Genomic DNA, 115,343 nt, shown 5'->3' on the forward strand with positions numbered 1-115,343 from the left:
GTATTACCACATTCCCACCGCACGGCGACGGCTACGTGTTTAGAATGACATTTCTAAAGAGCAGTCTTCCCTGACATTTCTAACGGGACGGAACACGCTTTGTGCCGAACGTGGCTGTGGACGATCAGAATGATTCCGGAGTGATAGTCACTGGAGCCAGCAGCCACACACCGCCCGAACGACCTTGTTCCTCAAGCCTGTTTTTCTTCAGGAAAGAGCGCCACAGGCTCAGCAGGTTTTTCCCAAACCGTGAAGTCGATCATGACCTGTTCGTGGCCGTCAGGATGCTGTTCCCGCCAAAGCTGCAGCAAGAGGGGCGGCATCTCTGAGAGCACGCACTTGGTGCGCCCAACCTTCGCATGGCAACGCAGGCACAGCGAGATCATCAGGTGGAGCAGCGACTTACCCGGTACACGATGATGAACGACAATCGACCGCTTGCGGCGTCCCGAGGCTCCGCATACGCGGCAACAATAGCCATCACGCTCTAAAACCGCTTCGCGCAGTCCGCCGAAGTATTCCTCATCCTGTCGCTTAAGCGTGTAGCAGGTCCCACAGAGGCCCAGGGCGAGGATCTTCTCATTCCCGCACCGACAATAGAGTGCCCTCTGTACGCCCGGCTTCACTGCTCCTCCAGTCCATGCACTCCGAGGTTGATGTCTGTTTCGATCCGGCCTTCTTTCCAAGGGGCCGTTCTCTCTTGAGCGAAGGGGATGCCGTTCACCCGTGCATCGCCGCCGGCGTCGAAGAGCAGACCCCACGTATCGGAGTAGCCGTCTTCCCTGCCCTCTGCGATGGCCTGGTTGTGACGGGCCAGCTCCAACATTTCTGTATCGGCATCTTCCCAACCAACGCGCCAGCAGAGATGTGCCCCTTCAAAGTCGGGGATGGCAGTAAGGCGCGCCCGATACCCTGCGGCATACTCTTCTTTGTCCCAATGGCCCTTCAGCGCTTCCAGTCCGGGGTGGATCATTCGTTTTCTCCTTGAGCGTTGCAGCTAAGTACGAGGTGTTTGGATAGGCTCTTTAACTCCCGGCATAGGTGTAAGGATATTTTCAAAAATACTCTAAAACCGCGCAAATTTCAGGGGACTATACAGTGGAAATATACCCCAGAGCGACGTGTTACGTTGAGCAAGGTAGGATCGGAACTATGGGTGAGAGGTCTATCTTTTCCGGCGTTGCTCGAAGCGAAAACTCCGATACTGAGCTGCTTGTAATCTTCTGCACTATTCGTACACATTCCAAACGCCGATGATGTGGTGCACACTGCTTGTGAGCGGCTCGAATCCATTCTGGAGAGTATGCCTGCCTCCGTCTCTTGAAGTTCAGGACATACGGTGAACGATCTTTCTAAGGTGTGTAAAGTAGCTGAATGGGAGAGCACAAAAAACATTCGTGTCCGTGCGGAAGCGGAAAGCACAAGATGGCGTGCTGCCAAGGAATGCCTCACAGTACACAAGAACCATACAGGCTGGTTATCAATGCAACTCCGGAAGAGGAAGAGCTGCATGCGACAGCTCGGGGTCTGGCCCAAGCCGGAAAGCATGCCGAAGCCTGTGACCTCTTCGAAGAGCTCGTGGCTCTAAATCCAGACAACCCGATGAGCTGGAACTCTCTTGGCAACGAGTACGAGGCCACTGGTCACACTGATAAGGCGTGGCTCGCTTTAAAGAGAGGTCACGAGGTTGATCCGGCGTTCCCCTCGATACTCTACAATCTGGGAAACCTGGCATTAGACCGCTGTGTGAAGCTCCATAACACCGGCCTCTCCAGCAAGGCCGATATACAAAAAATGGCCGTGGAAGCGATTGGCTACTTCAATGATTGTTTGAACCGACATCCCGACTACGCGGAGTGCCACTACAACATTGCTTCTGCTCACCGCATGAACCAAGACGCACATAGGGCCAGCGCTCACATGACGAAAGCGCTCAAACTAAATCCGGCATTCGAGTTGCCTCCAGGCTGGCGTACTGAGAAGGCGAGGACATAACGTCACTATGGCCGATCAGCGATTCGTTCCTGTCAACAGCGAATTTTTTCTGGATCTACATTACACGGAGCGAGCAGAGGCTAAGCGAATTGCTAGGCGTCGAATCAGCGAATGCTTCAAGTACGGCATAAAACGGCTAAAGATTGTGTATGGCAGCCCGGACAACTTCGCCGGCAGCATCGCCGAGTCCATTTTCGAACTCGTCTGGGAAAGCGATCTGCTAGCTCTGGAGATGTTGCCAGCTTACGTGTTCATGCGTGATCCCGATCCCAAAGAGATCTCGACTTACGTAACGCTGTTTATACGTGAGAACCCGACACCTGCCCTCGTTGACGTGGATACATCGTTCGAACCTTTTGTTGCCAAGTTCGAGAAGGATATCCCGAAGCGACTGCGGTGCGACAACCCATACCATCCACTCCGAACACAACATACCCTTGAATGGACGGCACGCGCGATCGGTCATGGTTGCACACCAGCTATTCTTCAGTCCCTTTACAGTCAACAGTCCGTGAGCTTATCGGGTCCAGGGACTCTAGTGTCATGGCCGATGATGTGTGAAATGGCGATGAAGTATCGCAAGGAAGCCAAAGCTGGAGGGTCTTCAATTCGTCAATCCGCCGATATGCCGGTGCAGGAATCGGAGAAGGCAGTTCCAGTCAGCCACTTCCCTCCTCCAGGCTCAACTCCTTCGGCACAGGCGATCATTGCATCTGCGGTTTATTTGGAAGAGCAGAGCCGTTATGCCGAGGTCGAGCAACTCCTGAATGACCTGCTCACAGGAACGGGAGATCTACTTGGTTCGGAGACCGAGGAAGCAATGCTTATACTCGGTCGCGTGATGATGGCAACAAACAACGCTGAAGCGGAGACAATGCTTCTTCGCGCCTATGAGCAGAGGGAGAAGAGGGTTCCGGGTACGGCAAGCATGTTGCCCATGATCAAGGCCCTGATCGAGTATTACCACCGGTCCGGGGAGTTCGATCGGGCAAAGATAATGCTGTCGGCAGCAAGCGACATTGCTCGCGACTCTTTCACCAGCGTCTCCGTATCTTCGATGATCGCTGGCGCTCTTCAGGCTGCGCAGTTCGAACATTTCGCTGGTAGGCACAAGCAATCGTTGGAGACCCTGAAAGATCTCTCGTCTTTGTTGGACAAGCGCAAGCTGAAGCCTGCTGACAATGTCCTGCGCTTCGATCTCTTGGGGCTCAACTATCTTGTACTAGGTCGGTTCCTTGAATCTGAAATTGCTTTCAAGGCTGCGCTACGCATAGCAAACAAGAGCCGGGTAGGAATCAACGCGAGAGCCCACGTGCTCATGCACATGGGGCGCCTTTTGCGGAAAACCGGACGACTGATTGAGGCAGTTGCCACCTATGAAGACGGACTCTCCTTATTGCGTGGCGACGAGATGGGTACACATGATTTCTTGCGTGCCAACCTTCAATCCAGCCGTGGAGTGACATTGAAAACCATGGGAGAATACGCTCGAGCCGAAGAGGACTACGACACAGCTTTGGAACTCTTTGAAAGGTGCGGATCTCAGGAACATCCTGAGTACGCAGGAACCTTGTTGAGCCGAGCGATGCTTCATTTTCACCTAAACCAATTGGAGTTGGCTGACAAACGTGCGAGGGCAGCCCTGGCGATCATCGAGATGAAGGTAGTAGCTGACAAGTATTTCCTTCAAACCTGTTACGGAAGCCTTTTCCAGATCGCCAAAGGTAGGGGCCGCTTGGCTGAAGCTCAGGATTTCTATGACAGAGGTCTAGCGGTCGATCGCTAGAGGACGCGATCAAGTCGTCACAGCCGAAAGATCGCTCGCAGGTCGGCATGCGAAGATGCGTTCCTCGAACGCATACAAAGAACAAGCTGTCGCCAAGGTACGCATGACTACCTGTTGCCCGAGTAGAATCGTGGCTCAGATAGTATTGCCGAAGCCTGCGGAATGTCTACATATCGTGCCTTGATGAAGTCCTTCTGATGATTGGCAGAAAGACATTCCCAGAATTTGACTTTGATTGAAGGGGTTGCGGCGGTAGGCAGTTGTTCGGCTTGGGATGGGATAATCGCCTCCAGGAGAGTCTTTACGGTGTGGACGGGCGAAGAGCCTTGGAATTCCACAAAGTAATTGTCGAACGCAGAGACAGATCCCCCTTCGCGTGTAATCATTTCGGCAAGCGCCGCGTTCGCCTTGAGCCCGCCGAACGTCCACCATTTGGTTTGACCTGTTCCCGGTTCCGAGCTGACCACGGTAGCCTGTGCCCTTGCAACTATGATTTCGCTCCGGGCAGTCGTGATTTCGGAGACAGCCCTTCTAGACCACATCGGATCAATCTCTTCTCCTGTAAGAATGTCACGAACAGCACGGCATACACGGTAGCTAAGGGGTACACTCTCCCCCAACCACCGCGATTTTCCCAGCGCATCAATCGGAACAACGTGGGCAATAGATCGTTTTCGGTCCAGGTGGGTCACTTCCCAGGCCCTTCCTCCGAGGGAGATTATGATTGGTTGTTGTCCGAATTTTGCGAAGGACAAGGGATGAACAGAACCGAGATTGTCGGCGCCGCAGATGACCTGACAGAGCAAAGGGGTATCGAATACCGACGCCAACGCCATGAAATGCTTGGCACCATACAACCGCTCGGCCGCTGGCCCTAGGCCCAAGATTCCAGAGTCCTCGAAAAGAAGATCCGATTCAAGCATGTGAGTGATTAGTTGGCGTGTGATTTCCGTTGGCTCGCCGGTGGCCCGCAAGACAGTTGAGTCGTCGAAGTTTCGCGAGGCTCCTCCGTCTTGACGAATGATAGCCATGATCTGCTGAGCAATCACTGTGTATGGAGCCGGTGGGGGCAAAAGTTCCTCGACGAAGCCTTCTTTCCATAGCCGGAGTAGGGCGGCAGCTCGGATTAGAGATTCGCTGTGCGTAGCGAGAAAGAGACAGTTGCGATGCGAATTCGCTCGCCGACCCGTTCGTCCGAGACGTTGGAGGAACGATGCAACAGTTGCAGGTGCGTCAATTTGCAGTACGCGGTCCAGATCTCCAACATCAATCCCCAGTTCTAGTGTGCTGGTCGCTACGATTACACAATCTTTTGATTCTCGAAAAGCTCGCTCCGTTTGGCGCCGTTCGTCAACACTCAACGAACTGTGATTGACAAAGGTGACAGTGCCAGTTGCACGCAGCAAAGAGGCCACTTTTTCAGCTTGGGCGCGACTGTCACAGAACACCAACCGCTTTTCACCCCGGTTCAGTCTTGAGATAACAAGCGCCGCATTTTCAACGCTGCCAACATAATCCAGTTGGACTTCCGTCGTCTTGGTTGGGCCGTCGGCGTGCGGAGAAATTACGCAGTCGTGGGAACGATTGCGAGTCATCCAGGCCAAGATATCCTTGGGATTCCCAATTGTTGCCGACAAACCAATCCTCTGCGGTTGACAACCAGCGAGGTCGGAAATTCGCTCCAACAGCGTGAGAAGATGCCAACCTCGATCATCGCCGGCGAAGGAGTGAACCTCGTCGATGATCACACTCCGCAATGATCCGAAGAAGAACCGTCGGTCGGTACGATGTGAGATGAGCATAGCCTCCAGGCTCTCCGGGGTAGTAAGGAGAATGTCAGGAGGATTGCGGAGGATTGCGGAGCGTGATGCTTGTCCTACGTCGCCATGCCAAAGACCACAGGTCCGCCCAACAAGGGTGCAATAGAAAGATAAACGAGCTTCCAGATTATTCAGCAATGCCCGCAGTGGACAAACATAAAGAACACTGAGTCCATCCCACCCTTCGTCTAGCATTCGCGATAGAACGGGAAGAACGGCCGCTTCAGTCTTTCCACCGGCCGTCGGCGCAATCAGAAGGCAATTCACACCATCTAGAATCGGATCGACAGCATCTACCTGGAGTGGACGCAACTGTCGCCAGCCCAGACTATTGACAATATGATGTTGAATGCTCGGATGTAGGCGGTCGAATCCCATCACAACTCCAGATGGATCTCGTCAACGGAGGCGGCGGACCTTTCTTCAAAGCTGAGCTCTGCGCCAGCTACCGTAAGCTCAAAGTGCTTTTGAGGATCGAAATCGGGAAACTGCTCGATACGATCTAAGATGTCCCCAACGAGCCTCTTGAGGTAGAGTCGCGGCGCGATGCCAACTTTCCCCCCTAGCTTTCCGACCATTGCGACAGCCAATTTCTTAAGAAAGGCATCATCGGCTAACGTACGAATGCGGTCCTCCGCATGTGATCCCTCAGCGACCAGGTCGCGCACTTTTCTGCCAACTTCCGTCAATCCGTCGATATTTAAATTGCGCAAGCGAATCTGGACTGCTCGCGGATTATCGAAACGATCTTCTGGGCCAAATTCTACGTGGAGTCGTTGTGCAAGCGGGGGAAGTCGTTGAATGCCTTGAGGGCCGTCAAAGAAAGCCGGAGTTCCAGTTACAAGCAAATACAGCCCCGGAAAGCGTCCTCCGTACACCTCGTCTATAAGCTGCCGAAGCGCATTCAAACCTTTTTCCCGAACGTCGCCCCGCACTCGCTGAAGTGTTTCAACCTCATCCAGTACTACAATCAGACCGGCATACCCAGCGTCACGAAGCAGAACGAGTAAGCCCTGTAGAAAGCTAAGGGCTCCAAAATGGTCGACATTCCCCTTGATGCCGGCTCTGCGTTTGGCTGTTGCTGAGACGTTAGGTTGACCTGCGAGCCATGACAGAAGCGCTTCCGCTTCCTCAATTTGTCCTTCAGCCAGCGCCGAACGGTACGCGCGGAGAGTGGCGGCAAAGGCGGGCGCCATCTTTGTGATGGAAGCGAGGCGCTTTTCCATCAGTTCATTAGTCCGATCCAACAGGTCAGTTTCATTCAGTTGCTGACCGCCGTTTGCCTGTAAGAGGTCTTCTTCTAAAGAAAAGAACCACGCATCGACAATAGAGCGGAACGCCCCTTGTTCTTGATCTGCGGTGGAAAGTCTCTCCATCAGACGGCGATAAACGGTTTCGAGGCGATGAAGGGGCGTCTCAGTCTCGCTTATCTGGACCTCGGCGACCGCGAATCCGTTGCGTTTCGCACGTTCTTGAAGCCAGCGTCCAAAAAAGGTCTTGCCGCTACCATATTCGCCACGGATCGCCTTCAGAACGCCGGAACCCGCGCGTACCGATTCGAGTTCGCCGTCGACGGCTAATGTAAAACGGTCCATGCCGACTGCGAGCAAATCCAGTCCGCGTCTGGGGACTGTACCCGCGCGAAGCGCGTCGATCGTTTCTCGTCTTCGCTGGCGGCTAACGGCCATATTCGTCCCCAAGCTCGAATTGTTCCTTTAGAAGTTGCAGGTTTAGGCGAATGGTTTGCGACGAATCTACCGACAAGACCGGATAGCCTTCAACATTTAGGATGCGCTGAAGAGAGGCGATCATGCCGTCTACGCGTAGAGAAGATATTTCGAGCTTTTGAGCGAACGCACTCTTCAAGAGCACCAGGTTTCGTTCTGCCAACACTCGGAGATACTCTTCCACCTGTTCCTTTTTCATACGGCCGGCGAATGTCTCCATCTGTTCAATGAATACATTTGAAGCCAGTAACGCATCGACCCAGTCCCTAGCAGCACCTGAACGTTCGAACAGCGGCATTGTTGGCTTGAGCGCAGTGCCATTCTTGGCAATGCTCCTTGGCTGCATTCGCTCGCTGACAAGGTCACTCTCTTCGTCCTGCCACCAGTCTGGCCCAATCGAGTTGTCTCGACCCCATCCTTCAATTTCCATCACCCGTGGCGCTAACACAGCGACTGGCACGATGCACTCCTGAGCAGTCAATCCGCCGTGATAACCATGCCGGCGGTTCGCCGTGTACCGCGTCCTCTCGGAAGTCGGCGCGGTTATCTGGCCGCCTTCTGCGAGAACCCGCTGCCCATTCACCTCGAGCTCGTCTCCAGAAATGTCTGCGATGCCGCTCGAAGGCCGCCAGCGATCTGCTGCATCAGCTTTTCGTGTTAGTTTGGAGCCGTAATCCAGAACATGCCCATGGTCGCTGGCGAGAATCACTACGCGGCCAGCGCTCTTGGCTTCGTTTAGCAAGGTCTGTAGAACTGCAATGCTTCGCAAATTCCATCGAATCGACAACTGCTCTGGCCCGCTGAGTGAGTCGTCAATTACGTTCAACACGACACCCACAATCTTCGAGTCGTTCTTACTCACTGCCAACCGCAAAGATTCGCTCAGATCGGCTCCGCTCGAACCAACTTCATCTTTGTGGAACAGCACGGGCTTGCCATACCGAAAATCTGCGAACTCCTGAAACCCTCGTTTCTCAATATTTTGTGCGCCGCAAATGAGCTCTCCGCAAAGCAGGCTTGAGCGTGAGAAGCTGGTGGCAGAAGGAAGGACTGCAAGAGCGCTCTGCCAAGATGAGCCGTTGACCCGTGTCCATTCCATCCAGCCATGTTCTCTCAAATCAGATGACAATTCTCGCCACACTGGAAAGCTCATACCGTCCATCACAATGAACAACACCCCGCCAAGAGATCGGTTTGCCAATGGCGCCACTATTGTTCTGAGGACATCCTCAACAACAAGAATCTCGGATAGGGGTGCATCTCGCGCAGTCGCTGACACAAGGAGCTCTCCGAATCGGCGGTTCTCTTTCTCACGTCTGGCCGTGACTTTATCGAACAGCGCGCGATAGGACCTGGCCACACCTTCGGGCTCGCCTGCGGCTACCAATTGGTACCGAGCATAATCCACCCAAGAGCCGACGCACTCATAGCTAGATACGGACTCCTTCAAGCTTGAGGGCAAATCGCTCAGTTGACTCTGCCAGCGAATAAGGCGAATCGCCATTCTTGAGCGTTCACGTCGATCTTTCAATTCCTCCAAGTATTGAGAACCAACATGAGAGGCGACAAAACTGTAAGCGTGCTGGCATTTCTTCAAATCACCACCGGCAAGTTGTTTGGCGAATTCGTCCAATCGTTGCTGAAATCCGATAGGCGACCAGCGGCTGTTGACAGCTGCTGCAGTCGCTCCCAAACCATCTAACACTTGGTCAGCTCGCGTCAGTTCGCGTCGAACACAGTCCGTACGTTCCCGCACTGCCCAGTTCTCCGCGGCTTCATTCCATCGCCGCGCTTGGGAATCACTTAAAGGTTGGTTTCCGGTATAGCGTTCCAATCTGCCCAGCGCCCTTGAATCTGTGCCAGCATTCGACAATGCACCCAATGCCAGGCCTATAGCAATGACATCCGGACCATAACCGTCTATCAGAGACCGGATCAAAATCGGCGTGAGATCGCCAACGCTGCGCACCAGCCATTGCTCAAGTGCCGATTGCAGCTCCACTCCCAAGGAAATCCATCTGACGGCTGAACCCTCGGAAGCAATCCAAGGAAGGAAGTCCAAGAGGTCGGGCCTCGCTTGGTCTATTCCGAGTCGGTTCTGGAGAATGACTTTCCAAACTGCCTCCGCTGTAAGAATGCCACTTGTAGCGACGGGAGCCTCGTTGCTGCCTAGGGCGTCTATCGCCGCGTCCGCAATGACAGTAGACTGTCGAAGAGCAGGGTCCACCTGCTTGGCCTTGAATCGTTCCGCAAGGGAGTTCCAAGGATCAACGGGCATCAGCTGTTGTTTGAAGAGTCGCGCTCGAACATCATCTCCAATGGCGGCCGTTGGCAACGCCGTGATTAAGAGAAGAGGCGTAAGAGAGTTTTCGATCAAGCGTTGTCTCATTTCGAGGACGGAGTCGCACTGAAATACGCTCCACTTCTCTTGACCTGCCAGAACTTGGTCTTTTCCTTGCCAACGGCTTTTACTATGCACACCGATAGCCTGTCCAGGCTCACGCTTAAGCCGGATCGACTCGATGTGCGATAGTAGGAGGGCCTCCTTCATATGCTTATTCTGGCTGCCTCTTCATAATCTGCCAATTCATTTCCAATTCAGCATCTTCTGTTAGCTCCCGCTCGATCTCATCTTTCAAAGCCCGCCATCCCGCTAGCCCCGTAGTTTTTCTTTGGCCAGTAATAATCATCCTTTCAGGCGATCCCGGAATTAGGGGCACTAAAGGACTCAGACCGGTCGGCTGCGAGATCGGCGGCAAAGGCGGCGGAACTGGCTCGCGAGGGGCGTCAAGCAACAACTTCATCGAGTCATTGAGCCACCTGCCGACTACGCTTTCAAGGGCCGTCACATGCTCATCAACTGTTAGTGCATCTTGAATGTTCTGCCGAAGCATTCCGGCAACACCGGCCCTCGGTTCATCCGTAATTTGTCCGAGTTTCTCGAATACGTCCAACCGGATCTGATCGATTGCGCGGTGAACTTTAGCCGACTGCTTGAAGACTTCGCCCATAGCCGAAGGCGATGTAATCTCAGCAACTCGAATAGCCTCGAACACTTCCAAGGGCTTCTTGGCACGCTGGATTGATTGACACATCGCACTCATGGCAACCGCGGACTTGTATCGAGGGAGATCGGAATAGGCTCCGACTACCGCAGGCAATAGTTTCTGCAATTTCCCGTGGTAGTTCGTTACATCCGGACCAAACTTCATACTCAGGTCGGAAACTTGATCATTCAGCTTTTGCAAATTCGCCAAACTCGGCAATACCGGAATCGTCACACCAAAGATATGGCTTGCCCGTTCACAGACTTGCTCCCATACCGCTTGGTCTGGCAGCTTTTGCCGCTCTAACAAAATGTCATCCCGCAGCGCAGTCAGAGACCCAGGAACTGGAATCCCCTGAAGTGTTAACAGCCGGTTCGCTTGGCATGCATAGGTGAGAATCACTAGGTTCTCAAGTAAGTCCGGGAGTCCCATCCGGTTTGGCTCATTCATCCATTTCCGCAATTCACCCACGGTTGCGGATCGACGCGGAAGTTGCGCCTCTCGGGGATCAAAACGGTCAAACCATGAGGTCTTAACTGCTAGGAACTGCTCGCCGACTTGTGCGAGATCCAAAGGTTCGAGCAGAGGCCGAAGCTTCTTCCGCAGATCGCGATCAATCGCGACCCTGCCATCCGGGCCTTCAAGCGCCTCGCGAATGCTCTCGTACGCTTGCTGAACCAATCCGGCGGTCAGTCGGAGTTCATCTTTATTGAACTTTGGATGAGCCGGAAACTGGCCGTCCAGACCCTGTTCGATCAAGCTGTCCAGCGCCAACCGTAAGTCCGCCGCAGCTGGTGGAAGAATCGGAATCGTTGCGTCCAATGACTGGAATTGTTGGCCCTTCTCCAAACGGAGGGACTCATCTAGCATTCCGGGCTCTGCGTTCATTACACCGTACGCCATGCGCAGTGAACGACGCAGCCGCTCGCGAAGCTGATCTCGTTGGTTGGTTAAGACGGTCTTTGCTTCAGATCTCTCAGCAAGAGATAAGTGTGAGCTGTACTGGCGCAATCGATCATCGTTCGACAATAGGAATTCGAGCACCACAAAACGGCCGAGCTCAGTCTGGAGGCCCGCGGAGAAGAACGACGGCAGCCAGACAATCGTCTTTGAGCGTGAGTTCGATGCGCGAAACCTGTCTAATCGATCCAGGTCGGCAAATGGTGTGTTCTGCTCCCGATCAAATGGAAAATCGATGACCACCCGCCAAGTATCGTCTGAGCGCAACGTGGAGTCGTCTGCTTCCCAAACGTTGGCAAAGCGGAGCTCGGCCTCACGCTGGGTCGCTCGCCATGTGATTTTGTGCCCAATCTCAAACGTGTTTTCATAAGCAATTCCGAGTTCCTCGAAGAGAAGCTGGCGAATCTTCTGTAGTCGATTTCCTGTGTTGTCCTCATGTTGAGCGTTGGCCAGAATATCTCTGGTATCTACGCCTGAAAGTTGAAGGCTGACCACCGGGTCCGGGCCGGAGCCGGTGATCTTTACTTCGCCGACTTCTGCCGCCCATTGCCGGCACCGCTGCTCAACCAACTGTGATTCACCACCAGGAATCGGAACCTTGATGGTTCCGTAATTCAATGAAGCCAGGCGACGAGCAGTAAGCGCCCGCAAGGTCTCCGCTTCCGGGGCCAACGCGGCGAGGACGAGCGTACCAATGATTCGTTCATCGGTTCTGAAGCGCCGGACCAGCGGATTGTCAGCCGGCATGGTCCGCAACTGGTCTTCATTCAGCCCAGCCGAACGCAACAATGCTGGGCGAAGCTTCTGTTCCCACAGTTTGCGAGCTTTGTCGAACTGATGGCGCAATTCGGCACTAAATGCATCGTGGCCGTCGAGCATAGCACCGAACAACGAACCAACCGGCACGAGTTCGCCCAGCTCCATCGTGTCCTGGTTGTCGACCAGAAGCTGCATCATGATCTTCAACGCCGTGCGCTCGCGTTGGAGAGCGGAAGAGACCACAACCAGCGATTTCACCAGGGCCGGGCTGAAGGGATAGAGCTGCTCAAATTCTTCAATTGTGCTCTCGCTCGTTAGCAGAACATCGCGAACCGACTCAGGCTCGCGCTTCACTTTCTCGAATGCCTGTTTGATCTGCAAGCGCGCTGTTTCGTTTTTGGGGCGGAGGATTCGATGCCGAGCAATCGCTGCTAGGTTTCGGTCTTCCAAGGTGATCCGGCTAAAGCGAGCCTCGAAGTAAGCCAGCGCGTCCTCGAAATTCCGCACTTCAACGCCCAACGCATGTTCCCCCATCAGGGTACGCAAATCGCGCTGACGTGCGATGAAGCTGACAATCGGAATCGGTCGCGAACCTGCGCCGGCTTCGACCAGCTTTACAAGCTTGGGTGCTTCGCGATTCACGAACGCGGTGTCGCCGGAACGAGACGCGAGCCAAAGGATTAGTTCATCCAGAAACAAGATGACGCCGTCATACCCAAGCGACTGCGCATGGCGGCTCATCACTGCCAGCCCTTCATCGAGACTTACGAAACCGGCCGTCTGGCGAGCGGCAGGAAAGAGGCTTCGCACCAGCGCATCAACCAAGCGGCCACGGTCGGCGGATGCGCTCCCGGAATGGATTGCAGTGTCGAAACTGGCGGCATTCCAATCCCCCTCTAGCGCTCCCCAGTCCCCGCTGGCTTCGCCATTCAGGGCTTCGAAAAATCCGTTGTCGCCCATTTGGCTCCGCAGTTTGAGCGCGTTTTCAACGAGGGCATCAGACGGGAAGAGGCCGGCAGGAGGGTGATCCGGGTGGAGCTTGCTTACCAGGTCGTAGTAGCCGCCCAGTATCCGCTGCTCAACCGACTCTGCTCCGATCATGTGGTAGGGGACCAGAAGGAACTGTTTCCCCTGCGTCCAATCGTTGTGCTTGGTGACGACTGAAGTAAGCTTCCCGATGGACCGCGCCGCCGTGTTGCCTTGCAGCAAGAGGTACAGCACCGCCATGAAATGGCTCTTGCCGGCGCCGAAGCTGCCATGAAGATACGTAGCCTTGCTTTCACGCGAGGTGATCGCAGATTTGACCAGACTTAGGGCCTCGTCGAAGCACTTGGCGAGTTGGTCAGTGACTACATAATCCTTCAGCGCCGCATCGGGATTATCGACAACGTCGGAGAGCTTCAGGACGAAGTCGCCGGGGTTGACGCGCTCAGGAAGGTCGAAAATGTCGCGCAGTTTAGTCATTGTGCCATGCTCTTCTTGCGTCCTGTCGTAGTACCGGCCGATTGCCAGGCAAGAACTTCCCGAACAGAGAAGCCAAGTTCCTGACACTGTGCTTCCGCAAATTCCGAGAAATAGGTGCCTAGCTTCAAACCTGTCTCGGGGTCAAGATCGTCATGCCACTGTTTCAGCCATTCTCGCAAATCCAGAAGTCCGGCCAGGATAGGTTTCAACCTCTCCATTTCCCAACCCTCTTCCATGTGCATCCTCTGATAGTAAGCGGCTAAGGCCCGTGCCTGCTCCAAGTGGGACCAGCCGGCCCAACCTAGCACGGGGGTGCGGTCGGAATCGCGCTCGAAACCCGGATAGAGTATGAAACGCTCCTTTGGAACATCCAGGCCACCACGCAATCGCCAGATGTCTCCACCCTTAAAATCTTTTGCGACATACTTCGGTGGTGCTGGAATTTCAAGATTTGTGACCCCAGCGTCTTCTTCGCGTTGCAGTCTCCAGACCTCTTCCCATTCTGTCCTCTTCCGTAGGCCAGATTCTGTGTGTCTGAGTGTAGGCAGGAAAGGGACAGACTCAGGTAATGCCAGACTGATGACAAAGCCGTCAAGGTCTTCAACAGGAGTGCCGTTGTAAATATCAGCGACCGAAATCCATTCGCGGTCCAGCGATAGTGCGTCACGAAGCTGCGAACACGAGACGAGCTTGTGTTCTCTCCAAATGACCTGAATCTCCATCCGATCGAGGAGCCAGCCCTTCAGGGCGGCGGACTCCATGTCTCGCCAGGATGGCAGATTCCAGCGGCGTTTGTACTCGGGGCGTTCAACTAGGGCGATATCGCGATTTGTTTCGATGACGGCTATTCGCCGCTCAACCAGGTCGCGATACGCTTCTGGCCAATGGGATGGGATCGCTGTCATTGGAGTTGAGCAGTTTCGTTCAAACCAAAGCGGTTCTTCGTTCGATCGGGCCAGCACGATCTCGAAGGCGCGCTCTCCGAGGTTCAAAAGCGGAATCTGATCCGCAGCGATTGTTAGATCATCCTCCAGGAATCCGTAAAGTCGATAACATTGCCAATCCAACTCTTCTTGGAGAGAAATCATGCGGCAGAGGTGCTGCCAGGCTTGATCGCGCGCGGAGTCTAACTGTTCCCGTAGGGGAACAGTCTCAGCGCAGAGTTTTTCCGGTAACAGCGAAGATCGGGCATCCACCTCCGTCTGAATCAACTTCGTAATGGCGGTCGGTTTTTCTTCTGGGATCGGAAACTGTTTTAGCTTGGTGCTATCAAACTCGTAATATACGTCCCACATCAGTTTTCTGACACGGGCACCTTCCGTACCAACATGATCGCCTCCTTTGGGATAATTGACCTGCTTCAGCCAAAAACATCCAGCAGACGAATTTAATAATCCCAACAACTCTAAACCCGTTTCATCCGAGCTTTGCGCCATAATCCTGATTACCGGAGCATGACGATTAAATGCAATGCGCCTATTCTCCAATACAAAATGGTTCTGAGTCGCAACGCAACCAAATGCAATCAATGGTGGCGAAAGTCGGCTAGTAACCACCATCCCGTAGTCCCACCAACGCAGCCCTCTCTCCAATTGAGACTCCCCGAACGACATTCGATTCGATAGCGTAGTACGGAAGCTCCATAGTTGCGCAGGAGGCTTGTCGCCAGGGACGAACAGCTCACTCTGGGAGGAGATTGACCAATCGCGTGTATCCTCTCCGGTCACATATATTCTGGCTTCTGTCAGTCCGATCCTGCCGAGATTACCTACCGGCCTGACCATTACATCATCCGCGAGCGTAAGAACTTGCACACCGGGATCACCCAGCATTCCAAGTCTTATTTCACTAATTTCGTCCATGGCCTCCTTGAGCTCTGCCGCGCCGCCACCGCCAATGGCCCAAGGGTGAGCGTCGAAGGACAGCCTCGTAGGGTCTGCAATACTGACTCGACTTCCCTCAAATCCAGATTCATCCACATGGTCAGCAATCTCACGCCAGACCGGAGCGTTTGCCGGATCATCTGGTACACCTGTCTCTCCCCGAATTCCTCGAACTGCCCGAATTGTGCTTGAAACGGGTGGCTGATGGCGCGCGAGCAGAATAGTTGTTGGCGTTCCATGTCCAGGCAAATAGACACCACTTGTATCGATGACGTGAGTCAAATCGAGGCGCCGGAGGAAGTTCTCAATGAGTTTTTTCCCAAAGGCACGCTTCATGAATGCATTCGAAACGATCATGCCCATCCAACCTGCTGGGCCATCGTCTCGTGAATCACTTCGCACCGTTAGATCGAAAAAACGCTCTGTGAATGGCACGCCTAATTGATACTTTCCGTGGCACGTTGTGAATCGATTGCGGTAAGCATCGCGCAAGACCGAGTCTCTTACGTTGATGTAGGGCGGGTTGCCAACAACAACATGGTACGGCTGGCTGAGAATGCGTTTGAGTTCCTCCGCATCCTCAGTGTCATAAAAATGTTCCATGCGGTCTTCAAGTAAACCACGCTGAACGCCGCCACCGGATATGCGTGAACCGTGTAGCAGAGAGTCTCCGGCGGCAAGATTGAACTTGAAATTTGGAGCGTCCTTCAATCGCCCAATGTCACTGGATTCAAGAGCAGAGATCAGCAGACGAAATCGGGTGATCTCAATTGCGAACGGATTTAGGTCAACCCCGTACACTGCATCGAGCGCACGCTGCACCAGTGCAGGCATATTAGTACCGGGTTCCTTGTTCTCCCAGGCGCGGATCAGTCTAGCGAAGGCCTCCAATAAGAAGTGACCGCTTCCGCACGACGGGTCGATCACGCGGAGGATTTCAAGACCAAATGCGTCCAAGGCGGGAGTAAGAGTGCGATCGAGAATAAAGTCGATGACAAAGCCGGGTGTCTGGCAGAGCGCGTAACGCTTGCGCGCAGATTCGGACAGATTCTGATACAAGTCGCCAAGGAATCGAGTACCGTGGGCCGCGTCACTGAAGTCGTAAATCAGTTCGTTAGTATCCGGATCGACCTTCTGGAAGAACTCGACAATTCGGGCTGCGCCCTGAGCGGTCGGTTGTAGGGAGTAAAGCGGATTGTGCTTCAGATCGAAGAGTCCCGCAACGCCAGGCAGCTTTGACACCTCCGCAAAGACATGCAAGAGGTAGTCGCGATCCGTAAGGCCAGGGTCCGGACGCAGGAACAGCGTTCGGCGATCCTTGGCGATTGCGAGACGCTCAGCCGGTCCCGATATCCAAGCGACTTTGGAGTTCCGCTCGTCCAGCCAACCATTGTCTTCGAGAAATCGCACAAATACGCATCCAAGCAGCCAATGAACGGCAGCTTGGGTTATCGCATCGTCGGCAAAAGCAGTGTAACCTCTGGCGGAGCCTTCGGTTCGAGCGGCCTGGACGGCAGCAGCGTGACGCTCGCGCAGCTTCGCTTCCAGCGCGGGCTCATCGGACAACCGCTCCCGAATTGCAGTCCCGGTGCCTTCAAGAAGCTTCTGGAGGCCCTGGCGGAGTTTCTGTTCATCAATCAATGTGCCGTTCCGCCTTTGAACTTGCGAAATTCGTTGTCAAGCCACTTCAAGGGAATCCAAGCCCACTGCGTCGGCCGTGCGGGAATAGCCTCGCCATCGATCATTGGAGAGGCAGCCTGGTGCTCACTCCCGGCAAGCAGCCAAAGGCTATGGTCGCCAAGCGAGTCTGCGAGATCATCCAAGATGGAGAGCTGTCCGTAGCGGGCCAGTAAACCCGGATAAGTCAAAAGCATGGACTTCGACCGCGACTGAATCGTTCCAGCTACTCGGACCGCAGCGTTCGCTGCCAGCGTCCGGAGCTTATCCCAATCGCGACTAGTGGTGCCGTCGCCCTCCGGTTTGGAGGCGTCGGCTCGAAGCACTACATCCCATCGAATGCCTTTAGACTCGGCTTCTCGTTTGAGCGCGGCGAGGAACTCCTGTTCGCAATTCAAAACCGTCATCGGAAAGTGTCTTTCGATGTTCTGCTTTGCCAGTTCTAAGTATTTCAACTTTGGACCCGTGGCAAGGACCAGGTAGCTTGGAGATGCGTAGGCCGCGCGCAGGCGCCGCTCAAACTCAACTGCGTCTTCCATGTCCCTTGGCAATTCCACGGGGGCAACATAAGAAGTGAGTCTCGGCGTTATGACGGTTTCGAACCGGTGGAGACTTGCAGAAGAAGCCACAACTGGCGCTTGCGGAGCAAAGTACTCAGACTTTGAATTGTCCCAAGTCAACTCAAGACCCGCTTCGCTCAGCAGACGGTCAAGACTGGGGCGTTCGGGAAGGGGCTGAGCTTCAGGGTATCTGTCGCGCACAAGCCTACGTAGTTCATCCGGCGTGATACTCCGGATGACGCCGGCAATCGCTGATTGCGCCAATTTGAGAGCGCGGAGCGCATCGAGATTCTTGGGATAGATCTCAAGCCGCGGAGATACTGCAACATGAGCAGCTGCGGCTGCAAGGCGAACGAGGCGATCCTCGCGTAAGGCAGGCGTTGTGCTAGGAACAGCGCGCAAAGCATCCAAAACGCGGCTCGGCGAGGGGAGAGGGTCGCTTTCGGCAAGAGTGCCCGCGACCTTTCCCAGAGCTTCAGCGTAGTCAAGAGCTGACTCCCCAAAGGGAGTTTCGGAACGCGCAACCAAGAAGACGTTTCCGTGGCGACGTTCTTCGAATCGGCAACTCTCAGATAGCTTCTCAGCTTCGATCGAAGCGCGGACGACAGCCGCTGCTCGATACCTTGCAAGAGGTTCCGTTACGTCTGAACCGCGACTTGTTAGGAGGTACTGAGCCAACTCTCCTATTTGAGCGACTCCGCCTTCGGCTTCGAGGAACTCCGCCAATTCGGTACGAACGGGTGTGAGAGCTGGGATGCTACGCCGCCAACGATCACGACCCTTAGTGATGATCTGGCCTACGTAAGCACGTGATTTCCCTAGCTTCTCGGCAATTTGAGACTGCGTTGGATATTGCGGGACTCCAGTCGCAGAATCTTCAAGTTCGAGGAAAGCCGCGAGAATTTTATGACTCACCTTCCCGGACTGACTCGACTCAACTGGGATGAGCAATGAGGTGAGCGCATCAACACTCATTGGCCCGGACGCTTCGTCTCGGCTTGTCTCCGGAGTAGAAGGCGGAGCAGCTGATCTTCCTGGGATTGCTGGCTGGGGCAGCTTCGTACGGAGCTTGCCGGTCAGGTCCATAATTTCCCGACGAGTCTTGTTGCCTACACCGCGAAGATTCGAGAATTTCCCCGGGGCTTCAGCGGCAAGTTCTTCAGCTCTGAGTATGCCGAGGCGGTCAAGTGTATTCAGAGCTCGGGTGCTGAGACCGAGTTGCGATATCAGAGTATCCGGCCGAAGGTTCTGAAGCGCCCTCTCTTGCGCTCCGGGGTCCGACAGTCGACTATCAACCGCGGATGCGCTGTGAAAGACTCCTTGCCACGCGATTAGCATGTCGGTGGCGTTATCAAAGCGGTTACCTGGATTGCGTTGGAATGAGCGACGGAAGAAGTCATTCAGCCCTTGGCGAACGGGCGCTTCGAGAAGATCAGAGTCTATGGTGGCCTCTGCTTCAATCAGATGCGGAGCGCTCTGTCCATCCCCCCAGCGCGGAGTGATGCCAGTAGCCATCTCATAAAGGATCACTGCCGCCGAGTACCGCTCTGCGGCAGTATCCCAGCGATTTCTGAGCTGCAAGAAAGGTTCGAGATAGGGTGGCGTTCCAACGCGAACATTGTCGAGCGGGGCATTGGAAAGCGAGAAGTCGAAGACTTTCAAATGCAGTTTCTTGCCATATTCTTTAATTCCGATATTGTCCGGCTTGAGGTCGCGATGGGCGATGCCCTTTCTTTCTAGGTATTGAACAACTTGGAGCAGATCTTCACCAAAGCGGGAAAGAAATTCTAGTGATAGGCGTCCTACTGCCTTCAGTTCGCGGGCAAGCGTATCGCGGCGTGGCTCGTCGCCTTTAGTAGGCTCCTTCTTGCGATCCCATTCGCCGGCGTACTCCATGAGGAAACCAGAGTTGCCATCGGGGAAGGATAGGATCTCCTTGGCGTCGACAATTAGTTGGTATCGGAGTTCCGCAAGGGTACGGAACTCCTCTTCAATGCGGTGGCTGTCTTTAGCTTTGCGCGCATATTTTAGGACAAGGATTTCGTCGCCACGTTGGACCAGCAGGGCAACGGCATTCGTGCCTCCGCCGAGACGCTTAAGCACTCTCAAGCTGTGCAGCAGCATATCCCCGGGTTTGGCTTCGAGGGGATCCGCAGGGGCCTCTTGAGGCGGGCGCGTCAACTCCTCTTCGAACTCATCAAGCCCGGCCAAGAGGTCGGCCGCAGATTCAGTGCGAAGCAACAGGTCTGGGGCGGTCGCCTCACGGATTAGCTCTTGGAGACGCGGTGTAACTCCGTCGAGGGCAGCGCCAAGCGGGAGTCCTTTGTGTTCGGACAAAGTCTGGTTTAATTCTGTGGCGCTTGCGGCCGGAGGGCGCCCACTAAAAACATGGAAAGCTATGGCCCCGAGCGAGAATACATCGGCCATCGGATCACGGCCCCTCGGATCAAGAACCGACTCTGGAGCGAGATAAACGAGGGTCGATTCCTCGGAATATTGGCTGGGGTGGAGCGTACTCGTCCGAGACGAGGGCGAACCAGAATTGGAGCTGGTGGCCAGTACACGACCAGCCTGCCAATTAAACAGTCGAACCTCTGGACGATCTGAATCCGGATGGACCACAAGAATGCTCTTTGGGCTCAGGGTTCGATGAACGACGCGGTGTGTATGGGCGTAACGAACTGCATCGGTAATTTGGCGGACGAGGCTCAACCGAATGTCCAGTGTAAGTGTGGTTCCACGCTGGCGCAGGTAATGATCCAGCCGAAGCTCGTCGGGCTCACGACGAAAGAGAATAGCGGGACCGAGTTCATGCTCATTGAAATCGAGTGCGCGAAGGATTCCGGGATGATCTAGCGATTCAAGGATCTGGAATTCCTGGAGGGCTGCCCGGCGAACCGATTCGCGTGTTGCTTTGTCTTTGCCCGCGACCGTGTAGAGACGGACACGCCGGGTGGTTTTGGTAGTCGGATGCTCTGCTTTGAAATCCTGATAGGCGAAGAGTGGATTCTCTTCGATCAATTCTTGGAGGACGTAATCGCCCACACGCCGCTGTCGTTGTGAAGGCCGGATGCCTGCTTCATCGAGCGCCTTGGCTACGCGCCTGGCCGCGCTCAAGTCAATTTGTGGACGGCGTGCCGATTCATTTCCGTAATAGTCGCGTTGAAGCAGAGCTGGAAGGATGCCAGCCCGTTTGTCCCGCGGCTCGCGTTCACAGACCCGCATGCGCTCGGATTCGGGGAGACGTACGCTGATACCAGGCGCTGAAAGGAAGACGAGGGCTTCGATCCAGGGCGCACGATCCCCTCGGAAGACGCGTTGCTTGTCAAGGAGGCTGGCTAGCTTTCGGGCCTTGGAATTCGCCAGAACTAGAGGGCTATCCACCGTAATGGTGCGCCCGTCCTTCTCCCAATCCCACAGGTGCCGGTTGCCTGTAACAATGCCGCCGCGGCTCTTCAATTCCACAAGGAAGACGCCGGCTTGCGTTACGACCAAGGTGTCTATCTCGTTTACCGAGCCGTCATCAGCTATGAACTCAAAGTTCGAGTAGAGAAAGATGGGGTCCCGATCCGGCAAGATGTCTCGCAGAAACTCCAGCGCTTCGCGTTCATGCGCGAATTGCGATTCAGCGAATTGGTTCCAACGGCGAGCGGATAGAGGCATTGGCAAATCAACAGCCACAGATTCATGGTAAAGAGCTTCAGTTTCGTCTGATCTCCAGTACCGACTATCTTAAGCGACCTGCCTAGAGGATCGCACGGCGAGGCATTAAGGGGGGTGTCAACGATTCCGGAGAAAGTGGGCCATTTGGAGAGTTGGTCAGCCATCCTCTTCCAAATGCATGTAGTTTCAATAACTTATGATTTATGCGTTGTCGTCGAGGCTTTCTATTTGTGACGGCTTTTACGAGAGAATTGAGTCTGAATCCTGGTTGGTCCGCTGAATCGTCAGCGACGATCCGAATCTGTTGCGTCTCCGTTGCGGTCCGAAGCAATCTAAAGACCCTGAGTCGGAAAGCTTTCAAGCTTACCTGGCGGTTGAGCGCCTCCAAACCATTCGCCTTGTAGAGTTTTCTTTTCATCGATGAGAGGTAGCGTTCCCCCTATGGCCACCGCCAGCTGTCCGTACTCGGCCAAGAACGCATCGTCGAAGTCCGCAATGATGTCTGGGATTAGCTTCGTTGGTGGCCGAAAGCGAAAGGCGGTATCACCTATCTTCCATGTCTTCTTCGCAAGGTCGGCCACGAATGGTAGCTTCGCTCCCCCTCCAGTAAATAGTATGAGTGCGTCCTGTGTTGCGGCACCGAGAGAGGGGTGCACCGCTGACAGGAATGAGGCGAGCCTGTCCTCCAGTGTCTTGCCAAAAGCTTTCACTTCCTTTGAGTCCAGAAATTCTTCACGATCCACAATGACTCTTTCATCTGTCACGAGGTCAATTTCTATAATCCCCTCATTGAAAAGACGCCGCTTGTAGGTACGCAGATTGCGTAAGCGAAGCTGTGCCGCTACTCTCGCCTGGGTTTCCGTATCCGTATGACCATCCATTTTGGAGAGGATGAATTGCACAAGTATGTCATCGACTCTGTCGCCAGCAGATCTCACCGCTTCGCTCATTCGAAGCGGAAACGCCTTACCACCACCTGGCCCCTGCGGAACCAAGAACAGTGCGAAATCAGTCGTTCCGGCCCCAACGTCCACAACCAGAACCATGTTGCGCATATTCCGATCTGTCGAGAGTCTTGCGGAACCCGCTGCGATTGGCTCGGAGATTCCAAGTGGGGAATCTTTGATTTGACCATCAAGGAGATGGTCTAGTTGATTTTCTAGCTTCTTCGCTTCGAGGTTCGCGTTCCTCACTTCCGCAACTGGAATTCCTTCACTCCAACGGTCGTGAAAAGTGTCTGCAAGAATCTGGGCCCTCTTAAGGAATTTTCGAAGAGTGGACGTCGCCCACTCTCTTTGCTCATCAGACCAGGCAGGGACTGTAAAACGTCTCGGTGTGTAACGGGACAGCTTATGTCGAACTTCAAGGTCGGAGCCTATGAGATCGGTCAGATAGGCTAAAAAGAAACAAATTGCGTCTTCAAAGGTGAGAGCTTCTGAAGTCGGGTTAAATGCAGCCGACAAGGGCTCAAGAAGTTGGTGTTCATGAGAAGCGTGGCTCAACTGCTGCTTAACTGAATCCAGCCTTTTCCGCGGCTTCCCATCCAGGCCATAATCGCTACTTAGCTTTATCGCATACGAACCCGCAAACATTCTGCCTTCGTCGCTCACCCAGACGCTAGACGCAACAGTGTATGGAGAGTTGTCCATATCACCATCGAGCCGCCCTAAGCCCATCTCAAGCAGATCCTCTGGACCTAAGCCGCCGCCATTGATCCGTCGAGCGAAAGCCTTCGACTTGGCGGTGCCAAAATCGATACAGACTATGTGCGAGTTGGGTTTGTTTTCACTAAGAGCACGAAGATTGATGGAGTAGGGAACTTCGGTCGGCTTCGCCGTCGTCTCAATGTCGACTCCCTGAACAGAAGTCTCATCGAATGAAGTCTGCGCTTGCGCGACCGTAGGCTTAGTCTCTCTTGCGGCGGACGCTGGGTGTTCCTCTGCTGTCGGTTTGCCGGAGAGGTATTGGAGTAAAAAGTCCAATGCTTGACGTTCGGTACCCGCAACTACGGCACCGTATTGGGGTTTTTCCGCATCAGCGTCCGCCCTCAGCCGTTCAAGCAGGCCTTTCAGTAGGATTTGGGCTGTTTCAAGATTCACGCGCGATCCTCGCTTTCTGAGCGATGTTCTTTCACTAAGGCCCGTTTGACGACGATCCGCTGCCCGTTCGAAGCGATAGATAGAATACCGCTCCGAAGTAGTTTGACCGTTGGACTACCTAATTCTCGTTCGTCTTCGAACTGATGTTCTAGTGACGAGTACCGAACTATTTCGCCTGGCCGCCCGAAAGATGATAGGTTTCTCTCAAACGCCAAGTCCGCAACGTGTGATTGGACACTTTTTATTGTTTTCAACTGCTGGTTGAGCGGTTCCTTTGGGATCGAAGCGAACAGATCGAGAGCGGGCAATAGTTCAGTCTCAATATCCTCTGCCTGCGCAGAAAGCAGCGAAGTTTCAAGCATCAAAGATGCAACCGAGTTCTCCATTCGGCCTATCTGGCTTTCTGTTGAAAGGGAGGTCTTTATTGAGACGCGTTTCCCACGAAGCCAAGCAGTTAGTTCTTCCGACAGCCCTAGGTTTCGCTCAATGATCTCTTCGCGCTTCTCACGAAAGTGCTCCTCATCCCCGACACTCAGAGACAAAGCTTCGAGCAGTTCACGGTTTTCTCTCCCGGTTCTGACCGATATCTCCAAAGCATCTGCAATGTCGTTGCTTAGTACCTTCATCGCGTGCTGCTCTGCGAAGCGGGTCCAGTCGCTGGATTCGAACCAATCTCTCAAACTGAAAAGAACGGAATACGTCTCACCCTCGAAGGCGACGGACAGACGCATTCTGACTGCCGTGGTAAGCAGAGTTATGACTTCTAATGCAGCTTCTTCCCGCGCCTTATTCATCTTGGGGCGCCCCGTTTGCGAAAAGGCTTGCCTAACGACCTCTCGAAGGGCATCGCCAAATCTGGGTCCCATATCGCGGATGATGGTCTCGCCCATCGAATGTCTGACGGCAGCAAGACATCGCCGCAGGCGTCGCGCAATGCTGCTCCCGGCATCCTCGGCTTCGAACCTAATGGAATGTAACGACTCGTTTAGGAGGCGAAGCGTCTGATCATAATGACCAGTAACGGTTACTAAACCTTCGACGAGTTCCTTACGAACCAACTCCGCGGTTTCTTCGGCAGCGGCATTATCCGAGAGGAACGTCACTAGGCTCTGATCTGGAGCGAATCGCCAAAATGTCGCCGCGTAGAAGCGGTCGTCTACCTCCGAAAGCGACTGCAGAGAAGCTGGGAGCGAAGGGAGCGCCATCGCAATTGTCTTTGACAACGTTGGCCGCAGGAACCGTACCAATCCCGCCAATTTGCATATCAGGGAGAACGCGAGAAGTTGATTCTTATCTTCACGATCAAGACTGATCTTCTCAATCCCTTCCAAGGACTTTAAGAACTCAGGACTGCGAGCGGCTTCATGCAAAGCCTTTATCTTGATGAGATCTGTTACGGCTGCCACCGATTCGTCGAGCGACTTCGCCGAAATAAACTTTTCTGTGAGGGTCACGTAAGCATTATCGCTCCTCGCACTCGGAAGATGATTCGAAGGCCCCCGAAGGTATGTCCAGGGGAGAATGCCGGAAGGGGCGGCGTAGGAGGAAATGCACTGGTTTTCAGCTTTCAAGCCCCCTCCTCCCTAATATTGTGTACGCCGATGGAAACGATTACTTCGCTATACACGCTGTGCATGGGGGGTATAGCAACGATTTGGTACAAAATGGGCCATTAGATGTTAACCCCTTACGGTAGTATGTCTTAGGGGTAAACAGTAGCAGAGCGGGGCAAAGGAAAGCCGGCCGTACAGGACGGTTCAATGCGACCAATAATTCCTTCCTACAAGTGGTAGCGCGATACGGTACCAAGTAGTACTAAATAAATATGAGTACTAATTGATACTTTATGGTACTGTTGTTTTGGAGGTACCAAATGGTTGCCCTAGAAACTCTCTTAGTCCAAGGAAAGTCAATCCCTTATCGTCGCGGGTCCGTGCCCGTAAGCGATTGTCTACTCGACCCGCAGAATCCACGCATTCAGTTTCTTGTAGGGCAGAAGGCTGGTAACGCGACGCAAACCGAGTTGGATGGTCTGATTTGGGAGAAGGACACCGTTAAGGCCTTAGCTCAATCCATTCAACAGAATGGCGGCGTTTACGAAGCGATCATCGTTCAGCGGACAGGGGAGCAGTACCTGGTTCGTGAGGGAAACTGCCGCACCGTCTCGGCACGTCACCTGCTTGATCAATATCCAAACGATTCGAGATTCATGACGATTCCCGCCATGATCTTCGACTCAGATCTCACTGAAGAAGACTTGGCGGTCCTTCTCGCTGACATGCACGTGAGCGGAAAAATCCGCTGGGACGCCTATGAACAAGCCAAGCATATCGCTGATCTCTATCACGTCTATGGGAAGACATACGACTGGCTGGGGAACCATCTCAGGTTGAGCAAGTCGAAGATCAACGAAATGCTTCTGGCTCACGCAGCTACCAAGGAATTTCTTCAACATCATCCCGAGCCCGTAAATGTCCGGAAGTTCTCTTTCTTTCATGAATTGATGAAGAAGCGTGATCTCCGTGAGCAGTTCAAGGAAGATCCCGAGTTCAAACAAAAATTTCACAAGTGGTTGGCGGAGGGAAAGCTGACGGACGCTAAGCAAGTACGTAATTTACCCGCGATTCTGGAAAGTGCCGACGCTGCCGCTGCGCTCGATAAAACGGGCATCGACGATGCAAGTAGGGTTCTTATCAAGAACGATCCATCTCTCGAGAGCGATCTTTTTCAAGCCGTCAAGAGGGCATCCGAGCAGCTTCGCAAAGCACCTGCTAGTGAGATCCAAGATCTCAAGGGCGGTAACCCTCAGAAAATCATCATGATTCGCGACCTTAGCCGAGCGATCGAAGACCTCTACACGCTTGCTGGGATGCAGAAATGAGCAAACTCCCGTGGCTGCCACGCACACCGCGCCTGCGAAATTTACCGTCACAGGCGCGGCACACATTACCCAGAGTGCATACTATGCGGCCTTCGATCCCCGCTGATACGAGGATCTTCGTGTGGAATCGCGATGGTGGCAAATGCGTTGCATGTTCTTCTAAATGCGATCTGCAGTATGACCATGTGATCCCGTTTTCGATGGGGGGAGCGACTACTGCAGAAAATCTTGAACTGCTCTGCGCCACTTGTAATCAGAAGAAAAAGGCTCGCCTGTGGGTGCCAAACGGTTAATGTGGTCACCTTCCTGCACCGCAGCCCTTTCCATGAGTTCCATCGTCATCCCGCACCTCAGCTCAGATATAGCCTCTGAGTAACAGCAAACGCGAGAGCGGATAGACCGAGTAGAGGGAGGATGTTTCCTCCCTGACTGCTGCCGGCGAAACACCTGCCGTCATCCGTCACCCACCTCTGCGGGCCTGTTCCTGCCCGCAACGCCAACCCTAAAAAGCAACAGCCAAATCCCCTAAGGGGAGTGAGTGTACCGGGACATGCGTTACGTTGTGGACCTGAGACATCCGTTACAAGCCCCTTGCGGTGGCGATGATTCGAGTTGGGGGGTACAACAAGACAAAAATCTCGTCGTCGAGGCCGTGGGAATGTGGGAATCCCGAAGGGATTTCCAAAGAGTGTGGGAAGGGTGGGAAGCCGGCTTCATGGCTTTCCATGCTTTCCATACTCTGTCATTTCCATGGCCTGCTTTTCGCGCCAAATGTTGGATAAACCGATATGCCGCCACCCAGTGCAATGTGCCGCACTCGCCACGAGATGCTGATCGGTCTCATCACTTCTCATTGAGAGCATTGGCGATTTCACGAAAATCGAGGAACCCCTAGCCGATATCACAGGTTCCTGGGGCGTTTTCGAGGACTGAATCCGCGAAGAAATGGCCGACGTGAACTCGAGGATAGGCACTTAAGGTAGCGTGTCTCCACTAATGTCAGCACTTTCGCCTGGTCGGGCGTAGCCGATTAGGGGCCATGATCTAATCCATTGATAGGGAGTGCCTATCATATGGAATTAAGACATCTTCGCTATTTCAAAGCGGTTGTCCAGTGGAAGGGGTATCGGGAGGCTTCGCGGCACCTGTATATTACCCAGCCTTCCATCAGTGAGGCCGTATCCGATCTTGAAAGCGAGCTTGGTATCAAACTTTTTTCGCGGGACGGCCGCGTGGCTCGGCTTACTCCTGAGGGGCAGGTCTTCTATGAAGAAGCAATTAAGACGCTCGCGCAGGCGGAGCGGTCCATTGCAACTGCCCAGCGCGCTGCCAAGGGAGAAATAGGCCGGCTTGGAATCGGCTTCATAGGATTTGTCAGCTACCCATTTCTCTCCGACTTGCTGCGCAAATACAAGGCGCGTCATCCGGGGGTCGCGCTACGTCTTGAAGAGAATGTGCCTAGCGGGCAGGACCTTGCATTCGATCGCGGAGAGATCGACATTGGCTTCACGCGTCCACCTTCCGCCGATCGCAGTTCGTCCTATGAGTCGCGCCTGCTCTTCCGCGAACCGCTAGTCGTAGCGCTTCCCAAGACCCGCAAGGTCAAAGCAAAGCGCATTCGCATTGCGGATCTCGCAGGGGAGCGGATCGTCACCTTTCAACGTGCAAGCTCCCCGGAGGTCTACGACACGATTATCCGCGCCTGTAATGACAACGGCTTCTCGCCCCGCATGCACAATGAACTGAACAATATGCACTCGGTGCTTTCCACTGTCGAAGCCGAGGAAGGGGTAGCCATTGTCTCCGCATCGGCCCGCAACCTGCGCGCGGACAACGTCTCCTTCTACCGCCTGCAGCCCGACAATGTCCGCATTGACTTTGTCGCCATATGGCGCATGAAGGAACCTTCGATCGCCCTCAAATCGTTCCTCGAACTGCTCGACGAAGAAATGTCCGCGATCCGGCAGAAGACGCGTTTCCCGTAATCCAAGCGACCGATAGGTGATACCTATCGACTGATTGGAATATACGACGCATCTCTATCACCCATCGTGAATCTCTTATGGTGTAGTCATAGCCGATAGGAGGCTGATATGGGAAGCAAGCAGAAGACAGTCATTGTGACAGGAGCATCGCAAGGCATTGGGGCCGGTGTAGTGCAGGCGTTCCTCGATCGTGGCTACAACATCGTAGCCAACTCACGTAATATCACGAAGTCCGGTGCATTTACCGCGTCCGGCCAGCTCGTTCTGGTAGACGGCAATATCGGTGAAAGCGCCGTAGCCGCCAGGGTGGTAGAAACAGCGGTCAGCAAGTTTGGGTCGATTGACGCGCTGGTGAATAACGCTGGCATCTTCTTCGCCAAAGCCTTCACCGACTACACGGCTGAGGACTTCAAGGCACTTTCAACTACAAACCTCGAAGGTTTCCTCTACGTGACGCAGGCGGCTGTGAAGCAGATACTTGCGCAAAAATCGGGTGGCAGTGTGGTCGGCATCACCAGCTCGCTGGTTGTGAACCCAATCGCTGGCGTCTCCGTTTCCGTTCCGATGATCACTAAGGGCGGTCTTGAAGCGGTTACTCGGAGCCTGGCGACCGAGTATGCGAAGGAGCACATTCGTTTCAACACCGTGGCTCCTGGTGTCGTGGATACTCCCCTTCACAAGAACAATCCCAAAGATTTTCTGAAGACGCTCTCACCGATGGGTACGATCTCAGATGTGAAGGATATTGTGGACGCAGTTGTCTATCTCACAGAGGCCCGTCATGTGACGGGGGAGGTGCTGCACGTGGACGGTGGTGCGCACTCAGGCAAATGGTGACCCCGAAGAGCACGAAGCCAGCGAGTGCGGAGCGCCGGCTTGCGGAGCTCGGTATTGAGCTGACGCCCGCGCCCATTCCGTTCGGCGCTTATGTTGAAAGTGTCCAGACGGGAAACCTGCTTTATCTCAGCGGCGTCCTCCCGGCGATCGGGCATGAACCGAAGTTCGTAGGCCGACTGGGCAGAGAGTACAACGTCGAACAGGGACGCGAAGCCGCACGCATCGCGGCTCTGAACGTACTCTCCGCCGCGAGGAACCACCTGGGCTCGCTCGATAAGGTGACCAAGGTTGTCAGGCTGGTGGCGTACATCGCAACCGAAGGGGACTTCGTCGCACAGCCGAAGGTGGCTGACGCTGCCTCGGAGTTATTGCGCGACGTCTTCGGGGAAGACAAGTTGCCGGTCCGGATGGTTCTCGGCGTTGCGAGCCTTCCACTCGGGGTGCCGGTCGTGTTGGAGGTCCTCTTCGAAGTTGAAGCTTGAGGGGGTGGGAGCGCTAGCTCCCTCCCTTTTGTGCGAGGTGGCATGATGGCGAAGGCATGGAATCAAACCCGCGTTTCAGAACTTCTGGGGATCGAATATCCGATCATCCAGGGACCGCTCGGCGGTCTTTCATCGCAGAGACTTACTTCCGCTGTATCGAACTTCGGAGGACTCGGATCGTTCGGCGCGCACGGTCTTGAACCAAACGCGATTGAAGATGTAATCGCCGAGATTCGTTCGCTGACGGCGAAGCCATTTGCGATGAACCTGTGGGTCTCGATGGAAGATGCGGAAGCCCACACGTCGGACGCTGTAACATTCCGCAAGGCTCTGTCGCACCTCTCGCCACACATCGAAGCGCTCGGCGGCACGCAACCTGAATTTGCACCGTACAAGCCGATCCGGTTCGAGGATCAGGCGCGCGTGTTGCTCGATGCTAACGTTCCAGCCTTCTCGTTTATCTACGGTATTCCACCAAAAGAGATATTAGATGAGGCGAGGAAGAGAGGGATCGTCACGCTCGGAACGGCAACGACGCCGGACGAAGCCATCGCTCTCGAGCAGGCTGGAGTCGAAGTGGTGGTTGCATCTGGCTTTGAAGCAGGCGGCCATCGGGGGTCCTTCTTAAGACCGGCCCAAGACTCACTGACAGGAACCTTCTCCCTTGTGCCGCAGGCGGTCGACGCGGTAAAAGTTCCAGTCGTGGCCGCTGGCGGAATCGCCGACGCTCGCGGCATCGCCGCAGCCTTCGCGCTTGGAGCGGAAGGCGTACAGATGGGCACGGTCTTTCTCGCCTGCGAGGAGTCCGGCGCACACCCCCTGCATCGCCAGGCTATTCTCAGCGGCCGTGCCGGACGGACCGCACTGACTCAAGGCTTTACCGGCAGACTCGCACGAGGCATAGACAACGAACTACTTCAAATGCTGAATAAACCCGGCACCGGGATACTGCCATATCCAGTGCAGAGAGGCCTTATGCGTAGCCTGGCACTCCCCGCGCAAAAGGCTGGCAGATCTGACCTGCTCGCACTCTGGGCCGGACAGAGTGCCAACCTGGCGCGTTGCCCGGGAATCCAGCAACTTTTGCAGTCTCTGGTGGAAGGCACAGCGGAACGGCTGAATCATGGAGCAAAAGAATGAGAGTTGAACTCGTTACACCCGACCCTGACACAGAGCCGCGTCATTGGGTGCGGCACGATCAGGCTTTCGCAATGATGTTGGGACCCGGCTCAATTGAGTGGGGCTCAAAGCGTTCGGCGTTGGAAAAGTTCGGCTACGCGGCGGGCGACTTGGCACTGTGCCATCGTCACGAGGGAGAGTGGGTTGGACTCATGAACGTGCGGCATCTGCAGCTCGGTATTTCCGATGCGGCCCTGATGGCCAGCTCTGACGGAGCTTACGGCGAGGTAGAACTGCACCCTTCACGTAAGTTTACGGACCCACGTCTGAGTGCGCTGGTTGCGGCTGCTCGTGCGGAGATGGTTGCTGGCTTTCCTAGCGGGCGGCTGTTTATGGATTCAGTCGAACAGGCGATGGCCGTAACCCTGGTCGAGGGTCATGCAGTGAGGCACCGTCCTGTGCAAATATACCGAGGCGGACTAGGCTCAGCGCGCTTGCGAAGGATTAAAGAGTTGGTCCATGCGAAGATGGGAGACGACTTGAGTCTCGACGAGATGGCGCAATCGATAGGATTGAGCACGGCCCATTTCGCGCGGATGTTTCGCAAGTCAACTGGCGAGACCCCACACCAATTTGTTCTGCGCCAAAGGGTCGAGCGCGCTAAAGCGATGTTGCGTGTTCCCGATGCGCGGGTATTGGACGTGGCAGTGGCCTGTGGCTTCACAACTCAGCAGCACTTTGCGCAAGTCTTTCGTGATGTCTGTGGAGTTAGTCCAACTCAGTATCGCCAGGATTTTCTGGACTCCGAAGTGATTTGCGCTTCGGAAACCCATCCCGAAGATATGCTGCGCCTGTGATTTGTGGTTCGCAGCCACAACGTCACCCTCACGTGTTGCCTTTCACTTCGTTGTTAACGTCGCAGCTCTGTCCGGAATTTATAATTCATCGCTCCTTGCATCCGCCTCGCACTGTGTCCTCCGTCAACAATTCTGACTGGGCGCCCCGCCGCTCGTTCGAAGTCTCGTCGTCGTTCACTCAAGACAGCCTCCAATCCTAGTTGTAAGTCGTTGGAGTTCTGTCTCTGGAAGCATGAATTTAGCAGGATTCCGACCATCCGAGCAGAAACCCGCCCAACTTCGTATGCGATGTGCAGTTTACTCACAGTTGTGAGCAGAGGTCGGCTCCAATCGGTCGAGAATAACTCAACACAGGAGGGTAACTCAATGGAAGCAATCGGATTGTTAGTCACGCTCGAAGCGCGCTCAGGCAAGGAGGCTGATGCCGAGGCATTTCTAAAGTCAGCTCAGCCACTCGCGCTCTATGAAAAAGCCACCTTGAAATGGTATGCGATCAAGATCGGGCCGGGAAAGTTCGGCATCTTCGACACCTTTGCAAATGAAGCGGGCCGCAATGCCCACCTGACTGGTGAGATCGCGAAGGCGTTGGGGGCGCGCGCCAACGAATTGTTCGCGAGTCCCCCGCAGGTCGAAAAAGTGGAAATCCTTACAAGCACACCTTTGAAGAACTAGGTGGGAGCAATTTGAAGCGCAAGTCCGTTTGATTACGGTATTCGTGCCTGCCACGTAAAAGACCTGGACGAATCGTTCTTGGCCTCTGCGTGATTTCACTGAAAACCCCACGAATTCGAGGGGCGAACGCTGCGAGACTCAACAACGTCAAACCACCGGCCAGGATCAACTGATGCATCATTGCCGGCACAACAAGGAGATATGAAATGTCATGCATCACGGTTGGCAATGAAAAGCTGGGCAGCGTCACGCTCCCCTCCGACGCACACGGACACTCTGGGTCAATGAGTGTCAAAACCATGAATCAACATCCGCTACGCTATCTCGTCTATGCCACTTTACTGGCCGCGGTGGCAACGCCAAACACAGTCCGGGCCCAGGCGGCAGCCGCCGCTCCGATCTCGGGTGTGATCGGAAAACTCCAGTCATTTACGGGCAATTCGCTCGATGTGATGACGAGTTCAGGCGCTGTCCACCTCGGTGTCAAGCAGCCGCTCACAACCTACAAACAGATACCGTCCGATTTGAGTCATGTCACGGCGGCGTCTTATATCGGCGTTGCATCGGTCGACCAACCAAACGGAACGAAACTGGCGAAGCAGATATTCATATTCCCCGCGGAGTTGAGCGGCGCTGCGGAAGGTAGCGTTCTCACAGACCCTCCAGGTGCAACCACTCACAGCAGGATGACCAACGGCTCAGTCTCCAGCCCTTCCGAATCGCACTCCCGTATGACGAACGGAACGGTCCAGAAAGGCAGCGGCACCACGCTTGTGGTTCGCTATCAGGAGGGCTCCCAAACGATCTCCGTACCGCCTGGTGTCACAGTCACAGAAGTCGCGCCTCAAAAGGTCACATTGGGTGCAGGGGATACCGTCTACGCGGCGACCCAGAAGCTCCCGGACGGAAAACTTGTGACGGACAAGATCTTTGTCTTCGTTCCAGCGGCGTCCCACTAGACCATGCAGTTGGGGTGTCAGCCCATGAGTCCATCAATACCTCCTCATCTTGAACCAAACTCGACGAACACGTTACTGGTCCAGCCAGGCGTGCTCGTGGTTAAACGACACCATATCCTAGTCCGCTGCAGTCACTGGTTGAACGTGCTGCTCCTTCTTGGTCTTATTCTGAGCGGCATCTCAATTTACTGGGCTTCGCCGATTTATCAACACAAGCCCGAACCGGTTACGGGAAACTTTGATGTCGCCGCCGATATTGGAATCTGGATGTGCCGTCATGTGCCCGGTTTGCACCATTACGCCAGTCCGCCCGACTGGATTTACAACCACGTGAGTCTAGGGCCGGGCATGTTAGCGCCGGCACTGCGGCTGCATTGGTTGTGCGCGTACTTATTCATGTTGAACGGCATGGTGTATGTTGCGGGGCTGGTCATGGGTGGAGGCTGGCGCTCATTGGTGCCTCGTCGGACGGATCTGGTTGACGCGCTCAGGATGCTTCGGTATTACCTCGGCGTTCCCTTCGCTAAACTAACCCGCCGCCAATGGCCACATCCAGAGTTCAGCACAAAGTACAACCCACTCCAACGCGCAGCATATTTCTCTGTCCCAGTTGCCGGATTTCTTTCGGTCGCCACAGGATGGGCGATTCATAAACCGATGCAGCTCCATTGGCTGGCTGCGCTCTTTGGAGGCTTCGACGCGGCGCGTGTATGGCATTTCTGGCTCATGTGGCTCTTCATTTTCTTTGTTGTGCCGCATGTGATTCTGGTCTTCGCCGACAGGTGGGATACGCTGCGCAGCATGATCGTAGGTTGGTCAACACGAGTAGACCGGTCGGGGACCATCAAAATGAACAATGAAGAAAAAGGCAATTCAGCAGAACCGAAGGATCTTCCTTCGACGGGTAAGGGATCGGAGCAAGACGTAGCAGAGTTGCCAGCGGCGGACCCTGAAGATACGAATCCTTCCGTTCCAACGGCCATTGAGACTCAAACGACCGTTAAGGCGACTAGTCCACAGGTGGATACGGATGAAACACCGTCATTATCAGCGAACCAGGTGCCGCAAACTGACCCAGTGGCTGTACCTGCCGCGGCGGAACCTGTTGACGTTAAGGAGCACCAAAGCCTCTTTGGAGAGCGACCTCTCCCTATAGTTGAGATGGCTCCCCGCATTCTGCGCTATCGAACCCGGCGCGACGTTTTGCTGTTTGGAGCGGGCGCTATGGCAGCAGCTGCAAGTGCCAGATTCTTTCTGCCGCCAGCTACGCTCAGCCACCCGGGCGTGCGCGGAGATATGAGTATTGCTGGGAAGGAGTGGTTGCTGAACAAAGCGATTCGTGTCGACGATGACGTGGCAGAAACGCTCTACTCGGCGAACCGTATGGTGCCCATCTACACTAAATCTCAGATTACCCCGATCAAGAACAACTACAACGGCGCGACGCCAGATCCGGCGTATATTCCGGGGTGGCGTCTAACTCTCGATGGGCTGTCCTCCGGCCTGATCGTTTCTCTCGACATCCGCGCTCTTCTCGTACACCACCAGATCCATGACCAGATTACTCGCCTCGTGTGTGTGGAGGGTTGGAGCGCAATCGCATGGTGGTCCGGGTTGAGATTCGATGATCTCTTGCATGCTTATCCGCCGGTATCCCAGGCAAAATGGGCCCACATCGAATCGTCCGTCAATCTCGACACAAACGGGAATCCGGATCCATATTTCGTTTCGATTGACCTGCTGACAGCGCAGCATCCGCAGACTCTACTGGCGACTCACCTGAACGGAAAGCCTCTCACGGTGGAGCACGGGACTCCGCTGCGACTGCTTGCACCTGTGAAACTAGGCCTGAAGAACATCAAGGCGATTACACGAATTACCTATACCAAAGACGAACCACCAGACTATTGGGCAAAGCGCGGATATTCACGCTATGACGGAATTTGAATCTGCTGCCCCGAGAGTGCCAGATTCTGAGGGAATGAATGGAGGGTTGAAAGGCAACTCTTGCCGACAACCGCTCGGAAAGGTGGCGTGCTGTTGCACGTGAACTACATTGGGCGCTATCCACAGGTGGCTTGAATGTAGCAAGATTCCGACCATCCAAGCAAAAATCTGCACAACTCCTTATGCGATATGCAATTTACTCAGAGTTGCGCGTATGAAACTTTCATTCACTACACCTTGCCGGTTTTGACCGGCGCCACGGAGAAAACAAGGATGACCACTGATCAAACAACCAGCGCAGTAGCTGTTTCAACCCAGGAAGCCATGAAGGTGCAATACACCGCCAAGACCCATACTTCGGGCGGGCGGCGCGGCGGCGTCTCCCGCAGTGACGATGGCCGCTTAGATGTTAAGTTCTCGGCTCCCATAGTCCCGGGAACTGGTACGAATCCGGAGCAGTTATTTGCCGCTGGTTGGTCAGCCTGTTTCATTAGTGCGATGGGGGTTGTGGCCAGCAAGATGAAGGTCAAACTCCCGGCTGAAGTAGCCGTCGATGCCGAAATAGACCTGTGCAATTCTGGCGACGTTTACTTCCTCCGAGCACGGCTTAACGTCAGCCTGCCGGGCTTGGAGCGTGAAGTCGCTCAAGCCATTGTGGACGCCACGCACGGCGAGACATGTGCATATTCCAACGCTACACGGGGCAACATCGACGTCACCCTCAACGTGGTGTAGCCCGACCTGGAGCAGACCGTTTTACAAGAACTGCGACGAACTACGACTTCAATCTTGATACAAACCTGGAGTACACAGATGAGCGAGCACGCCCACGTAGATGGGGTTTATCCCTTCCCGGCTGTGATGCAGACGCGGACGATCGAAACCAATGGAACATCCATCCATGTGCGGGTCGGCGGTCATGGTCCGGCAGTGGTCATGCTGCACGGCTTCGGCACAACGGGCGACATGTGGGGTCATCTGGCGAGCGCACTTATCGAAGACCACATGGTTGTCGCGCCCGACCTGCGTGGGTTGGGCCTCTCGTCGAAGCCTGATGGCGGCTACGACAAGAAGAATCAGGCGGCGGACGTGGTGGGCGTCCTGGACGCCCTGGGTGTGCGTACGGCCGAATTGGTGACGCACGACATTGGCATCATGGTCGGCTTCGCAGTTGCCGCCACCCACCCCGAGCGCGTGAGCCGATGGGTGGCGATCGATGCGCCGCTGCCTGGCGTCGGACCCTGGGATCAGATCACACAGGATCCGGCCATGTGGCACTTTGGCTTCGGCGGTCCGGACATGGAGCGTTTGGTCGCAGGCCGCGAGCGTATCTATCTCGACCGCTTCTGGAACGAACTTTCCCTGGACCAGAAGCGGTTTGATGAAGCGAAGCGCCAGCACTATGCGGCGCTCTATGCGCAACCCGGCGCAATGCGAGCGGGCTTTGCCCAGTTCCTGGCGTTCAGACAGGATGCCGCCGACAACAGGACGATCCTTGCGCAGGGCAAGCTTCAGATGCCGGTCTTAGCCTTCGGTGGCGAAGCTACATTCGGCCCTATGATCGGCGCGATGATGCGGTGTGTCGCCGATAACGTCGAAGATGTGATCATCCCGGATTGCGGGCACTGGATCACGGAAGAGCAGCCGCAGGCGACGACAGATCTGGTCGTCGACTTCCTCCATCGCCGTTCGTGAGTTAGCTAGCTTTACGTAGTGCGGCACCTCGCGCGGGCGGTGATTGCGGCAAGAGCGTGACAAACGATGACTTCAATCTTGATGCAACGAAGGAGAAAAACATGACATTCTCGCAAACATACCGAACTGCTTTGATTGCCATTGCGGGATCCCTACTGACAGCGGTGTTTCACACGGAAGCGGTCGCTCAGACGAACTCCGCTCGAGGGGTTAGAAACATTATTATTGTTCACGGTGCATGGGCCGATGGATCAAGCTGGTCCAAAGTGATTCCACTGCTTCAAGCCAAAGGCTTGCATGTGGTCGCCGTGCAGAACCCATTGACCTCGCTGGCTGATGACGTTGCCGCCACTAAGCGCGCCATCGCGTTGCAGGATGGCCCTGTACTTCTCGTGGGCCATTCCTATGGGGGAGTGGTTATCACGGAGGCAGGAAACGATCCAAAGGTAGTCGGTTTGGTTTATGTGGCAGCGCTCGCGCCGTCGGATGGTGAGTCCGTTGCTTCGGTCACCAAACCGTTTCCGCCGGCTCCGTTGGGCGGCGAAGTCCGGGCGGATGCTGAAGGTTTTCTGACGGTGACCCCAAAGGGAATCGCTGAAGACTTCGCCCAGGATCTGCCAGACAAGGAGAAGCAGTTGTTGACGGCGACACAGGGCCCAACAGCAGCAGCAGTTTTTGGGGCTACGATCACGACCGCCGCGTGGAGGACCAAGCCATCCTGGTGCGTGATAGCAAGTAACGATCGCGCTGTTTCTCCGGAGCTAGAGAAGGCCGAAGCGGCGGCAATGAAGGCTACATCGATCACTGTTCCCTCCAGTCACGTGCCAATGCTCTCTCAACCGAAAGCAGTCGCAGACGTAATCGAGCAAGCTGCAGCGAAAGCCGGGAGCCTATGATCCCCGGTTCATGAAGACGCAGAAATGAGTACTACCACTCGCGGAGCACTGGCGGTTCGAGGTCGTCAAGGAGACAAGATCATATGAGTAAAAGACTCGCACTACTGGCAATTCGACTGTTGGTGTCGGTGAACCTTCTGTATGCCGCCATCTTTGCCAAGTTTGCAGGGGTGCCACAGTCGGTGGCCCTGTTCACGCAGATGTCGCAAGCGGTCCACGGGTTGATATCTCAGCCGATATTTCGGCTGGGATCTGGGGTGTTCGAAACCTTGGTGGCGGTTCTATTCCTGATTCCGAAGACAGCCAGAATGGGGGCGAGATTGGTCATTTTGTGGATGACCGCCATTATTCTCAGTCACATTTTCGTGTTGGGATATGGTTGGTTCTTTGCCGATGCTCTCGTGTTGACGCTGCTGGCTGTCAGCTATCTCTTGCTGACACGCAAGCACTCCCAATGGGGCGAACCCGAAAGTGAAGAGACGACGGCCGCATTACAAACGAGCAAAAAATAGACTTCGAATTAGGGAAATCTGGTTTTGATTACGGAAGTAGATTCACAAAGAACACAGGATGAGCTCCCGGAGAATGTGACATTCGGTGCTCCTGCTTCAACTGATGAAGTCCTAGTTGCGGCGGCAAAGTTAGGGGATCACCAAGCGTTTTTGGAACTATGGGCCCGGCACACGAGTAGAGTCTTCAAGACGACCTATCGGATTACTGGAAACCGAGAAGATGCAGAAGACGCGATTCAGGATGCGTGGATGAAAGCCTATCAGCATTTGAACACCTTCGATGGCAGGGCACAATTCACGACTTGGCTCACGCGCATTGCGATCAATTCGTCGCTAATGATTCTTCGGAGGAAACGTGCCCGGCCTGAGACTTCTATGGATATCGGCGACGGTGATACCTCGCAATGGGAGATTGCAGATCAAACGAAGAGTGTGGAAGAGCTTTATACAGGGCAAGAAAGAGTTGAGCGGCTAAAGAGAACAATTTGCCGTCTACAGCCGACTCTGCGAGATGTCGTTGAGATTCATCAATCTGAGGATTGTTCGATAAAGGAAGTCGCCGAACTGACAGGCATTTCTGTTGCCGCAACTAAGTCTCGTTTGTTACGCGCCAGAACGATTTTGCGCAGATTGCTTGTCTAAACGCAGTTGGAACACATGTATGGACATACTTATCGTGGACGCCCCACTCCAGTATCCAGTGATCCGTGCCCGTTCGGGATGTCAGCTGTTGCCGTCAGGCAATGCAGTCATCGGCAAACTCAGACCACCCGCCGCGCACCTCTAAAACGAAGCTCTTCCACATTGAGTTCTCCGATCTCCATATCTCGAAAGAGGACTCTATAAGACCCTGGTGTGATCAACTCAAACGCCAACTCTTCGAAGCGGAATACCTCGCTGATGAAGATTCTGTGTTTGTGCCAGCTGATGTCGCCGCTATTGTTCACCCGTCGCAGAAGGAGACCCTTCGGGTAGGTGAACTCCGGCAACTTGCGTGGCAGTCGAACTGAGCTGGGGTGGTAGAGACTCGCTGGGACCTGGTTGTTCAGGCCCTCATGCGGGCGCTCGTTGTTGAACACATATCGAAAACTATCGAAGCGGCTCTGCTGTGCGCGAAGGGATGCCGCAGGTGGTTTCGTAGTGTCCTCCTTCAGCGTGCGATGCATCCGCTCATGGCGACCGTTTTGTTGCGGTCGGCCTGCCTGAATGCGCTCATGCACGATCCCGAGCTTCATCCAGCCGAGCGAGAGCTTAGACAGCCCTAATAGCCCTGTGCCCGCAAACGGTGCGCCGTTGTCTGTCCTGATCCGTGCTGGCACTCCGTACTCCCGCATGGCCGCTTCGCAGATTGCTCGGAATTGGCTGAGGTCCATACGCGAGACGATCTGGCAACGAATCAAATAACGGCTATGCGCGTCGGTGATCGTGAACGGATCGCAGCGCTTGCCGTCACCGGTGACGAAGTAGCCCTTAAAATCCATGCACCACAGCTGATTCGGACCCGTGACCATAGAGAACGGCTCTGAGCATGGCGTAGTGCGTTTTCTCTTCCTCTGCGGACTAGTTAAGCCCGCACGGCTCAGGATGTTGCCAAAAGTACTAGCTGCAGGCCACACCATGTCTGGCTGTAGCATCTCCAGCCTTGCTTTGAGCTTCCGCGCGCCCCAGGACGGATGCTTGGCCCGAAGCGCAAAGATCGCGTTTTCGACCGGCTCTAGCGTCGCGTGGGAACAACCATGCGGGCGGCGGCTGCGATCTACGAGTCCTTCCGGCCCCGTCTCGTTGTAGCGGTTGATCCAACGGTAGCCCGTTGGGCGGGAGATCCCGTACTCACGGCACAGGTCCGCTACTGACATCTCCTCTTTCTGATAACTCGATAAAAACTGAAGACGTTGATCCATGATCCGACTCTCTTTCCAGGGCATACAACATCGTCGTGCGTAGCCCAAAGCTGAGGAATTGTCGCCGTCGCGCTCCGCTGTAAACCATGTCTCCGGTCTGTTTTGTAACGGAAGTGCTAAGTACGCTCAGGAGCTTCGCTCCCCGCGCGTGCAAGGGGTTTCCCGCAGTCTTCCGCGCTGCGCTTGTGCAGACCTTCGCTGCGCTTGCCCTTGCGTCTCCGCCTTCAGCTCCGCCGACAAGGATGGGTGATTCCCCTCCCCTTGCGCTTGCTACCCACACCCGGATGGCCGGGGCCAAGGCGTGTCTGTGAGAACAGCCACAGCCAAACCATTCAAAAGCCAAGGAGCAACGAACATGAGCAACGACAAAGCACAGGAACTCACCGCAAGGATCAACGAATCCATCACCGCACTATGCGCCGAGACCGACGCCGCGAAGCAGTCAGAAACTTATCTCGCATGGCTTTCCACCGTGAGCCGCTTTTATAAATATTCGTTTGGCAATTGCCTTCTCATCTGGACGCAAGCGCCAGAGGCAACCCGAGTTGCCGGGTTCAACACTTGGAAATCATTGGGCCGATTTGTGAAGAAGGGCGAGACCGGCATCCGCATCCTTGCTCCCATCGTTCGTAAGGTGGACGAGGAGAAAGACGGCACCACGGAGAAGGTGGCCCGGCCCTTTGGTTTCCGTTCTGTGTCGGTCTTCGCTCAGGAACAGACGGACGGCCAACCGCTCCCCGAGCTGAACACCAACGCCACAGAAGGAGGCGAAACCCTTCTCCCGCTGTTGGAGAAGGCAGCGACCCAGCTCAACATCACGCTCGTTTACAAGGCTATCGCCGGTAACGCAGAAGGCTATAGCAAAGGCGGTCTGATCGAGATCGAGGAGACGTTAGACACCCCCGCACGTTGCGGAGTAATCGCCCATGAAATCGGCCACGAATTGATGCACCGAACCAACCGAGAAGGAACCACACGCCAGCAGAGAGAGCTTGAGGCCGAGTCCGTATCCTATGCCGTCCTCGCTCACTTCGGTATCCACTCCGAAAGCCGCTTCTATCTTGCAACTTATGACGTAACCGCCGAGATGCTGACCGCTTCTCTTCAGACAATCGGCAATGCCGCGAAGAAGATTATCAGCCTGATTGAGAACTCAGGCGAACACATCGAGGATGGCGAGGGCGAACAGTCCCCTGCCCGCTTGCCATCCCCGCCTAGACGCGCTCCCTGCCCGCGAGCAAACGCGGCGACCCTTCCCACTAGTGGAAAGGGTCGCCCAAATCTCTTTTTCCGGGGCCGTTCCCTCCCCGGCACCCCTCCCGAAGTGAAATACATTTGAAGGGTGACGTTGATGGACAAGACCGAATCCACAGTTCGCAACATCCTCACAGCAGTAGAAGCGCCGCTCTACGATATCGGCGTCCTGAGCGATCGGGGAATGCTTCCCGGTCTCGACAGCATCCCCGCCGCGGCGGTGCTCGACCGGCTTTCGCTACTCAAGTATCGCAACGTTCGCGGCTCCCATATCTATATCCGTCCTTCAGGTGAGCATCGTTTCACCGTACTTGACGACCTCAACGAGGCCACGCTCGCGCGGCTCGCGGCGGATGGCTTCAATCCTTGCGCCGTCGTTGAGACAAGCGCCGGCAACTTCCAAGCCTGGCTGAAGCACCCCGCTGCGTTTCCAAAGCTCATCGGAACTTTCGCCGCACAGACGCTTGCCGGTCGCTACGATGCCGATCCGAGCGCGGCGGACTGGAGGCGGTTCGGGCGACTCCCAGGCTTCACAAATTGCAAACCCAAATACCGCAAGCGCGATGGTCTTTTCCCTTTCGTTCGGCTCAATAGTAATAGCGGCGAACAGTATCCGATGGCAGAGGTCTTTGTGCAGGAAATCACGAAGCTCTATGAAGAGCGAGAACAGGAGCGAGAGGAACGACTCATAAAAGCGTCTCTGTCTCCCCACCGGGGACCGAGGTTATCGAATCTGTCTCTCGAACGCTTCCGTACCTCCGCCAAGTACCAGGACCGGCCCGCCGCCGCAGACATAGCCTTCTGTGTCGCCGCTTATGCCAATGGCATGACCGAAGACCGTATCGAACGCGCCCTTGAAGACGACTATCTATCGCGCGATCCCCGCACTTCAAAGCGAGCTGCCTACATCCGGAGAACTATGGAGAAGGCGAGGAGATGGGCCGAGCGATAGCATCCTTGCTTCAAGTCCCGTTGTCGTTCTTCCCTGTTGTATTGTGATTGACTCTTCGAGTTTCTGAGCTGGCTTTTGCAACTAACGTCATGAGGGAAGGCCGTTGAATAAGGTGGCTCCCTTCCGGTTTGCCTTTCTATCTGCGTTCAGCGTGCCGCGCTCAAAGCACCCCCGCCCTTCGGACGCACGCTCTCCTTCCCAAAATCCGCTACGCGCCTCTGCAAGGTGCGGACTCCTTACCCCAGGCAAGCTGTGGTCCCCTTCCGCAGATTCCGTCCAGTCGCCGAGGGAGTGGGTCGCGACGGCACACCCGTTGGGCAAGCATGTACCGCAGACAGCGGACAACCCAAAAGAAACGGAGCCAAACACCCATGTTCAACAAAGTCATTCTCATCGGCCGCCTCGGACAGAACGCAGAAGCCAAAACCGCTCAGAACAACAAAGAGTACGTCATCCTCAACATCGCAACCCAGGAGAGCTGGAAGAACGACAAAGGCGACTACGAAACCCGCACCGAATGGCACCGCGTCTATGCCTGGAGGAATCTCTCGAAGTTCGCCAAGACTCTCCAGAAGGGGCAGCTCATCACTCTTGAAGGCACCTTGCGGTATCGCGAGATCGAGGATGAGATTGAGGGCACCACGTTCAAGCACCGGATCGCGGAGATCCACGCCATCAGCATGAAGCGACTCTCGAAGATCGAGACCGCTGATGATCCAGCAGACGGAGCCGGCGACGAGTAATCGCCGGCTTTCAGGTGGATGAGACAGAAAAAGTCTTATCCACCATTTGTTGTCAACATAGAGGCTGTCAGTGAGATCGAGTAGACTCAGATCGTCTCAGTGTCAGCGTTGCTGGTTTTGCACCATTACATCAACCGAGAATCATTCCTGGCGGCATCGGCGTTTGCCGTTACTGAGATTCTTCTACCTCTCAGTTTGATTATGTTCTCCTGAACAAGTACAGACCTCCAAACTCAGATTCAGTCATTTCTTCGTTGCGGCAACTCCTTTACAGTAGGTCTATCGCATTCTGAGGAACGTCAATGGATCGAATCGAGACACAATCCACTTCGAGAAAGACCGCAACTACTTCAGATATCGTCCTTCGGGAAGGACCGCAAGCGAGACTCCTCTTTCGCCCTGAGATCGTAGACAACACTGGCAAACCGGAAGCAGCTGTACGAGGCCGGTTCCTTTACCAGAAGAAAAAGCGTAGTGATCAATGGATCGAGTTCGAACGATTGCCCCTCACCTCAGTCAAGGTCGATGAAGGTTATCAGCTCGAAATCAATTCGAGCGAACTGTACACACTGCTGATCAATCTACGTAAGCTATATCAACTCGCGAACGCTTATGGTGTCCCTCAGGGCAAGAAGAGTTTTCTTGAGGTAAGCGGAGCACTGGCCGACCTCTTGGCGCTTGCTGGTCCAGAGCTTCAGGAGTTTTTTACCTCGAATAGTGAAGATGCGATTAGACTCTTCAGACTGCTGTTGAACTGGATCTATAAGCGGCCAAGCATCGAGGTATTCGAAGGAGTGTCGGAGCTGCTGGAATTGAACACGGTTGTGGGTTTGGCAAACCTGAAGGCCTTCCTCAAGGAATGGAAGGCAAATAGTGACGTGAGCAAGGAAGAGTTCTGGCAAGCTCTTTTCGCAAAGAATACGTTTGTGCTCTCGCAGCTTTTTGCCTACCCGGTGATCCTCATCAAGGACAAAGCCTACCTTGGAGGAAAGGACCTGACGAATACAGGCGGTCAGATTGTTGATTTTTTGTGCAAACTAGAATCCACCGGCGCTGCCGCTCTGGTCGAAATAAAAACACCTATGACCCCGCTCCTCGGCTCGGCGTATCGAGGCGTCTACCCCATCTCCAATGACTTAGCAGGGGCCATCTCACAAGCCCTTAAATATCGGAGTTCCCTGATGGAGAACATCCAGAATCTTCAGCGAGGAGAGCCCACCGTTATAGCTTCCGAGCCGTATTGCGTAGTCGTTGCGGGCGACTGCGCCGAACTCAATTCGTCAGAAAAGAAGGCCTCTTTTGAGAGGTTTCGCGAACGATTAAATGGTGTTCGGATATTGACTTTTGATGAGGTCTATAAGCGTATAGAGGGATTGCTCGCGATCTTTACAGACTCCTCCGGGATCAGTCCTCAGAAGTCGACTTTGTGTATGGAATCCGACGACTTGGGTTAGGGCATTGGCCGCTGTCGCAATCGGCGTATATAAGGACTACTCAGTTTGGCGTAGGTCTACTTCGATAGCAGTGGCGCACGTCAGCTAAACTGACACAGGTAGAGTTGAGGTTATATGAGTTCAGAAGCAACCGCGAAAGCGATCCAGACAGAGCTGATCCGGATCGAAGCTTTCCGAGGCCTCCTTTTCGCGCGTCACCGTGAGGTGCTTTCCTCTTCGCCCCCCGGCGAGAAACTTCTCCTTTTGCTAGCTACGTCGCTCAAGCTGCGAAAGCAGGCTCGCGCTTGCCTCCTGCTAGCGCAAGAGTTCATGGTTGAAGAAATTCTGGTGACAACGCGGACGATGGCTGAGGTGATCGTAAATGCTGCGTATCTGCAGTTTGCAGATGGTGCGGAGCTGACGCGGTTTCATCAATTCGATGCTCAAAGCCTCTACAAGCATTCTGAAAAGCTCAGACCGATCACATCGCGTGAGCTGACTGCCGAACAAGAAGCAGAGTTGCAGCGTTTTGTAGCTGAGGCCGAGAGCCTGACACAACTGACCGACAAGTCGCGGTCTTGGAGTCGCGCACACCCAGCCCTGATCTCCAGAGCCGAGTGCGTCGAAGAGAAAATGGCAGATAGTTTCATGCCCGCTCTAGTATTGACGGCATATAACTGGGCGCATCGCGCAGTGCACGGAACGGGCGACGCCGTAAGGCCATTTTACGGAGCTTTGGGGAGCGGAGACGTTCCTTTGTCAGCCGAACGTCTGGAAGAAATTCGCATGACACTGTCCTTTGTTACATTCTGTCTTGAGACCTATTCGTTTTTCTTTGATCGCTTCCTGCATCAAGGTCAACAAGCAGAAATCGTCGCGATCAGCAGGCAAACCGCACCTTAAGGTCGGGCGCTCCCGAGGTGCAGATCAGTACCGCATAGTCTTAGTGCAAGTCGGCATTGCATCAGGAATCCGCAACGCGGCGGCAAAACTGATGACAGGATGCTGGCGCGTTTCACGGGACTAATGTTGAGTTCGGTGAACATTGGTCGCTGAGCGCAATGGCCTGAAGTCACCAGTCCAGAACAAACCGGCTGAGTAAGCGGCCACCTGCCGTCATCCGGCCTTATTTCCGAACGCAGTGGTATGGGCTTTACCCTGACCGATGGACCTGATAGGTGTCACCTGCAGTTGTGGTGCGCAAGAGGTAGATTAGCAACCGCCCTAGCTCTCTAGATACCTGCTGAGAGCCGTCAACTTGGAGCCTCCCAACATACAACTCTTCCGCAGGAAAGTGAGATCTTCTGGTTGAAAAACGCCTGAGGTCGCAAGTGGGGACGCGTTGATGAACCACGTCACTAGTCGGAATGGTATTGCCACGAGCGCGTGCTCAGGGTCAGCTAAGTAAATTCCGCTTATATCGTTTTCGTAAGCGCTGAGAAGCCGTCCGACCTTCTCCAAATCAAATTGCTTCAAAATGTCCGGGAATTCTGGGTCCGAAAAGCGTGGCGCACGATACTGCCAGGCTTCACGTTGTTCCATAAGCCACTCGATGGGGTCGCTGCCGTCGACTTCAAGGCTTGCCATAAACGCTGGATAGTGACGGCGAAAACGTGCCGAAACCAACTTGTGGGTGCTTGGGATTTTTGATATAGACGCTATCTCCCCTGCAGCGATTCTCAACTCGAACTGCGTATGACCATTGCCCGCTTCTTTGGGAACGTGGAAAATGACTCGTGGCTCCGCACATAATGCCGCGCGAGCAATGTAAAACGCTGAGTAATACATCTCAGTGATTGCCCAGCCTGCCTGTCGCTTGTCGAGCGCAGCTAAGCCCGCCAGAAACGAAACCAGGCCATTGTAGGCGTATTTAAAGCTGTCTTCACGCGCAGCCAAGTGTAGGACGGCTTGATCCGCTGATGTGATTGTATAGGTCTCGAAGAAGAGCTTCCCCTGTGTTCCCAGCGGAACAAGTCCTAATAGGTAGTTCCCGCTCCTGCTCACGACGGAACCGCTCATACTTTGATCTTGCGTCCCTTCTGGTCATTTGGATCAAACATGTCGTCGAGAGCATTAGCTACGAAGCTGAACGCGCGGCGCCCCTGCAATCCCTCAATAGATTCGCGCCGGATAAGGCTTCCAGGCGACATCTTCACAACAGCGGCAATTGCCGCCGCGGTGAAGTCTCCGGTGAGATTGCAATGAACTACGAGCTTGTTCTTTACAAACTCGAGAGCGCCAACGAATCCGGCCGCCATTCGAAATACATTCGACGAGGACTCCCACTCCGCTCCATAAGCGTCTCTTAATACTGAGAAGAAGTTGACTAGAAATTGGGACTGCATACTCAACTCGGTTAGTCCAACCTGCTCGAAGACACCTTTCTCTTCCACGAGCGGTTTCAAGGCTGAAACAATCGTAGAAAGCGCGAGGCCCTTTTTGCCTTTTGGCGCCCCAGGAAAGTTGACATATGCAAGAAATGGAGAGTCTTGACGTTCGTTGAGTTCAGAAGCAAGATCCCCCGCGCGTAGCGCGGCGGGATCAACGATGTAGTCGCTCGCTACTTTGTAAAGATCGAATACCAAGCTCCGGTGGACAGGTTTTTGCTCAGTGTTGATTGACAGGAAGATGTCTGCGCATTCTTTGGTGCTCAAGCCCGAAAACAGGGTGACAGGAATCTCCAAATTCGCAAGTGATTTTTTCTTCTCGATCGCCGCTGCGAGACCGAGAACGCGATGTTGACCATCGATAATTTGAGCGGCTCGGGGACTCCGTTGTAAGACTAGCTTTCCGCCGCGGACGCGAGGGGCAGTGCCCGGGTCGAACCAGTTGAGAACGAGGGACACAGGAAAACTTCCGCCCGATAAAAGAAAGTCTCGAATCCCATTGATTCTCGAAGGGTTAAGAAGTCTCTGTACCGCTCCCTTCTCTTCGTCTTGACCCCGCCTCGCCACATAAGAAACTCTTACGATATCCGAGGCGGCCAAAGACGTAACGAAGAAGGATGTTGAATGCTGCTTAGCCGTCGTAAACGGCACCACTATTTCAGACGACACTTTCTGCACCTCGCATTCGCACTGCCTGCATAGCAAGAAGTTTAGCTTATGGGAGGTTCGTGCCGATGACGACCGCGTCCTCCTCTGCTGATCCCAACGCGGGCCTTTCTTAAGGCAGTAGATGGTTAGCCCCTCGATATCTTCCTTGACGTTAAATCGCCAACCGGCTCCCCGACACCGGATTAGTACCGATATAGTCGGCTTGTGGTGAGTAACTGTCGCTCATCGATCGCGAGTTTTGCGCAAGGCGTGAGGACATCCCGCTTCATCCGCGGCTCTACACCAGTCCGACCTTCTCGGAACCTGCACCTGGTCATCGACACACTGGAGAAATTCTTGAGAGTATCCGGCATCAAACTCCACAGAGAGAGGAAGTAGCTCCCTGCAAAAGTGGTCGAAAGGTAGCCGAATTCAAATGAGAATGGACGAGACTCCAGTAAGGTCTCGTCCTCTTGATTTTGAGGCATGTTGGTCACAGCGCCACTCTCGATCAACCTGTTACAAAAGCGTGGCCTCTTGGATCACCATACTTCCAAAGAACACTCTTGTAGACGCCGAGAGATACTGTGCATATACTTCAACTTCATTATTGAAGTGAGTTTTGAGGTGCCGTCTTGATCAAGACATCGTCAGTCGGAACTGCGGCACTCTTCCTCCTGCTCGTGTCACATGTCACCGTGGCTCAGGCTCCCAAACCGGCCGACTCTTCGGCATGGGGAATGCTGCAGTCCTCTCTCGTTGATTACTTGTCGCAGCAAAACGCGGCTTTCGCGACGCGCTACCTCGTTCAAATACCAGAAGTAGCCATATCAGCCAACTGGGATAAGCCAAGCGACAAAGCCGCTTCACTTTCATACGTCGCAGATATGGTGCCAGATTGGGATATCACGTGGAGACCCTCTAACAGACGGTTTTCAGAGGAGTATGGGCGCTTTGTAACCTCACTCGACGTGTCGACGACTGACACGGACCCTCGCACTGTTCAAGCCATTCAGAAGTACATGGATTCTTCCTCCGCGAGAGCGGGAAGTGCCGAGGCAAGTCGCCCATCTTACCCCTTCTACGCATCCCTATCTACATTAAAGCGTGTGCGAGACTCCGGAGAAGCGCAGATAGCATCCGGTAAATTGGCATTCTCGTGGGATTTTAAGAGTCCTTCGATAAGTGATACTAGGTCCTCAGATGTTCGAAAGAAGAGAAGGTCTTTTCTGAGCTTCCGGCTCTCATCTACAAGCACAACCGACATCTCGGATCTTGCCTTCAGAGAGTTTTCGTTCTCATTTGCCGCTTACCAACTCAACGTTATTCCTGTGACGCCGGGAGACTGGTATTCGGGATACCTTATCTCTCGTTATAAAGCTGGGCCATTCAAGAAAGGTAGCCAGGTTACCGCCGACACCCTATGGGGCCCGCAGGGGAAACTAGGGCTATTGGTGAGTGGCCTAGTCGTAGCGTACAAGCCGCAGATCACAGTCCGTCTTTCTCAGTCGGACTATCAGCGGCTTCGTCGCCAATTCAGGGCAGGCGCTCAGATCTTGATCGGCCCTTTCGCGGTGGGTAGTGAGGCCCAGCAGTCTTCAGAGGAGGTTACCTGGAACGATGAATCAAGCTCTTTTACGATTCGTGAGAGCTCACCTCAGCCCCAAATCATCGCAGTACTCTCATCCGCGCTAAACTCTTCGATCAGCCCTCAGGTTCCGCGGTGACATGGAATTCACTTATTCAGGCAACTCTGACCAGGATATATGTCAATTTCTACTCTGCGATTCAGAGTTTCCCGCAGTAACAAACGCGATTCGCCTGATACATCTATGAAGCCCCTGGCGTTCTTCATTTCTGCCGGCGACCCCCATACGTTCGGGCGATCTGTAAAGCCATCCTTAAACGCAACCAGCGCTACTGCATCGACTCTCTTCCTGACCAACTCAAAGTTGTTGTCATCGTCATTCTCTTTGAACTTCGCCGAGCTTGCGTATCCGCGAAACGCGATTCGTGCATCCGGACAGGAGCGGAGAGCCTTAAATAGGGTGTGTAAAGATTGTTGCTGCCCCAACTCGATCTTGTGCGAACGGTGACTGAATAGGACAATGTGCTCGTATGGTGCTCGTCGGTTGTCGTTTTCATCAGGCAGTACCGGAAAGCTAGAGACCGTGGCGCCTACCGGATGCTCGCTCGCCGGAATCACTATCAATCCCAAAAGACCCCATCCGAACACAGAGAGCACAATAGCCGCGTACACTGCAGACATTGGAATCCACCGGGTCTTCCCGCGACTTGCAAAGGCAATCAGTAGACTTGATACGCCAGTGAGAATCAACGCTGTGACAAGTCCAGTCGTTTGTAAAGAAACGAACTTCCACGCTCTGGTGATGGGTTCCTGAAACAAGAGATAAGCACGAAGCAACGCTACAGCGGTTAGCAAACCTAAAGAAAGAACCACGAGGCTTCCGCCCCTCCTGACTGAAGAGAACGTCGCCAACCTTCTCGCGGAAGATCCGAATCGCCGCCTGGCCTCTGAAAAGTTCATATTCTCTAGAATGCCTCGCTAATGACCGCAATCAACTGAAGATTGTCTGGTGTCGCCGGGATGATCTTCCAGCTTGACGTTTTAGGATCAGCCTTCATCCCGGTTGCATTCAGAGCCATCCTATTTCCCGCAATACTGATAAATATCTGCTTGCCTCCATCGACTAAGGCTTGAGTTTTTGCGAAGTCAGTTGCTGAGAGAGTGACTATGTATACAGGTTCCTTAACTACTACCAGCGCGACCGGAATCAATCTCAAGAGCCCATCTCTTCCATAGAATCGGGTGAGCTGATTGCTTAGTCCCAGATCATGACGATACGTCTCCAGCAATTCTTGGTGAAACCAGGGCTTGCGCGAGATGGCGAAAACTCCAAACTGTGCCGCATATAGATTTGTCTTCGCTACGACCGATACAACTGGCGTGTCCGACGGCACTCCGTTTGAAGAAACTGCGGCGGCTACATTTTCATCGCTGACTCGGATTTCGGCCGTGCCGCTAGCGATAAGCTCTATTGTTTTGGATTGCTTTTTGATCCAGCCTTCAAGATCTGGTGACAGGTTAAACGGCTTGATTGTTACCTGGTCGCCTTGGTATGAGACGGTCTCGTCGGAATCGATGAAATCGTAATAGGCCTGATCTACGGGGCCCAAACTTCTGGCAGTGGCGAGCTTCGATCGCAACGTCTTACGGGCTGAATCCAAGGCTAAGATGCTGTCTCGTGCCAACATCATGTTGTGCGCCCTTTGCTTTGGCGACGACTTCGATCTTAGGCGCCTCTCTCCTTCTAACGCTTTGTTGTACTTACTAAAGAAATCACTGACTAGGCGATCCGTCGCTGCGTCGAGCTTTTGCTTAGTCCGATTCTCCTCGTGTAGCGTCCCAAGAAAGTCGCCGTAATTGTCACTGACTCGTTCGTCCGGAAGGAACCACGAAGGAGTGAAATCGGGGCGAGTGTCACACACCTGGGCCAAGTTGTAAGTACGGTCTTCCTTCGTACTAAGGTCAATCGGCAGCCAATCTTCGACGAAGTGTAACCAAAGACGATTTTCTCCGTTGACATTGCCCAACGCCCCAAATGCCTGCATCGCCCGCTGCGCTAGCTGATCATCTATTGATGTGGCCTGGGTCGTCGCAGTTTTCTGCCTCAGGTAAGCGCTCAACGTCGACCACCGGGTGATCAATGGAGACGCGAGACGATAAGCAATGAATAGGCTAAGCCCTGCGACTATGAGAATAAAGATGAGTGCGACTCGCGCATGTCTCTGAGCGAGCTGGGTTAGGTGCGCCGCTCGGGCTTTTCTCTGTGCGAGCTGTGCATTCTTTTCTATCACTGAGGTGGATTTAGTTTTTCAAACAGAATCGCTACAACCTGTGGGTTGGGGTTGACGCTTTCCACCGAAAATCGACCTTCTTCCTTATTGCTGGTCTCCGTTTCGAAATGTCTATCGTGGCTACCGCCGAAGCTCCATGGTCCGATCGAAACGGACCCTCCCTCATGGTAGGTCTGTTCCACCAGACTGTAGTCTGCCCGACTCAGATATGCGCTAATCTGCGGCTTGTATGCGACCACGACTGCAGAAGCTCGTAGCCGCAACGTCCCATTCGGGCCCCAGAGAGTTTGTGCTGACACGGGGCTATTTGGCTTGAAGGGGCCGTCCTTGAACTTCTTGAGCAAAAGACCTGTATACCAATCACCTGGTGTTATTGGAATTATTCCGAGTTTATAAAACCCGTAACTGAGCGTGACGGATGTTCCATTCGTGTCTAGGGTGTGCCGATTTCCGCTTCCACCCAGCTGAACCAGCTTAATGAACCCACCATATGAACCGTTAGCTCCCCAGCTTTCCGTTTCATCGTGACGATACGATGTTGAACTGTTAAATTCCCATTTGGTGAGCTTCTTGGCCAGAAATTGTGCCTCCCCCGCAGCAGCCACGTCCTTCAATGCCTTATTTGAGGCATAGTAAGGATAGTGATTCTCGGTGGTACTACCATCGGGCACTGTGAACGGTATCTCGGTGAAATTGATATATTTAGCGATCTGTTTTCCTGACGTAGCCGCTTGAGGGTCAAGCAGGTTGAAGTAATTCGTAAATGCCGTGTTCTTGGCCTCAATGAGAGGTTTCGTGTGAGGGGCCGCGTTATCTCGCCACCAGTCTTGTTTCTTCTGCCCGGATTTGATTCCAGATTGCTTCCACTTACGTTCCCAGTTCAGATTCTCAGCATTCGCAGCATCCGCTGATGATTTCCAGGCATTCTCCGCTCGCTTAAGGTCGGCCGGTTTGACATCAGTCCTGGGAGTCAACAGGATGGATGTTACAAAATCGCCATACGCATCTGAGAATCGTGTACCGGTATTTCCAAGCCACACTGGACTCCAATCAGCCAAGCTGTCGGCTATCTCCAAAAGGCTCCAGGGTCCTGCTATTGGGTCGTCCCACGCTGCATCAAGGTCCGCAGAGGGTAACTGTATGAAGTACTTCTGGAGAATGTTCGGGTCTAGACCCTTAAGATGATCGACTAAAGCTGTATTCGCCATCTGCCACGCGCTGTTATTGTCGAGTTTCTGAGCTGGACAGGTGATTGCAATCCCGAGGGCTAAACTGATAGCCCAAGCTTTAGGCATGGTAGGAAGACGCATAGGGCTCCTAGGGGTATATAGGCTAGATTGTCCGGATGGATCTGGAGGCGTGAATTGTATAAGGACCGACGGCGCTCGTCAACACAAAACATTCCCATCAAGTTTTGGATATGTCTCTGACGTGCAACGGAATCCGACTCCAACTCCAAGAGAAACGTCTCCCAGAAGCTCTCGCAGAATAGATTCCTCGAGGTCGCGCTCCACTGAATGGCACCGCGTGTATGACTGGAGGAATCTCTCGAAGTTCCCCATCCTCGTTTGGAGAGATTAAAGGCGCTCCGGGATGCGGGCGTTACTGAACGTGATCGGGGAGTGATTCGCTCAGACTGCTTGCTCACCGTCACGGAGTGCATTCGCCAAGGACCATTTTGCAAGCTCCCCAACGTCTGCAAAGGTTCGTTGTTCGCCAGTCGGTTGCGTCAACTGAATGCCAGGAAGTTTCCGGCCATCGGCCGGGTTGGGCCGTGTAGCGAGTTGCACCGCCCAGATACAAAGACACCTGGCGTTGCAGAAATACATCTCGCCTGCCGTTTCCGTCAGCGTATACCCGTGTGGCCGCACCTCTACCATGTCATAGGAACAGATGCGGCGCTTGGAAGGAGGCTGGCACATGGCAAAGACTGTAGGTATGGGTATTTATTATCTGCGAAACCGCGATTCTTCGGTATAGCTGCTTCATAGTCCTAAATTATCGTTTACGGCAACAGCTAGGTCTTGCTCCGAACCAAGATATCGCTCCGTCGTTTGAATGGAGCTATGACCCAGCAGAAATTTGATCTGTTCCAGATCGCCGCCGTTCTTGCGACAGAGCTTTGCGCAGGTCCGGCGCAGGTCGTGTGCGCCGAAGTGTTCGATTCCAATCTGCTTCGCCGATTGCTCGACGATCGACCAGATAGCCCAGTCGCCCAACTCATTGCCGATCAACTTCCCGCTCTTGGAAAGCGGCCGCAGCAAACGGCCCTCCTCGATCTTGCCCGCGATCATCCAGGCGTCGATTCCGTGCTTGACCCAGAGTGGAATCGCAACGGTGCGGACTCGGCCGCCCTTCCCACAAAGATCGGGCAAGACCCATCGGCCCTCCCGCATCTCGATACCGTCAACGTCCAGATTGGCCAGCTCCTGTCGCCGCAGAGCGCAGCCCAGCAACAACGCCAAGATCGCGTAGTCCCGCTTCCCTTTGATCTTGGAGCGGTCAGGGACCGTGAGCAACTCCTTGGCCTGTTCGCGCGTGAGCCAATTCCCCACCCTGGTTCCCTTCTGGGAGAGGTTGGGAACGCCGGAGAGGTTGGCGGCCTCTTCAACGCCGATGATTCCATTGCGCTGCGCCTCGCCGATCAGCTTGCGAACGGCGGACAAACGAACGTTCACGGTCGACGCGCTCAGCTTCTTCTGTAGCATGGCGGCACGGTACTCCATCAAGAGGGCGCGCGATAACGGCTGCTGACGCGCCTCACACAAGGCGAAGACCTCATCCAGCGCCTTGGCATAGTTGCGCTTCGAGTGTTCAGACGCAACGGAGTTCAGCACCATCTCCCGCAACTCCTGGAATGCCGCGGCGCGGTCGAGCGGAGACGCATCCGCCGCGCGCATCAGGGCCAGCGAGGCGCTCATACCAGTCCCCTGGCGCGGGTGCGAAAGGTGTCATCAGGGCGATGAGTGTTCAAATCCCAATTTGGCAATGGCCCATTGCCAAATTGACCGGACCGGACGATCCCTCGCTCTCTATTGACACAGAAGGGTTTATCCCTCATCGCCCGGCTCCCTCCGCAACGTCTCAATCTCTGTGCGGAGCTTGTTGACGACCTCCTCGAGGTCCTCGACGGTGGGCAGCTCCTCCTGCATGGGCGCCGGAAGCTCGCGAGTCACGTGATACGTCGAGACGCCGATCGGCTGATTGATGGTCTCCAGAGCGAACTCCACGATGGGACCGCTCCGGCTCTCGCATAGGAGAACTCCGATGCTCGGGCCTTCGACCGGCGTTCGCATCGTGCGGTTCACCGCCACAAGGTAGAAGCCCAGCTTTCCGGCATGTTCGGGCTGGAAGGCTCCCACCTTTAACTCGAAGACAAAGTAGCGGTGGAGGCGGACGTGGTAGAAGAGCAGGTCGATGTAAAAGGTCTGCCCGTCCACCGTAAGAGGGACTTGGCTCCCCACGAAGGAGAAGCCGCGGCCCAGTTCCAGGAGAAGGTCGCGAAGATGGATCAAGAGTCCCCGCTCGATCTCACGCTCCTTCGCAGCCTCGGTCACAGTCAGAAAATCGAAGTTGTAGGGGTCTTTGAGGATCTGCTCCGCCATATCCGACTCTGGAGGGGGCAGCTCACGCTGGAAATTGGTCAGGGCCTTTCCTTCCCTCTCGTGCAGGCGGCTCTTGATCTGAAGGACCAGGACATCTTGACTCCAGCCGTATTCGAGCGCGGCCCGCAGGTACCACTCTCGGGTGGGACGATCCTTGATCCGGTCCAGGACCCTCAGATTGTGGCCCCAGGGCAATTTGGCAATGAGCGATTGCAAAATCTCCGGCTCCGGCCAAGCCTCGGCCAGAGCACGCATATAGCGGAAGTTCCGGGGGCTGAAGCCTTCGACACCGGGGAACTCAGCCTGCAGGTCACTTGCTAAGCGCTCATTGATCTTGCTTCCCCACCCCTCGGTCGCAAACCGCTGGCTGAGATCCCGGCCGATCGACCAATAGAGGAGCACCAGCTCCCGGCTGACAGCGAGGCCGGCGCGAACCTGGGCCGTACGGATACGTCCTTTGAGCTCCTGCAGGAGTTCGTGGTAGCCGGAGGGCAGCTGGAGGCTTTTTGGCACGAATTTAGCCTAGCACAAAAATTTACTAAGACAATTAACATTGTCGTGGTCTACATTCATTCATTACAAAGGGGTTATGAGAACCTATGCCTTGTAAGTGGCCGCGTATGCACTCTCTACGCTGTGCTAGGATCGCCGCAATAAAGGAATCTTCTACTAATTTACGACGCACATCAAGTATCTTGCATAACAGGGGCAAATCCTATCTAACGAGAAGCCACACTTTAGCTATTACATCTACACGATTGATTCAATGAATTATATCGGAATAAAGTAAACGACCGCCGGATCTTTCAATTGCCCAAAACTCGGCGCGTGAACCACGACGGGTTCGGCCTCAAGTCTGTCACTTTTATCTGGCTGTCTGCCGGGCCCCGCTCGCGGTGGTCCTTATTTCCCCGAGACAACGAACTCGGCAATTACTTCAAGTTATACTTGAAGTAATTGCCGAAGATTCATAAGTAGCCAGCTACATTGCCATAGGTATGCCCCAAGGATCGTTGGGATGCGCTGGCGCGTATTCTCCGGCAGCTCTATCACCACGTTGGCGAACTCCACCGCCACGTACACTTCTCCGACGCTCACAGCTTCGACTTCAACGGACACCAGTTTAGGCCTGGCAATCGCTCCCTAATCGATCACAAGTGACTGCTGGGCGAGACCAGGCTCCTCGTCCTGCAGAAGGACAGCTATTACCTGACGCATCATATGTTTGACTAGCTGCGTCTGTTCGATTCCCTTCTCCCTACAGGCCCTCTGGATCCGGCTCCTAAGTTTGGGGGACATCTTGACCTGGAAGGCCACCAGCACGGGCCTACGGGGGCGTGTTTTGGACTCTTGCTCCATCTTGATCGAGTCGAGAACGAGCTGGGTAAATTCCTGAGCGAGCTGCTTCGTGTTGTCGGCCATGGCGGGAATATACACCACCAACGTCAAAGTATTACTGCACGCACTCTTCAGAAGTACTCCCTGAGCCACTCCGCACTTATGCCAAGGACAAAAACCAGCTCTTGAAGTTGATCGTTGGGAGTACTCTCGGGGAGTACCGCTACGGAATACCTGAGCGCGGCGATGGGCGGTTACCATCTATTTACGGCGAACTGCGGCAAGTTTAACTATTTCAGATATCATATTGATAATAAGTAAGTTAGCCTGTCGGCGATTTGGGAGTGAGCGTGCATATTTATGCATCAAACGTATACGGTGGTCTAGTGGTATGGAAGTGGTCTTCGCCTGTGGAAACTGTGTGGACGCATTGTGAGTATCGCGGAAAACAAACCTCGGCCTCACCTGGCACCTTTCCCAAGGTGAGGTAGTCTCCATATCTCATTGATAGTAAGTAGCTTCTACGGGTGCAGTTCCTTGTACATCGGTGCAGTTCCCGGTACAGATCTGCACAACAAGGTGGACAAACGGATCCCCTCGGTGCAGTTCCCTGTACGCTCTAAGGTGCAGATCCTAGTACAGAAGGGTGCAGTTCCCTGTACACAGGGTGCAGTTCCTAGTAATTTGGGTGCAGTTCCTTGTACCCTATATAGGAAGCAAGATGCTTTATCAGGAAGCCCTTACAGGATCAAGCTTTATCCAGGTAGAACACTAGGAGTGCGCTTCGCGCCGGTCGACGACGATCACTCTGAATCGAGCGCGCCGAGCTCTTTCCTAAACCCGAGCTTCGGGTGGTCCTCAAAGAAGGTTGTGCCGACAGGTAGTGGGTAGATTGTCAGACCAGCGGAGCTAACATCGAACCGGATCTGGTTGATCGGATCCGGGAGCGCCTTGAGAATCAGCTTCGCTTTTTGGAAGTAGATCGGCCAGCGCCGCGGATTTGAGTCCGCACTGTCAAACTGCTCCTGGAGGTAACGCCAGGGGATGAAACTCTCTTTGTGGGCGGCGAAGGCTCTCCAGTAAAGAAAGATCATATAGTCCAGGATGCGGAACTGCTTCCCTGCCGCGTGAACCAGTGCGATCGGCACCGGCACCGGATTCTTCTGGAGCTCCGCGAAGAACCGGAGACCAACCGAGACGCTCTGCTGAGCTTCCAGCATCTTGCCGATCGACTGCGAGGGCTTCCAGTTCCCTTCCCCGTCGACGACCGCCGAGATTCGGGCGTGGTCGATCAGAGGACACTTCCAGTGTTCGACGGTTTTGTTGTTCACGTCGAGGTGCTCGACCATGATGTCCATGTAAGCGATCCGCGTGAACCGCTCCTGGGCCGCGCGATGGTTTTCCCCAGACTTCGTCACCATGCGGAAGAGGCGTAGATACTCATTCGCATCTTCCCAGTCGAGAATGGGCTGCTGCTGGAGGACTGCTTTGTTCGTGATGAAGTAGACCATTGTCCGGTCGCCACCGTACGGCAGCGGGACCTGTGGATGAGTGCGAATGAAGGTGACGCGAAGTGTGGTGCCGTCTGCGAGCCGAGCCTTCCGGACTATAGGCTCCTTGCCCTTATGTTCCGTAACCGGGAGGCCGCAGTAGATGAGCACCCTCGCCATGAAGAGCTTCTCGTTGGTCAAGCCACCCTGCCAGAGAGCCATGAGCTCCTTGTGCTGGCGTTGAAGCGCCTGCTCCTGCTCCTCGCGATACTCGCGATAGCCGGGTAACATCTCTTGAGTGTTCTTCGGTGGCTTCCTCATCGAGTCAGGGTCTAGGTTAGCACCGGAGTTCGAGCACATCCCCGGCGCAAAGTACCTAGCTTGGTTCCCTACTTAGCTCTTGTGCCTGGTCGAAAGGTGGAATGACGTCCAACGCCAGTGGTCTCCGAGCTTGATGTGCGAGGGAGGACGGTCTTCACAATGTGGGCACGGTCTTGAAGTCGTTCGGCTTCTGGTCCTCGGAAAATGATATCGCGCGGACTGTTTACTATAAATGCACCTCCATTACTGATCCCTTAACAAAGTAACTAGACTCGAGATATGGCACCACCTCGCACCTGGTTAGGTCGCGCAGAAGAGATCGTCGAGGTGCTTCGAAAGATGAAGTCCCCGCAGATCGACCGGCCCGCGATCGAAGAGCTCTTCCAATTGCAGCGGAGAGCGGCGATCACTCTCATGAAACAGGCAGGAGCTTTGGCCGGTCCAGGCGAGGAGTTCTTGGTTGGGCGTCGCGAGCTTGTCGTCTGGGTCGAGAAGACATTCAAGACCGAGGCTGCTGTTCTGGAAAGGAAGAAGTCGGCCGGCGAAGAACTCTCGCGCAGCGTCCAGGAGGTCCAGGCTGTTCGGGCCGCACTTCATGCGCAGGGTCGTCCGCCGGTAAGCTTCCCTCTGGTCGACGACGTACTTCGTGCAACCTTCACTTCCCTTCCCTCCTCGGTTTGCGTGGAGCCAGGTCGCATCACGATCGACTTCCCTGCGGGCCAGCCCGAGGCTGTACTTCCTCTTCTCTACGAATTGTCCATGGCTATTGCAAACGATTTCGGCGGCCTGCGTGAGATCTGTAACGTAGCTCTCTCCATAGATGAGCTGCTGTCTGACCTTCAACGCAGTAAGGAATTAGTCATAGAATCGTCCTGTTCAACTTTCTAGAAAACCTTCTAGATATCTAGATTATTTTCTAGAAAAACGGAGGAACCTCCTAAGTCACTTATGCGCGACTTTCGCATCGCCTAGTCTTAAGATCATGGCAACCGTTATATGCGTCGCAACACAGAAGGGTGGCACCGGTAAATCCTCGACCGCCATCAACGTAGCGTGCGCACTGGAAGTCGCCGGGTATCGCGTCATTGTTGTAGACACAGATCCTCAGGCAACATTCTCGCTGTGGCACAGGAAACGAAAAAAGCTAGGACTCAATGGTTTCAAAGTTCTTCAGATTCCGAAGGGTTTACTGGACGAAGAGATTCAGGCACTTAGGGAGGACGAGAAGCTCGACATCATCCTCGTTGACTGTCCGGGGAACATTGAAGACATCACTTCCACAGCCGTGAAGCTCTCCGACGCAGTTTTATCGCCCCTAAGACCATCTTCTATGGATATGACACACTCGGCGGATACTGCACGGTTCATCAAGGAGATGCGCAACTCGTACCCGGACATACGATTCATTCTGTTCCTCAACGCTGCAATGCCACGATGGAATATTTCGCGTGACATCGGTCCAGCAACCCGGGAGATGCTCAAAAATCTGCCAAAAACCACTGTTCTCGAGGCCAAGATCCCGCTCGCGGTGGCTATCGCGGAGTTCTTCGGCACAGGTCAATCGATCTTCGAATACGCCCCGAAATCAGCTGCAGCAACCGCCTACAAGAGGCTCACCAAGGAGGTGATTCAGTGTCTACAAAACTAGATATTCGAGCGCAGGGAAGGGAAGAGGCTGAAGACCTCGAGATCCCGGTGCGACCGCTCATCTCGCGAACAACCCCAATAGCCGCGCATGCCACGGCGGAACCGCCAACTGGTCCACAGGCGGTAAGCGACGTCGCAAGGTCACGGAGCACTACCAAGAAAATGGTCGACCCGCTGGCTTCCATGGGCTCAGCATTCGATGAATACGAACCACTCAATGTGCGAGTACCACGGTGGGTGGGCAGGGCGCTCAACGAACGCATTTTGGAGATGAAAAAGACCCGAAAGATCAAGAAGGAGGAGGTCGTGACGACCGCGATCATTCAATTTCTCAGCCTCGTCCCGCCTGAGTAGGGTGTGCGGTATGCGTGCGGTATCCCGCTCACTGGGAAAGCCTGGCTGAACAGCCTGAAGTTATTGAGCTACAAAGAGAACCGCCCTTATGAGAGGTGCCATAGGGGCGGCTTTCTACGAATGGCCGACGGTGGTTGATCCAACCCATTGAACCCCATTTTTGTAATCGGCAGCACAATCCAAAGCGTTGTTACTGAACCGTCTCCGGAATCCGGTTACCTTCGTCTAGCGTACAGTCAAACTGCTCCGTCTCGGGCTTCGGAGTCGGATCAATCTCCTCAACCTTTGCGAACAGTTCCAGGCAGCTTTCCTGGTGAGCTCAAAGTCGAGGACGGTGAAGGCAGGTGTGAGAATCGCGATCGCCTTGGTCAGCGGCACATCGCCCGCAGCTGTTCCTTGACGCTCTCATTGATCTCTCGTAGCTCGTCACGAAGACGTAGTCCGGGGCACTTGATTGGACAACACAGGGAAGCAGCCGATGACACAAACTTGTGTATGTTCGGCTAAGATAAGGCGATGCTGAGTTCCTCCCGGGCCAGGAAATTTACCACTGTTTTTGGAATAGCAATCGCACTTGTGGGGGGCGCTTACTTCTATGCAGTCACCCCGCACCACTCATCGGCTCCCCCAGACTCAGCAGACGGTTTGCTAGACAAGGCTGACACTCTTTCATGGGGAAATCGCTGGGCTGAAGCTCAGCCTATTTATGCAAAGGCTTCACAACTCTTTAGATTTCAAAACCGGCCTTCAAAAGCGCTATATGCCGTCGTGAGCGAGATTCCCGCTGATGAATCCGTGAGTGCTCCTGCGACGATCCTGAAGTTGACACAGGACCTCGCAAAGCCGGAGGCACAAGACCTCGAGACGAAACTTAGAATCCTCACAATTAGAGGAATGCTTCAGATCAATTACGATGCGGCTGAAGCGCGCGCAACCTGGCAAGAAGTCTTTTCACTCGCCATCAAGTTGCATCATTACGAACTGGCAACTCGCGCTGAAGGCGAGCAGGGAATTGCCGCATTTATCTTGGGGGATACCGATACCGCGAAGAAACAGGTTGTGCGGGCCTGGGGCCTCTCAAAGGTCGAGCGCGATCCAGCCGCCACGGTGCGCTATGCGAGTGTCTTTGGCGCAGGCTTGGTTCAACTTCATCGTTACAAGGAAGCTCTGACCCCACTTGATCAGGCGATCAAAATAGCTAGTTCGACCAACGGACTCGCATACCCAACAATCGCTGTTTACGCAAAGATCGAGGCACTTGCCGGACTGCATCAATACGAACCGGCGCTCGCGCTAGCAAATCGGTCGCTTGCCCGACTCCAGGGGACAACTTACGAAGCTCACAAGTCACAGGTCTACATCTCTCGGGGTTCGATCAGCCGTGAGAGTGGCAACTGGACCCCTGCGATCTCGGACTATGAGCAAGCAATCAACATTTCCAAGAAAATCGATAATTACCGCGGAGTAACGGACGCTGGCGGCCTTCTCGCACAAAGCTATGAACACGTGGGAAATTTGCCCGGCGCACTAAATGCGATCAACGACGCCATCGAAGCGAACACAAAGATTCCAGACGAGCTCTATTTGGTGCCCCGTAATCTAGCCATCAAGGCTGGAATTGTGGGGCAGCTGGGACACGTGGACGAGTCCGACGCACTCTACCGAAAGAGTATTGCCCTAGTAGACGTAATGATTGAACACGCCGCAACTATAAACATTCAGCGATATTTGCTCGCCGAGATGAGCGATGTTTACTCGGGATATTTCGCTTCTCTATGCAGACAGAAGCGATACGAAGAGGCGTTGGTGGCGCTCGAAAAGGTCCGAGGTCGCGTTGAATCTGAAGCTCTCCAACACCATACGAGCCAACCAATTCACTCTCCGACTCCCGAAGAAAGAGAGCTTACGCGCCTCAACATTGCGCTAGTCAACACGGATGACCCCGCTTCCAGAGCGTCAATTACAAGTGCGATCTATACATCTGAGCTGCAAATCAACCCAAGCGCGCTCACACAAGAGACTATTGCTCATCCGGTTCACTTAGAAGCCTTACAACGCAGCCTTTCGCCTAACACCTTATTGATCGAATACGTGCTGGCAGAACCGAACTCTCACGCGTTTGCGATCACACATGATTCCGTCACACCGTATCGCCTGCCTTCAAAGAGCGTGATCGAGGAAGATGCAAATCAATATAGGAAAGAGATTCGAGGGGAAAGGGAAGATAGAGCGTTAGCTCAACGTCTTTTCAGCGAGCTGCTGGAGCCAATAAAAGAGTACCCCCAGAAGACCGACCTCGTGATTGTTCCAGATGGTTCACTCCATCTCTTGCCCTTCTCAGCACTTTCAGACAAAACCGCCTACGTCTTGAAGACCCACACCGTTGACGTGGCGCCATCGGCCACAGTTTATGACCTCATTGCACAGAGAGTTAAGAGGAGGGAAGTGGCCTCCATGCCCTACATCGGTGTTGCTGCCTGGACCCAGCCGGCAGACACGCGGAATCCGATCGTTCGGGCCATCACCGGTCCTCAACGAAGCCAGCTTGTTCCACTTCCAGATAGCAAAGAGGAAGTGGAGACTATCGCCGAGGACTTGCCACATCCCAGCACGATTTTGCTTGGTGCGGACGCTACCGAGGCACGCTTCAAAAAGCTCTCATCGCAGAGCACCGACGTAGTTCACTTGGCGTTACACGGATACGCCGATCTCGACTACCCGGATCGCTCTGCCCTAGTCTTTGCGCCCGATCCAGCCAGTGGTGAAGACGGCTTGTTGCAGGTTCGAGAGATTCGCGGCCTCCATCTCAAAGCGAGGATGGTCACACTCTCTGCCTGCAATACGGGAGTCGGCCCGGTGGGACAGTCCGGAGTCGCTAACCTGGTCAATGCTTTCATTGAAGCAGGAGCTGATACGGTTGTTTCGACACTGTGGGAGTTGGAAGATCACACAACAGAACACCTGATGGCGCAGTTTTATTCCAAACTGGCCGTCCACAATCGCAAGGTTGAAGCTCTTCGCACTGCTCAATTGGAGCTTTTAGATAGAGGTTTACCACCTTACTATTGGGCAAGCTTTCAGGTTGTCGGCGATCCAAACGGCACGTTTTGAGTTGATTGCTAGTTGCAATGAAATGCTGCCACTGAATGCAACGAACCGGCACCGACAAGGCTTCTCTAGGAGCCGCCGTTCCTGAAGTGGATTGACTGACGTCGGTGATGCCGCCAATTGCAGCATAACGCTGCACTGGGTGGCAGAATTGATTGTATTCAGCATTGATCTTAACCCGCGATGTTGATCGCCTTCAGAAGCTGAGCATCCACTCCGCTTCTGCGTTGCTGCCAATCGAAATCAGCGATCACATCGGGTTCAATCGGACTACCCTCAAGCGCAGTACCATTCCAGGTGAAGTACGCGCCTGTTGGCAGCGCAAGACGAAAGCCATGCCCAACTTTCACGGAGGTCGCTGAGAGAAGCCGACCCGCCGTTTTCTCCCCAACAATCGTAGCGAGTTGGTTTTCTTTCGCGAAGATTGTGACCATTTCGGCGGCGCTCGCCGTGTGGCGATCTACTAAAAGCACAATCTTCCCGTCGTAGGGCTTAGATCCCAGACCTTCCGTTTCGAGCACAATCGGCGACTTGGTGATTAGCGCCGGGAGGAACTGAAGACCGAGTAACCATAGAGCGCCTTTGGAAGATGGAATTCTGCCAAGACGTGGAAACCGCGTTTTCTCCGCAGCCAGGTCACGTTTGGCCCATCGCTTACCGGGAGAGAACCCCACTGGCACCCGATTTGGAGTGATGAGACTCATTAAGCGCAGTGCACCAACACCCCCACCTGTATTCCCACGAAGATCGATGATGAGACGGCTAATATTGCCCAGCGCGGCGATCGCACTGCTCATCGAATTCGCGACCTCGACACCAATCATCCCCGGAAACATTGCGACCTTCAGGTAACCGATACCTTCGCTCAGCAACTTGGACTGCACGAGGGTAGGCTCTACGAACTGTAGCTTCTTGCCTTTGGGTTGAGCCACTTCGACGGAAACCGTTCGCTCCTGGCCATCGTTCGCAATGAGGTCGACCGTCGAGCTAGCACCCATCGGGAAGACCGGATGTTCTGGCGGTACGATCTCTTTACCATCCACGCGAAGGAGAATGTTTCCTGGCTGAAGGCCGGCGAGAGCTGCGGACCCACCGTCATGTACGTCTTGGAAAATCCAACGCGATCCGTTCGCAGTTTCATCCGCAAGATAGGTAGCGCTCAGAGCAGCGCGGCTTGACGCTCTCTTCGCGGTTCCGTGGAAGAACCCGAGATGCGAGGTTTTAAGAGTCTGTAGAAGACTGGTTACTGCGAGCTCGAAGGCGTCTTGTGTCGGAGCAGCTTCAATCCCTTTACGATGACTTTCAATGGCATCCCGCCACGTTGCATCGAGCAGTTCGGGTTTGTAAAACTTCCAAGTTAGAGCTTTGAGCACTCGCTCAAGAACTTCACGCTTAGCGCTATTTGTCAGGGTCATTTCCTGGCCGGGGGAAGTAGTCATGTCTAATCGTATGATGCTTTGACCTGCGACTCAGGACAGACCAGCCGTCCGCTGTTGAAGCGGAAAGAACTGCGAGAGCCATTTCTATTTAACTTGAAGAGGGTAGTAGTACGTACCGTTATCCGAGCCACGAACAGTCGCCAGAAAATACGACCCGGCCTTCGCGGCTCTAAGATCGAGCGTCACGTCCATGCCAACTTTTCCGTTAGTATCGGCAGCCGTACCAAAACCCTTGGCGACTAGCTGGCTCCCACCGCGGTCTTGCGAAACAACAACCTCGTACCGCCCGCTTTGACTGAAACGTGGAAGCGTTACTGATAGATGAACAACTGCCGCAGGTAAAGAGACCTCTTGCAGAGGAGCAGCATCGTCGTCTACACCTCGCAAGGTCGGTGCATTGAAGAGATCCACTTTGGCATCAACAGGTGCGCTAGATGCAATCTGCACCGGAGCCGTAGATGTTTGATGCTGATACCTGTACGCAATTGCTGCACCACAAATGACCAGTACAGACGCGGCAGCCACAAGGAACGATCCCCTAGAGCGAGCCGGCGGTCGCTTAGTACCAAGAGGAATGGCTGACGATTGAATATCGTTCGGCACCGAAACAGAAGTGGCGTTTGCAGATTCAGCTTCCTTGGCTCCCTTCCAGTCCAAGCGGTAATGTCGATATTCTGCGTAGCACTCTGAGCAGGAGCCAACATGGAGGCCAGCCGGATCATCGAGGGGCAAACGGTTCTCCGCGAGCGCCTTCAGGGTGCTTTCATCCGGACAGCCTTTCCGCTCCGGGTTCGGGAATGCCTCAAGTAAGAAGTCGTTCATCAATTCGGAATCCAAGTGCCGGCCTAACCCTTCGTCTCGCAGAATTGTGGTGAACCGTGGCCGAAATCGTTCCTACCGGAAACACCAACTAGTGATGCAGCAATACGTTCCTTGACCCGCTGAATAGCTTTAGCAGCGGCTGGATAGCTCAAGCCGAGGGCCGTCGCAATGACAGCTGGGCTCGTTTCATCTTGTAGGAGCAGAACGAGAATATAACGATCACGCTCGTTCAGTGATGTCTTTAATTGTTCAAAGAGCAACTTTCGATCAATTTCCCTGTGAAATGACCGATCCACACCCCCCAAGCGTTCTAAATCCTGACCGATCCCGGCTGATTCTTCTTTGGCCGGCTTTGTCCGCAGCCAGTCACGCACTTTGCCCTTCAACGCCGTGTAGGCGTAACGCTTGTGCGCGGCTATTTGATTTCCTTTCGATTCCATCGCACTGCCGACTTCTTCAGCCCACTCCGCAATCATCGCCGGATCAACGTGCGGAAAGTCGCGAAGCACCCACCTAAATACGACTTCGACGGCAGATGTCACGGTTGGAGAAACTGCACTTCCTTGTGCATCGACGAGATGTAATTGCGTTTGTTTCATTCGATGTTCTCGATCTGCTGGAGACACAGCACGGCTCTTTTCATCGACGACAGTTAATTGTGTTCGTAGCATCCGAAATTCTCTCTCTGCTGGAGAAATAACTCGGCCTTGTGCATGGACGAAATTCAATTGTGTCTGATTCATCCGTGATTCTCTCTGTGGAAAAGAAATTGTCAGCAGACTGTCAAAAAACATCTCCGTCAACGCGCTTAGCTAGTAGATGCCGAAATTTAGAGCAGTTGCACCCCAGCGATATCCGGGCCGGAGTTCTTTGCGAGCAGACAAAGTCATTTCCTGGACACTTTCGCATCCTTGGGTGGTGTCACTTTCTTTGACCTCTTTGAGTCAATGGCGGCTTTCGGATTTAGCTCGTCTCTATCAATTTCACCGATGCCGGCGATTAGCTCGCCGACCGGCACTTGAAATGTTTCAGCTAAACGAAGGAGCGTCGGCACAGAGAACGATTCTCCACGTTCAATTCGCGCGATCTGGGTCAGGTGGAATCCATGGTCGCTCACCATCACGCGGTGCGTCATACCGCGTTGTTTGCGAAGCTCTTTTATTCGCTTCCCCAGCGCCAATCGAAATTCGTCGTAGTCGTATCGGAGCATGCGGATTGTGTCGAACCTCTTCGTTGGAGATTTGTCAGAGCCCTAGCGTCCTGGTCGAGCACTCTCCACCGCAATTTTACCAATGGGTTAGCTCTAACCCATTTCATTACACACCGATTCGTGCATTCACAACGTCCAGAGGCACCTGAATGTGTATCAAGTACACAAAACACTGCCTTACATCATTGTGTTTACAAACACAAATTTATGCAGTATAAGAATGTGTATTACGATCACATATCGGTACTGCACGAATATGTGTACATTGCAAGAACTGATCTGGAAAGGGGGTGGTTCGCCGTAGCCGTGTAACGCGCTCAGCTTGAGCGCCTAGCTGCACTCCCCTGGGCCAGTACCGATGCTTGAAGCTGCATAGCCTGAGCCACAACCTCGAACCTTAACTCACGCAGAACATAGGAGCCAAACCTTGAGCCAGAAAATTACTTCCCGCCTCGCTACCATGGCCGCACGAACATTCACCAAACAACATATGAGGACCGCTGGCCGTACCCTGGTACCCCTATTCGTAGCCCTTGCCCTTTCTCCCGTCGCCGCGCACGCCCAAGGTTCCGTGGACTTGACCGGCGTAACAACCGCAATGAGTTCGGTCGAAACAGCGGCCAAGCTCGGCGGCGCGATTGCTGTTGTCATCGGCATTATTTTTGGCGTTTTCCAGTTCATGGGCCGCAACATCGCCGGAGGCTTTCTGGCCATCGGTGGAGGCCTGTTCGCTGGAATCGTCATCGGCTTTGCACCGCAGTGGGTGAGTTCGCTCACGGGACAGACCGTTTCCATGATCGTCACGCACGCCGTGAAGGTGATGGCCTAACCATGCACATAACCAAGCGAGGAGAGCCATTAGCGATCAATCAGGCGCTCAACAAGACCCGAGAAAAACTCGGTCTTAGTTTGCCGATCTGGATGGGAATCGTGATTGTGTCGATTTTGGTTCTCCTGCTTCGGTTCTTCCTTCTTTCCCTTGCGATCTTTCTCGTCATCACCGGCGCTTGCTGGTTGATCGTTCGTAAACACCCAAAGATGTTCCAACTGTGGGGCCTCAGCTTCACCCAAAAGAGCTACTATGACCCACGCAAACGCTAACAAGTGGTTTACCGAAGCCAAGGCTGCGAACAGTATCGTCCCAATCGCCCGCTTCGTCAGCCCAACCGTGTTCGCCATGAAAGCGGGCGGCTACGGATGCATGTTTTCGCTATCCGGCGTGGACGAAGAGGGACTAACCGACCAGGAGCTAGACGCGAAGGTAAGAGCAGTAGAAGGCGGCTTGCGCGGCCTCTCGGAAGGGGCCTGCCTGTATCAATATATGCGGGTCACTTCTGGATTTGATCTTCCCCGCCAGGCGACCTATGCCGATCCCATCACTCAAACCTTTGTAGACAACCGTCTATCGTTTCTCGCAGACACGGCCCACTTCCGGCGGATTGACTTGCATTGGTGCCTGACCTTCGAGCCGCAGCTAGTTAATCCACTCGCTGCGAAGCCTAAAGACCAGGCAAGCGAGAACTCAAGGCTTCTCGCGGGCCTGCAAAAGGCCGCTACGATACTCGAAACACATCTGCACCCCCACATCGGCCTTACGCTGCTCCCAAAAGAAAAGACGTTCCAATTCTTTGCCCAACTCTTCAACCTTGAAGACTGGGCCGGACGGACACATCTGGTATCGGATCTAGGGGTGGACCAGCAGATAGTCCATAGCCCGGTTTCGTGGGAAGCCGATCACCTGCGCGTTGGGAAACGACACGTCCAGATGTTCACGATGACGAATACACCGCTCAGTTCGCAACCGTGCCTTTTCAGCAATATTACAAATCTGTCCTGCGACTCGGTCCTATGCACAACATGGAGGCCAAAATCCACCGCTTCAGTGCGAAAGGAGATTGGAGCGCAAGAGAAGTGGCTCGACTTTTTCAAGGTCGGAATCTTCCAGCGCCTTATGGCAGGAAGAAATTTTGCCTCGCTCAACACAGGAGCGGGGGCACGAGCAGCCTCTGAGGGTGTCGATGACCTGGGCGCGGTCGTAACCGACCTCAATAAAAAAGCCCAGGGCGAATACACGGCGCGGCTGCTTCTCTCAGCTCGCAGCGCCGAGGCGCTACGAGACAGTACGCCGATGGTTCATCGAATTTTCGTTGACTCTCAGGCCGCCATCATCGAGGAGACCCTTGGCAATCTGTCCGCGTTCTACGCGATGTTTCCCGGAAACAATAAATTCAGCGTCTTCCCCCTATGGCTTGGGGAAGATCACCATGCTCGCCTCTCACCCGTATTCGCTCCCCACCTTGGACACCCTACCTCTGAGGATCTAGACGGCGAATATCTCAACATCCTCGAGACACGGCAAGGCACACCATTCTTTCAGGACGTGTATGTGGACGGGGTACGAGTCATGCTCATCATTGGGCCACCCGGCACCGGAAAATCCGTACATGCCAATCAAATGCTCGGCCTGGAGCGGAAGTACAACGGATTTACCTACATCTTCGATATCGGCAACAGCTACGAAAGCATGGTCGAACTCCACGGCGGAAAGGTCGATCGCATCGGTTTGAATGGCCCTCGCGTCAACCCGTTTGCTCTTGAGCCAACAGATAAGAATCTCAAATTTCTCTTCAACTTCATCAAGTTGCTTTTGACCAATGGAGGGGCAACGATCACGCCAGAGGACGAAGACGCGGTTTTCAAGGAGGTACAGGGCATGTATCTACTGGACCGCAAGAACAGACGCCTTTCCAATCTCCTGCTGCCAAAACACATCAATCGCTATCTGGCAAAGTGGGTTGGTGCTGGCGTTTACAACGCCATCTTTGACAACGTGGAAGACTCCCTCAGCCTCTCGCGTATCCAGTGCTGGGACTTCGCGGGAGTGGCTAAAGAGTATCCAGACCTTATCGAGCCTTTGATGGTTTGGTTGCTTCGCCGGATTGACGACGTTGTGTACGATCCAAAAAATCTAGGGGTTCCCAAGCATGTCGTCATCGAGGAGATCTTCTCGAACATGAAGAATAAGCAGCTCCTGGAAGGCGCTCTGGCCAGCATCAAGCAGGTCCGCAAGAACCTTGGCGGCGTCACGATGATTGGACAGTCGGCAAACGACCTTGGCGAGAATGCGGACAGCATCGTCAACTCGTGCACCACAATTCTGTTACTCCCGGACGCGACGTTCAACCGGGAGGTCTACGGGAAGCTTTTTAAAATGAATGAGCAACAGCTCAACCTCTTCGAGAGTTTAGGAAGACGTGAAGCACTTTGTATGAGGCGGGACGGGCTGACCAAGGTTGTCACTCTCAACCTCGATCCCCGCAGCTATGCAATCTTCTCCACCAAACCTAAAGACAGAGCCAGGCGCGGCAGGCTCATCGGGAAATGGGGCTTGCAGGAAGGCATTACAAAGTTCGTGTCCGGCGAAGACGCCTAAAACCACCCCTTGCGGCTCTGTGATTTGGAGCTGCCTAACATTCGTGTTTTTCAAACCCGCTCAATTCCAGATTTCTACATTTTTAGAGTTCTAGAAAGTCTCCAAAAACCGCACCGCACAGGAGAAACGTAGTGACCAAAACGCTGCCAATCCTTGTAGGCGCCCTGCTCGCAATCAACGCATACGCCTCTCCACCGGCCCCCACAAAGGCCCCTCGCACGGTCCAGATCAGCAACACCGCTGCCCCGCCAATCATTCGCGTGATGCTCAACGAATCAACTCTTTTGGAGTTACCACCCGAGGAGAAAGTAGCAACCGTCTTTGGTGGCAATACCCAGGACTGGATCTTCAGCGCGGGCCACGTAGCCAGCCGCTTTGTCAGCGTCAAGCCAAAAGCCGAGGCTGCGAAGACCAGTACAAACGTCCACATCATCTCAGATCACGGCAACGAATACACCCTTGAGCTGCAAGAGGTCTCCGGAGACCCAAACGCCAGCTTCGATATGACAGTGTTCCTGGTCCCGGCAGACAAAGACGCACAGAAGAAGATGGGCGACGATCCAGTGTTTGTGCCTGTAGCCGAGGTCAAGGAATTGGAAAGGGAAGTGACAGAGGTGAAGTCCAGGGCGGCAACCGAGCACAAAGAAGCTCAGGACGCCCAGGAGAAGTACGCCAGCACCTATCCGGGCAACCTGCATTTTGACTACAGATGGGACCACGGCAAAGCAAAAGCACTCGGCGTAAGGCAGATCTGGGATGACGGCAAATTTACCTATATCCAGGGCAAATTTGAAGAGCCGCCCGTTGTCTACGAGCTGAAGGACAAAAAAGGCTCCCTTATCAACTTCGACTTCGCAAACGGCCTCTACACAGTTCCAAAGCTTCTGCAGAACGGCTATGTTGCGATCGGCAAAGCGAAGGTCGAGTTTCACCGCGAGGTGGCCAACTAATGGAAACCGTACCCGAGCAGCTACAGTCGAAGACGCCAATCAAACGAACCATGCCTATCGTCCTTGCTCTTTTGGGCGTGGTGATCCTAATCGGAATCTCAACCGCCTACAACGCTCTGACCAGCGGCAGCCGCAAGAGAGAAGCTACAAAGAGCGCGCTGGCGACAAGGCCGGCGACAGCCGACCCACAGCAGGTAACAGGGTTTGAGAACCAACAAGCCCTACTTGCCAAGAATGACGCCGAGCAGAAGCAAATTCAAGCAGCCATCGCCGCTCTGAAGGCTCAGGATCAGGGTATCCCTGCCCCGGAGTCGGATTCCTCTATGCCTATGACTCCGGCACAGAGCGCCGCGATCTACGGCGCCAGCGCAAACGCACCCCGTCAGACCTCCGGTGTCTCGGAGGCCCAGGCCCAGGCGAAACAGAAGGCAGCGGAACGGGAAAAGAAAAGGTTGGACGCGCTCAATAGTGATGCTTTGGCAGTCGATTTTCAACCGCACGCAACCGAGCACCAGTCAGCCGAAACGCCCAGCAGCTCCGGGCCAAGCACTGTCGCCAATCAAACGATCAATGACATTGCGGACAACCACGAGGAAGCCGCCCCAAAAGCTGACTCCAAAGACAAAGAACACCCAATGGCCGCTTACGAGTTCGATCAATACGGAGGGAAGTTGTATCGCGTCTTTGAGGGAACGGTGCTTGAAGGGGTTGTCAGCAACCACGTAGACGGCGGCATGGCCGGGCCTGTCCTGATTATGTTGACCACCGACTACTACTCCCACGATCATCAGCAACTTTTGCTACCACAAGGTACGAGGCTGATTGGGTCCGTACAGGCCGTCAACAACTCACAGCAACACAAGATGGCAGTGATCTTCCACCGTGCCGTCTGCCCGGATGGATTCTCACTTGACCTCGACAAATACGCAGGTCTTGACCAAATCGGAACCACAGGACTTGCAACCAAGGTTGACCACGGCTATCTCATGGCATTCGCCGCCGCCGCCGCAGTCGGGGGCCTGGGAGGACTCGCGCAGATCGGCAACGACGGCAACGCCTTAACAACGAGTAGCCAACTCCGCAACGGTCTCTCCTCGCAAACCAGCCAGGAGGGCGTACAGGTACTTGATCGTTTTCTCAACCGGCTACCGATTATCACGCTCAAAGAGGGTTCCCGAGCGCGTGTTTATATCGGCAAAGACATACTCATCCCCTCCTACGCGAACCACAGCGTCAACCCAACACTGTAAGGAGATCTCTATATGAGAAAAGAAGCATACACCGCAAGATGGCTAGCGCTTGCCGGTGGGCTACTCGCCTTTGCAAGCGCCATGCCTGCAAACGCTCAATTCGGTGGTGTCGTCCTCGACCCCACACAGTCAGCCCACGCCGTTATTCAAATCTCGAATGAAGGCAAAGCACTTGTGAACCAAGCAACGAGCATAGCTCAGGGTTCGCAAGCCAACCTAACTCTTTCACAACAGCTCATCCAGGATATCCAGATGGCCGGGACTGCGCTGAAGATTTACAACCAGTCAATAACGACCTACAACACGATCTTTAACAACCTCAAGTATTTCAACTCCAAGCAAATTTGGAGAACAGCCGAGAACGCGCTTATGGCCTCCTCCGTACAGAATCAGTACGGTGAAACCAGCGGTCTTCAGGCGCAACTAAACGGGCAGGGCCAGAACGCAAGTACGGTCTGGAAACTCATGAATCTCGCGGTGTCTGGTACATCGTCGAGTTTCTGGGGCAATCAGATCGTCGGGGCCAGTGACCGACTATCTACCCTCGCCCACATCGAGGCAATGGATGCCGCCTCGACCCAATGCCTGGCCGCAGTCGGAGCCTATAACCAGAGCAGGACAACCAACCTCGCTCCAAATACCGCTCTCGACACTTCCATTTACGACACCACTACCGCAACAAACAGTGAGGTGGAACAACTCAACCTCCTCAATGTTGCAGGCTCACAGCGGATGCAAGAGCAAAAGGCCCAAGGCCAGTTGCAAGCATGCATCGCAGCACAGAACGCTGTCAGCAACATGGACAAGCGGAATGCAGCTTCGCTCACGATCAATGATGCCGCGTACAAGTTGACCCAGCAGTCGAGCAATCCGACGTATGCGGGCAACGAATCGACCACCTGGACGACGTACTTCTAGAGATTGTGCCCTTATGCCAAAAGTACACACCATTCTCGCGGCGCTGGTAGGCTTCAGCGCCGTACTTTTCAGAATCATTACCCAGCAAAGCGAGTGTGACCCATATGAATCCCGGATCGATCGACTGGCTAGCTCAATTCTCGCAAAGCATCACCAATCTGACGCTAAACAACGGTGGGGCTTTGTCCAACTTTGGCATGATCTTTCTCACCTTCATCGCTACGATGATGCTCTTCGGGATTGCGGTTCGCATGTCGCCCTGGTCCGCACACTTCGGTGGATACCGCTCCGTCAGCCTGGATGAGCTGAAAGTCTTCCTGTTCCGTTTCCTCTTCTGCCTGGTCATCGAACACTACTGGGTCAACAACCTTCCCGGCGCAAGCTTTGGATTCAATCGCATGTTTTCTTACATGGCGGCTGCCATCTCGCAGATTCTTGACCAAAACTCTCTCAACCAACTCACGACTCTTTTCAACACAGCCGGGCAAAACACCCCCATGCCGACCGTCTTTGCCCCTACTGAGGTCATCTGCTATTTCTTTGTGACGGGATTCCTCGGAATGGCGTCCGGTGTGCTCTTTCTGGTCAACTGCAGCTCGTTCATCTTCTATGCAATCGCGGCGCTCTTCGGGCCGCTCCTCATCCCGCTTTACCTCACGGAAACCTTTCGCGGCAAATTCATTCATTTCATCGAAACCCTCGCCAGTTTAGCGATGATTCGCGCCGTTGCCGCCGCGTTCATCTACGTCTGGACACAGTTCCTTGTAGGGTTCATCAACCAGACATTCCAGGGGCAGTACACCATCGCCAATTGGATTGCCAACCTCATCCCCTTCCTAACGATCTTTGTAGCCTTCATTGCAAACATGCTCCTTGTCCCTACGATCACCCAAATGATCTTCGGTGGCGGTGCGGGATCAGCAGGGAAGGTCGGAGAGATCGCTGAGCGTGCCGCTCTCATGGGAATGATGTAGCCGCCGACTGAACAGAAAGGCACCCCAAAATGTTAGCTCTGATGCTCATCTACCGACGTATACCGCGAGTCCTGCGAATGCTGGTGCCCATCATTCTTGCGCTCTACTTCTTCGCAACCATTATCCGCGTCTCCAAAGCAGTTCATTTAATAGAAATGAGGCGAACCCATGCCCACCCAACCAGCACACCCTACTAGCCCTCCCAGCGAACGGCTAATCACACGCGTAGCTATCCGAACGCTATCCGGTCTTGTCCTTCTGATAGCTGCCATTCTTCTCGGGCTTGTGTTCGTCACAGGCATTATCCATATCGGCGCAGCAGTTCATTCCAAAGAAACGAGGCATACACATGGCCACCCAAACAGCACACCTCGCTAGTGCTCTCACTCCACAGCAACACATACAAGCAGACGAGGTTGCAAACCAAGTCTACGCCGCACACTACAGTGAACGGCGAACAGCCCGAATAGCGATCGGCACACTCACCCTTCTTTCCCTTGTGCTCACCGGGGCCGTTGTCCTCATAGCGAACCGGCCCGCACTCACCCGCTATGTCCGGATAGACGATGCAGGACGCGCACAAGCCATTCAGTACAGCGATTTGAACTACAGCCCACGCGAGGGCGAGATACGCACCTACATCACAGACTGGCTCAACTACAGGCACACCATCAATCGGGAAACCATCGCAAAGAAGTACCCGATGAACTACTACTTCCTGTCGTCACAACTCGCTTCGCAACTTATCAACGACGACAACAATAACCACCTCAGCAGCCAGGTGTTGGCCGGACAGATGGAGCAAAGCGACGTTCAGGTCAACAACGTGACTATTACCTCGATGACACAGGAGCGCATCGCTAACGCAATCGTCTCTCGCGGCACAGCGTTGATTAATTTCGACAAGATCTATTCGTCCCGGAACTCTCAAAAGCCCCGCACTGAGCATTGGATCTCCTCGATCACCTACTACGTCAATCCCGCCCAGGTGAGCGATCACGCCAAGACCAACCCGCAATACGAAACCATCAATCCGCTAGGCGTCACCATCACAGAGTTTCACGAGAACCGCGTCTCCGTCGATCAGACACCGGAGGGTTCGACGTATCACTCAGAGGCCAAGCCATGAGCGTAGAGAGCGGATGGGAGAAGGTTCTACCGTTCTTCGAAGATGATTTGCAAGCACTCATCCTCGATCCGACCATTAGCGACCTTATGATTAACGGAACGACCGGGGTGTATGCCGACCGTGACGGTGTTGTTGTGAATATCCCGCTCACGAATAACTACAGCGTGGAGAGACTGGAAGCTGCAATTCAGCGTGTCGCCCGCGTGATGGGCCAAGACCTGACCTTGCAGAACCCAATCCTTAATACCCGGATGCCGGATGGTTCACGTGTAGCCGTTGTCGGCGCACCCTCCGCTATCGGTGGACCCACTCTCACCATTCGTAAGTTCAACCGCTGGTACTCCACTGACGAGCTAATTGACAGCGGCAGTATGCCAGCCACGGTACGCGATCATGTTGTGTCCTTCCTGATGAAGAAGAAGAACGGCATCATCGCCGGTGGAACCGGGTCGGGCAAAACAACGCTGATGAAAGCAATTCTCGACCACGTACCTATAACCGACCGTCTTATTGTGATTGAGCAGGTTGCCGAGCTGCGCATCCTACAGCCCAACGCCGTTCGTTGGGAGGCTGTCGATGCAATCCCCGGACAGGTTGCAATCACACCAAGCGCATTGCTTGCGGCGGCTCTCCGTCATCGTCCAGACCGGATTATCTTCGGAGAAATACGCGACGAGTGCGCGAACGATCTACTGCAAGCCATGAATACCGGACACGGTGGGACACTCACCACCTTGCACGCTAAATCGGCGTGGGATGCACTCAGCAGGCTTTCTAATCTCGCGTTGAGTGCCCGTCCCAATATCAACCACAGTTTTATTCGTTCTGAAACCGCAGAGGCAATTGATTTCGTTCTGTACTGCGAACGAGAGCAGAACGGACAGCGGCGCGTGCGTGAGTTGATTAAAGTGACCGGCTACGACTTCGCTACACAAGCGTTTCTCACGGAAGACCTTTACCGTGCCGAAAGCACTCCCACAACTATCCAGTGACGTTGATCCCCGCAGAGCGACGACGCCCACTTAACCAGCCACGACCCACAACCCGAAAGTACCCAGGAGGAACGAGAAGATGCCACTGCTAGAGATCAAAGCCACGAAGAAAGTCACCGCCATCTGCTCACTTGAAGAGTCAACCGCACTTCTCGTAGATCAGTACGCAGCCTTTGCCAAAGCCCCTGCCGATGAGGTGGTGAATAAGGCTATCGAGTACGTCTGTGGCAAGGATTCCGAGTTCCAGAAGTACCGCGTACAGAACCCCAAGCCAGTCTCATCCCTTCGCATCAAGAGGTCAGCGACGGTTGCCACTGGTGCTCGCCGTGGACCTAAGCCTGGCTCTGCTTCTTCGATAGCCGCAGACTAGCAGCTCGGCAGTTCTTTGTTCTTGTTTTACGCATTAGTTTTCCCGTTCTCTGACTGACAGAAAGAAGTTGGTTGGTTTTGAAATAGGTGGTTGTCCTGGTAGAGCAGAGGTTGTTTCGGGAAATGTGCTTCGCACATGGAGATTATTTACACTCCACCCCTTCTAGGGTGGTGTGTAAGCCGGAAAAGTTCACTGTAGTGAACTCGCTCCGTTACAGCCAGATACGCGCGAAGCGTTCACGCTGGTGAACGCAGGTTCACCAGCGTGAACGGCTTATTTCAAGGGTTGGAGAGGGGGCGACATGGCTGAAGAAATGGGCTTTGGGAGGCGGGCGATGAGGCGCAAGAGTGGTACTCACAGAGCCAAAACAATAGGTGCCCGGATTAGCGGAGATGAGGAACGTGAGCTGATCGAGGCAGCGGACCGGACTGGAAAAAGCGTGAGTGAATGGGCTCGCGAAGTGCTTTTGCGTGAAGCCCGAAAGACCGAACGCGACCCGGTTTTCACCGAGATTGTAGCGACACGCATGCTGCTCAATCTCGTTCTGAAACACATTGCGTGTGGCGAACATTTGACTGAAAAGATGTTCTCCGACGTACTCACAACAGTGCGGACAACGAAGCACAAACAAGCGCTCGACATGATGCAGCAGTACACATCGACGGATAAAAAGGAGAGCTAACGATGGCGCAACAATGGGGACGCAAAGAGACGGTGATCTGGCCGCCGCAAGTACCGATCTACACCTACGGAACGCTGATTCTCGCGTTGCCGATTGTGCTCACGCTGCTTGCCAGCATGTACATGATGAAGCCATTCCTGGCACGCAATTACACCGGTTCGTTCATCAAATCGACAGCCGGTTCCGCGTTCAAGATGCATAACTCCTACTGGCTGATTTATCTCGGGGGAGGGAAACGACTCCCTCGCGTGGCCGTGCCGGCCGATTTTGTTCCGGGTACGATGATGCTCCCGGACGGCAAGGAGATCGGAGTTGCCCTCTCACCCGCCGCCAAGGTGCAGGGTTACACGACTCTCTTCCGTGGAGCGGCGCGTAAGTTCGAAGATGCGACCTTCCACCTGTGGCTCCAATCCGCCATCTTCGGCGGCGACGATCTACTCGGCAGCTACGGACCGGCTCTCATCGAGGCAAGTTGTGTCCTGGTCTTTATGCTTTGCTTTGCCGTGCCTTGGGACTTCAAACGCGGCAAGCAGATGAAGTACGGAAGGCTTCTCCGGGGTCCGGTCATGCAAACCCCAAAGGAATTCAACAAGGAGTTGCGAGGGGCCGGGCTTGGCCTTGTCACTAGTGACAAAGGCGCAACCATCCGGCTCCCATTGCGGGCCGAGCCGAAGCATATGTGGATCATGGGAGACACAGGCGTCGGCAAATCGACCTTGATGAAACAGCTTCTGGAGCAGATCGAAGACCGGGGAGATTCTGCCATTGTCTATGATCCGGCAGCCGAGTTTGTGCAGCACTTCTACCGCGAAGATCGCGGCGACTACATCCTGAATCCCTTCGATGCGCGGTCCCCGTACTGGACTCCTTCGAGCGAGCTGCGCAACCCTGCCGAGGCGAGAACCATCGCCGAGTCCCTTTACCAGCCCACCAACAGCAAGAAGGGTGAGTTTTTTACGGAGACCCCGCAAAAGGTCTTTGCTCACCTGATGAAATACAGGCCGACGCCGCAGGAGTTGGTCGAATGGATGTCGAATCCAGCGGAGATCGACAGGAGGGTTGAGGGCACGGAAATCGCTGCGATGATCGCCAAGGATGCCCCCGACCAGAGGAACGGTGTCCTTGGTTCGTTAGGGCTCATCGCGGACAGTCTGAGGCTCCTCAAGACCAAGGAACAGTCGAACGGACAGGAGTGGAGCGCCACGGAGTGGGCAGAAAAACGCGAGGGATGGATCTTTTTGACTGGAACCGAAGAGGCTCACCAAAATGCGTTGCGTCCGCTGCAATCGCTTTGGATCGACTTGCTTGTCCTTCGGCTTCTGGCCGAGCCGAAGCCGGGCCAAAGAAGAGCATGGTTTGTGCTTGACGAGTTAGCTACATTACAGCGCTTGCCGCTGTTTCATGCGGCTCTTACCAAGGGCCGGAAGAGCAACAACCCGATCATCTTCGGTTTCCAAGGCAAGGCTCAGCTTGAGGAAACTTACGGCAAAATCACCGAGGTGATGCTCTCCATGCCCACCACAAAGGTCATTATGAAAACCTCCGAGCCGGAGGCTGCCCGCTGGGCCTCCGACCTCATCGGTGAGGTCGAGATCGAGCGGGTTCGTGAGACGAAGGCCGACGGCAAGAGAGCAGGGAAGAGCTTTACCTTGGATCGCCAGATTGAGCCTTTGGTCATGAAATCCGAGATCGAAGGTCTCGAAGACCTGCACGCCTTCATGAAGTTAGGGAACTACGTGACTCGGTTCCCGTTTCGCATCAGCCAACGGGAAAAGATCGCGCCTGCCATCGTCAGCCGCGACATTCCCGAAGAGGACATGTGGCTTCGTTCCTTACCTCCAGAGCCGCCGACTCCAGAAGTGGCGACGCCGGAGCCGGAAGCACCTCTCGCACCCGCCGCGGCTAGTCAACCAGTGCCCGCAGCAGCGGCGGCAGAAGAAGCCACGCCTGCCGCAGGCCCACACCTCGTTGCACCCCAAGCGAAGGTCGCACAGATCCCCATGTTCGAAAAGGGGCTGTCTCAAGACGCTATCTCCGGTGGGATGTAAACAATTTAGGAGCTATCCGTGCTGAACATCCCCAAGCCTCTCAGTGCTGGCAAAGCGCAAACCTATCACAAGCTCGAGTTCACTTCTGAGGCCTCGAATTACTACAAACAGGGCGACACCGTTCAGGGCGAATGGCAGGGCCAACTTGCCGCCAAGATGGGGCTGAGCGGCACAGTCACAGCCGAGGAGTTCGCTCGGCTGACCGAGGGCCGACATCCCCAGACGGACGAGCAGATGGTGAAGCATCGCGAAGGAAAGGAGTACAAGAATGCCGATGGCTCGATTACCAAGCCGGTCGAACACCGGGCCGCGTGGGACGCTACGTTCTCGGCTCCAAAATCCGTCTCGCTCACCGCTCTGGTCGGTGGCGATGATCGGGTGAGACAGGCCCACGGCGAGGCCGTCACGGTGGCGCTAACGGAGCTTGAGCAGTACACCCAAGCGCGGATCGGCGGTAACAATCCAGCCGAGACGACCGGCAAGTTTGTTGCCGCGAAGTTCGAGCATGACACCGCCCGTCCGGTCGACGGCTACGCCGCGCCCCAGCTCCACACCCACGTCGTCATCTTCAACGTTACGGAGCGCGAGGACGGTAGCACCCGCGCCCTCCAGTCGCTAAGTTTCTTCGAAACCCAAAACTATGCGACGGCGGTGTATCAGTCCGTCTTGACCTACAAATTGCGCGACTTGGGGTACGAGATCGAGGCGGGCCGCAGTGGTGCGCCCGAGATCAAGGGCTACTCCCAGGAGTATCTTGACGCATCGAGCCCACGCAACCAGTTGATTAGAGAAAATCTCGCCAAGTCCGGTCACAGCGGAGCCGAGGCCGCACAGATCGCGGCTCTTGCAACTCGCGACAAAAAGCAGATTCTCGCGCCGGAGCAGGTGCTCGCTGCACACCGGGAGATCGCAGAATCGTTCGGGAATGAGGCGGCTACCGTGGTCGCAGAGGCACGCACACGGGCAGAACGCCAAGAACGAAAACCGGACAGTCTTGTCACGAAAGCGAAGGAGGCCGTCACCTATGCGCGGAGCAGCAATTTCGAACGCGAGGCCGTGGTTGACGAGCGTATGCTCATGCGCGATGCCCTCCGGCATGGCATGGGTGAGACGACCTTCGACCAGGTACGGGCTGAGTTTGATGCCCGTCACAAGCAAGGAGACTTCCAGCAACTCAAGGGCGGAAAGCACGACAGTGGACGGAGCTTCACCACGCCGGAGACGATTGCCAACGAGCGTGCGAACGTGGCGCATGTCATCAGTGGACAACAAACCGTTGAACCGATGATGTCCGAAGATCGAGCCGCAGCGCATTCATCGAAGATGACATCATTCAACTCTGCGCAGAGGACCGTGATCCAGGAGGTTCTTTCCTCGTCCGATCGCATCCACGGACTTCAGGGACTCGCCGGGACCGGGAAGACAACTGTCCTTCAAAGCATTCGCGATGGAGCCGAAAAGAGCGGCTATGCCGTCGAGGGCTTCGCTCCCACGTCGCGGGCCGCAGGCCAGCTCCGCGACGCCGGGATCAGCGCCACGACGCTCCAGAGCTTCCTTGCGCGAGGCAGCCAGGGCCAGACGGCGGGCGATCCTGCCAGCCGACATCTCTATCTGCTCGACGAATCCAGCCTTACGAGCACAACGCAGATGCGTTCCTTCCTGGAGAAGATCCAACCCCAAGACCGAGTGCTCTTGATCGGGGACACCCGGCAGCATCAAGGTGTGGATGCGGGTCGCCCGTTTCAGCAGATGCAGGAGGCCGGGATGCGGACCTCACAGCTAGACCAAATTGTCCGCCAAAGGAACAACCCCGAGTTACTTGAAGCCGTGCAACTTCTCGCGACGGGTAAGACAGTTGAAGGCGTCCAAATGCTACGGGACCAAGGGCGCGTAAGCGAAGTGAAGGACGCGAAAGAACGCATCAATGCCATCGCGAGTGATTACGTCGCGAAGCCCGAGCACACCATAATTGTGTCCCCTGATAACCGGAGCCGCCAGCTCATCAACCAAGCGATTCGCGTGGAATTGCATCACAATGGCACCCTCGCAAGCGATGACAGGGAGTTCCGTACACTCTCCCAGCGCTCGGATATGACCGGCGCGGATCGGGAGTGGGCGGCGCGTTACCAAGTCGGCGACATCGTCGAATACAACACCGGCAGTAAGGCTCTCCAACTCAAGCGCGGCGCGACGGCAACCGTCATCTGGGCGGATGGCCGGAGCAACACCCTCACTCTCATGCGCGAAGACGGGCAGACAGTGACCTACGATCCAACCAGGCTGAAAGGGGTGAACGTCTACCGAGAGGTCACTCGTGAGTTCGCGACGGGTGATCGAATCCAGTTCACAGCCAACAACAAAGACCTCGGAATTAGTAATCGTGACCTCGCCACGATCCAAAATCTCCAGGACGGACAGATCACCGTCCGAATGGATGGTAAAGAAGCCCGCACCGTCTCCTTCGATCCCACCCAGGTGCGAACCTTCGATCACGGCTACGCCGTGACCTCACACAGCTCCCAGGGGCTCACCGAGCGCCGCGTCATCGCCAATATCGACACGGATTCGTCACGTACGCTCATCAACACCCGGCTCGCCTATGTTGCTGTCTCGCGGGCGTCGGACGACGCGAGGATCTACACGAACGATGCCGAAACACTCGGCTCGCGGCTGGCGAACGAAGTGAACAAGACCGCCGCGCTCGACTTCGCCCCAGCCAAACAGCAGGCCGCGTCGGCCAGCTCCGCACCGACAATCAACCAATATGCAAATCGAGATCACCGTCTCGCCGCCGTCGCGCAGGCCTACGCCGAACGACCGGAGAGTACGGTCGTCGTCGCTCGTGACCCGGCGGAACGAGGCGAACTCAATCGGCTTATTCGCTCTGACCTCCAGAGACAGGGGCAGGTCTCCCCAGATAGCAGCTCCGTCACGGTCTTTGTCGAGCAGCCCGTCAGCAATCGTAAGCTCGCCTCGCAATACACACCCGGCGATCTCATCCAGTACCGGCATGGGAGCCCAAAGATCGACGGTATCCCCCATAACAGCATCGCGACCGTCTTGTCAGTCGATGCACGGACCAACAGTCTAACCGTTCAGACAGCTAGCGGAGACGAGTCCACATACAGTCCGCATCTCTCGAAGACCATGACGGCAGAGAGCGTCGTCTATCGTCAGGAGCAACGCGAAATCGCCGCAGGCGATCGCATTCAGTTCACCCGCGCCGACTCCGATCGCAACATCCGCAAAGGAGAGCTGGGAATCATAACCGGCATCAATGACGCAAAGGCCTTGGATATCCGGATGGATACAGGATCAGTCGTGCAGCTAGGTGGCGATCAAACCCGCCACCTAGATCATGGCTATGCGGTCGACAGGATCAAGGTGGGTTCTCCCGAGCGCATTCTTTTCACACAGGACGCAACAGCCAACGGGCGCGAGATCGCTTCGCTCTCACGCAACGGAAGAGAGGTCAATATCTACACCTCCGATGGATCTACAACGCATAACCAGGAGCAGTCACAGCCAGTTCAAAACCAGATGACGCAATCGCCCACCGGACTTCCACAACAACCACAGCTCGACTCCCCAGCCGTCGCTAACATCCAGCAACCTGCCCCAACCGTCGCCAACATCCCGCAGCCGACTACTCCCGAGATCAGGATTCGGATGGGGCGATAACGACGACGCTCCACTGCATGATTCAATAGCCCTAAGCGAAAGGATTCTCCCCCCTATGAGCTTCACCTCGTTCCGCTCGCACTCCCTCCGTGTCCTCACCGTCACGGCCGCCGCCGCAACCCTCTCCGTTAGCGCCTTCGCCGCACCCAATAGCCGTGCGATGCGTGAGGCCCTGGTCGCCGACTATCCCCTCACACAGGTTGGCCAGGTCATGTTTAAGACCGACTACACCCGGATCACCAAGCCCGGTGTCATCCTTGCAGTCCGTCTTCCCGGCATCTACGCCGACGTAGCGAACACCCAGAATGCAATCGTGAACACGAACTACGCCAATGGGCAGATCACCCAGGCAACAGGTTTCGCCGCGGCCTTCGGCGGCAGCACCGCCCAATCGCGCACTTTGAATCCTAACGAGAAGGTCTATGTCACGGATATCCTCGTAAAGCGTGACGCTGTGCAGATTGAATTGCTCACCGTCGATGTGGCCACACTCGGCGACGGTATGAGCACGCGGTATCGAGCCGAGTTGAACGTCAAGCTTCCGGGGCTCGACACCATGACCCCTGATGACGCGAAGAAGATGATTGATAAGGTCATCGCCGACCCAGCAGTCGCTTCAGCGGTCGAGAGTAAAACCGTGAAACTCGGCATGAACCCGGACGAAGTAAAGCAGTCGCTCGGCAACCCAGACAAGATTGTCGACCTCGGAGCCAAGCAGGCCTTCATCTACAAAGACATGAAGATCGTCTTTGTGGATGGAAAGGTCTCTGACGTTCAATAGGAGTCACCACACCAAACGTCCAAAATCGTACGCTTAGGTTTGTTGCGAAAACCTATCGCCTTTAGGAAGCCAATCGCAATACGTATATGCAATGCGAAATACGGGGCTTTCCTGCAAGTGGAGGATCGTTGCAGTAAACCTTCGTTTGCGCAATGGCGTTCCGACGGGGATTGTCTATTCGAGGAGACGAGCATCACGCTCATTCCTGAAAGGGCCATAACCCAAACACTTCGAGCAATGGCTTTTGGTTTCCTAGGATCAGGGTATCTGCAGTTTGAGCAGGAGTGAGATGACCCGGCGGAAGTTTATCCGTGTCCGCAAGAAAAAAGCCGGCCATCGCGAGAACTTTTGTCGCTTGGCGTAAGTCGGCCGATGAGACTTTATCGAGAGTGTCCTCGGCAGAGTGCGCCTGCTCGGAGTATCCCGGTGCTCGTACAAGTGGAGCGATGCCCGGTAATCCCTCCAAGGTGAAAGCATACGCATCTGTCATAAACAGCCATCCTTCGGTCGGAGGTTTTAGCTCAAGCTGGGGAGTCATGTCATTGAAGTGCGTCAGCAGCGGCAACAGCTCGGGGTGACCCGCAGTGGGCAATTGGATGATGGGTCCAGCACCCCAGTCCAGCGCGAACGCTGCAACAATATTGGCCATCTCCGCCGCATGTTGGCGGACATACGCCCGCGACCCAAGCAGCCCCTCTTCTTCTCCGGTAAAGAGAACAAAACGAATTGTGCGCTCAGGATGTAAGCCTGCCTGAATGAGTGCTTGTGCCGCACCCAGAACTGCAGCCGCTCCGAAGCCGTCATCCGTGGCACCTGTCCCAAGATCCCAGGAATCTAGGTGTGCGCCAACCAAAACTATCTCTTTAGGATGAATGACACCCGTGATCTCTCCGACGATATTGTTCGATGGAACTGGCCCGGCTGAAAAGCTGTTTTCTACGTCGATGTTTATTCTCACGGGACGATTGAGCCGTAGTAGATGCTCAATTAACTTCTGCTGTTCGACAGGAAGATCGACCGCTGCGATCAGCTTCGTATCAATGGTCTCCGGCAACGCTACCGCGACCGGTTCCGAGTGAATAATGCCGTTACCGGGCCGTGTATCGTGACGGAGGACGACAACCGCGTGGGCGGCGGTGGCGGCTTGCAGGAGAGGCAAGAGCTGCGAATAGGCGCGCATCGGCTTGTCAGGGTTGGAAGCAATGAGCAGTGCTTTGCCCCTCCAGCTTGCCCCGTGCGTTCGTATGAGTGAGTCGAGATGCTCCGCAACATCATTTGCATTGACGAGTACAACGGGCACCGGACCACTGTGCTGCGGTGTTGATCCACTCCATCCGTAAGCTGCAACCGGAATTGGCATCGCGAAGGGGGTGACAAGCGATGCTCTTGCATACCCACGCTTCCAGGCTCGGGGCAATGTCCAGCTTTCGGGATGCACCTGTTGGAGGCCGATCTCGCGCATATGTGCGAGCACCTGGTTCTCAGCCTTGTGTGCAGCCGCGCTGCCCGATAGCCGAGGGCCGATGCCTTCACAGAGCTCCTCCAACTCAGACATGGGATCGATCTGATCGGCAGTCTTGGAGATAGTATCCAATTGATCCAGCATGGCTGGAGGGACCGCTTGCCCCCACGAGGGACCGCCAAACATCGAAAGTGCTGTTGCTAGGATCCCGGCGAGTGCCCGCATATAGAGAGCCTAACTTAGCCGGGCGGGCTCTGCTCAACGCCTTTACTCTCCAGTCCGCCCGAGTTCTTCTCTGGCTTCCTTAGCGTCCGATTTTTGGTGCGCCGTGCGAAGGCACGGTTTCTCAGCGGGTGCGAATCCCGACCGGCAAGGTCGCTCCAGCCGGTAGCAATCGGAGCAGTCGTGGAGGTAACGAAGCGGCTGAAGCCTCCGGTGTAGAGGGTCATGTAAGTGACTTGGCAAGTATGCAGGCCGTAACGTGAGTGAACGCTGAGCAGGCCTCGAAAGACGCAATGCGGAAGCCGACCCGCCCAAAAATCGGGGAAGGCTGCCATCGTGGGGGAAGAGAGCGAAATGTGCACCCTGCGATTCCGCCGGGGTATTGGCGACAGCATGCATACAAGAGGGAGACCGATGCAACACGGGAAGCCCATGCGTGGTCGAGTGCAAGGACCAACTGGAAGCCGGTGACGGATCGACCGGGCGCACTGGGGTGACGGAAAGGCCCGTAGTACTGAGGAAACTGGGTAATGCCAGCGGAGGGAAGGGGCCTTAGTTCAGAACCAACGTTGAAAGTGGGAAAGGACAGGAGATTGGGAAACCTAGCAACTCCGGAAAGTGTTCAGAGACTGCGGACGGCGTTACATGCAAAAGCGAAGGAAGAACCCGAGTTTCGCTTCTATGCGCTGTATGACAAGATCTGCCGGACGGACGTACTGGCACACGCCTATGCATGCTGCCGCGCCAACAAGGGCGCACCAGGTATAGACGGGCTGACGTTCGAAGGGGTCGAAGCCTATGGAGCAGAACGCTGGCTTGGGAAACTGGCGCAGCAACTCAGGGAAGAGACCTATCGTCCGGAAGCGGTAAGAAGGGTCTATATTCCGAAACCGAACGGCAAACTCAGGCCGCTTGGCATTCCGCGACTTGCGGAACGGGTGTGTCAAACGGCGGCAATGCTGATCTTGGAGCCTATCTTCGAGGCCGACATGCCGCAGGAACAGCATGCCTACCGACAGAATCGGAATGCGCAAAGCGCCGTGCGTGAGGTACACGGGTTACTGGTTAGCGGCCACAAAGATGTCGTGGACGCCGACCTATCTGGATACTTCGACACGATCCCGCACGTTGAACTCATGAAATCGGTGGTACGCCGAGTCGTTGATCGGCGCGTGCTGCATCTTGTGAAGATGTGGCTCGACACTCCGGTTGAAGAGCAGGATGGGCGTGGTCGCAAGAAACGCACGACGGTCAACCGAGACACTAAGCAGGGTATTCCGCAAGGCTCACCAATTTCACCCCTACTGTCCAATCTGTACATGCGGCGCTTTATCTTGGGGTGGAAGAAGGCGGGCCTGGAACAACGACTTGGTGCGCGGATCATCGCGGCATCAAGAACCGAACTCGATCCATGCTGGGCTTCAAGAGCTTCACGTCTGCCTTCGTCACGATATCTGGCATTGAACATGTCCCGGAAGAAGACCTTGTAGAAGTCTTCGGTTACCAGTTCAAGGCCCAAATCTTCGAACCGGAAGACTTCGCTAATGAACACTCTGTCCTTATGCCAGCTGATGTCGCCGCTATTGTTGACCCTGCGGGTGAGGAACCCTTTTGGTTTCTCCCTGCACCCACATCCCGCAAAATCCGGCCTTCGCTCCCCGATTGCGGAGCGCCCTGGACTGGCCTGTTTTTTTGCTGAGCAGAAAGGCACACGCCACCGGAGTGGCGAGTCAGCCATGGTCACCGTTCTACGTTGGTGACGTAGCGGGCTAAAGGCTTTGAAGTCTCAGGCGCGTCGCATTCTCACTAAGAAATACCTATAAAACCAACGGAACTTTGCGAATCGTTCTACGCGCGCGCATCAGAATCCGCTTTCTTTACAGATGCATTAATTCGAAGCGATGCAGTTAGCTGGATGCAGATTCGGCCCACTGGCTACTAGGAATATGTCATATCTTTCGCGCTTCAGCCTTGGTTAGGATCACATCGTCTCCTGCCCTGGAAGATGGCTCGTCGGCCTCCGGCGAGTTGGATGTGTCGCCATCAATCCTCGGCCTGTGACAGAGCTGATGGTCCCATGCGGGACGTCGTTAGACGCCATCGCCGACATATATCTGAGAAGGAGAAACACCGATGTCTTCAGAGAATGCTATCCGTCGTATCGCCATCGTTGGAACCGGAGTTATCGGCGCCAGCTGGGCCGCCCTGTTCCTGGCACATGGTCTCGATGTGGTTGCCACCGACCCAGCCCCCAACGCGGAAGAGAACCTGCGCGAATATGTCGCCAGTGCGTGGCCTGCGCTTGAGCAGTTGGGGCTGTCTGCCGGGGCCACGAAGGAGCGACTCTCGTTCACCGCCAAGTTGAACGAAGCGCTGCAGGGCGTCGACCTGGTCCAGGAGAACGGTCCAGAAAAGCCGGACTTCAAGATCAAGTTGTTCGCCGACATGGACGCGCTGACTCCGGCAACCACCATTCTTGCCTCCAGTTCTTCGGGCATCCCGATTGGCGTTAGCCAGTCGCAGTGCAAACATCCCGAGCGCTGCGTGATCGGACACCCCTTCAATCCTCCTCACCTCGTTCCCCTCGTTGAAATCGTCGGTGGCGAAAAGACATCGGCTGCCACAATCGAGCGTTCGATGGCGTTCTATGCCTCGATAGGTAAGCGACCGATTCACGTGAAGAAAGAGGTGGTCGGTCACGTCGCGAACCGTCTTCAGGCCGCTCTTTATCGCGAAGTTGTGTACTTGATCGACCAGGGCGTACTCAGCGTCTCGGACGCGGATGCAGCGGTGAGCTGGGGACCGGGACTGCGTTGGGGCCTCATGGGACCAAACTTACTCTTCCATCTCGCCGGTGGCCAGGGCGGTATCCATCACTTCATGGAGCACCTCTCAGGTCCGATGAGCACATGGTGGAAGGACCTCGGCAATCCCGAGTTCACACCCGAACTGAAAGAGAAGATCTCCCGGGGCGTTCTGGAGGAAGCCGGCAACCAGTCGATCAACGACCTCGCCGAAGAGCGCGACAGGCTCTTGCTCGGACTGCTCGCCCTGAGACGCACCGGGAAGTAGAGGAGTTCGAGAGTCAACCCTACGCAATTGGATGAACGCAAACGGAGAGGAATCCTATGTCAACGACACCAAACGACACCAAGACGACTGCGAACAAGAGCGGTCGCGTGTACTTCATCGACGCAAGCGGTGGTCGCCTGCTTTCCGTCGACCCTGATGGAAGCGACGTCAAGGAACTTGTCACCGGTCGTCATCGCATCCCAGACGGGATCGTTGTTGATGTAGAGCACGGCCACATCTACTGGACAGAGATGGGCATTCCGAACAAGGAAGATGGCTCGATTGAGCGTGCCAACATCGACGGCAGCCATCGCGTCACCATCGTCCCGGACGGAAAGACCTTCACCCCAAAACAGTTGCAGCTCGACAAGCGTAATGGCAGGCTCTACTGGTGCGATCGCGAGGGAATGCGCGTTATGCGCTCGAACCTCGACGGCTCTCATCTTGAGACCCTGATTCAAAACGGCCATGGTGAAGCAGACAGAGCAGACCTCACTCGGTGGTGCGTTGGCATTGCCATCGATGTACAAGGCGGCAAGCTCTACTGGACTCAGAAAGGTATCGACAACGCTGGCGTCGGGAGGATCTTCCGGGCCGGGCTCGACATACCCAAGGGAGAGACTCCCACCTCACGTAGCGATATCGAAGTGTTGTTCGACCAGTTACCGGAGCCCATCGATCTCGATCTCGATCTCGAAAACCGCTTCCTTTACTGGACCGATCGTGGCGATCCCCCGCGCGGCAATACCGTCAGCCGGGCACCGATCGACGCTGCGCCACAGTCAGTTGAGCCCGAGATCGTTTTTACCCATTTGATGGAAGGCATCGGGCTCGCACTCGATGTTCCTGGCAATCGCATGTTCATGGCCGACCTCGGCGGCTCCCTGTACAGCGCGAGTCTGGACGGCGCGACGCATAAGACGCTGCTCGCTGTTCAGGGGAATCTGACCGGCGTAGCTTACACGGACTGAACCACTGCGGTCAGCGCGTTTCGCATAACAGTTCCGGTTGACACAACCAAAGAGAAGACACTGGAGGATCCGATGTCAGACACACAGACTCAAAAACCAAAGAAGCCGATCGTAATACCGAAGCCGAACAGCGATTTCTACCAGACCTTTCAGATGCTGTCTGAGACCGAGCAGGTGAAGGTCAACAAGGTCCGGGAGTTCATGAAGAACGCTGTCGCTCCGATCATTAACGATTTCTGGGCGAGGGATGAGTTCCCGTTCGATCTCGTCCCAGGTATCCGTGACCTTCAGATTGCAGGGCTTGGTTATGAGGGCTATGACTGCGCCGGCGGGAGCAACCTGTTGAGCTGCTACGTTGCGATGGAGATCGCGAAGGTCGATTGCTCGCTGGCTACGTTCTATGGCGTCCACAGCGGTCTCGCGATGGGATCCATCTACCTGTGCGGGTCGGAAGAGCAGAAGAAAAAGTGGCTGCCTCCGATGGCGCGCCTCGAAAAGATCGGCTCCTTCGGTCTCACGGAGCCTCTGGTGGGCTCTGGCTCCTCCCGTGGTCTCTTGACGACCGCGCGGCGGGAGGGCGACACGTGGATTTTGAACGGCCAGAAGAAGTGGATTGGTAACTCTACGTTTGGAGACCTCACCATCATCTGGGCGCGCGACGAGGCTGATAGTCAGGTGAAGGGCTTCATCGTCGAAAACAAGACCACCCCCGGCTTCAAGGTCGAAAAGATCCAGCACAAGATGGCGCTGCGGGTAGTCCAGAACGGACTGATTACTCTCGAAGACTGCAGGGTGCCGGAAGAGAACCGCCTGCAGAACGACACTTCCTTCCGTGACACCGCCCGCGTACTCCGCCTGACGCGCGGTTTCGTCGCATGGGAGGCTACCGGATGCCAGATGGGTGCGTACGAAAATGCGTTGCTCTACGCACAGACCCGCGAACAGTTCGGCAAGCCGATCGCTTCGTTCCAGCTCATCCAGGACCTGCTCGTCAAGATGATTGGCAACATTACTGCATGTCAGTGCATGGTCATGCGGCTTTCGAAGTTGCAGGACGAAGGCAAGCTCGCGGATGAACATGCTTCGCTCGCCAAGGCATTCACCACAGTCAAGATGCGTGAGACCGTCGGGTTTGCCAGAGAGCTTCTTGGAGCCAATGGAATCCTCCTTGACTACAACATCGGCCGTTTCTTTGCGGATGCCGAGGCGATTTACTCCTACGAGGGAACGCGTGAGATGAACACCCTCATCGTTGGTCGCGCCGTTTCGGGGTTTAGCGCATTCATCTAGTCAGACCGCGTCTGTTGTTACCGAGTGAGAGGCTTCGATGATCTACACCCATTCCGTTGGTCGCGCCCTGCAATACTTCCCCCAGCACGCTGCTCTGCTGCGGGAAGGAAGGGCAGTGAGCTTTCTGGAACTGGATACCCGAGTAAGAATGATCGCCGCGGCGCTTCGGCGTCGCGGCTTCCTGAGCGGAGAGCGGCTGGCTTTCCTGATGCCGAATGGGCCGGAATACATCGAGCTGATCTATGCCTGCAGTCTGCTTGGCGTCATCGCAGTTCCCATCAACACGCGCTATGCGAGCCCCGAGATCGACCGGCTCCTTGAGGATGCTCGCCCGCGTGGCCTGATTCGACATTCAAAGTTCCCCGCGCCTACTGTGAGGCTTGAGTTTGAACTCGTGGTCGACGTCGACCCTCTCGATGAAGTTGAAGGCGAACCATACGCCGGAGAGTTTTATGATCCGGACGCGATCCTTGTGCTCCTGTACACGAGCGGAACGACCGGAGCCCCCAAAGGGGCCGCCCTTACACACGCGAACATCTTCTCCAACATTCATGACTTGAACTATTGGCTGGCATATCGCGAGAACGCCGTATTTCTTCATGCGTCGCCAATGTTCCATATCGCCGATTTTCCCGCGATGTTCGCAGCCCCTGTCTTTGGCGCAGCGCAGATGACGCTGGAGCGTTTCGACGCGCTAGAGTTTTGCACTTCCGTGCAGACACACGGAGTGACACACACGGTTCTCGTGCCCTCGATGATTAACACGTTGTGCCAGTTCCAGGAGCTCGTTGCGTTCAATCTTGGTTCTCTAGATGTGCTAGCGTACGGAGGCTCACCCATTGCTCCCGCGGTTGTGCGAGATGTTCGCAGAGTCTTGCCGAAAGTGAAGTTGCTGCAAGTTTACGGTTTGAGCGAAGCCGGCTTCCTGACTGGTCTGACAGACGCCGAGCACACCGAGGACAGACTTCAGTCTTGCGGCCGTCCCTGCCCGGGTATCGATCTGCGAGTTGCCGATGCAGCCGGGAAACCCATGGCTGTCGGCGAACTCGGAAACCTGGTAGCTCGTGGGCCCGGCATCATGCGGGGTTACTGGCACGACATAGAAGAAGAGTTGCCGGGAGATGAGTCGGTAATTGACGAAACCGCAGAAGCGTTGCGTGGCGGATTCTTCCACACCGGAGATATCGGTCGCCAGGATAAGGGCGGCTTCTTCTACATCGTCGATCGGGCCAAAGAGATGATCGTCAGCGGTGGGGAGAATGTCTACACGGGTGAAGTCGAAGCAGCTATTTATGAGATCCCCCAAGTGAAGGAGGCCGCAGTATTCGGTATCCCGGATGAGAAATGGGGAGAGTTGGTGGCCGCAGCCATTGTTCTGCGCCCGGGAACCAATCTGTCTGCTGAAGAAGTCCAGCAGTACTGCAAGACCAGGATTGCCTCATACAAGCTCCCCCGCCACATCGAGTTCATGACAGAGGAACTCCCCAAGTCCGGGTCGGGCAAGATTCTGAAGCGAGTTTTACGGGAGAAGTACTGGGCCGGACAATCCAGGCAAGTGTGATGCGCCGGCCGCCGAAAGAGGGCTTTGAAGCACGAAACGGATCTGGAACATTGTGACGAGCTTCGCAATTCAAGTTGACGAACAAATGAAGATGGTGGAGGTTATATGAGCGAAGACAAAATCTTTTCAGGACTCAAGGTAGTTGACCTTGCTAGCTTCATCGCGGGTCCCGCGGCAGCGACAATCCTGTCCGACTTCGGTGCGGATGTGATTAAGGTCGAGCCACCCGATGGAGAGCTGTGGAGACACGGGCATCAGATTCCCCCCCAGCCGCGCTCCGATGTGCCCTATCCGTTTGAATTGGCTAATCGAAACAAACGCGGTCTTGCGCTCAATCTTAAAGCTGCGAGTGCGCAACAGGTCCTCGAGCGGTTAGTCAAGTGGGCCGACGTGTTCATTGTCAACACGCCGCATACCGCGCGCAAAAAATTGAAGCTCGAATATGACGACGTCACCCAGTGGAATCCGCGTCTGATCTATGCGGATCTCACCGGCTTCGGGGAGAACGGCCCGGACGCTGCTCTTCCGGGGTTCGATCTCACGGCCTTCTGGGCGCGAAGCGGTTTGTTGTATATGACGCGCGATGCTGGATCACCGCCGACATGGCCAGTAGCCGGCAGCGGCGATAACGCGACTGCGGTCGCAATTTATGGCGCAATCGCGACGGCTCTTTATCGTCGCGAGCGCACCGGCAAGGGATCCTACGTCACGACTTCGCTCCTCGCGACAGGTATCTGGTCGGCCGGCGTATCTATTCAGGCCGCTCTATGCGGTGCGAACTTCTATGGGCTGCACGATCGAGCACACCCCGCAAATGCAGGCTTGAACATGTATCGTTCTTCCGATGACACCTGGTTTGTTTTGGTCGTTACTCCAGACAAGGTCTCCGCGGTTCTAAAAGCAATAGGTCGTGAGGATATCCTGACGGATCCGCGATTCTCGGATCCAGCCAAGCTGGCGGAGAACCGGCCACAACTGACGGCAATCCTCGATGAGATCTTTGGTTCGCAGCCAATGTCGCATTGGTATGAGGTCTTCAACGGCGTTCACGTCCCCTTCGGCGCCGTACGTGGGCCGCAGGAAGTCGTTAATGATCCGCAACTGCGAGCGAATGACATCGTCGTTCCGCTCGAAGGAGCCGGCGAGAAGCTGGCCTCAACCATCAGCAGTCCTATTCAAGTGCACGGTGTTACTAAGGTGCCTGCCAGGCGCGCGCCGGGAATCGGCGAGCATAACGATGAAGTGCTGAAGGAACTTGGATTCACAAGTGACGAGATCGCAGGCCTGCGTGCCAGCGGAGCAGCACCACAGGCGGCGCATGCTGAAGTACCAACGCACGCTCCAGGGAAACCCATTTAGGAGAGAGGAAAACTTTCATGAGCGCTACAGAAGTATCCACCAGCTTAGAAAACATCACGTATGAGGTCAGAGGATCGATCGCTTACATCACCATGAATCGCCCGAAGGTGATGAACGCGCTCAACCGGAAGACCGTTGAAGAACTCAACACTGCGTTTCATGCGGCGAAGGAGGATGCCACAGTCAAAGGCATCATTCTGACCGGAGCTGGTGAGAAGGCGTTCATTGCTGGCGCCGATATCGCAGAGCTTTCGGCAATCGACGGTGAGAAGGCAGGTGAGTTCTCCGAAAAAGGGCAGGAGACGCTCTTGTTTCTTGAGACACTTGGCAAGCCTGTGATCGCAGCAGTGAATGGCTTCGCCCTGGGAGGCGGTTGTGAAACGGCGATGGCATGCACTATTCGTATCGCCGCGGAAAACGCGAAATTCGGTCAGCCTGAAGTCAAGCTTGGAATTATTCCCGGTTATGGCGGAACGCAAAGGCTACCGCGTCTCGTGGGCAAAGGGCGCGCACTTCAACTGATCCTGACTGGCGATCTGATCGATGCTCACGAAGCCCATCGCATCGGGTTAGTGAATGAGGTTGTTCCTGCAGCGGACCTGATACCGCGCTGTGAGGCCATTCTCAAGCAGATCGACGCAAATGCGCCGATCGCGATCCGCTACGCCATCGACGCGGTGAACAAGGGCGTTGACACAGATCTCACTTCAGGTTTGGAGCTCGAGGCGAAGTACTTCGCACTTGCTGCCGGCACCGAGGACAAGAAAGAAGGCACTTCTGCCTTTGTCCAGAAGCGCGCACCGCAATTCCAGGGTAAGTGATTGCGATCGAGCACCGCTTCTGAACGATAAATCGAAGAAGTGATCACATCATTGCGACCACAAGTGAGGAATTATGAATCGTAATCCTATATCGTCCAGGCGGACACCCATGACTTCCTTTCAGGGTGGGCATGGATTAGCTTTCCTAACTGTCCTGCTCTCATTAAGCACAGCATCGATAGGCCAGAATCAGAGCGAAGCACAGAGTCCGGTCCCAGGGTCGGCCATACATGTCACGCAAGTCCTGGGGTTTGAAGGTGCGAAGCATAACGCCACCGGAGAGTTGAAAATCCAGGGTGGCGTCATGCAATTTCAGCACGATGGAAGTACAGCCACACAGGTGAGCATAAGCTCCATTGAAGACATCTTTGTCGAGGATGGAGACAAGCAGGTAGGCGGCACGGCTATGATGCTCGGCAAAACTGCAGCTCCATTTGGTGGAGGGCGGGTGGTGAGCCTCTTCGCACATAAGAAATACGACTTCCTCACAGTTGAATATCTTGATAACAGCGGTGGTTTCCACGGCGCTATATTCCAATTGGAGAAGGGGCAAGGAGAAACTTTCAAGAAGGCCCTGGTAGCCAATGGCGCGCACATCAGGTCGCCTGGAGAGCGAACCCCCACCCAAAGCACTCTCGAGGTTAAGAATGAAAACAAATAAAAAACTTTTCCTTCCCGCAACTAAGACCACGCCGGGCCTGTCCGGTTTCCACCGGACAAACAAGCACTACGGACCACTTGCGGCTGTTATCCTGCTGCTCGGTGCGTTGCAGCTTCAGGTATTCGTCCCAACTGTGCTTGCGGAATCCTCCACAGATGGCAAAAGCGGAGGTGCCCAGCCATGGAGCGTGCAGGTAGATAGAGTCGACCCCGGAGACGTCGGCCTTGATCCATCCTTCGGAGCCGCCATCTACGAGAATCTCCTCGAAGAGCTAACCAAAACAGACCAGTTCAAACAGGTGTTCCGTAGCGGGGATCGTAACGCGAACGATGTTCCCGGCCTGCTCCTTCTGAAGACAACGGTTCAAAAATATACGCCGGGTAGCGAGACGCGGCGGGCTGTCACTACCGTGAGTGGAGCGACCAAGTTGAACGTTCGCGTTCAGTTGGTCACACGAGAGGGCCAAGTAGTCCAGGACCATGTCGTCGATGGCAATGTCCGGTTCATCGGTGGCAACCTGCGAGCAACCCACAACTTGGCACGCAATGTGGCAGCTACTTTCAAAAAGTCACCCCTGCCGAAACAGGCCGCCGCGCTCCCCGAAAAAGAGACCGAAAATATATCTAAGTAACCATTGCAGCGTGGCCACAACGGTCCGGTCCGATTAACTTCATCGACGTTCATCCGCAACCTGGCCGCAACCTGAACTTTTGGACCCTGTGGGCCGGCTATAAGTTTTAGGGACGCCACTCCTCTCGCAGCGGCAGGGTCTTCTGAACACGGACTTCTGGCTCGCGTGCAAAAAACCAAAGACTTCTGTGCATCGTGGGGGAGTTAAGAAAACAATAACCAAATCAACGCACGTTCGCGCACTCTCCTTGCGGACGTGGGTTGCGCAATTGGGAGAAGGTGATATGGAATACATTCTCAATAATCTGGACGCGGACATTCTCAAGATCGAGCTGAATCGCCCGCAAAAGCGGAATGCGCTTACGTTAGACATGTATATGGAGTTCGCCGAGCTGTTGAACACGGCTCAGGCAAAGCCCGAGATTCGGGTAGTGCTGGTATCCGCGGCAGGGGACAACTACTCCGCGGGAAATGATCTTCAGGACTTTCTCGACCATCCTCCCGGCAGTGGCGATAGCCCGCAAGAGCAGCTGATCGATGCTCTTCGCGTGTTCGACAAGCCGCTCGTCGGCGCAGTTCGAGGCGCAGCGGTCGGCTCGGGAGCCACCATGCTCACCTACTTCGACTTCGTCGTCGCCGGTCAGAGTGCCAGGTTCCAGTATCCGTTCATCAATCTGGCTCTGGTGCCGGAGTTTGGAACCAGCTTCTCGTTGCCCGATCAGGTTGGCTACCTTCGCGCGGCTGAGATCATTCTCCTCGGACATCCTTTCGATGCACCCACGGCCCTGAACCTGGGACTGGTCACCAAGGTCCTCCCCGATGCTGAAGTCCTTGGCGCGACGGAAAAAATAGCTCAAGAGCTGGCACAGAAACCACTGGCTGCACTCAAGGCTTCCAAACAACTTCTCCGCCGTCAATTTCGACCACGTGTCGAAGAGGCTACCCAGGACGAGATGGTGGAGTTTAGCGAAAGAGTGCGCTCGGCGGATGCTCGTGAGGCGCTTACCGCGTTCTTCGAGAAGCGGCAGCCTCGATTCAATTCCAGCGAAACCGCGTAATATTGCGCATTCGTGTGCCAACTGATCCATGCAACTCTTCGGGATGAGCTACAAGTCCTCTCTTTGCGGCCCATCCAGCGGGATGCGGAACCCCGTCCTTACCGAGCGAACATCGGTCATACTGTGGGCGCATCTATCTGCGAAGTAATAGCCGAAATGAGAGTGGGTCAGCAGATACTGCGGATGTTCGGGATCGTCCTCGAGCTTCTTCCGGAGCTGACACATATACGTCCGGAGGTACTCAGGTTTTAGGCCGTATCTGGATCCCCAGACCGCAGCCAATAGTCGCGAATGCCTAATTGGTCGACCGGCATGGCTCATCAGCTGTTGAACTAACTCGAACTCTGTCGGTGTAAGGTGAACGCGATAACCAAATTTTTTAACAGTTCGCGTTGCCGGATTCAACTCAATCTCACCGATACGCATCGTGTCTAGCTCTGCGTCAGGAGACTTCAGTTGGAATGCACAGGAGGACGAGACTTGGCGATCTGTTGCGAATATGACCGCTCGTTCCATGGTCATGTACCTCCAACGGGGCTTAGTTCCTCGTCGCCCGGGCGAATCGTTTTCTTCCATATGGGGCTCATTACTTTTACCGAAACGAGGCTGTGTGCGATCAGGTCAGAGCTACTACCGTTCTTGGTTTTGCGGCGCGTTGGAGAAGCGTTGATGTCAGTGTCGCTATTTTTTGGAAACGCTGGCTGTTTTGCCCACGCAAGCTCGGCGTGGGTAGGCGATTTGCCGGCCTCGCGTTGTACGAACACACGTAACGCTGTTCTCGCACGTAAGAGCCTCGACTTCGTAGCCACCAGCGAAATGCCCAGGCATTGTGCGATCTCCTTGGTTGAAAGATCCCTTGAGTGTTGAAGTTCGATAACTTTGCGAAGTCCCGTAGGAAGTTGCAGGATGCCGGATTGGATCAACTCCGCCCGTTGCTGCCTCTCGAAGCATTGTTCGGGGTTGTCCCGGGAATCCGTAAGATCCCATTCGCCGTACGTATCCACCTCGCCCCCGTTATCAATCGCAATCTCTAGAACACCGCGCCGCTTTCGCAACAGCATGAGCGCGGTATTGACCGCGATGCTCGTGAACCATGTCGAGAAGCTAGCCTTACCTTGAAATGAATCAAGATGCAGAAATGCTTTCATCAAGGCCTCTTGAAGTGCATCTTCTGCATCCTGCCAATTTTTGGTAATTCGATAGAGCGTAAGCAAAATGCGCGTGGAGTGTGGCTTACTGAGTTCGACGAAGGCGTGTGAGTCCCCGGAACATGCCGCTAAAACAAGCAACAGATCGCCATGTTTGTCTTGGCCATTACCTACGGGTGAGGGGCTTCCGTTCTGCTCACTTGGATTCATCAACTCGACACCTTTCGTGATAGGGGTGGAGCGGTTTAATGGATGATCAGCGATTTCCTGCCATATCCAGTGTCGGGGTGGTCTGTCTGACGGGTCGGGGGATCTGCCGGAAAAGGGAATATGTCAAGGATGGCCCGACTGCCGAGCTACCAGCGCGTACTGGTCGTTATCTATCGCTCCTTCCACCGTGAGCCTGATGGTAGCAACCGACGCTTTTGTTGCCAATTACATGTTTCTGTTAGTCAAGAACAGGAGTTCAGTTTGTCCACGCATACACTGGCGCCAAATTGTGAAGCATGCTCCGGCCGCAGCCGCACGCCAGTTGATGCCGCCTTCCCGGCAAGCGATCGGAGTCGTCTTGTTGACCAGATTGATGATGATTTGCTGAATCTGATATCGGTCCACGAGAACCTCAAGGACCGGGTCTTCGAATTTGAACTCGATCGAAGTAGACCTCCGGCTGGCATCCTCCTTCAAGAGCCTCCGCGAACCGAGGTAGAGCTGGGTTATACATTCGGTGTCCCGGTAATAAACCTTGCCCTGGCCGATCTTATGTCTGGACGTGAGCTTTGATGAGTTTTCTCTGAACACGTCAGCTCTTACGGCTCGCATCAAGGCGATAAAAATCGCTCTAGGTAACCAGGGGTCTTGGCTCCATCACCTCGGTACGCAAGGTGAAATGAAACGTCGCGCCTCGTCCGTCGTTAGACGTGGCCCACAAACGGCCACCATGCGATTCCACAATGGAACGGCAGATCGCCAGCCCCATGCCGCTGCCCTGAGGTTTCGTGGTGAAGAAGGCATTGAAGATCTCGTCCGCTCTTCCGGCCGGCAATCCTGCTCCGGTGTCGCAGACCGAGATCAGCACTTGACCGCACTCGCCTTGTCCCGTCTTGACCGTAAGCACTCCGCCAGTCTCCTTCATCGCTTCGATACCATTGAGTATGAGGTTCATCAGTACCTGCTGCAGTTGCACCCGGTCAGCGGTGATTTTGGGAAGATCGGCGGTAAGGTCCGTGCGAATCGAAACGGCATGCTCGGTGGCTTCGCTCCGCAGCAGCAGGACCATTTCGCCGATGATTTCATCCGCGTCGACCGACTCTTTCTGTGGAGGCGTCTTCTTATACAACGACCGCAAACGATCGATGATGTCGGCTGCACGCCTCCCGTCCTTTGCAATCGATGATGTTGCCCGGCGCACCTGGTCCAGGTCCGGCTGGTCGCGGTTGAGCCATCGCAGGCTGGCCTCCGCATCCATCACGGCCGCGCTAATCGGCTGCTTTAACTCGTGAGAGATTGAGGCAGCCAGTTCTCCGAGTATGCTGACCCGATTGGTGTGTGCAAGGTCTGCCTGTAGCTGTTCCGCACGCTTGCGATCTTGAATGTCGGTCGCCGCACCATACCATTTCACGACCTTTCCTCGCTTGTCTCGCAGCGGCACGGCGCGGACCAAAAACCACCGATACTCCCCGTCGATGCGGCGGATGCGCATCTCCTCCTCGTACGGCTCACCACTGGCAATGCTCGCGCCCCGTCGTCGCTCAAGTCGATCCAGATCTTCAGGATGAACAACAACTTTCCTGAGTTCCTCCGCTTTTCCCAACTGCGACACGCCGGTATACTCCTCCCAGCGTCGATTCCTAAATTGTACGGCCCCGTCGGCTCCAGTGACCCACGCCATCGCCGGAATGGTCTCGATGGCTTCGCGAAGTTTTCTTTCCTCTCCCCGCAATTGTTGCACTCGGAGTTGATACAGCCCCCAAAGCAATGCCAGAAACGCAGCCACGCACAACAAGCGGAACCAATTGGTCTGATAGAAAGCCGGCAGTATTGTGAAAGCCATGTTTGCGGGTGCGCCGGACCAGACGCCGTTGGTATCCGACGCTTCAACGCTGAAGTGATAGGAACCGGGAGGAAGGTTGCGATAGGTAATGGGGGTGGCCACCGCCGCTTCATGCCAGTCCTTGTCTGTCTCCTGCAGCTTGTAGCGGAATCGGATGGCCTCGGGATCGGAGAGGCTCACTGCGTTATAGCTGATCTGCACGCTCGACGTGTGGGCTGGGAAAGAGAGACGAGAATCGGGCGCGTAGAATTTGTCGTCGGCAGCGACCGACTGGATGGTGATCGGAGGCGACACTGTTCGTTTTTCAGAGTAAGCTGCTGGATCGAGCCACACCACTCCGTTGCGCAACGCGAACCACAGTCGCCCATCGGTGCCCTCGATGGCGGTTGGCAACGGACGCAACTGGTTGGCAATCCCTGAAAGTCCCTCGCGTATGCCGAAGTGCTCGCCCTTGACCCGATACGCAGAGTCTTTCAAAGCTTCGGAGATCTCCGCCTTGGGGATATGGAAGATCCCTGAAATCGCGTTGAGCCATAAATCTCCCTCGGGTGTTTCCACGATTCCAGAGATTCCGCGCAACCATTCGTCATTCACAGCAGCGATCTTGCGGAAGCGTCCCTGGCCAAACTGCTCCAGCCCAAATTCACCCCCGATCCAAATCTCCGGTCCTCGTCCATAGATCGCCGTAATATTGCCCACCTGAAGATCATCGCTCGGACCGAATCGACGGACCCGGTCGCCATCCAAAATTGCCAGCTGGCTCTTCGCATAGCCAAACCACACGCGGCCAAGGCTATCGGTGAACGCAGTCATCAGGTAGGTCCCTGTCTTTGGGAGGTCGTCGCGGCCGCCGTCAGGTGTCCAACTACCATTGGCAAACCGGTATAAACCGTGGCGGCCGAAGGAGACCCATATTCCTCCTTGTTGGTCCCCGGTAATCGTCTGCAGGAATCCAAATTGGTTCACCATCTCCGGGGGAAGGTTCACGCGCACGAAATCGTCTCCGACAAGATGCCAAAGACAACGTTCCCCGGAGAACCAAAACGTCTTGTCAGGTGCGCGGTAGGCAAATGACGATGTCACCCGCGGGAGACGACGCTCGGCCTTGGCCCCCAGGACATGATAAAGGTTCACTTTTACGCCAGTGCCACTACCGCCACTGATCCATACGGCCCCATTGTCATCAGCAACCACGGCGAAATCCCCACTCTCCGATGTTTCTTTCGGGAATTCCTGTCTGATCAACGGGGTGTAGAAGAATCGATGTATACCCCTGGTGTCTCCAAACCAGATATTTCCTTCACGATCCACCAACTCTGCGAACTCAAAATGGTTTATGTTATAGGTCTCAGAAATAGCTGGGGACACTTTGTTGTGGACATCACGCAGGCTGTCTTTTGGAAGGCGCATCACGACGGGCTTATCCCAGGGTGAGATCCAAACACTGTTGTTTCGATCAACAATTTGAAGGTCTTTTTTTGTGACCGGGTAAGCAGGTAGCCTCTCATCAGGACCTTCGCCGGAGACGGACACACGTGGGGCCGCGGGCGCGGTCAGGATGGTTCGATCCGGCTCCCAGGTGAACCCGGTGACAGATAAATTGCTGCCAGCTGTTTTGAAGTGTCTGGTCCCCGGTTTGAGGTAGATGAGGTCTTTCGGGGCTTCAAAACCGCCCACCAAAGCCCAAAGTATCCCCTCTGAATCAAATCCAACATTGATAAAGCGTCCTGCAGGAACGTTCCACTCAACCCCGATATTCTGCCACCCCGAATGATCGAATCTCCATAGACCACTGGAGGTGCCTGCCCATACAATTCCATCCCGATCCTGGGCAAAACCGTAGACACTTCCAGTCTCGCTCGAATAATTGGTCACTCGCCCCTTATCCAGGAAACTGAAGCCTCCTAACGAGTAGCCGATCCAGAGGCCGCCAGACTGCGGTGCGAACAAGGAGTACGGGTTGTTCGAGAGGAGCCGATCGCCAAACGGCGAGCTGAATGGTTCGAATCGCGTTCCATCAAAGCGAAATAATCCGTTGGTGCTGCCCAGCCATAGGAACCCGTCATTGGTCTGTGCTAAACACTCGACGTCAGCGGGCGCTCCCTGTTGGAAGGTCCAAGGGTCGTGACCCACCTGCACGTTTACCGGTGCCGGCGTTTGCCCGAGCGACGACGGACACCGAAAACAGGCAACGATCATTAAGACAAGAAGCCAGCATAGCTGCGAGCCTGACACACGGATTGAGTGTGCTGAGCGGTCGCGATCTTCGACGGAAACAAAAGACCGCGCTCGTTGATATGTTTTCGACACGTGCCCACATTCTACTCATAATCCAATACAGCTACAGTGAACACGAACTGACACTGGAGAAAGAGCCAACGCCAAGTTTGAAAGATAGTGGGGGTTGGCCCTCAATCGCAAAATCCGGAATGCCCTTGGTCACGACGCGGATCCGTGTCCGAGATGGAGCTTTCGAAGTAGGAGCATCAAATGCATTCATACCTCCGGCTCTCTCTGGCAATGATGGTCACTGCCAACCTTTAGCTGCCTTCGTTACGCACACGGTTGATTGAACCGTTAAGGCAAACGGGCGGAAACAAGAAGGAATGCCCGATTACGAGCTGCGTCGATGGCGCGAGACGGCTGACTCGTGAGAAACCATTCGCCTGGCCCTCGGTGCTCCTCAGTGAGCGCTGGCTTTAAGCTCCAGCAACTTGCCCGCTCGATGGACAATGCGATCCGTAAATTCGTGGAACATCTCGCGCAGAGTTGGTTCCTGATCCGCAGCTTGGACCACGGCCATGATGACGCGAGTGTTCTCGTGACGCCCTACTAAACTAGCGATTAGGGTGGACGTCGCCCTGGGAGTTCGCGATGCCAGCATGGAATCAACAGCCGCAGCCGCAAGCTACCTGTCAATGGCAACGCGGGCAGAGCTCTTGCAGGTTAACGTAGAGGCCCATGAGCGAGACCTCGGAGCCACAAACAATCCGACATTCGGAGCTGCGTTCAGCTTGCTGCTCGAGGCTCCTGATGCCACTCAAAGCTAGGAATTTCTAGGCGACAGTCAGTAATACGTCGATATTGCCCCGAGTTGCGTTCGAATACGGGCATATCTGGTGGGCGCGTTGCACCAATTCCTCCGCGGTGGCTCTTTCAATGCCGGGCAGGTAGATCGTCATAGCCACGGCGATACCGAATCCTTCAGCCTCTCCGTTCAGAGGGCCAAAAGAGACCGCCGAGTCAATCGCTACCTCTTCCGGGATCCGAATGTGGCGCTCTCCCGCAACAACTTTCTGGGCACCGATGAAACAGGCTGCGTAGCCGCGGCAAATAGTTGCTCTGGGTTGGTGCCATTCCCTTTACCGCCCATTTCAACGGGACGATCAAGTTTCAGATTAATTTGTCCATCATCTGATTTCGCGCTGCCAACCCGTCCGCCCATCGCTTTTGCTCTGGCCGTGTAAATTGCGTTCTCGATTGCCATAGTGAAGCCCGTCCGATTGCATGCACAAATTTGACTCAACTGTCTGATCGCTGCCGGATGATCAACCGAGCACCGCGTTTGCCGCTCAGATAGGTCCACACCCATTGCATAAAGACGCTGAACCTCAAGCTGTTCTCCGCCAGGAATTGAATGTGTATGAGAGCCCACACGAGCCAGGCCATAAAGCCACTGAGCTGCACTCCGGCGCTCTGCAGCACTGCAAAGCTCTTACCTACAACGGCAAGATTACCCTTATCGAAGTAGCGAAACGGCGGCAAGGCTGGATGGCCGATCACCTTGCGGAAGATGGACTTGGCTGCGTACCTGCCCTGCTGCATCGCAACCTGCGCAACCCCCGGCAGCGGCTTGCCATCCTGATCGAGCGATGCTGTGTCCCCAACTACAAAGATGTCCGGATGATCGGGGACGGAAAGGTCCGGCTGAATGCGAACGCGGCCCGCCCGGTCGACTGTACATCCAAGCCATTTTCCGGCAGGTGAAGGGGCAACACCGGCCGTCCATACTACCGTCTTTGCCTGAATGCGCTCCTCTCCGATCACTACACCATCCGCGTCGATGGATTGAACGGGCTTTCCGAGACGAACATCGACTCCCAGCGACACCAACCGCTGCCTTGCGGCTTCGGAGAGTTTCTCCGAAAAAGTGGCCAGCGGCCGAGTGCCCATGTCCGCGAGAACGATATGGGCCGATTTCGGATCGATTCGACGGAAGTCTTTGCGGAACGTGGTTTGAGTCATGACCGCAATCGCGCTTGCCATCTCGACTCCGGTCGGTCCTGCACCAACCATCACAAAGGTCATCAACGCCTTCCGCCGATCCGAGTCGTCTTCGATCTCAGCCTTCTCAAAGGCCTCCAGCAAGTGGTTCCGAAGGGATTCAGCATCGGACAGACTTTTGAGGCCGGGTGCGAAGGCGGCGAATTCGTTGTGCCCGAAATAGCTGTGGGTAGCCCCAGTGGCAAGAATCAGGTAGTCATAGTTGATGCTGGTGCCCGTCTTGTCGTCGGCATCCACGATCACCTGCTTTGAGGCTGCATCCACCCCCGTCACGCTGCCCAGCATTACAGATGTGTTTGTCTGATCAGCCAAGAGGCTACGGATAGGCGATGCGATCTGCCCAGGGGCCAACACTGAAGTCGCAACCTGGTATAGAAGAGGCTGAAAGACATGGTGATTGGAGCGATCGATGAGCAAAACGTCGACCGGAGAGCGTTTCAATCCCTTTGCTGCGGCTAGTCCACCGAATCCACCGCCGACAATCACCACAAGAGGAGCTTTCGTCGTCATCTCTTCGCTCTCAAATCTTCAATTTTGGAACGATACTTCGCTTCAGAGCACGCAGAATCGACGCGCGCTCCCGTATCCATTCGCGCACTCCCAGGTTTTCATCGAGGCGGGAGAGTACGAACTTCCAGCCAGAGAGTAGCAATCGCATTGCGCCGAAACAATCACATGTTCATGTAATACGGCGCTGTCATCAGGCGTTTTCGCGGGAAGTTACCATCCAGCACAATCGTTTACGGATCTGACATAAAAATGTAATAGTTCTCGGAGCTCGGCATCGGGTAAGGGACGTCCGGAGAGCATGTGCCATGCCGCAACGCTCTACCAGCCACAAGGATCGCGAGCTGTCTTCCAGTACCGAAAACAGAGGGACTGGAGCGTCGAGAGTAATAGCTCTCATAAGACTTGAGGAGCGGGAGGCTATGGGCCAGCTGGCCGGGTTCCATCAGTATCTTGAGATTTGTGCGACGGCCCAGGAGCTCGTCGAAAAAATGCTCCAGTTCTCAGTATGAAGTGGCCATCTTGCAGACTGAGGTTCTACCGCAGGATAACCGGGTGCTACTACGAAGCTATCTGACATTCATGGAGTTTCACTAGTCACCGCACTGCTCATGATCAAGAATTTCACTTCGACATCACGGAACGCTCGTGATCGCGCCGCCGAACAGACTACTTCCTCTCCGCAACCACGATGCATATACCGGACCAACGATCATGCCCCAACCCCGGCGGAGGAGCCGCGCTCAGGGGCATGACGCCCACATTCTTGGTGGTGAAGGGGTAGCGTGCCTCGAGGTAGTTGCGAACGAGCTGTGCGCGTGCGTAGGACCAGGAAAGAGCATCGGCTGACACCGCGGCATCGGAATACCCCTCGATTACGATAGGGTGGGTGAAGATCGCGTCTCCCAGTGATGCAACGGCAGCATCGATCACATGCTTCCCGTCGGGGCTCAATTCCTCCGTGCCATGTGGCCCGTGCTGAAATAATGCATCAGCCTGCAGCCAGGCGCGTGGGCTCTGCGTGCTACCGAAGAGCTTACTGTGTCTATATTCCTGTGGCGATAAACTGCCAAGTGTGTAGTAGCCGCGATGATTGAAGAAGCCCTTAAAGAAGAAGTTGTGTTTGAGCGCCTCTGTATCCTCAGCCATGTTACCTGTCGCAACGTTGACATTGGTCAGCGATTCGCTGACGTTCTGACCTGCGGTGACACCATTTACATCGGGCCCCAGGGCCTGGGTCAGACTTTGCTGGACTTGTTGGATGGTCGAATCGGCGCGGGTCGACGCAGAATGAATTTGCGTCATCGTGTCATCAAGTTTCTGAGGTAATTGACGCTGCTGAACATCTGCAACGATGCTATTCACACGGCCCGAGGCCTGGTTTAGGTTCGAGGTTGTCGACTGCACGTTTGACACGGACTCTCGAATCTGTCCTGCCATCTTCTCATCTTGGAGAAGCATGCCCGCTGGCCCGCGGCCCTCTTTCAACCCTACGAGCAGATCGTTTGCGTTACCCACGGCGCCATTGACCCCGTCGAGTACGACGTTCAGGTTGCCTCCCACCTGCTTTATCGTTGCGTCCGCATCGTTCATGATCCCGAGAGCATGAGTCAGCAGGTCGGACATGGTTACGGGAGGTTTGCTTTGCAGTACCGAGTCGGCTTGCGCAATCGTTGCATTCGGGGAACCCGAATGGATCGTGAGGAACGTGTTACCCACCACGCCTTCTGTATCGATCGTTACGACGGAGTCGGTTCGAACCAGGCCATGAAGCTGCTCGTCGACCTTCATCTGGACACGAAAATGATCACTTGGCGAACGAGGTACTTCGATCCTCGTCACCTGGCCAGCATCCATGCCCGCTACTTGCACCTTCGAACCCTTGGCTATGCCATCGAGATCGGCAAACTCCGTATACAGCAGCACGTGGCGCGAGAAAGCCTCATGACGATTCCCAACGAGGAAGATTCCGAGCGCGAACAAGGTTACGCTGGCAATGATGAAGATTCCTACAGCGAGATATCGTCTAGACATTGCTTCACTCCGTAATAAGTTTGCGAGCGACTTCGTTTTCGCTCCGGCTTACCTCGTCTACCGAGCCGAAGGCGACGAGATTTCCTTTGTCGAGCACGGCGACCCGGTCAGCTACCCTGCGGGCTCCGCGCACATCATGTGTCACGATGATCAGGGCGGTTCCTCGTTCGGCTTTTTGCCGCATGAGCAACTCATCGATCTCAGCGGCAGTGATACGATCCAACCCACTGCTCGGCTCATCAGCCAGCAGAATCTTGGGTTCAAGAACCAACGCTCTGGCAAGGCCGGCCCTCTTTCTCATACCTCCCGAGAGTGCCGATGGGAATTTCGCACCATCTGCTCCCAGGCCGACATCGGTAAGTGTACGGTGGACCACGTCCTCAATCTCGTCCTTGGATTTCCTGGTCAGCCTGCTGAGTGGCAGTGCAAGATTTTCGTAGAGTGTCAGGGAATCGAAGAGCGCTGCATCCTGAAACAGGTATCCCATCTTTCTGCGAACGAGAGACAGATGTTTTTCGTCCATACCGACAACGTTGTCCTGATCAACACAGACCTCTCCTGAGTCGGGCCGCATGAGCGCCATAACCAGTTTGAGAGTGACGCTCTTACCAGTACCGCTGCGACCGAGCAGACACAGGGCCTGCCCCTGATCGATGTGAAACGACACGTCGTTCAGTATGCGTTTTGTGCCGAACGACTTCATCACATGCTTGAATTCCACCGCGATGGTCTGGGTTTCGCTCATATGGCCGTATCCGGGAAGAGGAAGAAGATGCACTTGATCAGCACTACGTCGGCAACGATGATCAGCAGGGAAGACAGAACAACACTGTTGGTAGCAGCTTCGCCGACACCCTGCGCTCCCTTGTCCGTCGTATAGCCGAAGTAGGAAGAGACGGAGCCGATAATGAAACCGAATACGGCGGTTTTCAGAGTAGGCGCGATGAAGTTCGACCACTGAAGATAGTCAAAGGCGCGATTGATGTAGAGTGTCGGCGCTATGTGCGAGGAGAGCTCTTCTGAGAGGAAGCCTCCCAGCAGTCCTGCGAAATCCATGAAAAGTGTCAGAAAGGGAAGAGCGATCACGCAGGCCAGGACGCGAGGCACAACCAGGTACTTGAAAGAGTCAATCGACAACGATTCGATGGCGTCAACCTGCTCAGAGGCCCTCATGTTCGCAAGGACGGCACCGATTCCGGAGCCGACTCGACCCGCAAGCAGTAGCCCCGCGACCAATGGTCCAATTTCGACGAAGAACGATACTGCCTGCACGGCCGGTATCATCGCTGTGGCGCCAAACATTACCAAGGTACTTCTTGTGTGGAGAGTCATTACGGCTCCCAGGGCGAAGCCGGACACGATGATGAGGGCGAGGGATTTGTTTCCCACTTCTACAAGCTGACGGCCAAGTTGGGCAAACTCGAACGGAGACCTGACGGCGTCAACGAGAACCCGCAGGCTGAACAGGCCCACCTTACCGACGAACTCGAATAAGTTATTGAGCCAGCGCACGCGCCCTCTCCAGTCCTGTCTTCTCGCTCATGAGACGACCGTTCGCCAGGAATCGGGTAGTCAGGTAGATGGCGGGAACAAGAAACACCAAAGACCCGAATACCCACATGAAGGCCCCTGCTGCGATCTGGTCCTTTAGTGCGTCGATCCCAAAGGGCCGCTCGACAACTCCATAGCTCGGGTAGAGCAAGCGTCCAGAAAAACACAGGAACGCCGATAAACCGGTGTTTACGAAGTCCGAAGTCAGCAGGTATGGAATGATCATCCAGGAGTTCAATCGACGTTGTGACGGCCAGGGCTGCACAATGGGCCACCAGAAGATGAGGCTCGTCGCAAAGAAGCAGAAGTGTTCGAAGTTGTGCCAATTCTCCGAGGACAACGCGAATTCGTAGGCTTTCGGAATGTGCCAGCCAACATAGGTCAGGTTCATTGCAAACCACGCAAACGGCAAGCGTGAAAAGAGTCCCTGAAGCGAATGCACGACGGAAGACCGAAAGATCGGTCCACCAATCCGACGCACGATCGGGCGCGGTAGACCGCGCAACATGGGGACGAACGGACACCCCAACACGATGAGTGGAGGTGCCACCGACATCAGCACGAAGTGCTGAGTCATGTGCATGAACAACAGTGTCTCGCTGTAAGTGTCGAGTGAGGAAGAAACCGCCACGAAGATGGCAAATAGTCCTGCGATGAAGGAGAAGAGCCTCCACTTAGGGATCTGTTTGGGTCGAGTGCGCCTAAGCGTGAGCCAGCCTCTCCCATAAATGATGCCCACAGCCACGAGGGTGCCCGTGACTGCGGGAGGTATGTCCCAATCGGTAATGAGATTCAGCCAAGAGGTCTCCAACTAGACTCCTTCACGGTTTGGGTGCTGGCTCTGCCATAGCTGCCTGACGGGATGCATCCGCGGCTGCCGGTTGATTCAGGGGATGCAGGGTTTCCAGGAACTGAACCAGAGCCGTGGTTTCGGAGGGGCTCAGGTTCTTGCCATACGCCGGCATGTTGCCGCCCCCCTGAAGAACCTGCCGGATCAGTTGATCTACCGTGAGACGGGTCGCGACCAAATCCAGAGCAGGGCCACGCATTCCGCCGACGCCCGCAATCGAGTGGCAGTTACGGCATTGCTTCGACTGAAAGACGATAGCTCCTTGCCGCTGGAGCGGACTCGCATCGTGCGTATAACGGATCGGAACCGGAGGACCGCCGCTCCATGCGTTCATCTTCGGGCTCCAGGGCGTGAAGGTTCCGAGATGAGTTAAAACACCCCATGCGAGGGCAACCGTAGTCAACATGAGGATTGCGATCGGGCGTTTATGCCAGCTCTTTTCGCCTTCACCGGCGTAAAACGGAAGGGCTACGAGTCCTGCGATTCCCAGCACAGGGGCGATCAGGAGAAATGGTGTCTCCAGGCTGGGAGGAAGATAAGATAATACCGCGTAGAGCCACAGGAAGAAGAAATCGGGTTTGGGGGCAGTCTGAATGATCGTAGGATCCGGTTGACCTCCAGGTCCATAAGGTCCGAGCACGGCTGCGCAAACTGCAACCGCGGCGAGGATCGCTGCGGAGAAGAAGGCGTCCTTCCACACAGCTCCAGGTACGAATGGCCGGCCATCCTTCTTTGCCAGTTCGTGGTATTCCGTCAGGTACGTAGAGCGACGAACGACGCGGCCAGGCATCGGCCATTCGTTGATGCCGAGCTTGACGACCATCCACACGTGAAGGAACGCGAACGCCAACAGCATTCCAGGGATAACGAAAACGTGAAAGGCGAAGAATCGGGAGAGTGTTGCTCCGGCAATGATAGGGCCGCCTAACATCATGTGGACCGCTGTACCACCGATGAACGGCACTCGGCTCGCAATGGATGCTCCGATGCCGAGACCCCAGTAGGCGTCCTGATCGAAACGTAGCACCTGACCTGTGAACGCCATCCCGAGTGTCATGAGCAGCAGGAACACTCCGAGAACCCAGGTCAGTTCTCTAGGGAACTTATATGCACCGAAGAGGAAGACCTGCGCCATGTGAATCAACACGACGGCCACCATGAAGTTCGAGCCCCAGCCGTGCATCGCACGGAGGAACCAGCCAAGAGTTAACTGGTGGTTCAGAACATTCAGGCTGTTCCATGCCTGTCCGGCGGAGGGCACATAGACTAGCGCAAGCAGGATCCCGGTCGCAATCTGAAGCATGAGCAGGACAAAGGCAGCACTCCCAAAGACGTACCACCAACTGGCGGTCCTATTCGGGACAGGGTGGAGAGCCATCTCTTTGATCGGCTCGCCGAGCTGCAGACGGCTATCAAACCAGGTGTACAGAGCCTTCAACCTGCGCATGGCGATCCTCCCTTTGCGGTCTCAATCTGAACCAGCTTGGCGGTGTTGGAGAGAGTTGGCATCTGGCCAGCGTTGATCTGAAGGGCCCCATCAACGATTTTCGTGTCGTACGGGAATAAGCCTCGCTCCGGTGGACCGGAAGCTCTGCTTCCGTCCGCATAGTAGGCGCCCCCGTGACAAGGGCACATGAACAGGCCCGATTGCGGGAACCAGCGAACCGGGCATCCCAGGTGGGCACAATTGATGGCGAACACCTGAAACTCCTTCTCGGAGATACGACGGACCCAGCAGGCAACTCGATCGGTTTCGCCATCCCATTCGCGGCTCACCGGGTTCGTGAACTTCGCCAGACGTGTTTCACCGACAGGGAACGTATCCAGAGACCCGAGTGACACCCAGGACTTATATGCATCGTCAGACTTTACGGGCGAGAGGAGGTACTTCACTACGGGAACTGCTACAGCAACGCCGACTACAGCGTTGAAGAACGCGCCCACTGTCAGCAATACCCACCGCCTCGACACCGTCAACGGGTCGACCGGCGCCTGTTCTTCTTCGTTTTGTCCAACTGGCAGTTTCTCTTCACTCACAAATCACCTCTTGGGGCCTGTCTCGGGATATGGCTGACCCGGAGTATCGCTTCGCAACGAATGGAGATACGCAATGACGTCGCTCACGTCCTGATCCGTCAAGGGCTGCCCCAGCCGGACCTGTTTCCAATCCGGGTGACCAAGATCGGGGCGCCCCGCAATAACGATCGTCCGTAGGCTCTGATCACTTACGAGGTCCAGATAGCTTGCGTCGGTGATCTTCTGCTGCCCTTGCTGATGGCAGGAAGTGCAACTCACGCGGAAGACGTCCTGTCCATGTTCGACATTGCCCACTGCGGATGAAGAATAGGGAGGCATGTCTGCCGCACTGTGGTCCTTGTGGTTCCATCGTGTGCGCATGCCCGCAACGAGCACGTCAACCTGTTGTGGAGTAAGGAAACCGCCGGCTGGCTCGCCAAAGGCAGGCATTTGCGTACCCGGCATGCCGGACGTGATCCACCGTTTCAATGACGCGTCATCAACAAGTGCCTGATATTTCGGATTGGCGAGATCGAGTGCCGGTCCCCCAGAACCGGTTTCTCCGTGGCACGCCGAGCAGTTCTGCTTGTACAGGCGGTCAAACGAGGCTATATTTTCGGGACGCATCAGCTCTTCCTGATCGGTTGGCGGCCCGATCCTCCGATCGCATCCCAAGCTGCCTGCAACCAAGGCGAAGGGAAGAAGCGACAGTATTGCTCTCGCAGTAAACTTCATCGTCCGTCTCCGGTTGGCCCTTTGAACTCTTTGGCTTCGATTCCCATCCGGAGAATGAACGGCAGGGTTTGATGCGTTCTGATTTTTCCCGATCTCATAACGACGAGGCCGGCTACGATGCCGAAGACAAGCTCGGAGAGAGTGAACCAGCCCCACTCGATTCTGGCGTTGAACGTCGGATTCACAAATCCGAGGATCGAGTGAAGAAGGCCAGTCCAAAGGAGCGGAGCAATGATTCCGCCAAGAAGGACCGGTCGCCGCGGCCACATTGGCAGCATTGCTCCGTAGAGCAGGCCGATGAGTGTGCAAACTGCCGCATGGATGATCGTTGCTGCAATCAACCCATTCCAATGGAAGGCCGCGATGTCGGCGGTCGTAGCGTTTGTCCAGTGTGCGACGCCCGCGCCTCCAAGCAGATTCACCGCGTACCAGATGCTGTGCTGGGTCAGATAGCCGTAAAGGAGGGCGGGGAAGATCATGACGATTCCCCCAGCTATTCCTCCACGGAGTCCGGAGGTCACGGCATAACTTTCAACAGGAAGGAACGCCCGGTGGACTTCACTGACCTGGATGTGCGCCACCTGGGTCCTCACGCTTGACGGCATGAACCGTCTTGCCTTAACCGGAATCATTTCGTGGTGTTCCTCGGGAAGACACTGCTTCGCCCACCCGACGACGCCACAGGCGATCAGAAGAAAACCTGCAATGCCGACTCCAATACTTGTCACAAGACTCGCGAACAAGAGCGTGATGCCGAAGGCGAGAAGAATCGGCCATGCCGTGCTTGCCGGCATCTCTATAGGCTCTCTTTGACTTTGTTCCGCTCTGCCGTCATTCATCACAAATCACCGTCCGATCAGGTAAACGACCGTAAACACCACGATCCACACTGCATCCACGAAATGCCAATAAAGGGCGATGACTCCAAACCGCTCACTTTGCCGCGAGTCAACCCAACCAAACAGAGAGAAGATGAAGGTCGAGGTAAGAAGAAACAGCCCGACTACGACGTGGGTGGCGTGTAGTCCCACCAGGGAGTAGAACGTCGTGCCAAAAAGGTTTGTGCTGACGGTTAACCCGTCCTGATAGATCAGCTTCTTCCATTCAAACGCCGTGTTTGTCAGGAAGACTGCAGCAAGTGCGATTGTTGCGCCGAGCCAAACGGTGAAGTTTCCCATTCGGTCATCTTCGATAGCCTTTTCCGCACGCCAGATCGTAAAGCTGCTGGACAACAGGCAGATTGTTGCAAGAATTGGAACTTCCAATACCTGTGCAGGTGTCGGCCCCGAGAGGCTCTTGCCCATATAGAAGACATAGGCAACAACGAAGATGGTGAAGATGGCGCTCTCACCGACAATCAATGCCGTTATGCCTACTCGGCGTTTGCTAGGAAGATGCCACTCGACAGTACGTCCTGGATGACTAACGGGCATAGAACTCATGACTCGTACTCCCAATCTGGATCGTCTGGGTGCTTCAGATCCCACAGAGGCCGGCGGCTATGCACCTCCGGCTCTTCTTCAAAGTTGTAGACAGGAGGCGGCGAGGATGTGGTCCATTCGAGGGTCCAGGCGTCCCATGGATCGTCGCCGGCGACTTCTCCACGCCAGTAAGAAACGATGAAATTGTATGCGAAGATCAGGACTGCAATCCCCTGGATCAGTCCTCCGACGGACACAACCAGATTGAGAAAGTTCCATCCACGGTCAGGCTGATAGGTGTAGATCGACCGCGGCATCCCCAAAAGACCGAGGAAGTGCATGGTGTCGAACGTGATATGGAAGCCAATAGCAAAGAGCCAGAAATGCCATTTGCCGAGCGTCTCGTTCATCAAGCGCCCGGTTGCCTTGGGGTACCAGTAATAGATGCCTGCAAAGATGCAGAACACGACAGCGCCAACAAGGACATAGTGAAAATGCGCAATCACGAAATATGAGTTATGAAGTTGCCAATCCCACGGTGATACCGAGAGCATGATGCCGGTCAAGCCCGCGATCAGGAATTGGAAGAGGAACCCAATGCAGAAGAGCATCGGCGTTGTAAAGCGTATTCGGCCGCCCCATAGAGTGGCGATCCAATTGAAGATCTTGATTCCGGTTGGAACACCGACAAGCATCGTCGAGAGCGTGAAAAAAGCATTTGAGACCGAGGTCATGCCAACAGTAAACATGTGGTGCGCCCACACGCTCAGACTGACAAACATGATGCATACCGAAGCCGCAACCATTGCTGGGTAGCCGAAGATAGCCTTGCGGCAAAACACCGGGATGACCTCGTTTGCAATCGCAAACGCCGGAAGCACCAGGACGTAGACTTCGGGATGACCGAAGATCCAGAAGAAATGGATCCAGATCAACGATGAACCGCCAGCTTGTGTGTCGAAGAAGTGGCCACCCAGATAACGATCGATGAGCAACATGAACTGCGCTGCGGTGAGCGGAGTGATCGTAACCAACGTCAGCATGCTCACGATGAGAAGCAACCATGTGAACAGAGGCATCCTCATGAGGGTCATCCCTTTGCACCGCATCGAGATGACCGTTGCGATAATATTGATCGCGGTGCCGAGCGTTCCGAATCCACTAACAATCAATGCGAGTGCCCAATAATCGGTCGCATGACCAGGAGAGAAGGCACGCAAGGTGAGGGGAGCGTAGGCGAACCAACCGACGTCCGGGGCGTTTCCCACTCCGTAGAGCCCGGCTCCGCCAAGAAAGCTGTAATACAGCAGGAACCCACCGAAAGTCGTCAGCCAGAAGCTAAAGGCATTCACTCGGGGAAAAGCCATATCGCGAGCGCCAATCTGCAGCGGCACGATGTAATTGGCGAATCCAAAGAGGAAAGGCATTCCGACCAGAAACACCATCGTCGTGCCGTGCATCGTGAAGAAGCGGTTATAGACCTGCGCGCTCAAAACATGATTGTGGGGATAGGCGAGCTGAACGCGGATCATCAAAGCCTCGGCCCCAGCGACGAGCAGGAAGAAGGTCGAGTACAAGATGTACAGAATGCCCAGACGTTTGTGGTCGACCGTCAC

94 protein-coding genes (1 of these 94 running past the window's edge) are annotated in these 115,343 nt (G+C 55.0%); 51 read left to right on the plus strand and 43 right to left on the minus strand.

Annotated elements, in window-relative coordinates:
- Positions 1-191 precede the first annotated feature (191 nt).
- Together HDF12_RS21410 and HDF12_RS21415 are read right to left on the minus strand one after the other, a co-directional pair.
- Positions 192-626, minus strand: a complete 435-nt coding sequence (locus tag HDF12_RS21410; RefSeq protein WP_373563997.1) for an HNH endonuclease — start codon at positions 624-626, stop codon at positions 192-194.
- Complete coding sequence (locus tag HDF12_RS21415) at positions 623-973, minus strand: hypothetical protein (protein WP_179587185.1); 351 nt, start codon at positions 971-973, stop codon at positions 623-625. The genes HDF12_RS21410 and HDF12_RS21415 overlap by 4 nt, the downstream gene beginning before the upstream one ends.
- Positions 974-1,443: 470 nt before the next feature.
- Here HDF12_RS21415 and HDF12_RS21420 point away from each other — a divergent pair, with 470 nt between their 5' ends.
- Positions 1,444-1,995 (plus strand): tetratricopeptide repeat protein, encoded by a 552-nt coding sequence (locus tag HDF12_RS21420; protein WP_179587187.1) that lies wholly within the window; start codon positions 1,444-1,446, stop codon positions 1,993-1,995.
- Positions 1,996-2,002: 7 nt separating this feature from the next.
- Entirely contained in the window at positions 2,003-3,781 is a 1,779-nt protein-coding gene (locus tag HDF12_RS21425; protein WP_179587189.1) for a tetratricopeptide repeat protein, read from the plus strand.
- A gap of 107 nt (positions 3,782-3,888) precedes the next feature.
- Here the strand turns inward: HDF12_RS21425 and HDF12_RS21430 are convergent, their stop codons facing one another.
- The 8 genes from HDF12_RS21430 to HDF12_RS21465 form a co-directional block, all read right to left on the minus strand.
- Positions 3,889-5,979: a DEAD/DEAH box helicase gene (locus HDF12_RS21430; protein WP_179587191.1), complete on the minus strand. Its 2,091-nt coding sequence runs from the start codon at positions 5,977-5,979 to the stop codon at positions 3,889-3,891.
- Positions 5,979-7,289 (minus strand): BREX system ATP-binding protein BrxD, encoded by a 1,311-nt coding sequence (brxD, locus tag HDF12_RS21435; RefSeq protein WP_179587193.1) that lies wholly within the window; start codon positions 7,287-7,289, stop codon positions 5,979-5,981. Before brxD ends, HDF12_RS21430 begins: the two co-directional genes overlap by 1 nt.
- A complete protein-coding gene (gene pglZ, locus HDF12_RS21440; protein WP_179587195.1) occupies positions 7,279-9,879 on the minus strand; it encodes a BREX-2 system phosphatase PglZ in 2,601 nt (866 codons plus the stop codon). The genes brxD and pglZ overlap by 11 nt, the downstream gene beginning before the upstream one ends.
- Positions 9,880-9,883: 4 nt before the next feature.
- Positions 9,884-13,558, minus strand: a complete 3,675-nt coding sequence (locus tag HDF12_RS21445; protein WP_179587197.1) for a BREX-2 system ATPase PglY family protein — start codon at positions 13,556-13,558, stop codon at positions 9,884-9,886.
- Positions 13,555-17,082: a BREX-2 system adenine-specific DNA-methyltransferase PglX gene (gene pglX / locus HDF12_RS21450; protein WP_179587199.1), complete on the minus strand. Its 3,528-nt coding sequence runs from the start codon at positions 17,080-17,082 to the stop codon at positions 13,555-13,557. Before pglX ends, HDF12_RS21445 begins: the two co-directional genes overlap by 4 nt.
- Positions 17,079-21,341, minus strand: a complete 4,263-nt coding sequence (pglW, locus tag HDF12_RS21455) for a BREX system serine/threonine kinase PglW (protein ID WP_179587201.1) — start codon at positions 21,339-21,341, stop codon at positions 17,079-17,081. The genes pglX and pglW overlap by 4 nt, the downstream gene beginning before the upstream one ends.
- Before the next feature lie 332 nt (positions 21,342-21,673).
- On the minus strand, positions 21,674-23,440 hold the full coding sequence (locus tag HDF12_RS21460; RefSeq protein WP_179587203.1) for an acetate and sugar kinases/Hsc70/actin family protein: 1,767 nt from the start codon (positions 23,438-23,440) through the stop codon (positions 21,674-21,676).
- Entirely contained in the window at positions 23,437-25,011 is a 1,575-nt protein-coding gene (locus HDF12_RS21465; protein ID WP_179587205.1) for a hypothetical protein, read from the minus strand. The genes HDF12_RS21460 and HDF12_RS21465 overlap by 4 nt, the downstream gene beginning before the upstream one ends.
- 302 nt (positions 25,012-25,313) lie before the next feature.
- Between HDF12_RS21465 and HDF12_RS21470 the strand changes: the two genes are divergently transcribed.
- The gene (locus HDF12_RS21470; protein ID WP_179587207.1) at positions 25,314-26,321 is read left to right on the plus strand and encodes a hypothetical protein; all 1,008 of its coding nucleotides are present in this window, start codon (positions 25,314-25,316) and stop codon (positions 26,319-26,321) included.
- Between the two features lie 213 nt (positions 26,322-26,534).
- Here HDF12_RS21470 and HDF12_RS22610 read toward each other — a convergent pair whose 3' ends face one another.
- Positions 26,535-26,663 carry a hypothetical protein gene (locus tag HDF12_RS22610; RefSeq protein ID WP_257025841.1) on the minus strand — a complete coding sequence of 43 codons (129 nt, stop codon included), beginning with the start codon at positions 26,661-26,663 and terminating at the stop codon, positions 26,535-26,537.
- A 731-nt stretch (positions 26,664-27,394) separates the two neighbouring features.
- Here HDF12_RS22610 and HDF12_RS21480 point away from each other — a divergent pair.
- The 13 genes from HDF12_RS21480 (at position 27,395) to HDF12_RS21540 (ending at position 38,924) form a co-directional block, all read left to right on the plus strand.
- Positions 27,395-28,306: a LysR substrate-binding domain-containing protein gene (locus tag HDF12_RS21480; RefSeq protein ID WP_179587211.1), complete on the plus strand. Its 912-nt coding sequence runs from the start codon at positions 27,395-27,397 to the stop codon at positions 28,304-28,306.
- Between the two features lie 108 nt (positions 28,307-28,414).
- Complete coding sequence (locus HDF12_RS21485) at positions 28,415-29,143, plus strand: SDR family NAD(P)-dependent oxidoreductase (protein ID WP_179587212.1); 729 nt, start codon at positions 28,415-28,417, stop codon at positions 29,141-29,143.
- A complete protein-coding gene (locus HDF12_RS21490; protein ID WP_179587214.1) occupies positions 29,137-29,625 on the plus strand; it encodes a RidA family protein in 489 nt (162 codons plus the stop codon). Before HDF12_RS21485 ends, HDF12_RS21490 begins: the two co-directional genes overlap by 7 nt.
- 42 nt (positions 29,626-29,667) lie before the next feature.
- Positions 29,668-30,765 (plus strand): NAD(P)H-dependent flavin oxidoreductase, encoded by a 1,098-nt coding sequence (locus HDF12_RS21495; RefSeq protein ID WP_179587216.1) that lies wholly within the window; start codon positions 29,668-29,670, stop codon positions 30,763-30,765.
- Positions 30,762-31,601: a helix-turn-helix domain-containing protein gene (locus tag HDF12_RS21500; protein WP_179587218.1), complete on the plus strand. Its 840-nt coding sequence runs from the start codon at positions 30,762-30,764 to the stop codon at positions 31,599-31,601. Before HDF12_RS21495 ends, HDF12_RS21500 begins: the two co-directional genes overlap by 4 nt.
- A gap of 366 nt (positions 31,602-31,967) precedes the next feature.
- Entirely contained in the window at positions 31,968-32,273 is a 306-nt protein-coding gene (locus HDF12_RS21505) for a putative quinol monooxygenase (RefSeq protein WP_179587220.1), read from the plus strand.
- A gap of 206 nt (positions 32,274-32,479) precedes the next feature.
- Positions 32,480-33,232, plus strand: coding sequence for a hypothetical protein (locus HDF12_RS21510; RefSeq protein WP_179587221.1), 753 nt, complete (start codon positions 32,480-32,482; stop codon positions 33,230-33,232).
- 24 nt (positions 33,233-33,256) lie between these two features.
- Entirely contained in the window at positions 33,257-35,179 is a 1,923-nt protein-coding gene (locus HDF12_RS21515; RefSeq protein WP_257025842.1) for a molybdopterin-dependent oxidoreductase, read from the plus strand.
- Between the two features lie 273 nt (positions 35,180-35,452).
- Positions 35,453-35,914 (plus strand): organic hydroperoxide resistance protein, encoded by a 462-nt coding sequence (locus HDF12_RS21520; RefSeq protein WP_179587225.1) that lies wholly within the window; start codon positions 35,453-35,455, stop codon positions 35,912-35,914.
- A gap of 78 nt (positions 35,915-35,992) precedes the next feature.
- Positions 35,993-36,874, plus strand: a complete 882-nt coding sequence (locus tag HDF12_RS21525; protein WP_179587226.1) for an alpha/beta fold hydrolase — start codon at positions 35,993-35,995, stop codon at positions 36,872-36,874.
- A 101-nt stretch (positions 36,875-36,975) separates the two neighbouring features.
- Positions 36,976-37,770: an alpha/beta hydrolase gene (locus HDF12_RS21530; protein ID WP_179587228.1), complete on the plus strand. Its 795-nt coding sequence runs from the start codon at positions 36,976-36,978 to the stop codon at positions 37,768-37,770.
- 83 nt (positions 37,771-37,853) lie between these two features.
- Positions 37,854-38,282 (plus strand): hypothetical protein, encoded by a 429-nt coding sequence (locus HDF12_RS21535; protein ID WP_179587229.1) that lies wholly within the window; start codon positions 37,854-37,856, stop codon positions 38,280-38,282.
- Positions 38,283-38,306: 24 nt separating this feature from the next.
- Complete coding sequence (locus HDF12_RS21540) at positions 38,307-38,924, plus strand: RNA polymerase sigma factor (RefSeq protein WP_257025843.1); 618 nt, start codon at positions 38,307-38,309, stop codon at positions 38,922-38,924.
- 119 nt (positions 38,925-39,043) lie between these two features.
- Here the strand turns inward: HDF12_RS21540 and HDF12_RS21545 are convergent, their stop codons facing one another.
- Entirely contained in the window at positions 39,044-40,207 is a 1,164-nt protein-coding gene (locus tag HDF12_RS21545) for an IS481 family transposase (protein WP_179587231.1), read from the minus strand.
- Positions 40,208-40,538: 331 nt separating this feature from the next.
- Here HDF12_RS21545 and HDF12_RS21550 point away from each other — a divergent pair, with 331 nt between their 5' ends.
- The 5 genes from HDF12_RS21550 (at position 40,539) to HDF12_RS21570 (ending at position 45,468) form a co-directional block, all read left to right on the plus strand.
- Positions 40,539-41,522 (plus strand): ArdC-like ssDNA-binding domain-containing protein, encoded by a 984-nt coding sequence (locus HDF12_RS21550; protein ID WP_179587233.1) that lies wholly within the window; start codon positions 40,539-40,541, stop codon positions 41,520-41,522.
- A 12-nt stretch (positions 41,523-41,534) separates the two neighbouring features.
- Entirely contained in the window at positions 41,535-42,389 is an 855-nt protein-coding gene (locus tag HDF12_RS21555; RefSeq protein WP_179587235.1) for a RepB family DNA primase, read from the plus strand.
- Positions 42,390-42,760: 371 nt separating this feature from the next.
- Positions 42,761-43,132: a single-stranded DNA-binding protein gene (locus HDF12_RS21560; RefSeq protein ID WP_179587237.1), complete on the plus strand. Its 372-nt coding sequence runs from the start codon at positions 42,761-42,763 to the stop codon at positions 43,130-43,132.
- Between the two features lie 302 nt (positions 43,133-43,434).
- On the plus strand, positions 43,435-44,586 hold the full coding sequence (locus HDF12_RS21565) for a Shedu immune nuclease family protein (protein ID WP_373563998.1): 1,152 nt from the start codon (positions 43,435-43,437) through the stop codon (positions 44,584-44,586).
- A 114-nt stretch (positions 44,587-44,700) separates the two neighbouring features.
- A complete protein-coding gene (locus tag HDF12_RS21570; protein WP_179587240.1) occupies positions 44,701-45,468 on the plus strand; it encodes a DUF5677 domain-containing protein in 768 nt (255 codons plus the stop codon).
- A gap of 321 nt (positions 45,469-45,789) precedes the next feature.
- Here the strand turns inward: HDF12_RS21570 and HDF12_RS21575 are convergent, their stop codons facing one another.
- The 9 genes from HDF12_RS21575 to HDF12_RS21615 all read right to left on the minus strand — a co-directional run bounded on the left by HDF12_RS21575 (position 45,790) and on the right by HDF12_RS21615 (position 58,233).
- Complete coding sequence (locus HDF12_RS21575) at positions 45,790-46,584, minus strand: hypothetical protein (RefSeq protein WP_179587242.1); 795 nt, start codon at positions 46,582-46,584, stop codon at positions 45,790-45,792.
- A complete protein-coding gene (locus HDF12_RS21580; RefSeq protein WP_179587244.1) occupies positions 46,581-47,621 on the minus strand; it encodes a DGQHR domain-containing protein in 1,041 nt (346 codons plus the stop codon). Before HDF12_RS21580 ends, HDF12_RS21575 begins: the two co-directional genes overlap by 4 nt.
- Positions 47,622-49,335: 1,714 nt before the next feature.
- The gene (locus HDF12_RS21585; RefSeq protein WP_179587246.1) at positions 49,336-50,061 is read right to left on the minus strand and encodes an OmpA family protein; all 726 of its coding nucleotides are present in this window, start codon (positions 50,059-50,061) and stop codon (positions 49,336-49,338) included.
- Positions 50,062-50,153: 92 nt separating this feature from the next.
- A complete protein-coding gene (locus HDF12_RS21590; protein WP_179587248.1) occupies positions 50,154-51,308 on the minus strand; it encodes a hypothetical protein in 1,155 nt (384 codons plus the stop codon).
- Positions 51,309-51,475: 167 nt separating this feature from the next.
- Entirely contained in the window at positions 51,476-52,789 is a 1,314-nt protein-coding gene (locus HDF12_RS21595; protein WP_179587250.1) for a hypothetical protein, read from the minus strand.
- A 675-nt stretch (positions 52,790-53,464) separates the two neighbouring features.
- On the minus strand, positions 53,465-54,400 hold the full coding sequence (locus HDF12_RS21600; protein ID WP_179587252.1) for a tyrosine-type recombinase/integrase: 936 nt from the start codon (positions 54,398-54,400) through the stop codon (positions 53,465-53,467).
- Positions 54,401-54,529: 129 nt separating this feature from the next.
- Positions 54,530-55,597 carry a PDDEXK nuclease domain-containing protein gene (locus tag HDF12_RS21605; protein ID WP_179587254.1) on the minus strand — a complete coding sequence of 356 codons (1,068 nt, stop codon included), beginning with the start codon at positions 55,595-55,597 and terminating at the stop codon, positions 54,530-54,532.
- A gap of 630 nt (positions 55,598-56,227) precedes the next feature.
- Positions 56,228-56,575 (minus strand): hypothetical protein, encoded by a 348-nt coding sequence (locus HDF12_RS21610; protein WP_179587257.1) that lies wholly within the window; start codon positions 56,573-56,575, stop codon positions 56,228-56,230.
- Between the two features lie 650 nt (positions 56,576-57,225).
- Positions 57,226-58,233, minus strand: a complete 1,008-nt coding sequence (locus HDF12_RS21615; protein WP_179587259.1) for a hypothetical protein — start codon at positions 58,231-58,233, stop codon at positions 57,226-57,228.
- 279 nt (positions 58,234-58,512) lie between these two features.
- On the opposite strand from HDF12_RS21615, the gene HDF12_RS21620 reads away from it, so the two are divergent.
- From HDF12_RS21620 to HDF12_RS21635, 4 genes are all read left to right on the plus strand, one after another.
- On the plus strand, positions 58,513-59,121 hold the full coding sequence (locus tag HDF12_RS21620; RefSeq protein WP_179587261.1) for a hypothetical protein: 609 nt from the start codon (positions 58,513-58,515) through the stop codon (positions 59,119-59,121).
- A 94-nt stretch (positions 59,122-59,215) separates the two neighbouring features.
- Positions 59,216-59,881 carry a ParA family protein gene (locus HDF12_RS21625; protein WP_179587262.1) on the plus strand — a complete coding sequence of 222 codons (666 nt, stop codon included), beginning with the start codon at positions 59,216-59,218 and terminating at the stop codon, positions 59,879-59,881.
- Complete coding sequence (locus tag HDF12_RS21630) at positions 59,866-60,234, plus strand: hypothetical protein (RefSeq protein WP_179587264.1); 369 nt, start codon at positions 59,866-59,868, stop codon at positions 60,232-60,234. The genes HDF12_RS21625 and HDF12_RS21630 overlap by 16 nt, the downstream gene beginning before the upstream one ends.
- A gap of 645 nt (positions 60,235-60,879) precedes the next feature.
- Positions 60,880-63,345: a CHAT domain-containing protein gene (locus HDF12_RS21635; protein ID WP_179587266.1), complete on the plus strand. Its 2,466-nt coding sequence runs from the start codon at positions 60,880-60,882 to the stop codon at positions 63,343-63,345.
- A gap of 170 nt (positions 63,346-63,515) precedes the next feature.
- On the opposite strand, the gene HDF12_RS21640 is transcribed toward HDF12_RS21635, so the two are convergent.
- The 4 genes from HDF12_RS21640 to HDF12_RS21655 form a co-directional block, all read right to left on the minus strand.
- Positions 63,516-64,781 (minus strand): S41 family peptidase, encoded by a 1,266-nt coding sequence (locus HDF12_RS21640; protein ID WP_179587268.1) that lies wholly within the window; start codon positions 64,779-64,781, stop codon positions 63,516-63,518.
- Between the two features lie 84 nt (positions 64,782-64,865).
- A complete protein-coding gene (locus HDF12_RS21645; RefSeq protein ID WP_179587270.1) occupies positions 64,866-65,603 on the minus strand; it encodes a hypothetical protein in 738 nt (245 codons plus the stop codon).
- 23 nt (positions 65,604-65,626) lie between these two features.
- Positions 65,627-66,346 carry a sigma-70 family RNA polymerase sigma factor gene (locus HDF12_RS21650; protein ID WP_179587272.1) on the minus strand — a complete coding sequence of 240 codons (720 nt, stop codon included), beginning with the start codon at positions 66,344-66,346 and terminating at the stop codon, positions 65,627-65,629.
- 143 nt (positions 66,347-66,489) lie between these two features.
- Positions 66,490-66,783, minus strand: coding sequence for a helix-turn-helix domain-containing protein (locus HDF12_RS21655; RefSeq protein ID WP_218892599.1), 294 nt, complete (start codon positions 66,781-66,783; stop codon positions 66,490-66,492).
- Positions 66,784-67,240: 457 nt separating this feature from the next.
- Here HDF12_RS21655 and HDF12_RS21660 point away from each other — a divergent pair, with 457 nt between their 5' ends.
- The 14 genes from HDF12_RS21660 (at position 67,241) to HDF12_RS21725 (ending at position 84,021) form a co-directional block, all read left to right on the plus strand.
- Complete coding sequence (locus HDF12_RS21660; protein WP_179587276.1) at positions 67,241-67,642, plus strand: hypothetical protein; 402 nt, start codon at positions 67,241-67,243, stop codon at positions 67,640-67,642.
- Positions 67,643-67,650: 8 nt separating this feature from the next.
- Positions 67,651-67,914 carry a VirB3 family type IV secretion system protein gene (locus HDF12_RS21665; protein ID WP_179587385.1) on the plus strand — a complete coding sequence of 88 codons (264 nt, stop codon included), beginning with the start codon at positions 67,651-67,653 and terminating at the stop codon, positions 67,912-67,914.
- A complete protein-coding gene (locus tag HDF12_RS21670; protein WP_179587278.1) occupies positions 67,895-70,246 on the plus strand; it encodes a VirB4 family type IV secretion system protein in 2,352 nt (783 codons plus the stop codon). Before HDF12_RS21665 ends, HDF12_RS21670 begins: the two co-directional genes overlap by 20 nt.
- 131 nt (positions 70,247-70,377) lie before the next feature.
- Positions 70,378-71,196: a TrbG/VirB9 family P-type conjugative transfer protein gene (locus HDF12_RS21675; protein WP_179587280.1), complete on the plus strand. Its 819-nt coding sequence runs from the start codon at positions 70,378-70,380 to the stop codon at positions 71,194-71,196.
- Positions 71,196-72,446, plus strand: a complete 1,251-nt coding sequence (locus HDF12_RS21680) for a TrbI/VirB10 family protein (protein ID WP_179587283.1) — start codon at positions 71,196-71,198, stop codon at positions 72,444-72,446. The genes HDF12_RS21675 and HDF12_RS21680 overlap by 1 nt, the downstream gene beginning before the upstream one ends.
- Positions 72,447-72,458: 12 nt before the next feature.
- Positions 72,459-73,364, plus strand: coding sequence for a hypothetical protein (locus tag HDF12_RS21685; RefSeq protein ID WP_179587285.1), 906 nt, complete (start codon positions 72,459-72,461; stop codon positions 73,362-73,364).
- Between the two features lie 104 nt (positions 73,365-73,468).
- Positions 73,469-74,338, plus strand: a complete 870-nt coding sequence (locus HDF12_RS21690; protein ID WP_179587287.1) for a hypothetical protein — start codon at positions 73,469-73,471, stop codon at positions 74,336-74,338.
- Positions 74,339-74,687: 349 nt separating this feature from the next.
- On the plus strand, positions 74,688-75,467 hold the full coding sequence (locus HDF12_RS21695; RefSeq protein WP_179587289.1) for a VirB8/TrbF family protein: 780 nt from the start codon (positions 74,688-74,690) through the stop codon (positions 75,465-75,467).
- Positions 75,464-76,459: a TadA family conjugal transfer-associated ATPase gene (locus HDF12_RS21700; protein ID WP_179587291.1), complete on the plus strand. Its 996-nt coding sequence runs from the start codon at positions 75,464-75,466 to the stop codon at positions 76,457-76,459. Before HDF12_RS21695 ends, HDF12_RS21700 begins: the two co-directional genes overlap by 4 nt.
- A 79-nt stretch (positions 76,460-76,538) precedes the next feature.
- On the plus strand, positions 76,539-76,829 hold the full coding sequence (locus HDF12_RS21705) for a hypothetical protein (protein ID WP_179587293.1): 291 nt from the start codon (positions 76,539-76,541) through the stop codon (positions 76,827-76,829).
- Between the two features lie 301 nt (positions 76,830-77,130).
- Positions 77,131-77,511, plus strand: coding sequence for a plasmid mobilization protein (locus HDF12_RS21710; protein ID WP_179587295.1), 381 nt, complete (start codon positions 77,131-77,133; stop codon positions 77,509-77,511).
- Positions 77,512-77,513: 2 nt separating this feature from the next.
- Positions 77,514-79,559 (plus strand): type IV secretion system DNA-binding domain-containing protein, encoded by a 2,046-nt coding sequence (locus HDF12_RS21715; RefSeq protein ID WP_179587297.1) that lies wholly within the window; start codon positions 77,514-77,516, stop codon positions 79,557-79,559.
- 18 nt (positions 79,560-79,577) lie between these two features.
- Entirely contained in the window at positions 79,578-83,240 is a 3,663-nt protein-coding gene (gene mobF, locus HDF12_RS21720; protein WP_179587299.1) for a MobF family relaxase, read from the plus strand.
- Between the two features lie 55 nt (positions 83,241-83,295).
- On the plus strand, positions 83,296-84,021 hold the full coding sequence (locus HDF12_RS21725) for a hypothetical protein (protein ID WP_179587301.1): 726 nt from the start codon (positions 83,296-83,298) through the stop codon (positions 84,019-84,021).
- 199 nt (positions 84,022-84,220) lie between these two features.
- On the opposite strand, the gene HDF12_RS21730 is transcribed toward HDF12_RS21725, so the two are convergent.
- Positions 84,221-85,321: a M28 family metallopeptidase gene (locus HDF12_RS21730; RefSeq protein WP_179587303.1), complete on the minus strand. Its 1,101-nt coding sequence runs from the start codon at positions 85,319-85,321 to the stop codon at positions 84,221-84,223.
- 401 nt (positions 85,322-85,722) lie between these two features.
- The gene (locus HDF12_RS21735) at positions 85,723-86,067 is read right to left on the minus strand and encodes a hypothetical protein (protein WP_179587305.1); all 345 of its coding nucleotides are present in this window, start codon (positions 86,065-86,067) and stop codon (positions 85,723-85,725) included.
- Positions 86,068-86,298: 231 nt separating this feature from the next.
- On the opposite strand from HDF12_RS21735, the gene HDF12_RS22615 reads away from it, so the two are divergent.
- The 10 genes from HDF12_RS22615 to HDF12_RS21785 all read left to right on the plus strand — a co-directional run bounded on the left by HDF12_RS22615 (position 86,299) and on the right by HDF12_RS21785 (position 97,128).
- Positions 86,299-87,195 (plus strand): reverse transcriptase domain-containing protein, encoded by an 897-nt coding sequence (locus HDF12_RS22615; RefSeq protein WP_373563999.1) that lies wholly within the window; start codon positions 86,299-86,301, stop codon positions 87,193-87,195.
- A gap of 643 nt (positions 87,196-87,838) precedes the next feature.
- Positions 87,839-88,777, plus strand: coding sequence for a 3-hydroxyacyl-CoA dehydrogenase NAD-binding domain-containing protein (locus HDF12_RS21745; RefSeq protein WP_179587309.1), 939 nt, complete (start codon positions 87,839-87,841; stop codon positions 88,775-88,777).
- Positions 88,778-88,833: 56 nt separating this feature from the next.
- On the plus strand, positions 88,834-89,748 hold the full coding sequence (locus tag HDF12_RS21750) for a 3-hydroxyacyl-CoA dehydrogenase (protein ID WP_179587311.1): 915 nt from the start codon (positions 88,834-88,836) through the stop codon (positions 89,746-89,748).
- A 72-nt stretch (positions 89,749-89,820) separates the two neighbouring features.
- Complete coding sequence (locus HDF12_RS21755) at positions 89,821-91,038, plus strand: acyl-CoA dehydrogenase family protein (RefSeq protein WP_179587313.1); 1,218 nt, start codon at positions 89,821-89,823, stop codon at positions 91,036-91,038.
- 37 nt (positions 91,039-91,075) lie between these two features.
- Positions 91,076-92,599 carry a class I adenylate-forming enzyme family protein gene (locus HDF12_RS21760; protein ID WP_179587315.1) on the plus strand — a complete coding sequence of 508 codons (1,524 nt, stop codon included), beginning with the start codon at positions 91,076-91,078 and terminating at the stop codon, positions 92,597-92,599.
- Positions 92,600-92,704: 105 nt separating this feature from the next.
- Positions 92,705-93,958 (plus strand): CaiB/BaiF CoA transferase family protein, encoded by a 1,254-nt coding sequence (locus tag HDF12_RS21765; RefSeq protein ID WP_179587317.1) that lies wholly within the window; start codon positions 92,705-92,707, stop codon positions 93,956-93,958.
- Positions 93,959-93,975: 17 nt separating this feature from the next.
- Entirely contained in the window at positions 93,976-94,779 is an 804-nt protein-coding gene (locus HDF12_RS21770) for an enoyl-CoA hydratase-related protein (protein ID WP_179587319.1), read from the plus strand.
- Between the two features lie 109 nt (positions 94,780-94,888).
- On the plus strand, positions 94,889-95,440 hold the full coding sequence (locus HDF12_RS21775; protein WP_218892601.1) for a hypothetical protein: 552 nt from the start codon (positions 94,889-94,891) through the stop codon (positions 95,438-95,440).
- Positions 95,427-96,071, plus strand: a complete 645-nt coding sequence (locus HDF12_RS21780) for a hypothetical protein (RefSeq protein WP_179587323.1) — start codon at positions 95,427-95,429, stop codon at positions 96,069-96,071. The genes HDF12_RS21775 and HDF12_RS21780 overlap by 14 nt, the downstream gene beginning before the upstream one ends.
- Positions 96,072-96,354: 283 nt before the next feature.
- Complete coding sequence (locus tag HDF12_RS21785; RefSeq protein ID WP_179587325.1) at positions 96,355-97,128, plus strand: enoyl-CoA hydratase-related protein; 774 nt, start codon at positions 96,355-96,357, stop codon at positions 97,126-97,128.
- Positions 97,129-97,176: 48 nt separating this feature from the next.
- Here HDF12_RS21785 and HDF12_RS23020 read toward each other — a convergent pair whose 3' ends face one another.
- A complete protein-coding gene (locus tag HDF12_RS23020; protein ID WP_373564000.1) occupies positions 97,177-97,704 on the minus strand; it encodes a winged helix-turn-helix domain-containing protein in 528 nt (175 codons plus the stop codon).
- Positions 97,647-98,486, minus strand: coding sequence for an RNA polymerase sigma factor (locus tag HDF12_RS21795; protein WP_179587329.1), 840 nt, complete (start codon positions 98,484-98,486; stop codon positions 97,647-97,649). The genes HDF12_RS23020 and HDF12_RS21795 overlap by 58 nt, the downstream gene beginning before the upstream one ends.
- Before the next feature lie 120 nt (positions 98,487-98,606).
- Between HDF12_RS21795 and HDF12_RS21800 the strand changes: the two genes are divergently transcribed.
- Complete coding sequence (locus tag HDF12_RS21800) at positions 98,607-99,059, plus strand: hypothetical protein (RefSeq protein ID WP_179587331.1); 453 nt, start codon at positions 98,607-98,609, stop codon at positions 99,057-99,059.
- 58 nt (positions 99,060-99,117) lie between these two features.
- Here HDF12_RS21800 and HDF12_RS22710 read toward each other — a convergent pair whose 3' ends face one another.
- Positions 99,118-102,204, minus strand: a complete 3,087-nt coding sequence (locus HDF12_RS22710; protein ID WP_179587333.1) for an ATP-binding protein — start codon at positions 102,202-102,204, stop codon at positions 99,118-99,120.
- Positions 102,205-103,211: 1,007 nt separating this feature from the next.
- Between HDF12_RS22710 and HDF12_RS21810 the strand changes: the two genes are divergently transcribed.
- Positions 103,212-103,379 carry a hypothetical protein gene (locus HDF12_RS21810; RefSeq protein WP_179587335.1) on the plus strand — a complete coding sequence of 56 codons (168 nt, stop codon included), beginning with the start codon at positions 103,212-103,214 and terminating at the stop codon, positions 103,377-103,379.
- Positions 103,380-103,385: 6 nt separating this feature from the next.
- Here the strand turns inward: HDF12_RS21810 and HDF12_RS22715 are convergent, their stop codons facing one another.
- From HDF12_RS22715 to ctaD, 13 genes are all read right to left on the minus strand, one after another.
- The gene (locus HDF12_RS22715) at positions 103,386-103,664 is read right to left on the minus strand and encodes an Ohr family peroxiredoxin (protein ID WP_373564004.1); all 279 of its coding nucleotides are present in this window, start codon (positions 103,662-103,664) and stop codon (positions 103,386-103,388) included.
- Positions 103,580-103,816 (minus strand): OsmC family protein, encoded by a 237-nt coding sequence (locus HDF12_RS22720; RefSeq protein ID WP_306458051.1) that lies wholly within the window; start codon positions 103,814-103,816, stop codon positions 103,580-103,582. The genes HDF12_RS22715 and HDF12_RS22720 overlap by 85 nt, the downstream gene beginning before the upstream one ends.
- A gap of 35 nt (positions 103,817-103,851) precedes the next feature.
- On the minus strand, positions 103,852-105,123 hold the full coding sequence (locus HDF12_RS21820; protein WP_179587337.1) for an NAD(P)/FAD-dependent oxidoreductase: 1,272 nt from the start codon (positions 105,121-105,123) through the stop codon (positions 103,852-103,854).
- Between the two features lie 666 nt (positions 105,124-105,789).
- Positions 105,790-107,154: an MlaD family protein gene (locus HDF12_RS21825; protein ID WP_179587339.1), complete on the minus strand. Its 1,365-nt coding sequence runs from the start codon at positions 107,152-107,154 to the stop codon at positions 105,790-105,792.
- A gap of 4 nt (positions 107,155-107,158) precedes the next feature.
- The gene (locus tag HDF12_RS21830) at positions 107,159-107,899 is read right to left on the minus strand and encodes an ABC transporter ATP-binding protein (protein WP_179587341.1); all 741 of its coding nucleotides are present in this window, start codon (positions 107,897-107,899) and stop codon (positions 107,159-107,161) included.
- A complete protein-coding gene (locus tag HDF12_RS21835; protein WP_179587343.1) occupies positions 107,896-108,666 on the minus strand; it encodes an MlaE family ABC transporter permease in 771 nt (256 codons plus the stop codon). The genes HDF12_RS21830 and HDF12_RS21835 overlap by 4 nt, the downstream gene beginning before the upstream one ends.
- The gene (locus HDF12_RS21840) at positions 108,650-109,516 is read right to left on the minus strand and encodes a cytochrome c oxidase assembly protein (protein ID WP_179587345.1); all 867 of its coding nucleotides are present in this window, start codon (positions 109,514-109,516) and stop codon (positions 108,650-108,652) included. The genes HDF12_RS21835 and HDF12_RS21840 overlap by 17 nt, the downstream gene beginning before the upstream one ends.
- Before the next feature lie 10 nt (positions 109,517-109,526).
- Positions 109,527-111,002 carry a cytochrome b N-terminal domain-containing protein gene (locus HDF12_RS21845; RefSeq protein ID WP_179587347.1) on the minus strand — a complete coding sequence of 492 codons (1,476 nt, stop codon included), beginning with the start codon at positions 111,000-111,002 and terminating at the stop codon, positions 109,527-109,529.
- Complete coding sequence (locus HDF12_RS21850; RefSeq protein ID WP_373564001.1) at positions 110,990-111,592, minus strand: QcrA and Rieske domain-containing protein; 603 nt, start codon at positions 111,590-111,592, stop codon at positions 110,990-110,992. Before HDF12_RS21850 ends, HDF12_RS21845 begins: the two co-directional genes overlap by 13 nt.
- Positions 111,593-111,595: 3 nt before the next feature.
- Positions 111,596-112,198: a c-type cytochrome gene (locus HDF12_RS21855; RefSeq protein ID WP_218892602.1), complete on the minus strand. Its 603-nt coding sequence runs from the start codon at positions 112,196-112,198 to the stop codon at positions 111,596-111,598.
- A 104-nt stretch (positions 112,199-112,302) separates the two neighbouring features.
- On the minus strand, positions 112,303-113,100 hold the full coding sequence (locus tag HDF12_RS21860; RefSeq protein WP_257025847.1) for a hypothetical protein: 798 nt from the start codon (positions 113,098-113,100) through the stop codon (positions 112,303-112,305).
- A gap of 51 nt (positions 113,101-113,151) precedes the next feature.
- Positions 113,152-113,748 (minus strand): cytochrome c oxidase subunit 3, encoded by a 597-nt coding sequence (locus HDF12_RS21865; protein ID WP_179587353.1) that lies wholly within the window; start codon positions 113,746-113,748, stop codon positions 113,152-113,154.
- Positions 113,745-115,343: the 3' portion of a cytochrome c oxidase subunit I gene (ctaD, locus tag HDF12_RS21870; RefSeq protein ID WP_179587355.1), read on the minus strand. Its footprint extends 96 nt past the window's final position; 1,599 of the gene's 1,695 nt are visible here — the last part of the coding sequence; its start codon lies beyond the right edge, outside the window; it ends in the stop codon at positions 113,745-113,747. Before ctaD ends, HDF12_RS21865 begins: the two co-directional genes overlap by 4 nt.

The organism is Tunturiibacter gelidiferens (genome assembly GCF_013410115.1).
Lineage (GTDB): Bacteria > Acidobacteriota > Terriglobia > Terriglobales > Acidobacteriaceae > Edaphobacter > Edaphobacter gelidiferens.

Coding starts and splice junctions, on each gene's coding strand:
- HDF12_RS21525 (WP_179587226.1), top strand. CDS start 35,993: ATGAGCGAGCACGCCCACGTAGATGGGGTTTATCCCTTCCCGGCTGTG.
- HDF12_RS21625 (WP_179587262.1), top strand. CDS start 59,216: ATGGCAACCGTTATATGCGTCGCAACACAGAAGGGTGGCACCGGTAAA.
- HDF12_RS21480 (WP_179587211.1), top strand. CDS start 27,395: ATGGAATTAAGACATCTTCGCTATTTCAAAGCGGTTGTCCAGTGGAAG.
- HDF12_RS21560 (WP_179587237.1), top strand. CDS start 42,761: ATGTTCAACAAAGTCATTCTCATCGGCCGCCTCGGACAGAACGCAGAA.
- HDF12_RS21570 (WP_179587240.1), top strand. CDS start 44,701: ATGAGTTCAGAAGCAACCGCGAAAGCGATCCAGACAGAGCTGATCCGG.
- HDF12_RS21725 (WP_179587301.1), top strand. CDS start 83,296: ATGAGCTTCACCTCGTTCCGCTCGCACTCCCTCCGTGTCCTCACCGTC.
- HDF12_RS21745 (WP_179587309.1), top strand. CDS start 87,839: ATGTCTTCAGAGAATGCTATCCGTCGTATCGCCATCGTTGGAACCGGA.
- HDF12_RS21765 (WP_179587317.1), top strand. CDS start 92,705: ATGAGCGAAGACAAAATCTTTTCAGGACTCAAGGTAGTTGACCTTGCT.
- HDF12_RS21695 (WP_179587289.1), top strand. CDS start 74,688: ATGGCCACCCAAACAGCACACCTCGCTAGTGCTCTCACTCCACAGCAA.
- HDF12_RS22610 (WP_257025841.1), bottom strand. CDS start 26,663: ATGACGATGGAACTCATGGAAAGGGCTGCGGTGCAGGAAGGTGACCAC.
- HDF12_RS21505 (WP_179587220.1), top strand. CDS start 31,968: ATGGAAGCAATCGGATTGTTAGTCACGCTCGAAGCGCGCTCAGGCAAG.
- HDF12_RS21855 (WP_218892602.1), bottom strand. CDS start 112,198: ATGCGTCCCGAAAATATAGCCTCGTTTGACCGCCTGTACAAGCAGAAC.
- HDF12_RS21470 (WP_179587207.1), top strand. CDS start 25,314: ATGGTTGCCCTAGAAACTCTCTTAGTCCAAGGAAAGTCAATCCCTTAT.
- HDF12_RS21780 (WP_179587323.1), top strand. CDS start 95,427: ATGAAAACAAATAAAAAACTTTTCCTTCCCGCAACTAAGACCACGCCG.
- HDF12_RS21830 (WP_179587341.1), bottom strand. CDS start 107,899: ATGAGCGAAACCCAGACCATCGCGGTGGAATTCAAGCATGTGATGAAG.
- HDF12_RS21520 (WP_179587225.1), top strand. CDS start 35,453: ATGACCACTGATCAAACAACCAGCGCAGTAGCTGTTTCAACCCAGGAA.
- HDF12_RS21565 (WP_373563998.1), top strand. CDS start 43,435: ATGGATCGAATCGAGACACAATCCACTTCGAGAAAGACCGCAACTACT.
- pglW (WP_179587201.1), bottom strand. CDS start 21,341: ATGCCTCTATCCGCTCGCCGTTGGAACCAATTCGCTGAATCGCAATTC.
- HDF12_RS21845 (WP_179587347.1), bottom strand. CDS start 111,002: ATGCGCAGGTTGAAGGCTCTGTACACCTGGTTTGATAGCCGTCTGCAG.
- HDF12_RS21700 (WP_179587291.1), top strand. CDS start 75,464: ATGAGCGTAGAGAGCGGATGGGAGAAGGTTCTACCGTTCTTCGAAGAT.
- HDF12_RS21550 (WP_179587233.1), top strand. CDS start 40,539: ATGAGCAACGACAAAGCACAGGAACTCACCGCAAGGATCAACGAATCC.
- HDF12_RS21615 (WP_179587259.1), bottom strand. CDS start 58,233: ATGAGGAAGCCACCGAAGAACACTCAAGAGATGTTACCCGGCTATCGC.
- HDF12_RS21800 (WP_179587331.1), top strand. CDS start 98,607: ATGTCAAGGATGGCCCGACTGCCGAGCTACCAGCGCGTACTGGTCGTT.
- HDF12_RS21825 (WP_179587339.1), bottom strand. CDS start 107,154: ATGTCTAGACGATATCTCGCTGTAGGAATCTTCATCATTGCCAGCGTA.
- HDF12_RS21710 (WP_179587295.1), top strand. CDS start 77,131: ATGGCTGAAGAAATGGGCTTTGGGAGGCGGGCGATGAGGCGCAAGAGT.
- HDF12_RS21485 (WP_179587212.1), top strand. CDS start 28,415: ATGGGAAGCAAGCAGAAGACAGTCATTGTGACAGGAGCATCGCAAGGC.
- HDF12_RS21750 (WP_179587311.1), top strand. CDS start 88,834: ATGTCAACGACACCAAACGACACCAAGACGACTGCGAACAAGAGCGGT.
- HDF12_RS21530 (WP_179587228.1), top strand. CDS start 36,976: ATGACATTCTCGCAAACATACCGAACTGCTTTGATTGCCATTGCGGGA.
- HDF12_RS21760 (WP_179587315.1), top strand. CDS start 91,076: ATGATCTACACCCATTCCGTTGGTCGCGCCCTGCAATACTTCCCCCAG.
- HDF12_RS21685 (WP_179587285.1), top strand. CDS start 72,459: ATGAGAAAAGAAGCATACACCGCAAGATGGCTAGCGCTTGCCGGTGGG.
- HDF12_RS21420 (WP_179587187.1), top strand. CDS start 1,444: ATGCCTCACAGTACACAAGAACCATACAGGCTGGTTATCAATGCAACT.
- HDF12_RS21495 (WP_179587216.1), top strand. CDS start 29,668: ATGATGGCGAAGGCATGGAATCAAACCCGCGTTTCAGAACTTCTGGGG.
- HDF12_RS21755 (WP_179587313.1), top strand. CDS start 89,821: ATGTCAGACACACAGACTCAAAAACCAAAGAAGCCGATCGTAATACCG.
- HDF12_RS21640 (WP_179587268.1), bottom strand. CDS start 64,781: ATGACTACTTCCCCCGGCCAGGAAATGACCCTGACAAATAGCGCTAAG.
- HDF12_RS21555 (WP_179587235.1), top strand. CDS start 41,535: ATGGACAAGACCGAATCCACAGTTCGCAACATCCTCACAGCAGTAGAA.
- HDF12_RS21510 (WP_179587221.1), top strand. CDS start 32,480: ATGTCATGCATCACGGTTGGCAATGAAAAGCTGGGCAGCGTCACGCTC.
- HDF12_RS23020 (WP_373564000.1), bottom strand. CDS start 97,704: ATGGAAGAAAACGATTCGCCCGGGCGACGAGGAACTAAGCCCCGTTGG.
- brxD (WP_179587193.1), bottom strand. CDS start 7,289: ATGGCCGTTAGCCGCCAGCGAAGACGAGAAACGATCGACGCGCTTCGC.
- HDF12_RS21620 (WP_179587261.1), top strand. CDS start 58,513: ATGGCACCACCTCGCACCTGGTTAGGTCGCGCAGAAGAGATCGTCGAG.
- HDF12_RS21645 (WP_179587270.1), bottom strand. CDS start 65,603: ATGAACGACTTCTTACTTGAGGCATTCCCGAACCCGGAGCGGAAAGGC.
- HDF12_RS21545 (WP_179587231.1), bottom strand. CDS start 40,207: ATGCCCTGGAAAGAGAGTCGGATCATGGATCAACGTCTTCAGTTTTTA.
- HDF12_RS21705 (WP_179587293.1), top strand. CDS start 76,539: ATGCCACTGCTAGAGATCAAAGCCACGAAGAAAGTCACCGCCATCTGC.
- HDF12_RS21595 (WP_179587250.1), bottom strand. CDS start 52,789: ATGCGTCTTCCTACCATGCCTAAAGCTTGGGCTATCAGTTTAGCCCTC.
- HDF12_RS21865 (WP_179587353.1), bottom strand. CDS start 113,748: ATGAGTTCTATGCCCGTTAGTCATCCAGGACGTACTGTCGAGTGGCAT.
- HDF12_RS21820 (WP_179587337.1), bottom strand. CDS start 105,123: ATGACGACGAAAGCTCCTCTTGTGGTGATTGTCGGCGGTGGATTCGGT.
- HDF12_RS21795 (WP_179587329.1), bottom strand. CDS start 98,486: ATGAATCCAAGTGAGCAGAACGGAAGCCCCTCACCCGTAGGTAATGGC.
- HDF12_RS21415 (WP_179587185.1), bottom strand. CDS start 973: ATGATCCACCCCGGACTGGAAGCGCTGAAGGGCCATTGGGACAAAGAA.
- HDF12_RS21575 (WP_179587242.1), bottom strand. CDS start 46,584: ATGAGCGGTTCCGTCGTGAGCAGGAGCGGGAACTACCTATTAGGACTT.
- HDF12_RS21860 (WP_257025847.1), bottom strand. CDS start 113,100: ATGCCGGCAAGCACGGCATGGCCGATTCTTCTCGCCTTCGGCATCACG.
- HDF12_RS21775 (WP_218892601.1), top strand. CDS start 94,889: ATGACTTCCTTTCAGGGTGGGCATGGATTAGCTTTCCTAACTGTCCTG.
- HDF12_RS21680 (WP_179587283.1), top strand. CDS start 71,196: ATGGAAACCGTACCCGAGCAGCTACAGTCGAAGACGCCAATCAAACGA.
- HDF12_RS21770 (WP_179587319.1), top strand. CDS start 93,976: ATGAGCGCTACAGAAGTATCCACCAGCTTAGAAAACATCACGTATGAG.
- HDF12_RS21535 (WP_179587229.1), top strand. CDS start 37,854: ATGAGTAAAAGACTCGCACTACTGGCAATTCGACTGTTGGTGTCGGTG.
- HDF12_RS22720 (WP_306458051.1), bottom strand. CDS start 103,816: ATGGCAATCGAGAACGCAATTTACACGGCCAGAGCAAAAGCGATGGGC.
- HDF12_RS21785 (WP_179587325.1), top strand. CDS start 96,355: ATGGAATACATTCTCAATAATCTGGACGCGGACATTCTCAAGATCGAG.
- HDF12_RS21515 (WP_257025842.1), top strand. CDS start 33,257: ATGAGTCCATCAATACCTCCTCATCTTGAACCAAACTCGACGAACACG.
- pglZ (WP_179587195.1), bottom strand. CDS start 9,879: ATGAAGGAGGCCCTCCTACTATCGCACATCGAGTCGATCCGGCTTAAG.
- HDF12_RS21600 (WP_179587252.1), bottom strand. CDS start 54,400: ATGAGCGCCTCGCTGGCCCTGATGCGCGCGGCGGATGCGTCTCCGCTC.
- HDF12_RS21715 (WP_179587297.1), top strand. CDS start 77,514: ATGGCGCAACAATGGGGACGCAAAGAGACGGTGATCTGGCCGCCGCAA.
- HDF12_RS21490 (WP_179587214.1), top strand. CDS start 29,137: ATGGTGACCCCGAAGAGCACGAAGCCAGCGAGTGCGGAGCGCCGGCTT.
- HDF12_RS21445 (WP_179587197.1), bottom strand. CDS start 13,558: ATGACTAAACTGCGCGACATTTTCGACCTTCCTGAGCGCGTCAACCCC.
- HDF12_RS21670 (WP_179587278.1), top strand. CDS start 67,895: ATGACCCACGCAAACGCTAACAAGTGGTTTACCGAAGCCAAGGCTGCG.
- HDF12_RS21425 (WP_179587189.1), top strand. CDS start 2,003: ATGGCCGATCAGCGATTCGTTCCTGTCAACAGCGAATTTTTTCTGGAT.
- HDF12_RS21650 (WP_179587272.1), bottom strand. CDS start 66,346: ATGAATCAGACACAATTGAATTTCGTCCATGCACAAGGCCGAGTTATT.
- HDF12_RS21500 (WP_179587218.1), top strand. CDS start 30,762: ATGAGAGTTGAACTCGTTACACCCGACCCTGACACAGAGCCGCGTCAT.
- HDF12_RS21690 (WP_179587287.1), top strand. CDS start 73,469: ATGAATCCCGGATCGATCGACTGGCTAGCTCAATTCTCGCAAAGCATC.
- HDF12_RS21810 (WP_179587335.1), top strand. CDS start 103,212: ATGGAATCAACAGCCGCAGCCGCAAGCTACCTGTCAATGGCAACGCGG.
- HDF12_RS21430 (WP_179587191.1), bottom strand. CDS start 5,979: ATGGGATTCGACCGCCTACATCCGAGCATTCAACATCATATTGTCAAT.